General features: G+C 61.0%; 114 protein-coding genes, 1 tRNA gene and 1 pseudogene (1 of these 116 running past the window's edge). 70 read left to right on the top strand and 46 right to left on the bottom strand.

What is annotated here, in order from left to right; all coding sequences use genetic code 11:
- The 3 genes in view from ASF70_RS11815 to rsmA are tightly spaced (at most 28 nt apart) and all read left to right on the top strand, a layout consistent with a single transcriptional unit that may run on beyond the window.
- On the top strand, positions 1–556 hold the 3' portion of the coding sequence (locus ASF70_RS11815; RefSeq protein ID WP_062580243.1) for a peptidylprolyl isomerase. Its footprint begins 398 nt before the window's first position; only the last 556 of its 954 coding nucleotides appear in the window; the start codon falls outside the window, past its left edge; the stop codon is at positions 554–556.
- Between the two features lie 28 nt (positions 557–584).
- Positions 585–1,616 (top strand): 4-hydroxythreonine-4-phosphate dehydrogenase PdxA, encoded by a 1,032-nt coding sequence (gene pdxA / locus ASF70_RS11810; protein WP_062579871.1) that lies wholly within the window; start codon positions 585–587, stop codon positions 1,614–1,616.
- Entirely contained in the window at positions 1,616–2,461 is an 846-nt protein-coding gene (gene rsmA, locus ASF70_RS11805) for a 16S rRNA (adenine(1518)-N(6)/adenine(1519)-N(6))-dimethyltransferase RsmA (protein ID WP_062579869.1), read from the top strand. Before pdxA ends, rsmA begins: the two co-directional genes overlap by 1 nt.
- Before the next feature lie 79 nt (positions 2,462–2,540).
- Here the strand turns inward: rsmA and gmk are convergent, their stop codons facing one another.
- From gmk to ASF70_RS11765, 8 genes are all read right to left on the bottom strand, one after another.
- Entirely contained in the window at positions 2,541–3,230 is a 690-nt protein-coding gene (gmk, locus tag ASF70_RS11800) for a guanylate kinase (protein ID WP_062579867.1), read from the bottom strand.
- Positions 3,231–3,237: 7 nt separating this feature from the next.
- Entirely contained in the window at positions 3,238–4,146 is a 909-nt protein-coding gene (locus ASF70_RS11795; protein WP_062579865.1) for a YicC/YloC family endoribonuclease, read from the bottom strand.
- A gap of 36 nt (positions 4,147–4,182) precedes the next feature.
- Complete coding sequence (gene mltG / locus ASF70_RS11790) at positions 4,183–5,421, bottom strand: endolytic transglycosylase MltG (RefSeq protein WP_082471870.1); 1,239 nt, start codon at positions 5,419–5,421, stop codon at positions 4,183–4,185.
- Positions 5,422–5,556: 135 nt separating this feature from the next.
- Positions 5,557–6,819, bottom strand: coding sequence for a beta-ketoacyl-ACP synthase II (gene fabF, locus ASF70_RS11785; RefSeq protein WP_062453337.1), 1,263 nt, complete (start codon positions 6,817–6,819; stop codon positions 5,557–5,559).
- Between the two features lie 118 nt (positions 6,820–6,937).
- Positions 6,938–7,174, bottom strand: a complete 237-nt coding sequence (locus tag ASF70_RS11780; RefSeq protein ID WP_006727438.1) for an acyl carrier protein — start codon at positions 7,172–7,174, stop codon at positions 6,938–6,940.
- A gap of 283 nt (positions 7,175–7,457) precedes the next feature.
- On the bottom strand, positions 7,458–8,195 hold the full coding sequence (gene fabG / locus ASF70_RS11775; RefSeq protein WP_062453338.1) for a 3-oxoacyl-[acyl-carrier-protein] reductase: 738 nt from the start codon (positions 8,193–8,195) through the stop codon (positions 7,458–7,460).
- 16 nt (positions 8,196–8,211) lie between these two features.
- Positions 8,212–9,171, bottom strand: a complete 960-nt coding sequence (fabD, locus tag ASF70_RS11770) for an ACP S-malonyltransferase (protein ID WP_062579862.1) — start codon at positions 9,169–9,171, stop codon at positions 8,212–8,214.
- 108 nt (positions 9,172–9,279) lie between these two features.
- Positions 9,280–10,581 (bottom strand): Nramp family divalent metal transporter, encoded by a 1,302-nt coding sequence (locus ASF70_RS11765; protein ID WP_062579859.1) that lies wholly within the window; start codon positions 10,579–10,581, stop codon positions 9,280–9,282.
- A 212-nt stretch (positions 10,582–10,793) separates the two neighbouring features.
- Between ASF70_RS11765 and ASF70_RS11760 the strand changes: the two genes are divergently transcribed.
- Complete coding sequence (locus ASF70_RS11760) at positions 10,794–11,837, top strand: aldo/keto reductase (RefSeq protein WP_062579857.1); 1,044 nt, start codon at positions 10,794–10,796, stop codon at positions 11,835–11,837.
- Between the two features lie 85 nt (positions 11,838–11,922).
- On the top strand, positions 11,923–12,177 hold the full coding sequence (locus ASF70_RS11755) for a hypothetical protein (protein WP_062579855.1): 255 nt from the start codon (positions 11,923–11,925) through the stop codon (positions 12,175–12,177).
- Between the two features lie 77 nt (positions 12,178–12,254).
- Here the strand turns inward: ASF70_RS11755 and ASF70_RS11750 are convergent, their stop codons facing one another.
- Positions 12,255–13,757 (bottom strand): hypothetical protein, encoded by a 1,503-nt coding sequence (locus ASF70_RS11750; RefSeq protein ID WP_062579853.1) that lies wholly within the window; start codon positions 13,755–13,757, stop codon positions 12,255–12,257.
- A 361-nt stretch (positions 13,758–14,118) separates the two neighbouring features.
- Between ASF70_RS11750 and rpsF the strand changes: the two genes are divergently transcribed.
- The 5 genes from rpsF to ASF70_RS11725 all read left to right on the top strand — a co-directional run bounded on the left by rpsF (position 14,119) and on the right by ASF70_RS11725 (position 18,366).
- Positions 14,119–14,586, top strand: a complete 468-nt coding sequence (gene rpsF, locus ASF70_RS11745; protein ID WP_062453344.1) for a 30S ribosomal protein S6 — start codon at positions 14,119–14,121, stop codon at positions 14,584–14,586.
- 23 nt (positions 14,587–14,609) lie between these two features.
- Positions 14,610–14,858, top strand: coding sequence for a 30S ribosomal protein S18 (gene rpsR / locus ASF70_RS11740; RefSeq protein ID WP_062453345.1), 249 nt, complete (start codon positions 14,610–14,612; stop codon positions 14,856–14,858).
- Between the two features lie 163 nt (positions 14,859–15,021).
- On the top strand, positions 15,022–15,999 hold the full coding sequence (locus tag ASF70_RS11735; protein WP_062579851.1) for a DUF2232 domain-containing protein: 978 nt from the start codon (positions 15,022–15,024) through the stop codon (positions 15,997–15,999).
- 20 nt (positions 16,000–16,019) lie between these two features.
- Positions 16,020–16,598, top strand: a complete 579-nt coding sequence (gene rplI, locus ASF70_RS11730) for a 50S ribosomal protein L9 (RefSeq protein ID WP_062579849.1) — start codon at positions 16,020–16,022, stop codon at positions 16,596–16,598.
- A 265-nt stretch (positions 16,599–16,863) separates the two neighbouring features.
- Positions 16,864–18,366 carry a replicative DNA helicase gene (locus tag ASF70_RS11725; protein ID WP_062579847.1) on the top strand — a complete coding sequence of 501 codons (1,503 nt, stop codon included), beginning with the start codon at positions 16,864–16,866 and terminating at the stop codon, positions 18,364–18,366.
- A gap of 93 nt (positions 18,367–18,459) precedes the next feature.
- Here ASF70_RS11725 and ASF70_RS11720 read toward each other — a convergent pair whose 3' ends face one another.
- Positions 18,460–18,834 carry a tudor domain-containing protein gene (locus tag ASF70_RS11720; RefSeq protein ID WP_062579845.1) on the bottom strand — a complete coding sequence of 125 codons (375 nt, stop codon included), beginning with the start codon at positions 18,832–18,834 and terminating at the stop codon, positions 18,460–18,462.
- Between the two features lie 256 nt (positions 18,835–19,090).
- Here ASF70_RS11720 and alr point away from each other — a divergent pair, with 256 nt between their 5' ends.
- The 8 genes from alr (at position 19,091) to ASF70_RS11685 (ending at position 26,121) form a co-directional block, all read left to right on the top strand.
- Positions 19,091–20,257, top strand: coding sequence for an alanine racemase (gene alr, locus ASF70_RS11715; protein ID WP_062579843.1), 1,167 nt, complete (start codon positions 19,091–19,093; stop codon positions 20,255–20,257).
- Between the two features lie 77 nt (positions 20,258–20,334).
- Positions 20,335–20,592, top strand: coding sequence for a type II toxin-antitoxin system ParD family antitoxin (locus ASF70_RS11710; RefSeq protein WP_062579841.1), 258 nt, complete (start codon positions 20,335–20,337; stop codon positions 20,590–20,592).
- Entirely contained in the window at positions 20,574–20,885 is a 312-nt protein-coding gene (locus ASF70_RS23630; RefSeq protein ID WP_348270994.1) for a type II toxin-antitoxin system RelE/ParE family toxin, read from the top strand. Before ASF70_RS11710 ends, ASF70_RS23630 begins: the two co-directional genes overlap by 19 nt.
- 4 nt (positions 20,886–20,889) lie before the next feature.
- Positions 20,890–22,293 carry a DNA repair protein RadA gene (gene radA, locus ASF70_RS11705; RefSeq protein WP_062453352.1) on the top strand — a complete coding sequence of 468 codons (1,404 nt, stop codon included), beginning with the start codon at positions 20,890–20,892 and terminating at the stop codon, positions 22,291–22,293.
- Between the two features lie 154 nt (positions 22,294–22,447).
- Complete coding sequence (locus ASF70_RS11700) at positions 22,448–23,035, top strand: CvpA family protein (RefSeq protein WP_062579839.1); 588 nt, start codon at positions 22,448–22,450, stop codon at positions 23,033–23,035.
- A gap of 135 nt (positions 23,036–23,170) precedes the next feature.
- Complete coding sequence (gene purF / locus ASF70_RS11695; RefSeq protein ID WP_062579838.1) at positions 23,171–24,673, top strand: amidophosphoribosyltransferase; 1,503 nt, start codon at positions 23,171–23,173, stop codon at positions 24,671–24,673.
- An 84-nt stretch (positions 24,674–24,757) separates the two neighbouring features.
- Positions 24,758–25,498 carry an SDR family NAD(P)-dependent oxidoreductase gene (locus ASF70_RS11690; protein ID WP_062579836.1) on the top strand — a complete coding sequence of 247 codons (741 nt, stop codon included), beginning with the start codon at positions 24,758–24,760 and terminating at the stop codon, positions 25,496–25,498.
- 41 nt (positions 25,499–25,539) lie between these two features.
- On the top strand, positions 25,540–26,121 hold the full coding sequence (locus tag ASF70_RS11685; protein WP_062579834.1) for a DedA family protein: 582 nt from the start codon (positions 25,540–25,542) through the stop codon (positions 26,119–26,121).
- 21 nt (positions 26,122–26,142) lie between these two features.
- On the opposite strand, the gene ASF70_RS11680 is transcribed toward ASF70_RS11685, so the two are convergent.
- Positions 26,143–26,370 carry a hypothetical protein gene (locus ASF70_RS11680; protein ID WP_062453357.1) on the bottom strand — a complete coding sequence of 76 codons (228 nt, stop codon included), beginning with the start codon at positions 26,368–26,370 and terminating at the stop codon, positions 26,143–26,145.
- 357 nt (positions 26,371–26,727) lie between these two features.
- Between ASF70_RS11680 and cysS the strand changes: the two genes are divergently transcribed.
- From cysS to ASF70_RS11645, 7 genes are all read left to right on the top strand, one after another.
- Positions 26,728–28,125 (top strand): cysteine--tRNA ligase, encoded by a 1,398-nt coding sequence (cysS, locus tag ASF70_RS11675; RefSeq protein ID WP_062580242.1) that lies wholly within the window; start codon positions 26,728–26,730, stop codon positions 28,123–28,125.
- Positions 28,126–28,263: 138 nt separating this feature from the next.
- Positions 28,264–28,776, top strand: coding sequence for a GFA family protein (locus ASF70_RS11670; RefSeq protein WP_062579832.1), 513 nt, complete (start codon positions 28,264–28,266; stop codon positions 28,774–28,776).
- A complete protein-coding gene (locus ASF70_RS11665; RefSeq protein ID WP_062579830.1) occupies positions 28,773–29,276 on the top strand; it encodes a GFA family protein in 504 nt (167 codons plus the stop codon). Before ASF70_RS11670 ends, ASF70_RS11665 begins: the two co-directional genes overlap by 4 nt.
- On the top strand, positions 29,273–30,232 hold the full coding sequence (pip, locus tag ASF70_RS11660; protein WP_062579828.1) for a prolyl aminopeptidase: 960 nt from the start codon (positions 29,273–29,275) through the stop codon (positions 30,230–30,232). The genes ASF70_RS11665 and pip overlap by 4 nt, the downstream gene beginning before the upstream one ends.
- Before the next feature lie 188 nt (positions 30,233–30,420).
- On the top strand, positions 30,421–31,536 hold the full coding sequence (locus ASF70_RS11655) for a metallophosphoesterase (RefSeq protein WP_062579826.1): 1,116 nt from the start codon (positions 30,421–30,423) through the stop codon (positions 31,534–31,536).
- A 134-nt stretch (positions 31,537–31,670) separates the two neighbouring features.
- Positions 31,671–32,597 (top strand): EamA family transporter RarD, encoded by a 927-nt coding sequence (gene rarD, locus ASF70_RS11650; RefSeq protein ID WP_062453363.1) that lies wholly within the window; start codon positions 31,671–31,673, stop codon positions 32,595–32,597.
- 23 nt (positions 32,598–32,620) lie between these two features.
- Complete coding sequence (locus ASF70_RS11645) at positions 32,621–32,950, top strand: DHCW motif cupin fold protein (RefSeq protein ID WP_062579824.1); 330 nt, start codon at positions 32,621–32,623, stop codon at positions 32,948–32,950.
- Positions 32,951–32,959: 9 nt separating this feature from the next.
- On the opposite strand, the gene ASF70_RS11640 is transcribed toward ASF70_RS11645, so the two are convergent.
- Together ASF70_RS11640 and ASF70_RS11635 are read right to left on the bottom strand one after the other, a co-directional pair.
- Positions 32,960–33,592 carry a LysE family translocator gene (locus ASF70_RS11640; protein WP_062580240.1) on the bottom strand — a complete coding sequence of 211 codons (633 nt, stop codon included), beginning with the start codon at positions 33,590–33,592 and terminating at the stop codon, positions 32,960–32,962.
- A 41-nt stretch (positions 33,593–33,633) separates the two neighbouring features.
- Positions 33,634–34,254 carry a TIGR00730 family Rossman fold protein gene (locus tag ASF70_RS11635; RefSeq protein ID WP_062580238.1) on the bottom strand — a complete coding sequence of 207 codons (621 nt, stop codon included), beginning with the start codon at positions 34,252–34,254 and terminating at the stop codon, positions 33,634–33,636.
- Positions 34,255–34,410: 156 nt separating this feature from the next.
- Here ASF70_RS11635 and ASF70_RS11630 point away from each other — a divergent pair, with 156 nt between their 5' ends.
- The gene (locus tag ASF70_RS11630; RefSeq protein ID WP_062579822.1) at positions 34,411–36,312 is read left to right on the top strand and encodes a LysM peptidoglycan-binding domain-containing protein; all 1,902 of its coding nucleotides are present in this window, start codon (positions 34,411–34,413) and stop codon (positions 36,310–36,312) included.
- 160 nt (positions 36,313–36,472) lie between these two features.
- Here ASF70_RS11630 and ASF70_RS11625 read toward each other — a convergent pair whose 3' ends face one another.
- Positions 36,473–36,697: a hypothetical protein gene (locus ASF70_RS11625; RefSeq protein WP_062453367.1), complete on the bottom strand. Its 225-nt coding sequence runs from the start codon at positions 36,695–36,697 to the stop codon at positions 36,473–36,475.
- A 200-nt stretch (positions 36,698–36,897) separates the two neighbouring features.
- On the opposite strand from ASF70_RS11625, the gene ASF70_RS11620 reads away from it, so the two are divergent.
- From ASF70_RS11620 to ASF70_RS24335, 5 genes are all read left to right on the top strand, one after another.
- Entirely contained in the window at positions 36,898–38,799 is a 1,902-nt protein-coding gene (locus ASF70_RS11620; protein WP_062579820.1) for an ABC transporter ATP-binding protein/permease, read from the top strand.
- 26 nt (positions 38,800–38,825) lie between these two features.
- The gene (locus ASF70_RS23970; protein ID WP_156461813.1) at positions 38,826–38,966 is read left to right on the top strand and encodes a hypothetical protein; all 141 of its coding nucleotides are present in this window, start codon (positions 38,826–38,828) and stop codon (positions 38,964–38,966) included.
- 245 nt (positions 38,967–39,211) lie between these two features.
- Complete coding sequence (locus ASF70_RS11615) at positions 39,212–39,913, top strand: phosphatidylserine decarboxylase (RefSeq protein ID WP_199864750.1); 702 nt, start codon at positions 39,212–39,214, stop codon at positions 39,911–39,913.
- 22 nt (positions 39,914–39,935) lie between these two features.
- Positions 39,936–40,754, top strand: a complete 819-nt coding sequence (locus ASF70_RS11610; RefSeq protein ID WP_062453369.1) for a phosphatidylcholine/phosphatidylserine synthase — start codon at positions 39,936–39,938, stop codon at positions 40,752–40,754.
- A 189-nt stretch (positions 40,755–40,943) separates the two neighbouring features.
- Positions 40,944–41,081, top strand: a complete 138-nt coding sequence (locus tag ASF70_RS24335) for a hypothetical protein (protein ID WP_165699869.1) — start codon at positions 40,944–40,946, stop codon at positions 41,079–41,081.
- Positions 41,082–41,087: 6 nt separating this feature from the next.
- Here ASF70_RS24335 and ASF70_RS11605 read toward each other — a convergent pair whose 3' ends face one another.
- Genes ASF70_RS11605 through ASF70_RS11595 form a run of 3 tightly spaced genes read right to left on the bottom strand, consistent with a single transcriptional unit; the run spans position 41,088 to position 42,903 of the window.
- Positions 41,088–41,711 carry a LysE/ArgO family amino acid transporter gene (locus ASF70_RS11605; RefSeq protein ID WP_062579818.1) on the bottom strand — a complete coding sequence of 208 codons (624 nt, stop codon included), beginning with the start codon at positions 41,709–41,711 and terminating at the stop codon, positions 41,088–41,090.
- Between the two features lie 59 nt (positions 41,712–41,770).
- Complete coding sequence (locus ASF70_RS11600) at positions 41,771–42,535, bottom strand: SOS response-associated peptidase (protein WP_062579816.1); 765 nt, start codon at positions 42,533–42,535, stop codon at positions 41,771–41,773.
- A gap of 41 nt (positions 42,536–42,576) precedes the next feature.
- Positions 42,577–42,903, bottom strand: coding sequence for a YnfA family protein (locus tag ASF70_RS11595; protein WP_062579814.1), 327 nt, complete (start codon positions 42,901–42,903; stop codon positions 42,577–42,579).
- 150 nt (positions 42,904–43,053) lie between these two features.
- Here ASF70_RS11595 and ASF70_RS11590 point away from each other — a divergent pair, with 150 nt between their 5' ends.
- The 11 genes from ASF70_RS11590 to ASF70_RS11540 all read left to right on the top strand — a co-directional run bounded on the left by ASF70_RS11590 (position 43,054) and on the right by ASF70_RS11540 (position 52,517).
- The gene (locus ASF70_RS11590; RefSeq protein WP_062579812.1) at positions 43,054–43,479 is read left to right on the top strand and encodes an NUDIX hydrolase; all 426 of its coding nucleotides are present in this window, start codon (positions 43,054–43,056) and stop codon (positions 43,477–43,479) included.
- A gap of 8 nt (positions 43,480–43,487) precedes the next feature.
- Positions 43,488–43,958 (top strand): TIGR02301 family protein, encoded by a 471-nt coding sequence (locus ASF70_RS11585; protein WP_244474014.1) that lies wholly within the window; start codon positions 43,488–43,490, stop codon positions 43,956–43,958.
- A gap of 103 nt (positions 43,959–44,061) precedes the next feature.
- A complete protein-coding gene (locus ASF70_RS11580) occupies positions 44,062–44,319 on the top strand; it encodes a hypothetical protein (protein ID WP_062453374.1) in 258 nt (85 codons plus the stop codon).
- A gap of 62 nt (positions 44,320–44,381) precedes the next feature.
- Entirely contained in the window at positions 44,382–45,110 is a 729-nt protein-coding gene (locus ASF70_RS11575; protein ID WP_062579810.1) for a hypothetical protein, read from the top strand.
- Positions 45,111–45,202: 92 nt separating this feature from the next.
- The gene (locus ASF70_RS11570; protein WP_062579809.1) at positions 45,203–46,054 is read left to right on the top strand and encodes a folate-binding protein YgfZ; all 852 of its coding nucleotides are present in this window, start codon (positions 45,203–45,205) and stop codon (positions 46,052–46,054) included.
- A complete protein-coding gene (locus tag ASF70_RS11565; protein ID WP_200943538.1) occupies positions 46,051–46,662 on the top strand; it encodes an HD family hydrolase in 612 nt (203 codons plus the stop codon). The genes ASF70_RS11570 and ASF70_RS11565 overlap by 4 nt, the downstream gene beginning before the upstream one ends.
- Complete coding sequence (locus tag ASF70_RS11560) at positions 46,659–47,204, top strand: tyrosine phosphatase family protein (protein ID WP_062579805.1); 546 nt, start codon at positions 46,659–46,661, stop codon at positions 47,202–47,204. The genes ASF70_RS11565 and ASF70_RS11560 overlap by 4 nt, the downstream gene beginning before the upstream one ends.
- Positions 47,205–47,302: 98 nt before the next feature.
- Positions 47,303–48,151 (top strand): mechanosensitive ion channel domain-containing protein, encoded by an 849-nt coding sequence (locus ASF70_RS11555; protein WP_062579803.1) that lies wholly within the window; start codon positions 47,303–47,305, stop codon positions 48,149–48,151.
- 82 nt (positions 48,152–48,233) lie between these two features.
- Positions 48,234–51,002, top strand: a complete 2,769-nt coding sequence (locus ASF70_RS11550; RefSeq protein ID WP_062579801.1) for a DUF2339 domain-containing protein — start codon at positions 48,234–48,236, stop codon at positions 51,000–51,002.
- A 9-nt stretch (positions 51,003–51,011) separates the two neighbouring features.
- Entirely contained in the window at positions 51,012–51,662 is a 651-nt protein-coding gene (locus ASF70_RS11545) for an HD domain-containing protein (protein ID WP_062579798.1), read from the top strand.
- Positions 51,663–51,671: 9 nt separating this feature from the next.
- Positions 51,672–52,517, top strand: coding sequence for an MOSC domain-containing protein (locus tag ASF70_RS11540; RefSeq protein ID WP_062579797.1), 846 nt, complete (start codon positions 51,672–51,674; stop codon positions 52,515–52,517).
- 63 nt (positions 52,518–52,580) lie between these two features.
- On the opposite strand, the gene ASF70_RS11535 is transcribed toward ASF70_RS11540, so the two are convergent.
- Positions 52,581–52,832, bottom strand: coding sequence for a hypothetical protein (locus ASF70_RS11535; protein ID WP_139283842.1), 252 nt, complete (start codon positions 52,830–52,832; stop codon positions 52,581–52,583).
- A gap of 278 nt (positions 52,833–53,110) precedes the next feature.
- Between ASF70_RS11535 and ASF70_RS11530 the strand changes: the two genes are divergently transcribed.
- On the top strand, positions 53,111–54,010 hold the full coding sequence (locus tag ASF70_RS11530; protein ID WP_062579794.1) for a DMT family transporter: 900 nt from the start codon (positions 53,111–53,113) through the stop codon (positions 54,008–54,010).
- A 106-nt stretch (positions 54,011–54,116) separates the two neighbouring features.
- Positions 54,117–55,343 (top strand): MFS transporter, encoded by a 1,227-nt coding sequence (locus ASF70_RS11525; protein WP_062579793.1) that lies wholly within the window; start codon positions 54,117–54,119, stop codon positions 55,341–55,343.
- Here ASF70_RS11525 and recO read toward each other — a convergent pair.
- A complete protein-coding gene (gene recO, locus ASF70_RS11520) occupies positions 55,324–56,106 on the bottom strand; it encodes a DNA repair protein RecO (RefSeq protein ID WP_062579791.1) in 783 nt (260 codons plus the stop codon). The two genes, ASF70_RS11525 and recO, sit on opposite strands and share 20 nt — an antisense overlap.
- 221 nt (positions 56,107–56,327) lie before the next feature.
- On the opposite strand from recO, the gene ASF70_RS11515 reads away from it, so the two are divergent.
- Positions 56,328–56,720 carry a hypothetical protein gene (locus tag ASF70_RS11515; RefSeq protein ID WP_062453386.1) on the top strand — a complete coding sequence of 131 codons (393 nt, stop codon included), beginning with the start codon at positions 56,328–56,330 and terminating at the stop codon, positions 56,718–56,720.
- A 10-nt stretch (positions 56,721–56,730) separates the two neighbouring features.
- Here the strand turns inward: ASF70_RS11515 and ASF70_RS11510 are convergent, their stop codons facing one another.
- The 10 genes from ASF70_RS11510 to rpoZ all read right to left on the bottom strand — a co-directional run bounded on the left by ASF70_RS11510 (position 56,731) and on the right by rpoZ (position 65,199).
- A complete protein-coding gene (locus ASF70_RS11510; RefSeq protein ID WP_062579790.1) occupies positions 56,731–57,246 on the bottom strand; it encodes a PAS domain-containing protein in 516 nt (171 codons plus the stop codon).
- A 208-nt stretch (positions 57,247–57,454) separates the two neighbouring features.
- Positions 57,455–57,970, bottom strand: coding sequence for a hypothetical protein (locus ASF70_RS11505; protein WP_062453388.1), 516 nt, complete (start codon positions 57,968–57,970; stop codon positions 57,455–57,457).
- 196 nt (positions 57,971–58,166) lie between these two features.
- Positions 58,167–59,171: a GTPase Era gene (era, locus tag ASF70_RS11500; RefSeq protein WP_162237978.1), complete on the bottom strand. Its 1,005-nt coding sequence runs from the start codon at positions 59,169–59,171 to the stop codon at positions 58,167–58,169.
- A complete protein-coding gene (gene rnc / locus ASF70_RS11495; protein ID WP_062579786.1) occupies positions 59,172–59,891 on the bottom strand; it encodes a ribonuclease III in 720 nt (239 codons plus the stop codon).
- Positions 59,888–60,643 carry a signal peptidase I gene (gene lepB / locus ASF70_RS11490; RefSeq protein WP_062454754.1) on the bottom strand — a complete coding sequence of 252 codons (756 nt, stop codon included), beginning with the start codon at positions 60,641–60,643 and terminating at the stop codon, positions 59,888–59,890. Before lepB ends, rnc begins: the two co-directional genes overlap by 4 nt.
- Before the next feature lie 200 nt (positions 60,644–60,843).
- Positions 60,844–61,251, bottom strand: a complete 408-nt coding sequence (acpS, locus tag ASF70_RS11485) for a holo-ACP synthase (RefSeq protein ID WP_062453390.1) — start codon at positions 61,249–61,251, stop codon at positions 60,844–60,846.
- A gap of 15 nt (positions 61,252–61,266) precedes the next feature.
- Positions 61,267–61,896: a DUF2062 domain-containing protein gene (locus tag ASF70_RS11480; RefSeq protein ID WP_062579784.1), complete on the bottom strand. Its 630-nt coding sequence runs from the start codon at positions 61,894–61,896 to the stop codon at positions 61,267–61,269.
- A gap of 189 nt (positions 61,897–62,085) precedes the next feature.
- The gene (locus ASF70_RS23625) at positions 62,086–62,238 is read right to left on the bottom strand and encodes a DUF3563 family protein (RefSeq protein ID WP_082471869.1); all 153 of its coding nucleotides are present in this window, start codon (positions 62,236–62,238) and stop codon (positions 62,086–62,088) included.
- A gap of 158 nt (positions 62,239–62,396) precedes the next feature.
- A complete protein-coding gene (locus ASF70_RS11475; protein ID WP_062579781.1) occupies positions 62,397–64,655 on the bottom strand; it encodes a bifunctional (p)ppGpp synthetase/guanosine-3',5'-bis(diphosphate) 3'-pyrophosphohydrolase in 2,259 nt (752 codons plus the stop codon).
- Positions 64,656–64,791: 136 nt separating this feature from the next.
- A complete protein-coding gene (rpoZ, locus tag ASF70_RS11470) occupies positions 64,792–65,199 on the bottom strand; it encodes a DNA-directed RNA polymerase subunit omega (RefSeq protein WP_062454756.1) in 408 nt (135 codons plus the stop codon).
- A gap of 279 nt (positions 65,200–65,478) precedes the next feature.
- Here rpoZ and ASF70_RS11465 point away from each other — a divergent pair, with 279 nt between their 5' ends.
- Complete coding sequence (locus ASF70_RS11465) at positions 65,479–66,057, top strand: NYN domain-containing protein (RefSeq protein ID WP_062453393.1); 579 nt, start codon at positions 65,479–65,481, stop codon at positions 66,055–66,057.
- Between the two features lie 61 nt (positions 66,058–66,118).
- Here ASF70_RS11465 and ASF70_RS11460 read toward each other — a convergent pair whose 3' ends face one another.
- The 3 genes from ASF70_RS11460 to dapA all read right to left on the bottom strand — a co-directional run bounded on the left by ASF70_RS11460 (position 66,119) and on the right by dapA (position 68,673).
- Complete coding sequence (locus ASF70_RS11460; RefSeq protein ID WP_062579778.1) at positions 66,119–67,087, bottom strand: YbhN family protein; 969 nt, start codon at positions 67,085–67,087, stop codon at positions 66,119–66,121.
- A 115-nt stretch (positions 67,088–67,202) separates the two neighbouring features.
- Positions 67,203–67,679: an SsrA-binding protein SmpB gene (gene smpB, locus ASF70_RS11455; RefSeq protein WP_062453395.1), complete on the bottom strand. Its 477-nt coding sequence runs from the start codon at positions 67,677–67,679 to the stop codon at positions 67,203–67,205.
- Positions 67,680–67,788: 109 nt separating this feature from the next.
- On the bottom strand, positions 67,789–68,673 hold the full coding sequence (gene dapA / locus ASF70_RS11450; protein WP_062453396.1) for a 4-hydroxy-tetrahydrodipicolinate synthase: 885 nt from the start codon (positions 68,671–68,673) through the stop codon (positions 67,789–67,791).
- A 233-nt stretch (positions 68,674–68,906) separates the two neighbouring features.
- Here dapA and ASF70_RS11445 point away from each other — a divergent pair, with 233 nt between their 5' ends.
- Entirely contained in the window at positions 68,907–71,066 is a 2,160-nt protein-coding gene (locus ASF70_RS11445; protein ID WP_082471868.1) for a lytic transglycosylase domain-containing protein, read from the top strand.
- Positions 71,067–71,160: 94 nt separating this feature from the next.
- On the opposite strand, the gene ASF70_RS11440 is transcribed toward ASF70_RS11445, so the two are convergent.
- From ASF70_RS11440 to ASF70_RS11415, 6 genes and pseudogenes are all read right to left on the bottom strand, one after another.
- Positions 71,161–72,222 (bottom strand): porin, encoded by a 1,062-nt coding sequence (locus ASF70_RS11440; protein WP_062579776.1) that lies wholly within the window; start codon positions 72,220–72,222, stop codon positions 71,161–71,163.
- A 339-nt stretch (positions 72,223–72,561) separates the two neighbouring features.
- Entirely contained in the window at positions 72,562–73,551 is a 990-nt protein-coding gene (locus ASF70_RS11435) for a porin (RefSeq protein ID WP_348270993.1), read from the bottom strand.
- Positions 73,552–74,053: 502 nt separating this feature from the next.
- Positions 74,054–75,101, bottom strand: a pseudogene (locus ASF70_RS11430) (porin); the annotation flags it as partial.
- A gap of 401 nt (positions 75,102–75,502) precedes the next feature.
- Positions 75,503–75,593, bottom strand: a tRNA-Ser gene (locus ASF70_RS11425).
- Positions 75,594–75,678: 85 nt separating this feature from the next.
- Positions 75,679–76,476, bottom strand: a complete 798-nt coding sequence (locus ASF70_RS11420; protein WP_062579774.1) for an HpcH/HpaI aldolase/citrate lyase family protein — start codon at positions 76,474–76,476, stop codon at positions 75,679–75,681.
- 30 nt (positions 76,477–76,506) lie between these two features.
- Positions 76,507–77,727 (bottom strand): FAD-dependent oxidoreductase, encoded by a 1,221-nt coding sequence (locus ASF70_RS11415; protein ID WP_062579772.1) that lies wholly within the window; start codon positions 77,725–77,727, stop codon positions 76,507–76,509.
- 235 nt (positions 77,728–77,962) lie between these two features.
- Here ASF70_RS11415 and ASF70_RS11410 point away from each other — a divergent pair, with 235 nt between their 5' ends.
- Positions 77,963–78,307 carry a hypothetical protein gene (locus ASF70_RS11410; RefSeq protein ID WP_244474013.1) on the top strand — a complete coding sequence of 115 codons (345 nt, stop codon included), beginning with the start codon at positions 77,963–77,965 and terminating at the stop codon, positions 78,305–78,307.
- 122 nt (positions 78,308–78,429) lie between these two features.
- A complete protein-coding gene (locus ASF70_RS11405; protein WP_062580231.1) occupies positions 78,430–79,539 on the top strand; it encodes a pyridoxal phosphate-dependent aminotransferase in 1,110 nt (369 codons plus the stop codon).
- 191 nt (positions 79,540–79,730) lie between these two features.
- Here ASF70_RS11405 and ASF70_RS11400 read toward each other — a convergent pair whose 3' ends face one another.
- On the bottom strand, positions 79,731–79,997 hold the full coding sequence (locus ASF70_RS11400) for a sel1 repeat family protein (RefSeq protein WP_062579770.1): 267 nt from the start codon (positions 79,995–79,997) through the stop codon (positions 79,731–79,733).
- 520 nt (positions 79,998–80,517) lie between these two features.
- On the opposite strand from ASF70_RS11400, the gene ASF70_RS11390 reads away from it, so the two are divergent.
- From ASF70_RS11390 to ASF70_RS11375, 4 genes are all read left to right on the top strand, one after another.
- On the top strand, positions 80,518–80,868 hold the full coding sequence (locus ASF70_RS11390; protein ID WP_062579766.1) for a DUF2147 domain-containing protein: 351 nt from the start codon (positions 80,518–80,520) through the stop codon (positions 80,866–80,868).
- A 176-nt stretch (positions 80,869–81,044) separates the two neighbouring features.
- Positions 81,045–82,547, top strand: a complete 1,503-nt coding sequence (gene amn / locus ASF70_RS11385; protein ID WP_062579764.1) for an AMP nucleosidase — start codon at positions 81,045–81,047, stop codon at positions 82,545–82,547.
- Positions 82,548–82,593: 46 nt separating this feature from the next.
- Positions 82,594–82,872, top strand: a complete 279-nt coding sequence (locus ASF70_RS11380) for a hypothetical protein (RefSeq protein WP_062579763.1) — start codon at positions 82,594–82,596, stop codon at positions 82,870–82,872.
- A gap of 8 nt (positions 82,873–82,880) precedes the next feature.
- Complete coding sequence (locus tag ASF70_RS11375) at positions 82,881–83,297, top strand: type II toxin-antitoxin system VapC family toxin (protein ID WP_162237976.1); 417 nt, start codon at positions 82,881–82,883, stop codon at positions 83,295–83,297.
- Here ASF70_RS11375 and ASF70_RS11370 read toward each other — a convergent pair whose 3' ends face one another.
- The gene (locus tag ASF70_RS11370) at positions 83,298–84,272 is read right to left on the bottom strand and encodes a lysylphosphatidylglycerol synthase domain-containing protein (RefSeq protein ID WP_062579761.1); all 975 of its coding nucleotides are present in this window, start codon (positions 84,270–84,272) and stop codon (positions 83,298–83,300) included.
- 155 nt (positions 84,273–84,427) lie between these two features.
- Here ASF70_RS11370 and ASF70_RS11365 point away from each other — a divergent pair, with 155 nt between their 5' ends.
- Together ASF70_RS11365 and ASF70_RS11360 are read left to right on the top strand one after the other, a co-directional pair.
- Positions 84,428–85,453 (top strand): glycosyltransferase family 2 protein, encoded by a 1,026-nt coding sequence (locus ASF70_RS11365; protein ID WP_062580229.1) that lies wholly within the window; start codon positions 84,428–84,430, stop codon positions 85,451–85,453.
- 150 nt (positions 85,454–85,603) lie between these two features.
- Positions 85,604–87,157, top strand: a complete 1,554-nt coding sequence (locus ASF70_RS11360) for a glycosyltransferase family 39 protein (RefSeq protein WP_062579759.1) — start codon at positions 85,604–85,606, stop codon at positions 87,155–87,157.
- A gap of 2 nt (positions 87,158–87,159) precedes the next feature.
- On the opposite strand, the gene ASF70_RS11355 is transcribed toward ASF70_RS11360, so the two are convergent.
- The gene (locus ASF70_RS11355) at positions 87,160–88,527 is read right to left on the bottom strand and encodes an aspartate aminotransferase family protein (protein ID WP_062579758.1); all 1,368 of its coding nucleotides are present in this window, start codon (positions 88,525–88,527) and stop codon (positions 87,160–87,162) included.
- Positions 88,528–88,620: 93 nt separating this feature from the next.
- Between ASF70_RS11355 and ASF70_RS11350 the strand changes: the two genes are divergently transcribed.
- Together ASF70_RS11350 and ASF70_RS11345 are read left to right on the top strand one after the other, a co-directional pair.
- Entirely contained in the window at positions 88,621–89,955 is a 1,335-nt protein-coding gene (locus ASF70_RS11350; protein ID WP_062579756.1) for a glutamine synthetase family protein, read from the top strand.
- A gap of 150 nt (positions 89,956–90,105) precedes the next feature.
- A complete protein-coding gene (locus ASF70_RS11345) occupies positions 90,106–92,352 on the top strand; it encodes a mechanosensitive ion channel family protein (protein WP_162237975.1) in 2,247 nt (748 codons plus the stop codon).
- Positions 92,353–92,381: 29 nt separating this feature from the next.
- On the opposite strand, the gene ASF70_RS11340 is transcribed toward ASF70_RS11345, so the two are convergent.
- Entirely contained in the window at positions 92,382–93,341 is a 960-nt protein-coding gene (locus ASF70_RS11340; protein ID WP_062579750.1) for a diacylglycerol kinase family protein, read from the bottom strand.
- A gap of 250 nt (positions 93,342–93,591) precedes the next feature.
- On the opposite strand from ASF70_RS11340, the gene ASF70_RS11335 reads away from it, so the two are divergent.
- The 3 genes from ASF70_RS11335 (at position 93,592) to ASF70_RS11325 (ending at position 96,495) form a co-directional block, all read left to right on the top strand.
- Complete coding sequence (locus ASF70_RS11335) at positions 93,592–94,839, top strand: MFS transporter (protein ID WP_062579749.1); 1,248 nt, start codon at positions 93,592–93,594, stop codon at positions 94,837–94,839.
- A 115-nt stretch (positions 94,840–94,954) separates the two neighbouring features.
- The gene (locus ASF70_RS11330) at positions 94,955–95,971 is read left to right on the top strand and encodes a zinc-binding alcohol dehydrogenase family protein (protein ID WP_062579748.1); all 1,017 of its coding nucleotides are present in this window, start codon (positions 94,955–94,957) and stop codon (positions 95,969–95,971) included.
- A 107-nt stretch (positions 95,972–96,078) separates the two neighbouring features.
- Positions 96,079–96,495, top strand: coding sequence for a DoxX family protein (locus tag ASF70_RS11325; RefSeq protein ID WP_062453419.1), 417 nt, complete (start codon positions 96,079–96,081; stop codon positions 96,493–96,495).
- A gap of 93 nt (positions 96,496–96,588) precedes the next feature.
- Here the strand turns inward: ASF70_RS11325 and ASF70_RS11320 are convergent, their stop codons facing one another.
- On the bottom strand, positions 96,589–97,206 hold the full coding sequence (locus tag ASF70_RS11320; protein ID WP_062579746.1) for a L,D-transpeptidase: 618 nt from the start codon (positions 97,204–97,206) through the stop codon (positions 96,589–96,591).
- A gap of 386 nt (positions 97,207–97,592) precedes the next feature.
- Here ASF70_RS11320 and ASF70_RS11315 point away from each other — a divergent pair, with 386 nt between their 5' ends.
- Positions 97,593–97,961, top strand: a complete 369-nt coding sequence (locus ASF70_RS11315) for a PIN domain-containing protein (RefSeq protein WP_062579744.1) — start codon at positions 97,593–97,595, stop codon at positions 97,959–97,961.
- Positions 97,962–98,084: 123 nt separating this feature from the next.
- Here ASF70_RS11315 and ASF70_RS11310 read toward each other — a convergent pair whose 3' ends face one another.
- Positions 98,085–99,761, bottom strand: coding sequence for an electron transfer flavoprotein-ubiquinone oxidoreductase (locus ASF70_RS11310; protein ID WP_062580227.1), 1,677 nt, complete (start codon positions 99,759–99,761; stop codon positions 98,085–98,087).
- A gap of 306 nt (positions 99,762–100,067) precedes the next feature.
- On the opposite strand from ASF70_RS11310, the gene ASF70_RS11305 reads away from it, so the two are divergent.
- Positions 100,068–100,856 (top strand): SDR family oxidoreductase, encoded by a 789-nt coding sequence (locus ASF70_RS11305; RefSeq protein WP_062453424.1) that lies wholly within the window; start codon positions 100,068–100,070, stop codon positions 100,854–100,856.
- Between the two features lie 182 nt (positions 100,857–101,038).
- Positions 101,039–101,752, top strand: a complete 714-nt coding sequence (locus tag ASF70_RS11300; RefSeq protein ID WP_062579742.1) for a DNA helicase — start codon at positions 101,039–101,041, stop codon at positions 101,750–101,752.
- 6 nt (positions 101,753–101,758) lie between these two features.
- On the opposite strand, the gene blaOXA is transcribed toward ASF70_RS11300, so the two are convergent.
- Positions 101,759–102,562 (bottom strand): class D beta-lactamase, encoded by an 804-nt coding sequence (gene blaOXA / locus ASF70_RS11295; RefSeq protein WP_062579740.1) that lies wholly within the window; start codon positions 102,560–102,562, stop codon positions 101,759–101,761.
- A 153-nt stretch (positions 102,563–102,715) separates the two neighbouring features.
- Here blaOXA and ASF70_RS11290 point away from each other — a divergent pair, with 153 nt between their 5' ends.
- The 5 genes from ASF70_RS11290 to ASF70_RS24740 all read left to right on the top strand — a co-directional run bounded on the left by ASF70_RS11290 (position 102,716) and on the right by ASF70_RS24740 (position 106,646).
- Complete coding sequence (locus ASF70_RS11290; protein ID WP_062579739.1) at positions 102,716–103,702, top strand: hypothetical protein; 987 nt, start codon at positions 102,716–102,718, stop codon at positions 103,700–103,702.
- Positions 103,703–103,866: 164 nt separating this feature from the next.
- Entirely contained in the window at positions 103,867–105,159 is a 1,293-nt protein-coding gene (locus tag ASF70_RS11285) for an Hsp70 family protein (RefSeq protein WP_062579737.1), read from the top strand.
- A gap of 76 nt (positions 105,160–105,235) precedes the next feature.
- Positions 105,236–106,135, top strand: coding sequence for a uracil-DNA glycosylase (locus tag ASF70_RS11280; RefSeq protein WP_062579735.1), 900 nt, complete (start codon positions 105,236–105,238; stop codon positions 106,133–106,135).
- 171 nt (positions 106,136–106,306) lie between these two features.
- Positions 106,307–106,498 (top strand): hypothetical protein, encoded by a 192-nt coding sequence (locus ASF70_RS11275; protein WP_062579734.1) that lies wholly within the window; start codon positions 106,307–106,309, stop codon positions 106,496–106,498.
- Positions 106,499–106,511: 13 nt separating this feature from the next.
- Positions 106,512–106,646, top strand: coding sequence for a hypothetical protein (locus ASF70_RS24740; RefSeq protein ID WP_256413693.1), 135 nt, complete (start codon positions 106,512–106,514; stop codon positions 106,644–106,646).
- Positions 106,647–106,729: 83 nt separating this feature from the next.
- Here the strand turns inward: ASF70_RS24740 and ASF70_RS11270 are convergent, their stop codons facing one another.
- Positions 106,730–107,668, bottom strand: a complete 939-nt coding sequence (locus ASF70_RS11270; protein ID WP_062580226.1) for a DMT family transporter — start codon at positions 107,666–107,668, stop codon at positions 106,730–106,732.
- Positions 107,669–107,994: 326 nt separating this feature from the next.
- On the opposite strand from ASF70_RS11270, the gene pepN reads away from it, so the two are divergent.
- A complete protein-coding gene (gene pepN, locus ASF70_RS11265) occupies positions 107,995–110,643 on the top strand; it encodes an aminopeptidase N (RefSeq protein WP_062579732.1) in 2,649 nt (882 codons plus the stop codon).
- Positions 110,644–110,926: 283 nt separating this feature from the next.
- Positions 110,927–113,281, top strand: a complete 2,355-nt coding sequence (locus ASF70_RS11260; RefSeq protein WP_244474011.1) for a PAS domain-containing sensor histidine kinase — start codon at positions 110,927–110,929, stop codon at positions 113,279–113,281.
- Positions 113,282–113,300 lie beyond the last annotated feature (19 nt).

The raw sequence follows: 113,300 nt of genomic DNA, 5'->3' as shown, positions 1-113,300 counted from the left end.
CGTGCAGATGAGCTGGCCGCGCCTAGTCAACGCACGTTACGGCGGCGGTCGTCAGCGCATGTCGACCGACCAGCTTGTCACCCGCATGATGGAAAACAAGCAAAAGCCCGTCACCACCGAATATTTTCTGAAACAGGTGATCTTCGTTGTTCCCGCGGCAAAGCGGAACGCCATCCTCAACAAGCGCAAGGCGGAAGCCGACGCGTCGCGGTCGCGGTTCCCCGGCTGCGCCGAAGCTAAAACCTTTGCAGCCACGATGCTGGACGTTTCCATCCGTGATCTGGGCCGCGTGCTTGCGCCGGATTTGCCGGAAGACTGGAAGCCTCTGATCGAGAAGTCCTCCGGCAACACGACCGGCACGCGCGTTACCGAGCGTGGCGTCGAGTTCCTGGCGATCTGCGAGCAGCGTCAGGTTTCCGACGACGTGGCGGCCGAAGCCGTGTTCCGCGCCGAGGATCTCGGCAAGGCTGAAAAGTCCGGTGAAGACCCGAACAGCAAGAAGTACATGGACGATCTGCGCGCCAAGGCCCAGATCGATTACATCCAGAAGTCGTAAAGCCCAAAAGGGCCTGAACGGAGACCGCATGCCTTTTGATCGTCCGCTCGCGCTGACCCAGGGCGATCCTGCCGGCATTGGTCCAGACATCACGCTCGCCGCATGGACGGCGAGACGGACACACGGCATTGCGCCGTTTCTCTTCCTCGGCGACCCGGCGGTGCTTGCATCGCGCGCGGCCCTGCTTGGCCTCGACGTTGTGATCCGTGAAACCGACGCGGACGGCGCCGTTTCGATCTTCGAAAACGCGCTTCCCGTTCTGCCGATCCCGGCCGGAGCCGAAGTCGCTGCCGGCGAGCCGCATGTCGCCACCGCCCGCGGGACGATCGAGGCGATCGAGACCGCCGTGTCGCTGTCGTTTGCGGGCAAGACGCTCGGCGTCGTCACCAATCCGATTGCCAAGTCCGTTCTATACCAGGCAGGCTTCGGCTTTCCCGGCCATACGGAATTCCTGGCGGACCTTGCGCACAAGCATACGGGCACCCCCGTGCGCCCCGTCATGCTGCTGGCCGGACCGAAGCTGCGGGCCATCCCCGTCACGATCCACATTCCGCTCAAGGACATTCCAGCGGCGCTCACCGAAACGCTGATCCTTGAAACCTGCCGCGTGACCCATCACGACCTGAAAGTCCGGTTCGGCATCGACCAGCCGCGCATCGCGATTGCCGGTCTCAATCCGCATGCGGGCGAAGACGGCACGATGGGCACCGAAGAACGCGACATCATCCATCCGGCCATCGTCAAGCTGCGCGCAGAGGGCATCAACGCCTTCGGGCCACTCCCGGCCGATACGATGTTTCATGACGAAGCCCGCAGCCGTTACGACGTGGCAATCTGCATGTATCACGATCAGGCGCTGATCCCGGCCAAGGCGCTGGGTTTTGACACATCCGTCAACGTCACGCTCGGCTTGCCCTTCATCCGGACCTCTCCCGACCACGGCACCGCCTTCGGCATCGCCGGCAAGGGTGTCGCCCGCGAGACGAGCCTGGTCGAGGCAATCCGGCTTGCAGGCGCCATGGCCGGAACAATGACACCGAGCCTTGCGGGGCGCATCTGATGGCGACGCTCGATGGGCTGCCGCCGCTGCGTGACGTCGTCCAGCGTCATGGACTGGACGCCAAGAAATCGCTTGGCCAGAACTTTCTGTTCGATCTCAACCTCACCCAGAAGATCGCCCGCGCGGCCGGACCGCTGGAGGACGTGACCGTATTCGAGGTTGGGCCGGGTCCCGGCGGCCTTACCCGCGCCATCCTGTCGCTCGGCGCCAAGAAGGTGATCGCCATCGAGCGCGACGCCCGCGCGCTTCCTGTGCTTGCAGAAATCGCCGACCACTATCCGGGACGGCTTGAGGTCATCGAGGGCGACGCGCTGCAGATCGATTTTGCCGCGCTCGCGGCCGAGAAGGCTTCCGGTGGACCGGTCAAGATCATCGCCAACCTGCCCTACAATATCGGCACGCAACTGCTGCTGAACTGGCTTCTGCCTGAGGACAAGACCTGGCCGCCATTCTGGCAGAGCCTGACGCTGATGTTCCAGAGGGAAGTGGGTCTGCGCATCGTTGCCGACCAGGAAGACGACCACTACGGCCGCCTCGGTGTCCTCGCGGGCTGGCGCACCGATCCCCACATGATGTTCGACGTGCCGCCTCAGGCCTTTTCACCACCGCCCAAGGTGACATCGACTGTCGTGCATCTGATCCCGCGCGCCAATCCCCTGCCCTGCGATGTCTCCAAGCTGGAACGCATCACCCACGCCGCCTTCGGTCAACGTCGCAAGATGCTGCGCCAAAGCCTGAAACCGGTCGGTGGCGAAGCCCTGCTTGGCAAAGCCGGCATCGACCCGCAACGCCGCGCCGAAACGCTGTCGGTGGAAGAGTTCGTAAGACTGGCAAATCTGCTCTGAAGGGCGTCACCTATCGCTTGGCGCGATGGGGCCACCTCGACTTGTGGGCGCGACGAACGCGCGCCCTTCCAACCAAAACCTAAAGCGTTGGCTCTTCCGTCAGGAGGTTGCTCACGAACTCGAACAGGCCGTGCCTGCGGTCGCGGCGGACGCGTTCGGCGTTGACGATGCAGCTGACGTTGTGGAAGGCTTCGTCGAGATCGTCGTTGACGATGACGTAGTCGTATTCGCGCCAGCGCTCGATTTCCGAGCGGGAATTGGCAAGCCGGGTGCGGATCACCTCTTCGCTGTCTTCAGCGCGGCGGTGCAAGCGTGACTGCAGCTCGGTCATGGTTGGCGGCAGCACGAAGATCGAGACGACGTCCGCCTTCATCTTTTCCTGCAGCTGAAGTGCGCCTTGCCAGTCGATGTCGAACAGCATGTCGCGTCCCTCGGCCATCGCCTTTTCGACCGGCTCGCGCGGCGTGCCGTAGAAATTGCCATGCACCTCGGCCCATTCCAGGAGGTCGTCGGCATCGCGCATGCGCTCGAACTGCGGCACGGTGATAAAGTGGTAATGGGTGTCGGCGATCTCGCTCGGGCGCTTGGCGCGGGTGGTGACACTGACCGAGATCTCGAGGCTATGGTCGCCGCGCAAGAGATTGCCGGCGATGGTGGATTTGCCAGCGCCTGACGGCGACGACAGCACCAGCATCAATCCCCGGCGCGCGATCGTCGTCTTCATCTTCGAGGGCGACGAGGTTTTCGGTGTCGAGGGGGCCGGGCTCATGGTCGTGTCACTCCAGATTCTGAACCTGTTCGCGGAACTGGTCGATCACGACTTTCAGTTCCAGTCCTGCTGCCGTTACAGCAGCGGCGTTGGATTTGGAACAGATCGTATTCGATTCCCGGTTAAATTCCTGTGCAAGGAAGTCGAGACGGCGCCCGGCAGGCCCGCCCGTCTGCAGAAGCTCGCGGGCTGCGACGACATGGGCCTTCAGCCGGTCGATCTCTTCGCGCAGATCGGCGCGGGTCGCAAGCAGTGCTGCCTCGCCATAAAGCCTGTCGCGGTCGAGGGTCGGCGCCTCCGCCATCAAGGCGGCGAGCTGCGTGGAAAGCTTCTTGGCAATCTCTTCCGGCGAGCGGGACGGGTCCTTCTCCACCAGCGTCGTCAGTTCGGCGATGCGGTCCACATGGCGGGTGAGAATGTCCCGCAGTGCCGACCCTTCGTGCTCGCGCATCTCTTCAAGTTTGAAAAGCGCGTCGCCGAGACAGTTGAGAATGGCGGCGTCGCGCGCCGTCACCGCCTGTTCGTCATCCTCGGCCTCGCGGATCTCGACGAGACCACGGATGCCAAGCAACGTGTCGAGACGCAGCGGTGCCGGATCGACCAGATCGCCCAGTTCAGCACGGAGCGCCATCACGGCGGCCAGTGCATCGCGGTTCAGCACCGCTTCCACCTTTGCGTCATCGGTCGAGAGCGACAGCGCCACCTGCAGATTGCCGCGCGAAAATCGTTCGGAAATCCGCTTGCGGACATCCTGCTCAAGACGATCAACGCCGGAGGGCAGCCGCAATCGCATGTCGAGCCCCTTGCCGTTGACCGAGCGCAGTTCCCAGGCAAAGCGATTGCGGCCGCTTGTTCCTTCGCTGCGGGCAAAGCCGGTCATCGACTGCAGGGATTTCGGGTCAGACGGCAGGCTCATACGCTTCTCCGGACTGCCTTCCCCAGAGGCAAGGCGTCAGTTGCTTTTCGGTGGCTTTTCGGCGTCGTCGCCATCCGGCTGGCCATCGACCACTTCTTCACCGCGGGCTGCCGCATTGCCGGTTGACCGTTCGGCCTCGATCCGGCGCCAGCGACGTACGTTGGCATTGTGCTCTTCCAGTGTGGCTGCAAACACGTGCCCGCCTGTGCCGTCTGCCACGAAATAGAGATCGTTGGTGCGCCACGGATTGGCAACAGCCTCGAGTGCGGCGCGGCCGGGGTTGGAGATCGGCGTCGGCGGCAGGCCCTTGATCTGATAGGTATTGTAGGGCGTCTGCTTGGTCAGATCGGACTTGTAGATCGGCCGATCGGACGGTTTGCCCTCACCGCCGAAGATGCCGTAGACAATGGTCGGGTCAGACTGCAGTCGCATGCCCTTGTTCAGCCGGTTGATGAAGACCGAGGCGACATGGGCGCGCTCGTCGTCCTTGCCGGTTTCCTTCTCGACGATCGAGGCCAGCACCACGAACTCTGCCTTGGTCTTGACCGGCAGGTCGGGGTCGCGCTTTTCCCAGATCTGGTCGATCGTCTTCTGCTGAGCGGCATGCATCTGCGAGAGGATTTCCGACCTCTTGGTGCCGCGCGAGAACTTGTAGGTATCGGGCCGCAGGCTGCCTTCGGCGGGAAGCTCCGCCGGCAAGTCGCCTTCCAGCACCGCATCCTCGTTGAGACGCAGCATCATCTGGCGCACGGTCAGGCCTTCCGGGAAGACGACGGAATAGAGGATGGACTTGCCGGAGATCAGCGTCTCCATCACGTCCTTCATCGAAGCCTTCGCCTTGATGTCGTATTCGCCGGCCTTCAGCGTCTCGCCGCCGCGCAGATAGGTCGCGGTCACGTAGCGGAACACGCGCGCGTCGGACACGACGCCGTTGCGCTCGAGATTGTTGGCAATCTCCGCCAGGCCGTTGCCGGGACGGACCATGAAGTGGGCGTTCGTTTCCAGCGGGCCCGGATCCTGAAACGTCCGGATCATGTAATACAGGCCGCCGATCACCACGATGCAGACGAGCACGACCATGGTCATGACGAAGTTCAGGAAGATCACCAGCTGGCTGCGCGCCTTCTTGGAGCGACGCGGCGGTTCCGGCACCCGTTCGGGCTTCAGGGCCTCGTTCGGCGATTTCGGAATGATCGGACCACGGGTCGTACCGTTGCCATTGCCGCCATGGCCGTTTCCACTGCCATAACCCGGCTGATCATTCGATGAATTCATGTCGCTCAACCGTTTCCCCTCGACTCTGGACTTTCAACCGGCTGTTTGGCCAAGCAATACGGCAAAAAGCAGGTTCGGAAAATGATATCGGCCGGACTGTCGAAGTCCAGCCGAGAAGCGAAGGCCGAATGTGCGTCAGGCTTCGTAGCGCTTGAGCACCAGAGACGCGTTGGTACCGCCGAAACCAAAGGAGTTCGACAGCGCCACGTTGATTTCGCGCTTGCGCGCGGTATGCGGAACAAGATCGATCACAGTGTCGACATCAGGGTTGTCGAGGTTCAGCGTCGGCGGCGCGATATTGTCACGGATCGCCAGTGCGGAGAAGATGGCTTCGACAGCGCCGGCTGCACCGAGAAGGTGACCGATTGCCGACTTGGTCGACGACATGGAGACCTTGGAGGCCGCATCGCCAACCAGGCGTTCGACAGCACCGAGTTCGATCGTGTCGGCCATGGTCGATGTGCCATGCGCGTTGATGTAGTCGATGTCGGATGCGCCAAGACCAGCGCGCTTCAGGGCCGACGTCATGCAACGGAAAGCACCATCGCCGTCTTCGGAAGGAGCCGTGATGTGGAAGGCATCGCCGGACATGCCGTAACCGACGACTTCGGCGTAAATCTTGGCACCGCGCGCCTTGGCGTGTTCGAGCTCTTCCAGCACGACGATTCCGGCGCCCTCGCCCATCACGAAACCGTCACGGTCGCGGTCGTAGGGGCGCGAGGCGCTTTGCGGGTCGTCGTTGCGAAGGGTCGACAGCGCCTTGCAGGCAGCAAAGCCCGCCAGCGCGATCCGGCAGATGGGTGATTCGGCACCACCGGCCACCATGACCTCCGCGTCGCCCAGCATGATCAGCCGGGCGGCATCGCCAATCGCGTGTGCGCCGGTGGAACAGGCGGTGACGACCGAATGGTTCGGGCCGCGCAGCTTGTGCTTGATCGAGACCTGTCCGGAGACAAGGTTGATCAGGCGGCCGGGAATGAAGAACGGCGAGATGCGGCGCGGGCCTTTGTCTCGCAAAGTGTAGCCAGCCTCGACGATACCCTCGAGACCACCGATGCCGGAGCCGATCAGGACGCCGGTCTCGATCTGGTCCTGGTCGGTCTGCGGGTGCCAGCCGGCGTCGGCCAGCGCCATGTCGGCGGCGGCAACACCATAAAGAATAAATGGATCGATCTTGCGCTGTTCTTTCGGCTCCATCCAGTTGTCGGCATTGAATGTGCCGTTGGAACCGTCGCCGACCGGAATGCGGCAGGCGATTTTGGCCGGAAGATCTTCGACTTCAAATTCGGTCACGACCCGGGCGGCGTTGTCGCCGGCCAGCAGACGTTGCCAGCTGACTTCCGTTCCGCATCCCAGAGGAGATACCATGCCGGTACCGGTGATAACGACACGCCTCATCGCCAGTGCCCCACCCTGTAGTAGTATTGTCAGTTAGTTGCTGAAACGGCCCGAACAAGCGGGCCGTCATGAGAGATCGCGGCCTCGCAACGAGGCGCGCGTCCCGAATATGGTTCGATCAGGCCTGAGCCTTTTCGATGAACTTTACAGCGTCGCCGACCGTCAGGATCGAGTCAGCTGCATCGTCCGGAATTTCTACGCCGAATTCTTCTTCGAACGCCATGACCAGTTCGACCGTATCGAGCGAGTCCGCGCCGAGGTCGTCGATGAAGCTAGCGCCTTCGACAACCTTTTCGGCGTCGACGCCGAGATGATCAACAACAATTTTCTTAACGCGTTCTGCGATATCGCTCATGTCGGTTTCCTCGACCTTTTGTCTTCTCGAATGCCTGAATGGCATCCGTATCCTGTTAATACCTGCCGCCGGCACTTCATGGTGCCGATGCGGGCAAACCCCTTCGCCCCTCTTCAGGTTCCAGTCACATGCTCACGCATTATGACGCCCTGAATTTCGGGGTGACTTCGTGTAGTCAAGGCCCGCTTAACACGGTTTCCGTGCTACGCAAAGCCAGAATCTGTTCCGCCGCACAGCCGCCAACAGCCGATTTTACTCGGATTTGCTGCGCCCGTGCCCCCGATCAGATCATCGCCATACCGCCATTGATATGCAAGGTCTGTCCAGTCACATATCCCGCTTCATTCGAAGCGAGGTAAAGAACAGCGGCGGCAATGTCGGATCCGGCGCCCATCCGCTTCATCGGAATGGCACCCATGATGGCGTCTTTCTGCTTGTCGTTGAGCTTGCCGGTCATGGCGCTCTCGATAAAGCCTGGCGCGACGCAGTTGACCGTCACGTTGCGCGTGGCGATTTCCTGCGCCAGCGACTTCGAGAAGCCGATCATGCCGGCCTTGGAGGCGCAATAGTTGGCCTGGCCCGGATTGCCGGTGACGCCGACGATCGAGGTGATGTTGATGATGCGGCCGAAGCGACGGCGCATCATCGGATGGGTCAGCTCGCGGGTCAGGCGGAACACGGAGGTCAGGTTGACTTCAAGGACTGCGTCCCAGTCCTCGTCGCTCATGCGCACGAACAAGCCGTCCTTGGTGATGCCCGCATTGTTGACGAGAATGTCAACGCCGCCGAGTTCGGCTTCCGCCTTTTCACCGAGCGCCTTGACCGCGGCGCGGTCGGAGAGATTGGCCGGAAAGATGTGGACGCGATCGCCGAGTTCGGCAGCGAGTGCTTCGAGTTTCTCGACGCGGGTGCCGTGCAGGCCGACGGTTGCGCCCTGCGCATGCAGCATGCGGGCGATTTCTTCGCCGAGGCCGCCGGTGGCACCGGTGACGAGGGCCTTGCGGCCGGTCAGGTCAAACATGTTGAATTCCTTCTCTTCAGCCGAGGATGGCAGCCAGCGCCGCGTCGATATCGGCCGGGGTGTTGAGGGCTATGCCAGAGATATTCTTGTCGATGCGGCGGGCAAGACCCGTCAGCACCTTGCCGGAACCAATTTCGTAGAGCGTCGTCACGCCATTGGCGCCGAACCACTCGACGGTTTCGCGCCAGCGCACCTGTCCGGTCACCTGCGCCACCAGCAACGTCGCGATCTCGTTCGCGTCGCTGACCGGCGTTGCGCGCACATTGGCGATGACAGGCACGACCGGATCGTTTTTCTGGACGGTGTCCAGCGCATGGCGCATGGCGTCGGCCGCCGGCGCCATCAGGTCGCTGTGGAAGGGCGCAGAGACCGGTAGCATGATCGCGCGCTTGGCGCCTTTTTCGGTCGCCAGAGCCGCTGCTTTCTCGACAGCAGCCTTCGAGCCGGAAATCACCAGCTGGCCGCCGCCATTGTCGTTGGCGATCTGACACACGCCTTCCGACTTCGCCTCCACACAGATCGCTTCGACATCGGCATGATCGAGACCGATGATCGCAGCCATCGCGCCCTGGCCGACCGGAACGGCGGACTGCATCGCGTCACCGCGAATGCGCAACAGCCGTGCTGTGTCTGCGAGAGAGAACGTGCCGGCCGCACAAAGAGCCGAATATTCGCCGAGCGAATGGCCGGCGACGAAACCGACCTTGTCGGCGAGAACGAGTCCGCGAGCTTCGAGAACGCGCATAGTCGCGATGGAAACGGCCATGAGGGCCGGCTGCGCGTTGGCGGTCAGCGTCAACGTTTCTTCCGGCCCGTTCCACATTGTTTCGGACAGTTTCTGGCCGAGCGCCTCGTCGACTTCATCGAACACGGCACGGGCTTCGGGAAAGGCGTCGGCCAGTTCCTTGCCCATGCCGACGGCCTGGCTTCCCTGACCCGGGAATGTGAATGCGATACTGCTCGCCGGACTACTCATAAGGTCGTTTCCTTTCCCTATTTTTGCCCTTTCCATTCACATTCCCGCCTTGCAAGTCAAGGGTTTCGGGCATTTACCCCGCTTTTGGCCGGTGCTTACCCCCTGTTATCAGCCCGAAATCAGGCTGATCACTTCGTTGACGCAAAGAACGACGAACAGCAGCGCTGCAGCGCCGAGCAGGCCGTTCGACAGCCAGCCATTGCGCCATTCCTTCGGGACGCGGGCAGAGTTCAGCAGCCAGATCAACGTGACCGCCAGGAACGGCATGAAGAAGGCTCCGAGCGCGCCATAGATGATGACGAGCGTGAACGGGCGGCCGAACCACAACAGCGACATCGGCGGGATCGTCAGCCAGAACAGGTAGAACTTGAAGGCCGGCGTCTTTTCCAGTCCCTGCCGCGAGCCACTGGTTTCGCCACGCACGGTGCGGACGAAATCCGCAAACAGCAGCGACACGCCATGCCAGACGCCGAGGATGGAGGAGATCGTGGTGGCAAAGAAACCGACCAGGAAGGCCTTTGCGACAAACGGACCGAACCGCTCCTGGAGCACCGCGTCGAGATCGAGCAGCCCGCGGTCACCGGTCGAGAGCGCGATCTGCGCCGTGTAGAGAAGCTCGGCGCCGACGATCAGCATGGCGATGACGAAAATGCCGGTCATGATGTAGGCGACGCGATTGTCGAGGCGCATGACGCCCATCCAGGACGGTGTGCGCCATCCCTTGGCATTCACCCAGTAGCCGTAGGACGCCATTGTGATGGTACCGCCCACGCCGCCGATCAGGCCGAGCGTGTAGATGGCCGAACCCTCGGGAATGGTCGGGATCAGACCGGTCAGCGCATTGCCGACATCAGGCACGACGAGGATGGCGATGCCGACGACGATGGTGAACATGATGGCGATGAAGATCTTCATCACGGTCTCGAAGACTTCGTAGTTGTTGAAGGCAACGAAGGCCGCGCAGACGAGGCCTGAGATCATGGCCCAGGCCCAGAGCGGCAGGAACGGGAAGAGAGCCGCCAGCGGCAGTGCCGTCGCGCTCATGGCGGTAGCGCCGTACACGAAGCCCCAGATCATGATGTAGATGCCAAAGTACCAGCTCGTCCATTTGCCGAGCGACCGCCAGCCGTCGAGCATGGTCGAACCGGTCGCGAGGTGATAGCGGGCCGATCCCTCGGCAAGCGCGATCTTGACGATACAGCCAATGACCGCTGCCCAGAGTAGCGCATAGCCGAAACGCGAGCCGGCAATCAGCGTGGCGATCAGATCGCCTGCGCCAACGCCGGTAACGGCAACCACGATACCGGGACCGATCAGTTTCCATCGACCCGTCTTCGGCGGTTCGCCGGCGTCAGGAAACCCCTTGTCGTCGTATTGTGTCGTCTTATGCTGCGTCGCGTTATCGACCATTCAAAATGCCCTCCAAAAATTTGTTCTGCGCCAGATGCAAATCCGGCCGCAAAATTGCCGTATCGGGAACAAGTTGGAAAAAATTCTCTCCCGTCCAGCAAACTCTTGATAAATTTTACGCTACCGACGCGCGAAACCGGCACCGATCTGCTCTTGCACTGCGTCAAATCCGATCTAAAGTCCGGCCACTTTTTCAGACGGGATCGATCTTTATGAAATACAATAAACTGGGCCGCACCGACCTCTCCGTTTCGGAGATCTGCCTGGGCACGATGACCTGGGGAACGCAGAATTCCGAGGCCGAAGCCCATGAACAGATGGACTATGCCTTCGACAACGGCATCAACTTCTTTGATACGGCCGAACTCTACCCGACGACGCCTCCGGGTGCCGAAACCTACGGTGACACGGAAACGATCATCGGCACCTGGCTGCAAAAGAGCGGCAAGAGACAGGACCTGATCCTCGCCTCCAAGATCGCCGGCAGCGGTCGCTCCTACATTCGCGACGGCCGCCCGATTACCCGCGAGACGATTCGGGAAGCACTCGATGCCAGCCTCTTGCGCCTCAAGACGGATTACCTCGACCTCTACCAGATCCACTGGCCGAACCGCGGCACGTTCCACTTCCGCAATTCCTGGAAGTTCGATGCGTCGAAACAGGATCGCGAACAGGCACGCACGAGTTTTCTGGAAAAACTCGAAACGCTCGGCGAACTGGTGAAGGAGGGCAAGATCCGCGCGATCGGGCTTTCCAACGAAAACACCTGGGGCACGATGCGCTATCTCGATGTGGCAGAGGAGAAGGGTCTGCCCCGCGTCGCGACGCTGCAGAACGAATACAATCTTCTCTACCGCCAGTTCGATCTGGATCTTGCAGAAATGTCCCATCACGAGGATGTCGGCCTGCTCGCCTATTCGCCGCTCGCAGCCGGGCTGCTTTCCGGCAAGTATCAGGGCGGTGCACGACCTGAAGGCTCGCGCGGCTCGATCAACCAGGATCTCGGCGGTCGCCTTCAGCCGCGACAGGAGCCGGCGGTCAAGGCCTATCTCGACATCGCCAAGAAGCACGGCCTCGACCCGTCGCAGATGGCGCTCGCCTTCTGCCTGACGCGCCCCTTCATGGCCTCCGTCATCATCGGTGCAACGACGATGGACCAGTTGACAACCAACATCGCCGCTGCCGACGTGACGCTGTCGGATGAGGTTCTGAGACAGATTGCCGCGGTCTATCGCGACTATCCGATGCCGATCTGAGGTCGCGACAGATTGCGGATGACCGGCTGAAACACGCTGTCGTCATCCGCAAACTTGCGCTATTTCTTCCGGCGGAGGACAAGCCATGATCGACATTCCAAGGCCCGGAAGCCCGTTCCACGAGGCCTATCTGGTCGCAGCCGCGCAATGCGGTCAGCTGCCGATTACCGAGATATCCGACACGAACGAGAACTGCATCGTCAGCTCGATCGCCTGGATCGCCATGCGCGACCAGGTCAGGGCGGACCGGACCTTCGTGGCGGAGGCTGGATTTCCGCTCGCCGCCCTCCTCATCGTGATTGCCGTGGTCAGATACCGGAAAAGCCGGGCGGCGCGGTAGGTCAGCATAAAGGTGGCCGGAACGATAAGTCCCGGCCGCCGGATATATCTCTGTCGCCGCTCAATCGCTCGGCTATTTCACGACAACTCAGCCGGCGGGTTTGCGATCAAGGATGGTGCCGACTGAAGGAAGCTGATCGATGGAGCGAAGAAGTACTCGCCGCCCATCAAGGTCACCGTCTGCACGAAATCCATCACGCCGACCTTTTGTGGCTGACTATGGCCATCGATCCATTCCTTTTCGGACGGATCGCCACTGTTTGCGACCTGGCTGATGATGAAGTCGACACCTTTCTTCGCCGGAACCGCCGGCTGGAATGGAAACGACGTATTGTTCGCCCAGGCACTCTGGGTGAACTCGAACTGCTGATTGACGTCGGCCATATAGGCCATGAAGATCAGACCGACGCCTGTCTCCGGTTCATCCGAGAAGTCCGGCTTGCGCGGTCCGTAGGTAATCCCCCGGCGCGCCATGATATGCGAGCGCTCGGACTTGTCGCCCGGCGTGCGCGGATTGGTCTTCCTGACATGCGCTCGAACCGGACATTTCAGCCCGACCGGGTCGAGTGTGTAGTCGAAGTCATTGGTTGGCGCGCCCGCCACTGGACCGCTCTGCAGTGCCGGTGTTCCGTCCTCGAAGCGACCGACAACCATCGCACCCGCGCGGTCCTCATCGGGGTTCTGTGGATCCACCGACTGCGCAAGCAGACGTTCCCTCTGCTTGGACAGCTTCACGTTCTGCTCGAGCTTGCGGTAGACGAAATAGCTGCCGCATGAAAATGTCGTGGGATTGCCCGGATCCGATACGACAAACTGGGAGGCCTTGAACTCCTCGTCCCATTTGCCACGAGGTTTGGGCATTCCATTGTTGTCGAGGAAGTCTTCGGTCAGAAACAATGGCTGGCTGATGCCATCGACATAGCCGAAATGCTCGATGCCTTCGCCTCGAACATCGCCGCCCGCCTGCTTGCGCCTCTGCGCCAGGCCGATGTCCGAACCCAGAACCGTTGCGCCGTGCTTTGCGAAAACCTTCTGCAACGCGCTGTAGGAATTGCCCACAAGTGAGGCCTGTTCGTCTGCAATCAGAACCATGGCGTCGGGGTCGTCCTTGGCGCTGTCCCAAGCCTCACCCTTTTCCCAGTGCTCCTTTTCCGGATCATTGATTGGAGGACCGGCAAACGGAAGCGGCATCGGATTGAGCCGTCCGCGGTTCCGCATCCCGGCCCTGAATGAGGCATCGGCGGGAATGTTGGCATCCGGCAAACTAAGGGCTGCATACCCTTTTGCGCTGAGGAAGACGCTGACGACCGTTCCGCCGCCGAGTTTCGTTGCCTTGAATGCTTCTGCCTCGCGCAGTTGCGTCAGCGCGGATGTCGTCACGAACGAAAGATCCCGCAGCAGGCCGGCGACCGCATCAGACTTCATGCCAGCGAAACTAAGAAAGACATTCTTGGTATGGTCTCTGCCGTGCCCCTTCAGGATATTGGCCTGCAGGTCCGACAAAAGCGAAAGAAGATCCGCATCCGACGTCCAATTTTTCCAGGTGATGGTAGTATTCAAAATAGTATCGAGCTTAGCCATGCCTCCTGCTCCTCTTGGCAAAGGGTCGAATTGACCCGAACCCAAATTACAACCCAAGGTGCTATGAAGTCCATTCAACTATTTTTGCGAGCGCTGCGCCCCTCCCTCTTGCCTTATCCCCAAAAATCCGTATAAGCCGCCTTGTTCGAAACACCCGGTCTTCTGGCTGGTGGCTGAACGGAGGGTAGGTCGCGTGAGCGGCCGTAGGAACGAAAAGCGTTCCGGCCTCCCGTGTCTCCGCTCTCGACCGTCTCGATACAACAGCTTTTCTTGCCTGGGCTTGTCCCATTCCAAGAGCAGTCGTTGAGGCTTAGCCGCCGAACCCGGGTGACAAAACAACCGCAAGAAAGGCAAAGCTTACATGGCTCTTTATGAACACGTATTCCTTGCTCGACAGGATATGTCCGCACAGCAGGTTGATGCCCTCGTAGAACAGTACAAGGGTGTCCTCGAAGCAAATGGCGGCAAAGTCGGGCGCGTAGAAAACTGGGGCCTCAAGTCCCTCACATACCGCATCAAGAAGAACCGCAAGGCGCATTACGCCCTTATGGACATCGACGCACCGGCAGCTGCCGTGCACGAGATGGAACGCCAGATGCGCATCAACGAAGACGTTCTTCGCTACATGACGCTTGCCGTCGAGAAGCACGAAGAAGGTGCGTCTGCAATGATGCAGAAGCGCGATCGTGACGACCGTCCGCGCCGTGATGGCGACGACCGTGGTCCTCGCCGCGACTTCGGCGATCGTGGCCCGCGCCGCGATTTCGGCGATCGTCCCCCGCGTGAAGGTGGTTTCGAGCGCGCACCGCGCCCGCCACGTGACGCTTAATCGGTTCGAAGGAGAAAACACCAATGGCTGACTCATCCTCCTCCGCGGCACGCCGTCCGTTCCACCGCCGTCGCAAGACCTGCCCGTTCTCGGGCGCGAATGCACCGCGGATCGACTACAAGGACGTTCGTCTTCTGCAGCGCTACATTTCCGAGCGCGGCAAGATCGTACCTTCGCGTATCACGGCCGTTTCCCAGAAGAAGCAGCGCGAACTGGCCCAGGCCATCAAGCGCGCTCGCTTCCTCGGCCTGCTGCCTTACGTTCTTTCGTAATCTGATATCGGACCTGCCGGCTTTAGCGCCGGCGGGTCCATCTTCCCTTCCGCGTTGGGCGCGGATCGGCAAAACCAAAACCCCATGTTGGGGATCAAGGCCATTGCGACATCCGTCCCGGCCTATCCCCTAACTGCTTGATGTGGCAGGACAGCGAGACAAAGTGACGAACAAGTTCCAGACAGTGCTGCCGACCGGTATCCTTGCCGGTGTTATCGCCACCGTGCTTGTCATGGGTGCGAGCGCACAGTCGTCGTTTGCCTCCATTCTCTATGCCGCTTCCGCTCTTCCCATCCTGATTGCCGGCCTTGGCTGGGGCAATCGCGCCGCCATCGTCGGTGTCGTCACCGCAGGCGTACTTGGTGCACTTCTCGTGTCGCCGATGTTTGCGCTTGCCATGGCAGTGTTCACGCTGATCCCCGCCGGCTGGTTGTCGCATCTTGCCAATCTTGCCCGTCCCGCCTCCGAACTCGGCGGCCCGGACAATCTGATGGCCTGGTACCCGATTTCCGACATTCTGCTGCATCTCTGCGGCCTCGTCACGATTGCCGTGATCGCGCTCGGCTTTGCGATCGGCTATGGCCCGGAACTGATCGACCAGATGGTCGATGCGATGACGACAGCGCTTCAGGCGCAAGAGCCGACGCTCGCCCCCGATGTCGCGAGCCTTTCCCAGACCAAGTCGCTGCTGGTGCTGATGCTGCCGATGTTCCAGGGCGGCATCTGGGTAACGCTTTTGTTTGCGGCCTTCTACATCGCCGTGCGCGTCGTCTCGCGGTCGGGCCGTGCGGTTCGCCCGCGCGAGGACATGCCGTCGGCGCTGCGCATGAACCGCAATGCCATCTTCATCTTCCTCGCCGGCACCGTGATGACTTTCTTCGGCGGCGCTCCGGCGATGATCGGCGCGGTCGTCTGCGGCACGTTCGGCGCCGGCTTTCTCATGGCGGGCTATGCCTCGCTTCACTTTCGGACACGCGACAAGGACTGGCGCCTGCCGGTTCTCGTCCTCTGCTACCTGTCGTCGATGCTTATCCTGCCGGCGATCGCCATTGTCGTGCTGGGTCTTTCCGACACACGCCGCACCATTGCCCTGACGCCTGCAAAACCTGCAGACGGCAGTGACGAACCACCTACGAATTGAAACTTGAAAGGAACCACAACATGCAAGTCATTCTGCTTGAACGCGTGGCCAAGCTTGGCCAGATGGGCGAAACGGTAAAGGTCAAGGACGGCTTTGCCCGTAACTTCCTTTTGCCGCAGGGCAAGGCGCTGCGCGCCAACGAAGCCAACAAGAAGCGCTTCGAATCCGAGCGTGCAACGCTTGAAGCCCGTAACCTGGAGCGCAAGGGCGAAGCCCAGACCGTTGCCGACGCGCTTGACGGCAAGACCTTCGTGATCGTCCGCTCGGCTGGCGAAACCGGCCAGCTCTACGGTTCGGTCGCTGCCCGCGACATCCTCGAGGCACTGGCTGCCGAAGGCTTCAACGTCGGCCGCAACCAGGTCGATCTCAACACCCCGATCAAGGCAATCGGCCTGCACAAGGTCGTTCTGCACCTGCATTCGGAAGTCGAAACCGAAATCGCCGTCAACGTTGCCCGTTCCGCTGAAGAAGCCGAGCGCCAGGCCAAGGGCGAAAGCCTCACCTCGGCTGACGCCATCTACGGCGTCGACGAAGACGCGCTTCGTCCGGAAGACTTCTTCGATCCGGACGCAGACGGCAACGCTGAAGACGACGAATAAGCCGTCATCGTCTAACCAGTTCGAGAAACGCCCGGGTCATCAGCCCGGGCGTTTTTTGTCTTCTTGGGCTATACTGATGCGACCAATGACTGAGTCGCAGCGAAACACAGTCAACCGGATTCATCGTTTCACTGCGTTCTTTCTGGCACCGGCAAAATGGCGCTGTGGATAGCTGTGGAAAAGCCGCTGGGGCAAAAGGCCGGTTTCAGCACGGCGCATTTACCAGTAGAACCGGCAACTTCGACGGACAGGACGGACAGAGATCATGAACGAAGTCGCGCGCAACATCGCATCGCTGAGCAACAAGGATGCAGCGCCGCACTACCGTGAGGCTCCCAACAACATCGAAGCCGAGCAGGCGCTGCTGGGTGCGATCCTCGTCAACAACGACGCCTATTACCGCGTTTCGGACTTTCTGAAGCCCACCCATCTCTACGAGCCGCTGCACCGCAAGATCTTCGAAGTGGCGGGCGACATCATCCGCATGGGCAAGACCGCCAACCCGGTCACCATCAAGAATTTCGTGCCCGCGGACGAGAAGGTCGGCGACATGACGGTGGCGCAGTATCTCGCCCGTCTCGCTGCCGAAGCCGTGTCAATCATCAATGCCGAGGACTACGGCCGGGCGATCTACGATCTGGCGCTGCGCCGGGCGCTAATCACCATCGGCGAGGACGTCGTCAACATCGCCTATGACGCGCCGCTCGACATGCCGCCGCAGAGCCAGATCGAAGATACCGAGCGTCGCCTGTTCGAGCTTGCCGAAAACGGCCGCTACGACGGTGGCTTCCAGTCGTTCAACGACGCGGTGGCGCTGGCGATCGACATGGCCGGCCAGGCCTTCGAGCGCGACGGCCATCTGTCCGGCATTTCCACCGGCATCATGTCGCTGGACGGCAAGATGGGCGGGTTGCAGCGGTCCGACTTGATCGTGCTTGCCGGTCGTCCCGGCATGGGCAAGACCTCTCTTGCCACCAACATCGCCTACAATATCGCCGCATCGTACGAGCCGGAGGTCCAGCCGGACGGATCGATGAAAGCCAAGAATGGCGGCGTCGTCGGTTTCTATTCGCTCGAAATGTCGTCCGAGCAGCTGGCGACCCGTATCATCTCCGAACAGACCGAAGTGTCCTCGTCAAAAATTCGCCGCGGCGATATCACCGAGGCCGATTTCGAAAAGCTCGTCGCCTGCTCACAGATGATGCAGAAAGTGCCGCTGTTCATCGACCAGACCGGTGGTATCTCGATCGCCCAGCTCTCTGCCCGCGCCCGCCGCCTCAAGCGCCAACGTGGCCTCGACTGCCTCGTGGTCGACTATATCCAGCTGATGACGGGGTCAGGCAAATCCGGCGAGAACCGCGTGCAGGAAATCACCCAGATCACCACGGGCCTCAAGGCGCTCGGCAAGGAACTCAACGTTCCGATCATCGCGCTCTCTCAGCTTTCGCGTCAGGTGGAAAGCCGCGAGGACAAGCGTCCGCAGCTTTCCGACCTTCGCGAATCGGGTTCGATCGAGCAGGACGCCGACGTGGTTCTGTTCGTGTTCCGCGAGGAATATTACGTGAAGAACTCAGAGCCGCGCGATATGGCCGATCCGAAGTATCCGGAATGGGAACAGCTGATGGACAAGGTAAAGGGGACGGCCGACGTCATCATCGCCAAGCAGCGCCACGGACCAACCGGCACCGTCAAGCTCGCCTTCCAAGCAGAATTCACGCGGTTTGCGGATCTCGCCGAACCAAGCTTCACGCAATACGAAGAGCATTGATGAGCTCAGTGCGGCACAAGCCTCTGTGATAAGATGGTCGATGCCCGCCGCCGCAGAGCGGCCGGCATCGACCAGTCGAGGGTCGCTGATCGACTACTGGGTCCGGCAGCGTCCGGTCCGGGTGCTTTCCTTGTCGCCGTCATCATAGGCGATTCCGATTTTCTCGCCTGCCAGCGCGGTGATCTTGCCCGGGTACCAGTCGCCGGCGCCCTTGTAGTTGCATTCGACCTTCATGCCGATCATCCAGTCGTACGGACGCACCGCGCTCGAAGCCACCGTTTCCCGGTCACCGTCATCGTAGCGGATGGTAACGCTGCCACCGCCGATCTTTTCGATGACACCCGGAAACCAGTAACCAGCGCCCTTATAGTTGCCGAGAACCCAGTCGCCCTTCGTCTGCGCCAAGGCTGCAGACGCGCCGGAAGCAAGAAAGCTTGCTGCCAATATGATTGAAAGTACATTTTTCACATTAGTCTCCCCAAATATATTTCTGCCCTCCCCCTGCCCAATGACGCGGGGAAATTCAATTAATTGAACAGTAAATCTGATACACAATACAATCTGAACACTGAATTAATACGTTGTGGATGTGTCTGTTTTTATCGGATTGCTTGGAATGTTTGAAAAAAAGCGTGCAGCGCGCAAAATCTCGCCCGTACGTCTTTTTCCGGCCGTGGAAACGGGTAAGGATTGGCGTCGATCCGATCCATTCTGCTGAGCGCTCATGACAGATTTCGACGACGACGCCCTGCCTTTCGACGAATTCGATATCGCCCCTGCCCGGCTGACCATCGATCTCGTAGCGCTTGCCGACAACTGGCGGGAGATGGCTGATCTCTCCGGCAATGCCTCGACTGCGGCCGTGGTCAAGGCGGATGCCTATGGGCTGGGTCTCGAGGATTGCGGTACGGCGCTTTACGAGGCCGGCGCGCGCGATTTTTTCGTGGCCGTGGTTCAGGAAGGCGTGACGCTTCGAACCTATGCGCCCGATGCCCGGATCTATGTGCTGTCAGGCGTCTGGCCCGGTCAGGAACGCACGTTCTACGAACATGGACTGGTTCCAGTCCTCGTTTCGGAAGAGCAGCTGAGCTTCTGGATGGCGGTGACCGCAGAACACGGCGATCATCCTTGCGCGCTGCATATCGATACCGGCTTCAACCGGCTCGGCATTCCGCTCGAGGACGCGCTCGCTTTTGCCGACGACGTGTCGCGGCCTGCGAGTTTCTCGCCCGTCCTCGTGCTGTCGCATCTGCACAGCGCCGATACGCCCTCCTCGTCCTTCAACCGCCAGCAGCTTGAATCATTCCAGAAGGTTGCGGCGGCTTATGAAGGCATTCCTGCAAGTCTTGCGGCGTCTTCCGGTATCATGCTCGGCTCCGAATACCATTTCGACCTCACGCGCCCAGGAATTGCCGTCTATGGCGGCGAGGCTGTCGGTGGCGTCAGCAATCCGATGCGGCCGGTCGCCAAGGCCGAGGCGCGCATCATCCAGATCCGCAGCGCCAAGACCGGCGAAACCGTCAGCTATGGCGGCACACACCGCCTGACCCGCAACAGCCGGCTGGCGATCGTCGCGGCGGGCTATGCGGACGGCTACAAGCGGTCGCTGTCTGGCTCCGGCGTTCCGATCCGCGACAGCATTCACGAGGGCGGTTTCGGTTTCATCGCCGGCCACCGGGTGCCGGTCGTCGGACGCGTCACCATGGACCTGACGATCTTCGACATCACCGACGTGCCGGAACGCGATGTTCGCACCGGCGATTATATCGAGCTGTTCGGTCCCAACATGCCGCTCGACGACGTCGCGCGCGCGGCCGGCACGATCGGCTACGAACTCCTCACCAGCCTTGGCCTGCGATACGAGCGACGGTATCTTTACGCCGACGAGTGAGAGCGGAAGCGCATGCGGAGATCCCCCTCTTTCGCGGGCGATATCTTCGTGCTAAATGAGAACAAAAGGAGATCGAAATGACCGAGATCCATCTCAATGACGAGGCTCTGGCGTTTATCGAAGAGCAGGTGAAGACGGGCGCTTATGAAAGCGCTGAGGATGTCGTCGCGGCGGGACTAAGCCGTCTTGGAAGCGAAGACGAGCTCTTGAGGACGATGATCGCCGAGGCGGATGCCCAGCTGGAGAGAGGCGAGTTCGTGCGTTTCGACGATGCCGACACACACGCGGATTCGATCATCGAACGGGGGATGCGCATATTGAACCGAAAGAGCTGATTTATTCCCCGCTGGCCGATCAGGATCTCCTCGACATATTCCTGTACATCGCCGTCGACGATCCGGTCGCGGCCGGCCACTTCGTCCGAGATCTCACACAAAAGGCTGCGTGGATTGCCTTCACCGGTTTTCCAGGTTCGCCGCGCGATAATCTCTCACCCGGTCTCAAAGCACTCCCATACCGCAAACGCTGGATCTACTTCCGCCGAACGGAAACGGCTGTCCGCATCGTCCGGGTCCTGCACGGCCACCAAAACCTTCATCCCGACCTCTTCAAGACTGACGAAACCTGATCTCATGGCAAAACCTAAAACTCAATTCGTGTGCCAGAACTGCGGCACGGTGCACAGCCGCTGGGCTGGCAAGTGCGAAGGCTGCGGCGAATGGAATACGATCGTCGAGGAAGATCCGATGGGCGGCATCGGTTCCGGGCCTGGCAAGGTGCCGAAAAAGGGCCGCGCCGTGACGCTGACGGCTCTTTCCGGTGAAACCGAGGAAGCACCGCGCATCCATACCGGCATTTCCGAACTCGACCGTGCCACCGGCGGCGGGTTCGTGCGCGGGTCGGCGGTGCTGATCGGTGGCGATCCGGGCATCGGCAAGTCGACGCTTCTGATGCAGGCGGCGGCCGCCCTTTCGCGTCGTGGTCATCGCATCATCTATGTGTCGGGCGAAGAAGCCGTCGCCCAGGTTCGCCTTCGGGCCCAGCGGCTGGGTGCTGCCGATACGGAAGTGCTTCTGGCGGCCGAAACCAATGTCGAGGACATTCTCGCCACGGTGTCGGAAGGCAAGCGGCCGGATCTCGTGATCATCGATTCGATCCAGACGCTGTGGAGCGATACCGCCGATTCGGCGCCGGGCACCGTCACCCAGGTGCGCACCGGCGTGCAGGCGATGATCCGCTTTGCCAAGCAGACGGGTGCCGCCATGGTTCTGGTCGGCCATGTCACCAAGGAAGGCCAGATCGCCGGTCCGCGCGTGGTCGAGCACATGGTCGATGCGGTGCTTTATTTCGAGGGCGACCGGGGCCATCATTACCGCATCCTGCGCACGGTAAAAAACCGCTTCGGCCCGACCGACGAGATCGGCGTGTTCGAAATGTCCGACAAGGGTCTGCGCGAGGTCACCAACCCGTCGGAACTGTTTCTCGGCGAACGCAATGCCAAATCTCCGGGGGCTGCGGTGTTTGCCGGTATGGAAGGCACACGGCCGGTCCTGGTCGAGGTTCAGGCGCTGGTGGCGGCAACCTCGCTCGGCACGCCGCGCCGCGCGGTGGTCGGCTGGGACTCCTCGCGTCTCGCCATGATCCTTGCGGTTCTCGAAGCCCATTGCGGCGTGCGGCTCGGTCAGCACGACGTCTATTTGAACGTCGCCGGCGGCTATCGCATCTCCGAGCCGGCCGCCGATATGGCGATCGCCTCCGCGCTTGTTTCTTCGCTTGCCGGCATCGCTCTTCCGGCCGATCATGTTTTCTTCGGCGAAATCAGTCTCTCCGGTGCGGTGCGCCCCGTGTCGCAGACGGCGCAGCGACTGAAGGAAGCTGAAAAGCTGGGCTTTTCCGGTGCCATGCTGCCGGCCACATCCGCCGAGCTGCCGAAGGGTTCCAGCGCCCGCTGGACGATGATCGAGGACCTGCCGGATCTGGTGTCGCGCATCGCCGGTTCGGTCAAAAAACTGGGGAAGCAGGAGGAAGATGATTGATCTTCCGTTAACGCCACGGCTGATGTAAGACACGCGCTCGACGCTCTGGATCAGGTTGGCAACTCCGCCCTGATCCAAGCACGAAAACGGCTGGCCCACATTGGCTTCACCAAGACGGCAGGCATGCAACGGCAGGTTCTGGAGTAGAGTTTACATGCCCATCACCATCTTCGACGGTATTGTCATCGGCGTCACCCTGTTTTCGGCCGTGCTTGCCATGGTTCGCGGTTTCTCCCGCGAGGTTCTGTCGATCGCAAGTTGGGCCGGCGCCATTGCCGCCGCCTACTATCTCTACCCGCTGCTTGTCCCTTACGCGGAAAAGTACACATCCGATCACCGCATCGCCATTGCCGGTTCGGCTGGTGTCATCTTCCTCGTGGCGCTGATCATCATCTCCTTCATCACATCCAGAATTGCCGACTTCATCATCGACAGCCGCATCGGTGCGCTCGACCGCACGCTCGGCTTCCTGTTCGGAGCTGCCCGCGGCATCCTGCTTCTCGTCGTGGCCGTTGCCTTCTGGAACTGGCTGGTCGCTGAAAGTGCCCAGCCGACCTGGGTCACCAACGCCAAGTCGAAGCCGTTCCTCGATACGCTGGTCGGACGCCTCGAAGCCGTGCTGCCAGCCGATATCGAGCCGCAGATCCGGGCCCGTATCCTCGGCAAGGAAGAAGCACCTGTGGATGGCGCTGTTGGTACCGACCAGACGCCGGCCGAAGATGCACCGGTTACAAATAATTGACGCTGTGTTGCGCTTGATGCAGCGCACACCATCACCATTTGTGGTAACATTCGAAATCTGATGATAGACGGGCTGGTCTCCGGGGGAAATCTCCCCCGGCCAGCCTTTCCATTTTTCCTGAAAGGGTACGGCCAGATGCAGCAGCCGGGATCGCAAACATTCGATGTCAACCGCTCCAACGTATGGGACGAAGACACCCTTCATGAAGAATGCGGCGTCTTTGGCGTCCTCGGCCACCCGGATGCGGCAACGCTGACGGCGCTCGGCCTGCATGCCCTGCAGCATCGCGGTCAGGAAGCCGCCGGTATCGTCTCGTTCGACGGTTTGCGCTTCCATTCGGAGCGCCGGATGGGCCTGGTCGGCGATCACTATACCGACCCGGTCACGCTCGCGAAGCTTCCCGGCAATATCTCGATCGGCCACAACCGCTATTCGACGACCGGCGAAGTCGCTCTTCGCAACGTCCAGCCGCTGTTTGCGGAACTGGAAGTCGGCGGTATCGCGATTGCCCACAACGGCAATTTCACCAACGGTCTCACGCTGCGCCGGCAATTGATCGCCGGCGGCGCCATCTGTCAGTCGACATCCGATACGGAAGTCGTCCTTCACCTCATCGCGCGCTCGCGCTACTCCTCCACCGCAGACCGCTTCATCGATGCCATTAGGCAGATGGAAGGCGGTTATTCGATGCTTGCCATCACCCGCACCAAGCTGATCGCGGCGCGTGATCCGACCGGTATCCGTCCCCTCGTGATGGGCGAACTCGACGGCAAGCCTGTGTTTGCCTCTGAAACCTGCGCGCTCGATATCATCGGTGCAAAATTCATCCGCGACGTCGAAAACGGCGAAGTGATCATCTGCGAGATCCAGTCAGACGGCTCGATCTCGATCGATGCCCGCAAGGCCGGCAATGGCCAGCCGGAACGGCTCTGCCTGTTCGAATACGTCTATTTCGCTCGTCCCGATTCCGTTGTCGGCGGTCGCTCGGTCTATGTGGCGCGCAAGAACATGGGCATCAACCTCGCCAAGGAAGCGCCTGTCGAAGCTGATGTCGTCGTGCCGGTTCCCGATGGCGGCACGCCGGCAGCTCTTGGGTACGCCCAGGAGAGCGGCATTCCGTTCGAATACGGCATCATCCGCAACCATTATGTCGGTCGCACCTTCATCGAGCCGACCCAGCAGATCCGCGCTTTCGGTGTGAAGCTGAAGCACTCCGCCAACCGAGCGATGATCGAGGGCAAGCGCGTCGTGCTGGTCGACGATTCGGTCGTGCGCGGCACCACGTCGCTGAAGATCGTCCAGATGATCCGCGATGCCGGCGCCAAGGAAGTTCACCTGCGCGTCGCAAGCCCGATGATCTACTATCCCGATTTCTACGGCATCGACACGCCGGACCGTGAAAAGCTGCTGGCCAACCAGTACGACAGCCTCGAAGCGATGTGCAAATATATCGGCGCGGACTCGCTCGAATTCCTGTCGATCAACGGGCTTTACCGCGCTGTCGGCGGCGAAGACCGCAACGATGCACGGCCGCAGTTTACCGACCATTATTTCACCGGCGACTACCCGACGCGTCTACTCGACAAGGACGGCGAAGCGGTCGGCCGCAAGGTGTCGCTTCTGGCCAGCAACGGCTGAATGGTTTTCAATCGATCATGAACGTTTTAGAAGGCTGCGGGAACGCGGCCTTCTTTTTTGGTCGCGACTGGCAGGGATAGAAAAATGACGATCGACTTGAAGGGTAGGATTGCGCTGGTGACCGGCGCCTCGCGCGGCATCGGTTACTTCACGGCACTGGAGCTGGCAAAGGCCGGCGCGCATGTGATTGCCACCGCTCGCACCGTCGGCGGGCTGGAAGAGCTGGACGACGTGATAAAGGCTGCAGGCGGCTCGGCAACGCTCGTGCCGTTCGATCTCACCGACATGGAGGCGATCGACCGGCTGGGTGCCTCGATCTTCGAACGCTGGGGCAAGCTCGACATCCTGGTCGCCAATGCCGGCATCCTTGGTACAATTTCGCCGCTCGGGCATATCGAGGCGAAAGTGTTCGAGAAGGTGATGCTGACCAACGTCACCTCGATGTGGCGGCTGATCCGCTCGGTGGAGCCGCTGCTGGTGCGATCCGATGCGGGTCGCGCCCTGCTCTTCTCGTCAGGCGCTGCCGCAAAGGCACCGGCTTTCTGGGGTGCCTACGCGATCTCGAAATCCGCTGTCGAAACCATGGGCCGCATCTGGGCTGCGGAAAACACCCACACGACGCTCAAGGTCAACATGGTCAACCCGGGCGCCACGAGGACCGCGATGCGCGCGCAGGCCGTGCCTGGCGAAGATCCGCAAACGCTGCCGCACCCTTCAGAGGTGGCGCAGAAGATCCTCTTCCTCGCCTCGCCAGAGCTTACCGACAGCGGCCGCATGTTCGTGGTGCGCGAAAACCGGTTCGTCGATTTCAGAATGCCGGAATAACCGGATACACCGACAGCCCGGACGTTTGGGGGAATCTAGTCATGAGCCTGGAACAGTTGATCGGTGAGTATGGACCGGTGGCCGTGTTTCTGGGAGCGGCTGTCGAGGGCGAGACGGCAGCGTTTCTCGGCGGCGTGATTTCCCACCGCGGCCTCATGCCCTACTGGCAGGCCGCGGCGGGTGCCTTCTTGGGATCGCTGATCGCTGACCAGGCGCTGTTTTTTGCGGGCCGCCATGCAAACCGCTTGGCAATCGTCCAGCGGATGATGCGGGTAAAGGCTGCAGAACGCGTCCGCACCCTGCTTGCGGCGCATCCGACGGGCTTCATCCTCTCGTTCCGTTTCGTCTACGGCATCCGCACCGTCAGTCCCTTGATGATCGGACTTTCCGGCATCTCGCCTCTTCGCTTCTTCTTTCTCAATCTCATCGCCGCATTCGTCTGGGGCGTCGGTATAACGGCGATCGGGTACCTGTTCGGCAACGCGGTCGAGGCGCTGTTTGGACATTTGAGACTGCATGTTCACATGCTCGCAGCCCTCGGCGTAATCCTTGTTGCGGTTGCCGTCACCGCATTTTTGGCGCGCAAGACGTTGGCACGCGTGTGGGCGGGAACCCGGAATTAGGTCGCACGCCGTTCGGACATCTCAGTTGCTCGTGAGAGCCGAATGGGTGCTCAGCACCTTTTCGAGAAGAACATCGTCGTCGCGCACGCCGAGCTGGTAGAAGCGGATTGCCATGGCCGCCAGCCTGGCTGCGGACGGATCGTGCCTGGAGCGACCGGTCATCCAGCGCGCGACGTTGTATATTCGCGCCAGCCGTTCCAGCTCACCCGGATCTAGCGGCTTTCCCACGAAGGTCGTTCTTACGTCCATGACCCTGCCTCCCACTCTTCATCAGTGATTTCTAATATTAGGCAGAATGGACAAAACGCAAAACACAGGTTTTGGTTAAGATTAACCGGTAACTAAACGCGTGTGAAGAAAACCTCTTTTCAACAGCTTTTTCGATAGGACTTCGGACCGGGAACGCATCAGCAAATCTCTTGACCAAACAGTGGCCTCGCGCCATAAACGACGGATGAACACGGCGATTTCCATCTGCGGGATCATTATTCGCTCAGCGTAAAGCGCTGGCCTGGCCGTTTTCGTCTCTCGAAAAGCTTTGAAGACAAACGCTCTGGTCCGCTCGCCATGGATGCATGCGACGTCAGGATGTTGGGAGATTTTTCGATGAGCGTCACGCTCAAGCTATACAATACCTTGATCCGCGCGAAGACGGCGTTCGAGCCCATCGATGCCGACAACGTCCGCATGTATGTCTGCGGCCCGACGGTCTACGATTTCGCCCATATCGGTAACGCCCGGCCGGTGATCGTGTTCGATGTGCTGTTCCGGCTGCTGCGGCACGTGTATGGCGACGCCCACGTGACCTATGCGCGCAACATTACCGACGTGGATGACAAGATCAACGCCCGGGCGCTGCGCGATTTTCCGCATCTTGCGCTCAACGATGCGATCCATGCGGTGACCGAAAAGACGGCAAAGCAGTTCCACGACGACGTCGCGGCCCTTGGCTGCCTTGAGCCCAGCATCGAGCCGCGCGCCACGGACAATATCGCGCAGATGATCGCTATCATCGAAAAGCTGATCGGCAACGGCAACGCCTATGTCGCCGAGGGCGAAGTGCTGTTCGACACCAAGTCGATGGCCGATTACGGCCAGCTTTCCAAGCGTCCGCTGGATGAGCAGCAGGCGGGTGCGCGCGTCGCTGTTGATGCGCACAAGAAGAACCCGGGTGATTTCGTGCTGTGGAAGCTTTCCTCCCACAACGAACCCGGCTGGGACAGCCCCTGGGGACGCGGTCGCCCCGGCTGGCATATCGAATGCTCGGCGATGAGCGGCCGCTATCTCGGCGAAGTCTTCGACATCCATGGCGGCGGGCTGGACCTGATCTTCCCGCACCATGAAAACGAGATTGCCCAGTCGCGCTGCGCCCATGGCACCGACGTGATGGCGAATGTCTGGATGCATAACGGCTTCGTGCAGGTCGAAGGCCGCAAGATGTCGAAGTCCGACGGCAATTTCATCACCATCAACCAGTTGCTGGATACCGATACTTTCGGCGGCCGCAAGTGGCCGGGCCAGGTGCTGCGTCTCGCCATGCTCATGACGCATTACCGCGAACCGATCGATTTTTCGATCAAGCGCATCGAGGAGGCCGAGCGGCTTCTTGCCAAATGGCCGGCCGTCGACCTCGCCGACATTCCTTCGAGCACGCAGCCCTGCCCGATCGTCCTCGACGCGCTCGCCGACGACCTCAACACGGTTGCCGCGATCCAGCGCATCCACGCACTGGCGCAGGAAGCCAATGCCGACAGCACGCTGCTGCCGATGTTTGCCGCCAGTGCCGCCCTTCTCGGCGTCGCGCCGGAAAAGACGGAAGTCGACGGGGCGCTTGCAGAAGCGGTGGATGTGCTCGTCGCGCTGCGTCTCGAAATGCTCAAAGCGAAGAACTTCGCCGAAGCCGACCGCATCCGTGACGAACTGTCAACCAAGGGCATCCAGCTGAAGGATGGCAAGAACGCCGAAACCGGCGAACGGGTGACCACCTGGGAGGTAAAGCGCTAACGCTTGCCGCATGGGCGGGGTGGTCCTATGCTTTTCGCACGGGACCACCCAAAGGATGAGGGAGGATGACATGAGTGCAGAGCGCCAAGCAAACCCTGTGGGCAGTCGCGACCGTCAGACCTCGCTACGGGGCAATGCATGACGAGCCATGACATTTACACCGGCGGCTGTCAGTGCGGCGCCCTGCGTTTTCGCCTCGACGGCAAGCCCGACCATGTCTCGATCTGCCATTGCCGCATGTGTCAGAAGGCGTTCGGTGCCTATTATGCGCCCCTCGTCTCCACCCGCGGCACCGGCTTTTCCTGGACGCGCGGACAGCCGAAATACTTCCACTCTTCGAACCATGTTCGGCGCGGCTTCTGCGACAATTGCGGCACGCCGCTGACCTATGAGGCGGCGGACGGTATCGCGGTTTCGGCCGGTGCTTTCGACGATCCGTCGGCGCTACCGCCGTCGGTCCAGTACGGCGCCGAAGGCAAGATACCCTTCGTGGATCATCTGCACACCCTGCCCGGGCACGATACAATGGATGATATCGACGAGGCGCCGTTCCTTTCCGATATCGTTTCCAACCAGCACCCGGATCACGATACACAGACATGGCAACCAGTTCCCGCCGATCGCGGAATGACGAAGGAGGACGACGCATGAGTGAAACGGAAAAAGCCGGTCAGCCGAGAACCGGCGGGTGCCAGTGCGGCGCCGTGCGTTTCAGGATCAACGGACAGCTCGGTCGTGCCTCCATCTGCCATTGCCGGATGTGCCAGAAGGCGTTCGGCGGTTTCTTCGGACCTCTCGTCACGGCACCGCAGGACGGTGCTGAGAGTGGGGTTGAATGGACCCGCGGGGAGCCGAAATACTTCCAGTCCTCGATCAATATCGACCGCGGCTTTTGCGCGGAATGCGGCACGCCGCTCACCTATCGTACGCCGACCAGCCTCGATATCGCCATCGGTGCCTTCGACGAGCGCGACGACCTGATGCCGCAGGTGCAGGTCAACCACGCTTTCCGGCTGCCCTGGGTGGAAACGATCTTCGACGCTCCCGTTCATGGCGATACAGACTACTATTCGAAGCAGGAGCAGATCATCTCCTTCCAGCACCCCGATCACGATACGGAAAACTGGCCCGCGAAAGGTCTGCATCTATGACGGAAGTGCTGCGCACGCTCTACCCGGCAACGACTGCCTTTGAGACCGGTACGCTCGATGTTGGCGACGGTCACTCGATCTATTTCGAACGGCATGGCACGAAGGGGGCAAAACCCGTCGTCTTCCTGCATGGCGGCCCCGGAGGCGGCATCACGCCGATCCAGTCACGGCTGTTTGATCCTGAACTCTACGACATCCTTCTGTTCGACCAGCGCGGCTGCGGCAAGTCGACGCCGCATGCAAGCCTTGAGGCCAACACGACGTGGCATCTGGTCGCCGATATCGAGCGGCTGCGCGAGATGGTCGGCGTCGACAAGTGGCAGGTGTTTGGTGGATCCTGGGGTTCGACGCTCGGCCTCGCCTATGCCGAGACACACCCCGATCGGGTGACCGAGCTGCTGGTACGCGGCATCTATACGCTCACCAGAGCCGAGCTCGACTGGTACTACCAGTTCGGCGTCTCGGAAATGTTTCCCGAAAAATACGAGGCGTTTCTCGCGCCGATCCCCGAGGACGAGCGCCACGAGATGATGGCCGCCTATCATCGTCGTCTGACAGGATCAGACACGGCAGCGCAGCTTGAGGCGGCCAAGGCCTGGAGTATCTGGGAGGGATCGACGATCACCCTGCTTCCCGATGCGGCGCTGACCGAAGGCTTCGGCGAAGACCATTACGCCATCGCCTTTGCCCGCATCGAAAACCACTTCTTCATGAATGCCGGCTGGCTTGAGGAAGGCCAGCTCTTGCGCGATGCGACGAAGCTCAAGGGCATTCCGGGCATCATCGTGCACGGCCGTTACGACATGCCCTGCCCGCTCAAATACGCCTACCAGTTGTCGAAGGTCTGGACTGACGCAGATTTCCACATCATCGAAGGCGCTGGACATGCCGTATCGGAACCGGGGATTACGGATCAACTGATCCGGGCGACGGATCGGTTTGCGGGGAAGGCATAAATGCGAAAGCTTGCGGGGCGTCTCGCCCCGCATTCGGCTCCCGCCAACTTCTCCCTGCGGGCGGGGAGAAGCGATATGCCTCACCCCTCCCGATCAACATCCCGTTATGCCGGTTGAGATTAACCGCCGGCCGGCACAGTTAGGGCTCCCTGCCTTATCGCATCCTCCTGAAGCCGAGCCTCATCGACGTGTTTCATCTCGCCAAAGCCCTTCTGTGCCTCTACGTCGTCCTCCGCTTCCTTCTGCCGCTGCCGTGGCCCCGCTGGGCGAAGGGGTTGATCGCGGTCGTGCTGATGGTGGTGTTCCAGCACAGTCTGATCAGCCGGATCGTGTTCGGCACGATGTTTTCGCCTGAAGTGCCGCGGATGACGATGATCGTCGTCAACTGGATGGCGGGCACGATCCTGCTGCTTAGCATATTTCAGCTTGTGCTCGATCTGGTCTCCCTCGCCACGGCAGCACTTCGCCGTCGCCGGATCCGGATACCGGTCGGGCTGCGCTACGGGATCGGTGCACTCGCCATGTCGCTTGCGGCTTTTGCCGTCAATCAGGCAATCCGGGTGCCGCCGGTCAAGGAAGTCGAGATCCGGATCCCCGACCTGCCGGCGCAGTTTGATGGCTACCGGTTGATCCAGCTGACGGATCTTCACATCAGCCGGCTGTTTCAGGCGCCCTGGGTCGAAGAGACGGTAGCCAAGGCCAATGCCCAGAATGCCGACCTCATCGTCATCACCGGCGACCTGATCGATGGCGATCTGCAGGCCCGCAATCTGGATGTTGCCCCGCTTGCCAAACTGCGCGCTCCAGACGGCGTCTTCACCATTCCGGGCAATCACGAATATTACTTCGGCCATGACGACTGGATGCGGCAATACGAGACGCTTGGCCTTCGCACCATTTCCAACGGCCACGTGGTGCTGTCGCGCGGCGGTGCGCAGATGGTGCTGGCCGGCGTCAACGATCTCAACGCCACCCGGTTCGGCCTGGAAGGCCCTGACGTCGGCAAGGCGCTATCAGGTGCGCCAGCTGATGTTCCGGTCATCCTCCTCAACCACCAGCCACGCGATGCGAAGCTTTCGGCGGATGCCGGGGCCGATCTGCAGCTGTCCGGCCATACCCATGGCGGCATGATCTGGGGGTTCGATCGCCTTATCGCCCGCTTCAACAACGGCTTCGTGTCCGGTCTCTACGACGTCGATCAGATGTCGCTCTATGTCAATAACGGTACGGCCCTGTGGATCGGTTTTGCGCTGAGGCTCGGCGTACCCTCGGAACTGACCGTGATCACGCTGAGGCCGAAGTGAGTTGCGGCATCCGGTGAGCGGGTCGGTCGGAGCGGTCGCGCGACTGATCCATGCTTCACAGAAATGAATTGGCCGGGGGCTCTGCCTTGGTGTATCCCGCCAGCCAACGATAACAAATTGCCGGAAACGCCCTGATGGCCACCGATACCGTTCCCGTCGCCGCACAACCCGCGGGAGCGAAGAACGAGGACACGCCGCGCGGCTTTGCCTTCGGCATCACCGCCTATCTCCTGTGGGGCGTCCTTCCCTTTTACCTGAAAGCGGTCGCGCATCTTCCGGCGCTGGAAGTGCTGGCGCACCGCGCCATCTGGTCGGTGCCGATCGCCGGTCTCGTGCTGATCATTCTTGGCCGTACCGGGGATGTGAAGACCGCGATCCGGACGCCGCGCATGCTCGGCATGGCCTGCGTCACCGCCGCCTTCATCACCGCCAACTGGGGTATCTATGTCTGGGCGGTCTCGAACGGTCATGCGATCGATGCCGCGCTCGGCTATTTCATCAATCCGCTGTTCAGTATCCTGATGGCAGCGCTGGTGCTGAAGGAAAAGCTTTTGCCGATGCAGAAAGCAGCGATCGGGCTTGCCGTGGTCGGCGTCGCAATCCTCACCTGGGGTTCGGGCGGACTGCCGTGGGTGTCGCTGGCGCTGACATTTACCTGGGGTTTTTATGCCCTCTTCCGCAAGACGCTGCCGATCGGTCCGAACCAGGGGTTTTTCCTCGAAGTGCTGCTGATCAGCATTCCGATGCTGCCCTACCTCATCTGGCTGGAAGCGACGGGCCAGGGCCATTTCCTGAACGGTGTCGGCTACGATGCGGCCCTGCTTGCCTTTGCCGGTATAGCGACAGCCGTGCCGCTGATGATCTATGCCAATGCCACCAAGCTGCTGAAGCTGTCGACCATCGGCATCATGCAGTATATCGCACCGACAATGATCTTTCTGACCGCTGTGTTTATCTTCAAGGAGCCGTTGAGCGGCATCAAGCTCACCGCCTTCGTGTTCATCTGGTCGGCACTTGCCGTCTATACGCTGGCGATGCTGCGGGACCTTCGCAGCCGCTGACCGCCCATCAGGAGATTTCGTTCATGCAGATGTCAGATATCCCCTTCGGCACGACGGACTGGTCGCAGATTGAGCCGACCGTCCACAAGGGTGACACCGGACACTCGACCTGGCGCACCCGCCATTTCGGACCAATCCGGGTGCGGATGGTGGAGCATTCGCCGGGCTATCTCGCCGACCACTGGTGCGAGAAAGGCCATATCCTGCTGTGCCTCGAAGGCGAGATGACGACCGAACTTGCCGACGGACGCGTCTTCGTGCTGAAGCCCGGGATGAGCTATCAAGTGGCCGACAGTGCCGAACCGCACCGGTCCTCGACGACACTGGGCGCCAAGCTCTTCATCGTTGACTGAGGCTCGTCTCTAGCTTCTCTGCAGCGCGAGATGCGCGCCGAGACCGACCAGGATGGTCCCGCCTGCCCGCTGGGCAAGCTTCTGCGCCGTGCTCGATCGGTTGAGCCGTGCCATCACCAGGCCGGCAAGGGCAACGGCGAAAACATCGGCGATCGTGAAGATGATGCTGACAGCCAATCCCAGAATCACGAATTGAACCCAGACCGGAAACATTGCTGCGCTGTCGATGAACTGCGGCAGGAAGGCGAGGAAGAAGATCGCCGTCTTCGGGTTGAGAACCTCGACGACGATGCTTTCGGCAAATGCCTTTCGGGCAGATCTCGGTGTCTCCGCCTGCAGATCGCCGGCACCCGCAGCCTTCGCGCGAAACAGGGAAATGCCAAGCCAGATCAGGTAGATCGCGCCTGCAAGCTTCACCAGCGCATAAACTACTGGGACGGCGTGAAAGAGAACCGAGAGCCCGGCAGCTGCCGCAACGATATGGGCGTAGGATCCGAGATGGACGCCGAGCACCGCCATCATGCCGGCGGTGCGGCCGGCCGCGATCGTGCGGGCTGCCACGTAAAGCATCGCGGGTCCCGGAATGAAGGCGAAGACCGACGTCGTCACGAGGAAGGCGAACAGGATATTCCAGTCTGGCATGCGGTGCTCCTGTTCCATACCCTCGGCGGAAGCCTTAAACCCTAGAGTTTCGAGATGACGGCGGCTTCGCCCTTTGACGCGGCCTGCTGTTCGTCGCGGTCGAGAATGGCCGGCACGATGTCATCCACGTCAGGGATCACCATCGGCTGTACCAGATGCCCCCGGTGGATGAAGCCTTCCTCGCGCATATGGGTGACGAGCGACAGCATCGGATCCCAGAAACCGCCGATATTGGCAAACACCATCGGCTTCTCATGACGGCCGAGCTGGCCCCAGGTCATGATCTCGACGATCTCTTCCAGAGTGCCGATGCCGCCCGGAAGTGTGACGAAGGCATCGGAGCGTTCGAACATCTTGTGCTTGCGCTCATGCATGTCCTTGGTCACGATCAGTTCGTCGAGCTGGCCGAGCGAATGGCGGGTTGCCTCCATATCGACAAGAAAGTCCGGAATGATGCCCGTGACCTTGCCGCCATGCGCCAGAACGCCTGCGGCAACCGCACCCATGATGCCCTTGGTGCCGCCGCCATAGACCAGCCGCAAACCGTGGGCTGCAATGGATTTTCCGAGCGCGCGGCCGGCCTGGATATAGGCGGGATCGCGCCCCGGCTGCGAGCCGCAGTAAACGCATATGGATCGTATTGGCACAGTTTTCTCCATCAGGCACTTCAAAGGGTTGGCACGCGACGCACCAACCACGAGATTTGGCTGGAAATACTGCGCAGAGCAAGGCTGAAACACTGGTAAAGCTTGTTATGACTAGAGGAAACGGATAATCCGGAAAGACGATGGAGGGTCCATCGGGAAAAGGCTTTGCTCATGAAAAACCGCGCCGGTTGGCTCGCTCTGGTCGTACTCGCCATCGCATCGCTGCTGATGGTCTTTTTCGTGCTGCCGCGGATCAATCATGATGCCAAACCGCTCGGCGATGCGATCAACGCTGCCGGCGATGCGGTCAAGGACGCGGTCGAGAGCACGAAGCAGGCGGTGAAGCCGACAGACGCACCGAATTCTCCGGACGCGCCGAAGCCGCAGGAGCAGGCATCCGTGCCCGCGACGACGCCGGCCGCTCCCGTATCTCCCCCGGCAACCCCTTCCGCTCCGGCAGCGCCCTCCGCTCCGGCCGCACCCGCAGTAACAGCTGCACCGAGCGCGACAAGCCCGGTCACCGCCCAGCCGAACGCTGCCCAGACGCCAGCCAAGCCCGCCTTTGACGTGCTGCGCGTCGAGCCCGACGGTTCGGCCGTGATTGCCGGCCGCGCGCTGCCCAATTCGACACTCGAAATCTCCAGTGGCAACTCGGTCGTCGCCAAGATCGACGTCGGCCCGAGCGGCGATTTTGCAGCCGTTCTCGACAAACCTTTGCCGCCGGGCGATCACCAGCTGGTTCTCAAGGCCACCGGCAAGGACGGCAAGACGGTCGTCTCGGACGAGACCGCGACGGTCTCCGTACCCAGCGATCCGAAGACCGGCAAGCTGCTTGCCATGGTGACGACGCCGGGCAAAGCGAGCCGGGTCATCGCGACGCCGAACGCGTCTGCGCCTGCCGCACCGAATGCCGCGACATCACCGACACCCCCTGGCCCTGACGCTGCGCCGTCCACTGCAGGCCAGACGGCTGCGGGTCAGTCTCAGACGCCAGCCGTCAATCCGGCCTTGCCGCAGTCATCGTCGCAGATCGCATCCAGCGCGCCAAACGTCTCTGCTCCGTCCTCGACCGCGGCGCCCGACGCGACGCCTGCGCCGGCTGGAACACCGGATTTGCAGATCACCGCCGTCGAGCTTGAAGGCTCAAAAATCTTTATCGCCGGCATCGCCCGCTCGGGTGTCACGGTGCGCGGTCTTGTCGACGGCGAGCCCGTCGGCCAGTCGCGCGCAGGCGGAAACGGCCATTTCGTCATCGAGGGCAACACGCAGCTTTCGGTCGGCGATCACCGGATCAGCGTCGAGGCACTGAACGGTGCCGGCCAGCGCACCGTCATGGTCGAGGTTCCGTTCAACCGTCCGGCCGGCGAACAGGTGGCGGCAGTCGCAGCCCCCGCAGTTTCAAGCCCGATGTCGACGATCGATGGCGGCGCCTTCGAGAAGCTTCGCAACGAAGTGGTACGCGCCTTCAACCTGCTGCAGAACCTCTACGCCGACGGCAAGGTGCCGAGCGGCGAACAGATGGCGGCGGCACGTTCGTCCACATCGATCACGCTCAAGTCTTTGACCGAATACCGCCTGCCGGCCGACGCTTCCGTTTCCGCCCGCTCCGTTGCCGACAATGCCGCCAAGGATGCAGCGTCAGCACTTGCCGCACTCGACAAGGTTCCAAACGACGTTGCCGCCGTTGGCGCAGCCCTCAAGGACCTCGGCGCCAGGATCGCCCGCGCCGTCGGGCCCGCCATGGCACGGCAGATGGATGGTGGCAACGAACAGGAGATGGCCGGCACGCCGGCTGCTCCCGCCACCGGCGTCGACGGCACAAAGACGTTCCAGCAGGCGCCACTGACGCAAAGCGAACGCAACTCGGTGATCATCCGACGTGGCGATACGCTGTGGCAGATTTCGCGCCGGATGTATGGCCAGGGCGTGCGCTACACGACGATCTACCTCGCCAACGAGGATCAGATCCGCAACCCCGACATCATCCAGCCCGGCCAGATCTTCGGCGTACCGGAGGAGTTCCGGCCGGATTCGGAAGAGCTGCACCGCGAACGGATCCAGCATCGGAAATGATGACGCGGCCCCAATTCTCCTGAAAACGACTTAAAACCGCAGGGCCAATGCTTCGGGTTCCCCAATCTCCACATTGCTGTGCTCATCACGGGAATGCGGGGAGGTTGAGCTTCACGTCGCGGCGGCGGCTATCGGTGCAACACTCTGCAGAAAAACAGACTTACGACCGATCGCCGATCATCAGTTGCGACGGCGTGACTGCCAGTGAATGGGCGGCAACGTGCAGTGAAAGACTGTTGCGCTCGACAAGTGCTGTGACCGTTTCCAGTATATTCAGATGCGGTACATGCTTGACCACCGTATAGGCAGTGAAAGCCGCGCCGGCCGAGGCTCCCCACAGAAGAGTGCTCAGGGCAGTCGCAACGGCAATCGTCTTGAAGCGCATGATATTCCTCCCAATGCGAGCTTCCCTCGAATAGCCAGACCTCCTCCGCCTCGCAATTCGGACTTATACACTCCGTAGTCATACCTACTTTCGACCGATGAGGCCAGATGAGGTTTCATGCGAGTTTCATTTGCAACATGGCCCTGCGCAGCCTATTTGCCGGGAAGGCGTTTCTTCGCCCTCAGATTCAGGTAAAATCCATGGCAGCAAAAAAGAAGACCGTATCTGCGGATAGCGGCAATCCCTTCAGCACACTCGTCAACCTGTGGCCCTATATGTGGCCGGTCGGACGCGCGGATCTGAAAGCGCGCGTCATCTGGGCGACGGTGTTTCTGCTGCTGGCAAAGCTGGTGCTCATCTCCGTCCCCTATTTCTTCAAGTGGGCGACGGATGCGCTAAACGGCAAGCTCGACATGGCGGGCATCCTGCCGGTCTTTCTGCTGGGCGCCGTCGTGCTGGTCGTCGCCTACAACTTTACCCGCATCCTGCAGGTGGGTCTGAACCAGCTGCGTGACGCGCTGTTTGCCTCGGTCGGCCAGCACGCGGTGCGCCAGCTTGCCTACAAGACCTTCGTGCACATGCATCAGCTTTCGCTGCGCTTTCACCTGGAACGCAAGACCGGCGGCCTGTCGCGCATCATCGAACGCGGCACGAAGGGCATCGAAACGATCGTTCGTTTCACCATCCTCAATTCGGTGCCGACGGTGATCGAATTCCTGCTGACGGCGATCATCTTCTGGGCCGCCTACGGGTTCGCCTACCTCGCCGTCACGGCTGTTACGGTTGCCGCCTATATCTGGTTCACGATCAAGGCCAGCGACTGGCGCATCTCCATCCGCCGGACGATGAACGACAACGATACCGAGGCGAACACAAAAGCCATCGATTCGCTTCTGAACTTCGAGACCGTGAAATATTTCGGCAACGAGGACATGGAAGCAAAGCGCTTCGATTCCTCCATGGAGCGCTATGAAAAGGCGGCGACCGACGTCTGGACCTCGCTCGGATGGCTGAACTTCGGCCAGGGCGTGATCTTCGGGCTGGGACAGGCCGTGATCATGATCATGTCGGCGCTTGCAGTGCAGCGCGGCGACCAGACGATTGGCGATTTCGTGTTCGTCAACGCGCTGCTGATGCAGCTCGCGGTTCCGCTTAACTTCATCGGCTTCGTCTACCGCGAAATCCGCCAGGGGCTGACCGATATCGAGCAGATGTTCGACCTTCTTGAAGTCGAAGCAGAAGTCGTGGACCGGCCGGACGCGAAGGATCTTGTCATAGGACAGGGACCTGAAAAAGGCGCCATCGCCTTTCGCGACGTGCAGTTCTCCTATGATCCGGCACGACCGATCCTCAAAGGCATCTCCTTCGACGTGCCGGCCGGGAAGACGGTGGCGATCGTCGGCCCTTCGGGTGCTGGTAAATCCACCATTTCGCGCCTGCTCTACCGCTTCTACGATATCCAGGGCGGATCGATCACCATCGACGGCCAGGATGTGCGCAACGTGACGCAGAAGTCGCTGCGCTCGGCCATCGGCATGGTGCCGCAGGATACGGTCCTGTTCAACGACACGGTCGTCTACAACATCCGCTACGGCCGGCCGGGTGCCTCGGATACCGAAGTCCAGGCGGCGGCCGAGATCGCTCAGATCGACCGGTTCATCAAGGCTCTGCCGGATGGTTATGAGACAAAGGTCGGCGAACGCGGGCTGAAACTCTCGGGCGGCGAAAAGCAGCGCGTGGCGATTGCCCGCACGGTTTTGAAGAGCCCGCCGATCCTCATTCTCGACGAGGCGACCTCGGCGCTCGATACGACGACCGAGCACGAGATCCAGTCCGCACTCGATCTCGTTTCGAAGAACCGGACGACGCTTGTCATCGCCCACCGCCTCTCGACGGTTATCAATGCCGACGAGATCATCGTTCTGCGCGACGGCCAGATTGCCGAGCGCGGCACCCATTCGGGGCTGCTGCAGCAGGAAGGCCTCTACGCCTCGATGTGGAACCGTCAGCGCGAGGCGACGGAAGCGGAAGAGCAGTTGAAGAAGGTGCGCGAGAACGACGATCTCGGCATCGTCCGTCGCGGCGCACCTGCTGCTGAGTAACGGCAGCAGAATAACAGGAGAACAGCATGAGACGATATACGAACAGGCGGATGCTGGTACTCGGCGGTATCGCCATCATCTATATGCTGGTGCTGGTCTTCTACGGCTCGCCTCTGCTCGCCTTCTCGACCTGGATGGGCTGGGTAGACCCTGAGGCGGTTCGCTGAGGCGAAGATTTCTGTGGCAATGCACCGCGTCTGCGAGTGTCAGAAGACGAGGATGGGCCTTCGGGAAACTGACGCGTCAGGGATAAACCGCGTTCAAGCAGAGGTCGCTGGGCGCTTCAAACGGTGTATTCCGTCAATTATACCGGGAAGTTGTATGACGTCATGGGCGCATCGACGGAACCGGATTGCCGCAAATAGGGTTTTTCTATAGGCAGGCAGCACAGACCATTGAGGAGAACCAAGGGTTGATCAATCTTTTCGACACCATCCGCAACACGCTCGTGCCGATCCACAAGGAAGGCTACGTTTTCGTCGTCATCTTTTTCGTCGTCTCGCTGATCCTCGGCTACTTCGCCGAGCCGCTGTTCTGGATCGGACTGGTACTGACGCTCTGGTGCGCCTACTTCTTCCGCGATCCGGAACGGGTCGTACCGCAGGATGACGATCTCGTCATCAGCCCTGCCGACGGCCGCGTCAGCCATGTTGCTCTGGTCGTGCCGCCAGCCGAACTGGATCTCGGCATCGAGCCGATGCTGCGCATCTCGGTCTTCATGAACGTGTTCGACTGCCACATCAACCGCGCCCCTGTTCGGGGCCAGGTGACACGCATCGAGTACCGCGAAGGGCAGTTCGTCAACGCGGAACTCGACAAGGCGTCCAGCGACAACGAGCGCAACGGGCTTGTCATCGACACCCCACACGGCCGCGTCGGCGTTGTACAGATCGCCGGTCTTGTGGCACGCCGCATCGTCTGCTGGGTCAAGCCAAACGAGCCGGTTAGCGCCGGTGAGCGCTTCGGCCTGATCCGCTTCGGTTCGCGCCTTGACGTCTTCGTTCCGGCCGGTGGCCAGGCGCGCGTCGTGGTTGGCCAGAGAGCGGTCGGCGGCGAAACCGTATTGGCCGAATTCGGCTCCACCAAGGGACCGACCATCGGCCGTCGTGCCTAACTAAACGCAAGGAGATCATCTGATGGAGACGCCCGTCTCGCCGCCGGAACAGAACCATACGACCGACGAGGCCCGTGGTCCGCGCCTGCGCGAGATCCCGGTCCGCCTGATGATCCCCAACCTGATCACGGTGCTGGCGATCTGCGCCGGCCTCACCGGGATCAGACTTGCCTTCGAGGGACGGTTCGAGCTCGCTGTCGCGATGGTGCTGCTGGCAGCCTTCCTCGACGGGATCGATGGTCGGATCGCACGGCTTCTGAAGGCAACGTCGAAATTCGGCGTACAGATGGATTCGCTCGCCGACATCATCAATTTCGGCGTCGCGCCCGTTCTCGTTTCCTATGCCTTCCTGCTCGACGGAGCGAAATCGTTCGGCTGGATAGCGGCACTTCTCTATGCAATCGCGGCTGGCCTGCGGCTTGCCCGGTTCAACGTGATGGAAGACCGCGGCATCAAGGCTCCCTGGCAGTCGGAGTTTTTTGTGGGCGTTCCGGCGCCCATGGGTGCGCTTCTGGTGCTTCTGCCGGTCTATCTCGGCTTTCTCGGCGTCGAACAGACGAAGTTCTTCGTGTATGCCAGCGTTCTCTACACGCTGTTGATCGGCTTCTTGTTGGTCTCGCGTCTGCCGGTCTGGTCGGGCAAGTCGGGCCGCATCCGCCGTGACTTGATGCTGCCGATCATGCTTGTGGCCGTTCTCTATGTCGGCCTCTTGATGAGCTACACCTGGGAAATCCTAGCAATCACCGCGATTGCCTATCTCTGTGTTCTGCCGTTTTCTGCCCGTGCGTGGAAAAAGCGTTATGGCACGATCACCATCGAGGACGAGCGCACGCACGTCTAATCGTCCTGCCCTTGCGACTGATGCTGCGGCGCACAGGAATTGTTGCGTCGCAGCCCCAGCTTGCGGCAAGTTGGCGCGTCCATTCTTTCTCTATCGCATCGTAAAGCCGCAGCCATGATTCCGCCCGGATTGGCGGCGAAATGCGCCGGCCCGCCCTTGAGCGGAACAGAGATTCGTGAGGAGACAGACGTGAGCAGCGAAACCAACAAAACCAACATCGAGACCAAGCCGGACCTCTCCAGCCATTACCGTCCGCTCGGCCTCAAAGCCGTTGCTGCTGCGGCGATGATGCTGAAGCGCAAGCCAACGCTCAGCCCGGCTCGCTGATCCGTCTCAGGCGCCGCGTAGGAAGCTTATGAGAAGCCCGAGCGCAAGCAACCCCATGACAACGCCGATCAGGCCATCCAGCACCCGCCACGCGGCGGGTCTGGCAAATAGCGGCGCCAAATAGCGGGCGCCGTAGCCGAGGCCGAAGAACCAGGCGAAGGATGCGATCACCGCGCCCGCGCCATAGGCTACCCTTTCCGGACCTTGATAGGCCGCAGACAGGCTGCCGAGCAGCACGACCGTATCGAGATAGACATGCGGGTTTAGAAATGTGAAGGCGAGACAGGTCATCACCGCCGCCTTCAGTGCCATGCTCTCAGGCGCGCCAGCGACCATGGCACCGGGCTTTACCGCCCGCCGGAATGCCATGGCCGAATAGGTGGCGAGGAACAGCGCGCCGCCCAGCGTCACCACCGAGATCAGCAGCGGCGATTGCGACACGATCGTTCCCAGCCCGCCGACGCCGGCTGCAATCAGCAAGGCGTCGGATATTGCACAGATCAGGCAGAGCACGAAGACATGGCTGCGGATCAGCCCCTGGCGCAGGATAAACGCATTCTGAGCGCCGATCGCCACGATCAGCGAGCCGCCCAGCGCAAAGCCGGAAAAACCGGCGGATATCAGGTTCATAGGGAGATCCGTTCAGGACGTGATTCGATGGCTGGATGGTGTGACGCGGTCGGAACGGATCAAAACAGCGACATCTGGCCGCTGCTGCCGGATGCCTTTGGCGGCTTCTCCTGCGGCTGTGCCACCGCGACCGGTTTCTGCAGATCCTTGCCCATGTTGGACACCTTGTTGACCAGATCTGATACCGGAAACGCCTCGAAGAAATCGTCCTGTACCGGCCGCATCAGATCCGCCACGTGGCGTGGCTCACCGTTCTTGCAATCCAGCCAGCGCTCGAAATCCTCCGGCGCGATGACGACGGGCATGCGGTCGTGGATCGGCCGCAGGGCGTGATTGGCAGCAGTCGTGAGGATCGCCGCGGTATCGACTTCCGAGCCATCGGCAGATGCGTAGGTTTCCATCAGTCCCGCAAAGGCGATGACGCCACCATTCTTCGGGCGGATCCAGAAGGGCTGTGAGGGCAGTCCCGTCTCCTTCGGGGGCCGGCGCCATTCGTAGAAACCGGAGGCCGGAATGAGAACGCGGCGGTGACGCATGGCGGCCCGGAACGACGCCTTTTCGGCCGCCGTCTCGGAGCGCGCGTTGATCATCAGGGGAAAGTCCTTGATATCTTTGACCCAGCCCGGAATCAGGCCCCACCGGGCAAGTACGGCGCGACGCGGCGGAAGATTGCTGCCGGGCTTCACATGCTCGTTCTGCATGACGATCAGGATCGGCTGCGTCGGGGCAATATTGTAGCGGGCCGGGAAACCTTCCTCCCCCAGCGCCTGCATGACCTCCAGAATTTCCTCAGAAGTCGCCGTCAGGGCGTAGCGTCCGCACATGCGAGATTAGATGGCACTGGGGTAGGCAGACGTCAAGCGGATCAGGCGCTGCGGGGACCGAAGAGGATGATCGCGCCGCCGAGGAGGCACACGGTGGTGCCGATCAAGTCCCAGCGGTCGGGCATCCGGTTCTCGACGCCAGCGAGCCAGAGGATGGAGGCCAGAATGTAGATCGATCCATAGGCGGCGTAGGTCCGCCCGGCCGCGTCGCTTGGCACGAAGGTCAGCACCCAGGCAAACAGCGCGAGCGACACCATACCCGGCACCAGCCACAGAGCCGGCTTTTCCAGCCGCCACCAGGCCCAGAAGGCAAAGCAGCCGGCGATCTCGAACAGGGCGGCGAGCGAGTAGAGGAGATAAGTTTTCATGCTGTCCAGCCGTTGAGGTTCACCGGCATGGTTCGGGCCGTGTCATGCCGTGAGAGAGGGTTTTTGCGCGCGACATGATATGTCCTTGATGGGCGGCTATTCCCGCCTACACTATCCTGACCTTATCGCTCTTCAAAGCTTCAGCAGTCCATGACAACAGCCACGCCCTCCCCGCAAGCCGCGTCGTCGGCCATTCTCGAACGTGACGGCAAATTTCTGCTGATCCGGCGATTGAACCCGCCCTCGGCCAATCTGTTTGCCTTTCCAGGGGGTCGGGCCGAGCCCGGCGAGACGCCATCGGAGACGGCGGTGCGGGAATTCTTCGAAGAGACCGGCATCGCTGTGCGCAATCCGACCCTGTTTGCCACCTACGACCTTAAGAAGGACAAGGACGACAACCGCCATTTCTCGCTCTCGGTGTTCCGTGTCGAAGCGGACCCCGAAGGAGAGGCGATTGCCGCCGACGATGCGGCCGATCCGGGATGGTATTCGGTCGAGGAGATCCGCAATCTTCCCGTGCCTGCGAGCGTGCTGGAATGCGCCGAAAGGCTGGCGGCGGAACTGAAACGCGGTTAGGAGTTCGTATGCACCGCCTGATGTCTTTCCTCACGTCTTCCCACCGATTCGCGATCGTTGCTGCGATCGCGCTGAGTTGTGCCGCCGCGCCGGCTGGCGCCCAGTCGCAGAAAGCACCGTCGAAGCAGGCGCCGTCTGCGACAACGGCCGCGCCACAGACGGAAACCGAATCAAAACCGGCTCCGTATGATTCGCAGATGATGCGGCTTGCGGAAGTGCTGGGATCGGTCACTTATTTGCGGTCGCTTTGCGGTGCAACCAGTGACGATTGGCGCGGATCCATGCAGAAATTGCTGGATTCTGACACCGCCAGCGAGCCTAAACGGCGGGAACGCTTGACCGCCGCCTACAACCGCGGCTACCGCTCGTTTGCCGCGGTTCACACGTCCTGCAATGAACCCGCACGCATGGCTGAGGAACTCTACCGTGCCGAAGGCGCAACACTTGCCGCCGAAATAGCCAGTCGCTACGGAAATTAGCGGTTTATTTACCTCTTTTGACCTCAAGCCGTGTCGTTTTGATAAAAGGCTGATAAAGTTCTTAATGGGTCAGTAATTGATACGGGTACCGAGGATCAAGAGTATGCAGACAGGCCGCAACGAAATCGATGACATGATCGTCCACGAGAAGATGCAGGCTGCGTTGGAATATCAGAATGAAGCCTGGGCCGATGGCCGTGCCGATGGCATCGAGGCTGAAATCATTGCTGATGTCGCGATGGCCTGTGCCATTCGCGAGACGATCCGCCTGCTGGGCGAAACCGGCGCCGAAGCACTGCTGGATTCGCTGAAGAACCGCATGCTGGCCGGAGAGTTTTCGCCGGAACGGATCGTTCAGTAATCTCGCACATCCTTATCAGGCATCAAGAAAAGCCGAGAATTCCCCTTCGGAAGGCGGCCGGAATGCATATCATGACAAACTTCAACGGTCTGCGTCTGGCGCTTGCCGCAACATGTTTTTGCGGCTTGCAGGTTATGGCACCGGCTTCCGCGCTGGCGCTGAGCACCACAGCGCAGAGTGAAACAGGCGGCAGCAAGCCATCGTCCGGCGTCATGCAGGCTTTCGAGGGCCCGCAAGTGCCGGCGACCGGGTCAGCCCAGGCGCCCGTAGCAGCGCCCGCTGCACCCGCCGCCGGCCAGCCAACGGCTGCGGCGACCGACACGATCCAGGCCGACGTCATCCGCGACATGACCACGCTGCCGGAGCCTGTCAAGAAAATGCGCGCCGCCTTGATCGAGGCCGCAGCCTCCGGCGATATCGAACGGCTGAAGCCGCTGACCAATCCCGGCCCGAACCAGACCCAGGTTATGGACTATCAGGGCGACGATCCGGTCGGCGCGCTGAAGAACTTTTCCGGCGATCCAGACGGCCAGGAAATCCTGGCGATCGTCATGGACCTTCTCTCCGCCAGCGCCGTGAGGCTCGAGGCGGGGCAGCCGGAAGAGGTTTACGTCTGGCCGTATTTCGCCGGCAAGTCGATCTCTGCCCTCACCCCACCCGAGCGCGTCGACCTGCTGCGGATCGTCACGGCCGGCGATATGATCGGCATGGAAGAAAACGACGCCTATAATTTCTACCGCATAGGCCTGTCGCCCGACGGCCAGTGGAAGTTCTTTACCGGCGGCGACTGAAGCTTGCGGCACCGCGACTGCACTTGTTCGCGCGGTCGGGAGGGCTTACCTGTCGGGTTCGACTTTCCGGCTCAACAATCGGACCTTCCGCCATGCCCGCCGTCCATCTTTCCTCGCGCCAGCTGATCCGGGTTTCCGGTGTCGATGCACGCGAGTTTCTCCACAGCCTGATCACGACAGATATCGAATCCCTTCCTGAACGGACGGCCCGTCCCGGCGCGCTTTTGACGCCGCAGGGCAAGATCCTGTTCGACTTCATGATCTCCCGTGACGGCGACGATTTCCTGATCGAGACCGATGCCGCCCAGCGCGACGCGCTGATGCGCCGTCTCACCATGTACAAGCTGCGGGCGGCCGTGACGATTGCAGCCGACGATGCCGATGGCGTGACGGTAACCTGGGGCGACGGTTCGGTTACTGGCGCGGCGGATGCGGCGTTTGCCAAAGCCGGCGTGACTTTGTCGCGATATCCGGGAAAGCCCGAGGGCATCGCGATCGACGCGTCGGAAGCCGAGTACGAGACGCTGCGGGTCGCGTCCGGCATTCCGGCTTCCGGCTTCGACTATGCCCTGCAGGATGCCTTTCCGCACGACGTTCTCCTCGACAAGACCGACGGGCTGTCGTTCCGCAAGGGTTGCTATGTCGGGCAGGAAGTCGTCTCTCGCATGCAGCACCGTGGCACGGCACGGCGGCGTGTCGCGCTCGTCACAAGCGAGACTGCCCTGCCCGTCTCAGGCACGGACATCATGGCCGGTGGCAAGCCGGTCGGCACGCTCGGATCCGTCTTGGGTAACAAGGGGCTTGCAATCGTGCGGATCGACCGGGTCGGCGATGCGATCGCCAATGGTATTCCCCTGACGGCGGGCGATGTGACCGTCCTTCTCTCGCTGCCGGAATGGACCGACCTGTCGTTCCCGACAGCGACGCAAGAGGCCGAGCCGTGAGCGGATCGAAATCCATGCGGGCCTGGCAGCGGATGCTTTCCGGCCGTCGGCTCGACCTGCTGGACCCCTCTCCGCTCGATGTCGAGATTGCCGATATCGCCCACGGGCTTGCCCGCGTTGCGCGCTGGAACGGCCAGACCAAAGGCGACCACGCGTTTTCGGTGGCGCAGCACAGCCTCATCGTTGAGCAGATCTTCTCTCGCACCAATCCCGATGCCTCCAGCGAGGCGATGGCGATGGCGCTGTTGCATGACGCACCCGAATACGTCATCGGCGACATGATCTCGCCCTTCAAGTCGGTGGTCGGCGGCGGTTACAAGGCGGTCGAATTGCGGCTCGAGGCAGCGATCCACATCCGCTACGGTCTCCCGCCGCATCCGACCAAGGAGCTGAAGGTGATGATCAAGAAAGCCGACACCGTTGCCGCGTTTTTCGAAGCGACCGAGCTTGCCGGGTTTTCCGTCACCGAAGCCCAGAAATTCTTCGGCGTGCCGCGTGGCATAACCCGAGACATGCTGGAACTGAAGCCGATGCCGGCGCTGGATGCTCAGGCGCGCTTTCTCGAGCGCTTTCATGCGCTTGAAGCCGATCGCGGTGTGACGGCATGAGCCGGATCATCGTCTGTCCGCTCGACAAGATCGCTGAACTCTCGGTCCGCCACGGCGCCCGTGAAATGGTGAGCCTGATTGCCGAAAAGCAGGATTTCCACCGGCCTGCCGTGATTGCCGCCGCGCGCCACCTGAAACTCAAGATGAACGATATCGGCTTTGCCGGCACCGGCACTCTGATTGCGCCGAGCGAGGCGCATGTGGAGCAGCTGATCGCTTTCGTCAAAGACTGGGACCAGTCCGCACCGCTCGTCGTGCATTGCTGGATGGGCGTGTCCCGCTCTCCGGCAGCGGCCGTCATCGCGTCGCTGGCACTTTATCCTGAACAGGACGAGGTCGAGCTGGCGACAAGGCTGCGCAAGGTCGCGCCGCATGCGACGCCGAATACAAGGCTGATTGAGATCGGCGACCGTCTTTTGCAGCGTGACGGACGGCTTGTGCAGGCGATCAAGCGGATCGGGCGCGGCGCTGAAACGGATGGTCGGGCCTCGTTCGTGCTGCCTGTTACGGCACAGGCCGAAATCGAAAACCGCGCGTCCTGATCCCCTGCGGCGGGTGAGAAACGTCGCTCCGTTTGCCTTGACCTGACAGTCACCCGCGCCAATTAGCCTCCTCTTTACAGCAAAGGATCAGGCCCCGAATGGAACAGGCATCGGCTTTCGTCGTCGCAACTCGTACGGCACTCTCACAGCTCACAGCCCTCGGCATCCAGTATTCATTCTCGGTCATCGGCGCCATTCTTCTTCTGATCGTCGGATGGGCCGCCGCCCGCCTGCTCAGTCGCTGGGCGCACAACGGTCTGTCGCGGGTGAACGGCATCGACGCAACGCTGGCGCAGTTCTTCTCCAACATCATCCGTTACGCGGTGCTGATCATCGTCGTGGTGATGGTGCTCGGCCAGTTCGGCGTCCAGACGGCATCGGTCCTTGCGGCACTGGGCGCGATCGGCCTCGCGGTCGGTCTTGCCCTGCAGGGCACGCTGCAGAATATCGCAGCCGGCATCATGCTTCTGGTTCTGCGCCCGTTCCGCGTCGGCGAATCGATCGAGACTGGCAATGTCAGCGGCACGATCGTCGATGTCGGCCTGTTTGCAACCGAGCTTCGCACCGCCGAAGGCGTTTATCGCCTGGCGCCGAATTCGACGCTTTGGAACGTGCCGATCACAAACTATTCGCGCCTGCACACGCGCCGGCACGAGATCTCGGTGACGCTGTCGGCCGACCAGAGCCTCGACGAGGCCGAAGCCAAGCTCAAGTCGATCGCCAAGGCGGAAACGCGGGTGGAGAGCAACCCGGCACCGACCACCTATCTTGCGGATTTCGATGCCGGCAGCGCCAAGCTGACACTGCGCTACTGGATCAAGAGCGCCCAGTGGTGGGCGGTCAGCCGAGACATGACCAAGGCCGTCAAGCTTGCCTTCGACAAGGTGGTCGAGGAAGAGGTGCCGGCCGATGCGCAGGACGAGGGTCCGGCGTCATACATCCCATAACGGTATCGACGGGGAGATCGGCTTTTCTTTGCGGACCAATGGTATAACGTCCGCTGACCTTCTCAACCGAGCCCGCTAGCATATGATCCTCCAGCTTCTGCTGATCGTTCTCATTCTCTCCCTCGTCGTCTCGCAGCGAAAGCTGTCGGGCCGGGTCGCTTCGCTGGAGAAAGAACTTTCGGATGTCCGGGCGCGCCTGCTGACCGGCGTTCCCGTCACTTCCGAGGTGGTCGTGTCGCCCGAGACGGCACTTGCCGATATCCGCACCGAAGCCGCGGCTGACATGGTCGAAGACACGGACCTTGCAAAGGCTGCAGCAGAACCATCGAAGACCGAAGTTCTGGCAGAGATCACGGCGCCCGAGGTGAGGACGTCCGATCAGGCAGCCGAAACACCACCGCTCCCCGCGCCCGCTCCGCGCTTCCGCCGTGAAAATCTGGAAAGCTATCTCGGTGCTCGCTGGCCGGTCTGGGTGGGTGGCGTGGCACTCGCCTTTGGCGGCATCTTCCTTGTCCGCTATTCGATCGAAGCCGGTCTGCTCGGCCCCGGTGCCCGTCTGTCGCTGGCAGCGATGTTCGGCTTGGTGCTAATCGCCGCCGGCGAGCTGGTGCGCCGTCGGGCAATGCCCAAGATGTCGGAGCTCTACGCCAATGCGATGATCCCCGGTGCGCTGACGGCCGCCGGCAGCATCACGCTGCTGGGCGCGTCCTTCGCGGCCTACGCCTTTTACGATTTCATCGGCTCCGGCACCGCCTTCATGCTGATGGCCCTGATTTCGTTAGCAACAATCGCGCTGTCGCTGCTGCACGGGCAGACGCTGGCCGGGCTTGGCCTGCTTGGCTCGCTGATCACGCCGCTTCTGGTGACGACCGACGACCCAGACGTCAACGCGTTGTTCCTGTTTCTCGGCGTGAGCTGGCTGGCATTGAACGCCGCCTCGCGCATCCGCCGCTGGACCGTGGTGCCAATGATCGCCAATTTCGGGATCGGCCTCTGGGTTCTCGCCTACACGTCACAATCGCTGCCGATCGACATGATGCCGCCTTCGCTGGTGCTGCTCATGATGATTGCCGGAACGATCCTCATCTGGCCCGGCCGCGTTTATACGCGCGGCTCGACAGGAAGCGGCGGCTGGCGGGCGCTGCTGAAGAGGCCACCGCTGCGGATCACCCTGTCGTTATCAGTCACGGTCGCGATTTCGGCGCTTGTCATGCTGGTCGCCACGCCTGGGGGCTCTCTTCATCCGCTGTTCGTCTTCGTCGCCCTGATCGGCGCGCTGGCCGCCGTCGGCAGCAGTCGCAGCTACGGGGTGTGGACGGTCGTGGTTGCAGCGCTCGCCGCGCTTGCCGGTATCGCGACCGTTGCGTCGACATTGCTCGCCTATGTGATGCCCGAACCGGTGACCGGCACAACCGCGCCTGTCGTTGCCGCTTTCGGCCACGAGATTGCAGGCTTCCTGCTCCTCGGCGGCATCTTCACGCTGCTCGGGGCCGGGTTCCTCAGGCGCTTCCGTCATGAGGAACCGACGTTTTCGGTACTCTGGTCCTTTATGATGGGGGCAATGCCGGTCACGATCGGGTTCATCTCGTTTCTGAACTTCGGCAATTTTTTCCGCGACTGGACGCACGGCCTCTACGGCATCGGCATCGGACTTGCGATGCTCGCGGTGGCGGAGTGGCTGTTTCGCGGACGTGATGAAAGCGATGGCGACGGCATCGATTGGCCGGCAAATATCGCTGTGCTCGGCTCCTTCGCGGGCTTCACGCTGGCACTGCACGCGCTCACCAACGGCATCGTCACGACGATCCTTCTCTCCGGTCTCGGCTTTGCCTATCTGATGGCGATGCGAGTGCGGACATGGGCTGCCCTGCCCTGGATGATGGCGGCGGCAATCGCGATCGTGTTCGGTCGCATCGCCTGGCAGCCGACGCTGGTCGGGCCGGACAGTCTCGGCACGACGCCGTTCTTCAATGCGCTCCTGCCGGGCTACGGCGTTCCGACCCTGCTCGCGATCATTGCGGCCTGGATGCTGCGCAAATCACCCGATGTCCGTGTCCGCAACGTTTTGCAGGGACTGGCATCGCTTGCAGCCCTGCTGACACTTGCCGTGCTGATACGCCACGCGATGAATGGCGGCGTGCTCGATGCCCGTACGCCGACGCTTGGCGAGCAGTCGATCTACACGCTCTTGACGATCGGCTTCTCCGGCATTCTGATGACGCTCGACCTGAAGAGCCCGAGCCCCGTCTTCCGCTACGGCTCGATGATCGCGGGCGCGATCGCGACGGTGAACGTGCTCTCGGCGCATGTGTTTGCGCTCAATCCGTTCTTTTCAGGGGAAAGCACCGGCTCCTGGCCCGTCCTCAACCTTCTGCTGCTCGGTTATCTTCTCCCGGCGCTCGCCTATGGACTGACCTCGTACTTGGCGCGCGGCCGGCGGCCAGCGCCCTATGTGGCGATGCTCGCCGTCTCGGGCGCCCTGCTCGGCTTTCTCTGGGCGACGCTTTCGGTTCGACGCTTTTTCCAGGGCCAGAATATTGCCCAGTGGAAGGGCTTTCTCGCTTCCGAAACCTATGCCTATTCTGTGGTCTGGCTCCTGATCGGCATCGGCCTTCTGGTAGCGGGCTCGAAATGGAACGCCAAGAGCCTGCGGCTTGCTTCTGCAGTGCTGGTGCTGGTGTCCGTGGCGAAGGTCTTCCTGATCGACATGGCCAATCTCGAAGGCATTATGCGGGCCCTGTCCTTCATCGGGCTGGGGGCAGTTCTGATCGGAATCGGGCTTTTCTATCAACGGATTCTGGTCAACAAGAACGACACATCTAATACAGACGATTCTCACGAACACTCGTAGAAACCAAGCATGACCGCGTCACTCGCAGAAGCCTTTTCGCCCCACCAGGATCTGGCCAGAAGCCTCATTCCGCATGCCAGTGCTGGCGACGATGGAAGCCACGATCTGGCTCACATCGCCCGCGTCTTCAAAAACGCGATGCGCATTCATCAACACGAAGGCGGCGACGGGCGGGTGCTGGCAGCCGCGGTGCTGCTGCATGACTGCGTTGCGGTGGAAAAGAACTCGCCGCTGCGGAACCAGGCGTCTCGTCTTGCCGCGGAAAAGGCGGCGGGCATTTTGGGCGAGATGGGTTGGAGCGATACAGAGATCGATGCGGTCTCCCATGCGATACTCACCCACAGTTTTTCGGCAAATCTCGAGCCGCAGACGATCGAGGCGAAGATCCTGCAGGATGCCGACCGGCTCGATGCAATCGGCATAATCGGTGCGGCACGCTGTTTCTACATTGCCGGGCGGATGGGTTCCGCGCTTTACGATCCGGCCGATCCTCTCGCCAAGCATCGACCGCTGGACGACAGGACGTTTGCAATTGATCATTTCGAGACGAAGCTGTTCACGCTCGCCGACGGCTTCAAGACGCAGGCCGGCCGGCAGGCGGCAAACGAACGACACCAGCGTCTGAAAAGTGTTCTCGACCTCTTTCTCGATGAAATTTGAGGAAAAGCCATGCATGTCAGCGAGATCAACTACTACCCCTTGAAGAGCGGCCGCGGCATTTCGCTGACTGAGACGCAGATGACGTCCACGGGCATACCCGGCGATCGCAGCTTGATGCTGGTCGATACCAGGGGGCATTTCGTCAACCAGCGCGATCTTCCACAAATGGCGCAGTTGCAGGTCCTGCCCGACACGGACGGGTTCCGGTTTTCGATGGAGAGCAAGGGCGAGATCACCGTCACCCGGCCGCCGGGTTACCGGCGTACCGATGTGGTCGTTTGGAATTCGATCGTCAGCGCCGCGCTGGCCGACAAGGATGTCAACTCGACCCTTTGCGACTGGCTGGGCTGCGACGTGCGGCTTGTTTTCTTCGATGAACGTTCGAAGCGGACCGCAAGCGACGACTGGGCAGGACCCGATACGCCGGTCACATTTGCCGACGGATACCAGGTCCTGGTCACGACCACCGGCTCGCTCGAGGCGATCAATGCCGACATGGAGAAGCATGGAGAAGGCGCCGTCGGGATGGACCGGTTCCGCGCCAACATCGTCATCGACGATGGGGACGCCTTTGGCGACGACCATTGGGAGGCGATCGAGATCGGCGGCGTTCGTCTCGATCTCGTCAAACCCTGCGCCCGCTGCATCATGATCACCCAGGATCAGGTGACCGGTTCACGGGATGTCGCCAACCCGATGCCGGCACTCGGTCGCCTGCGCATGTCGGCCGACCGGCGTGTTCCCGGCCCGCTGTTCGGATGGAACGCCGTCCCGCGCGGTGGCGGCATGATCGCAATTGGTGACGACGTGAAAGTGGTCTCGACACGCGGCGCGTGGGCCATCAAGCAGCGGTAAAGAACAGTGGCCATGTTGTTGTCTGGCCGCGTCCCCTTACCGGACTTGAGAACTGTCGTGAGCTTACCGCGCCAGGCGCATTGCCTGGCCCTGGCAATCCAGCACCTCGTCGATGGCGTGACCAATTTTTTCGATCAGTTCCTGCAGGTTCGGGTTTTCCGGATCGAGAAAATCGCCAACGAAGGCGACAACATTATCCGCCGTCAAAGGAAAACCGCTGATGCTACACTTCAGGATTGCCTGGTTTGCAATCGTGGTCGCGGTGATGCGCTCCAGAAATTCGTTTCGCTGGTCTTCCGTCATCCCAGTGAGCATCGTTTCTCCTGATTTGCTTGCCCAAGTCTAACTCAACCTTGAGAACATATGTTCCAGTCGCCAGTACGGGGAAGACCTCAAGTGCAGGTCTCCAGAACTATTTGCAGTTTCTCATATACCTTTTTCGGATCTGAAGGTTCCCTCTGACGGCACCGCATGGCAGACATGTCCAATCGGCGTTTGTTGACAAAGGTCAAAACCGGTCAAGAACACCGATCTCACAAACGTAGGGCGTCACGGCGGCGCTTGCGCGCTCCGCACTGGAATCGATCACCATCATGACATCTCGGTCTACGGGACTTCTCTTCGCGTTGACTGCTGTCATTATCTTCGCGGTTCAGGACGGCATCTCGAAACACCTGGGCGGCGCCTATCCTCCCATTTTCGTGGCGATGATCCGCTACTGGGCCTTCGCAGGTTTCGTGCTCATCGTGGCCGGTCGCTCGTCCGGCGGTGTCAAAGGTGCAGCGTCCGCGAACAGGTTGTGGCTGCAGATTGCCCGCGGGGTCATTCTGGTTTTCCAGATCGCGCTGTCGATCTTCTCATTTGCCGAGGTCGGTCTTGCGGCCACCCATACGATCTTTGCTGCGACGCCACTGCTCGTTGCCTGCCTTTCGGTGCCCTTGCTTGGCGAGAAGGTCGGGTGGCGGCGCTGGACCGCGATCGGCGTCGGCTTTGCCGGCATCCTGATGATCATCAATCCGCTGCATGCAACATTCGATTTCCGGATCGTCATCCCGCTGATCGGCACCACGATGTTTGCGCTCTACTCGGTGCTGACCCGGCTCGCGAGCCGCACCGACACGGCCGATACCGCGTTTTTCTACACGGGTATTGCCGGTGCTGCGGCGATCACGCTGGTCGGTCCGTTCTACTGGTCGCACATCACGCTCTCCGACTGGTTCTGGATGCTGACGCTTTGCATTACCGGCATGACCGGGCACTATCTGCTGATCCGCGCCTACTCGCTCGTCGACGCCGTCGCGGTACAGCCGATGTTCTACGTACAGTCGGTGCTCGTCTGCCTGATCGGTGTGATGCTGTTTGGCGAGATGATGACCATCAACATGGTGGCCGGGTGTGCGATCGTCATCAGCGCCGGCGCCTTCACGCTCTGGCGCGAATCGCGGCTTGGCAAAGTCCCACCGCCCCCGATCGAGCCGCCCGGCGCGCTGTAGAAAAGGCTTTGTCGCATCAGCTGTTGTGATGCATCGCGTCAGGAAAAGTCGTTTCCCATTTCACACCTGCGCGGCTATGGATAATGCCTGATTTCAGGAGGCAAGCATGTCCAACCCCGCGCGCGCATCGATGCCCTGGCTGATCATCACGGCCGGTGCCTTGGTTGCGATGCTGACCTTCGGCCCGCGTTCGGCAATGGGCTTCTTCCAACTGCCGATGTTGTCCGATCGTGGCTGGGATCGCACCACTTTCGGGCTCGCGATGGCGATCCAGAACCTCGCCTGGGGCCTTGGCCAGCCGATCTTCGGAGCGATAGCGGACAAATACGGTACCGGCCGCGTGCTCGCCCTGTCCGGTCTCCTCTATGCGGGCGGACTGTTCCTGATGTCGTCCGCGCAATCAATTCCCATGCTGCACCTGTCCGGCGGCCTGATGGTGGGGCTTGCCGTCGGCGCCGGTTCGTTCGGCACGATCCTGTCAGCCTTTGCCCGCAACGTGACGCCCGAACAGCGCTCCTTCGCGTTCGGGATCGGCACTGCCGCCGGCTCTGCCGGGATGTTTCTGTTTGCGCCGCTCAGCCAGGCGCTGATCACGGCCTACGGCTGGTCGGACAGTCTGATGATCATGTCGGCGATGATGCTTGCTGTTCCGCTGCTTGCCATCCCGCTCCGGGGCAATGCCAGCTCCGGCACGCAGAACCAGACGGAGTTCAAGCAGACCGCGGCGCAGGCACTGCGGGAAGCCTTCGGGCACAAATCGTACCTGTTGCTGACCTCGGGCTTTTTCGTCTGCGGTTTTCAGGTAGCTTTCATCACCGCGCATTTTCCGGCCTATCTTCGCGATATCGGCATCGAGGCTCGCTATGCGGTGATCGCCATGGCACTGATCGGTTTCTTCAACATCATCGGCTCGCTTGGCGCCGGCGTGATCGGGCAGCGCTACTCGAAACCCTATCTGCTCGCCTATATCTATATCGGTCGCTCGATCGCCGTCACGGCGTTTTTGCTGCTCCCGCAGTCTCCGACCTCGGTCATCATCTTTGCCGCCGTGATGGGTCTCTTGTGGCTGTCCACGGTGCCGCCGACCAACGGACTGGTGGCGATCATGTTCGGCACGCGGCATCTGGGCCTGCTTGGCGGTTTCGTGTTCCTGTCGCACCAAGTGGGGTCGTTCCTCGGCGTCTGGATGGGCGGCGCGCTTTACGACAGGCTCGGTTCCTATGACATGGTCTGGTGGTTCGGCGTTGTGTTCGGCCTGTTTGCCGCGGCCGTACACTGGCCCATTCGCGAAAAGACGGTGAACCGCCAACCGGTCATGCAGCCGGCGGAATGATACCTGATCCTTGCGGCGTCTTATCGTCAGGGGCTCTCGACAGCGCCTTCAGCGCCGCCTGAACAAACCCGTCGCGGGCGGTACTCTGGGTCATTCCTCGCGGTTCATAGACATGCCGGGATAGGAAATGGCCGGTCAGACGGAAGGCCGCGGCCATGCCGTCGCGGTCAGCAGTCCTGGATGCCCCCTCTCCCAGAAAATCCGGCAGGGCCAGCATGCGGTCCGCATAGGGAGCGCCGGCATCGCGGCTCACGGCGCGACCGGACTTCGGCGACACATAGACAAGATCGCTGCGTGTGCCGGTCGCCGCACATTCCGAAAGATCCAGTCCGAAACCAAGATCGTTCAGCACCGCGAGTTCGAACCGGACGAAGAGTTCGCCCGCATCGGACGGATCATCCATCGCATCGAGAATGATATCGAGAGCTTCGAACAGGTGCGGATGCGGATCACGCTCGGGAAGCAGCCGAAGCAGAGCCCCCATCGCTTGGACACCGTAGACCGCCGTTGCGGTTTCCATCAGCTTTGCTGCACGCAGTTGCAGCGGTTCGAGCTTGAATTCGCCGAGATGCTCGTCGAGACGCGCGCGCCAGACCACCTCCACGCGGTTTCCCGGCTGCAGCACCGGTTGCATCGCGCGCGAGCGGCCGGAACGGACGATGCCGAGATGGCGGCCACGTTCGCGCGTCATCAGTTCGGCGATGACACTCGTCTCGCCGTGGCGTTTCACGCCGATGATGATTGCCTCGTCCTGCCACTGCATCGATAGGTGAACTTCCTGTCTGCGTTGATCAGTTCTACCGTATAACCTCTTGGGACTGAATCGGTTTCTGCGTCTTTCCGGCACGGTTTGCGGGCTCTGTCGGTGTCTAGGTGTGGCTGTCGCGCCTCCCTCGATTTATCTCTCGATCGGGCTGGAACAAATTGCCTTCGCCGCGGATTTCTCCGCCGAACAGCCAAGAGCAATACGCTGCCGGAGATCACATGAAAAACGCCCTGCTCGCTACCGCTATCATTGCCGCGATGCCCTTTGGCCTCGCCTTGCCAACGCCTGCGGCCGCGCAGTCGCCGCAGCTTGAACAGGCCTGCGTCGCGGTTGCCAAGAACTTCCTGCTCATTCCAGACGTCAAGACCGGCATTGTGCAGTCCTTCCCGGAACTCGATCCGCCGGGCGCACGTCTGACCTATTCGACCCGCCAGGACGCCAAGCCGACCGATTTCACCAACGAGATCGATTGCGAGTTCGGCAAGGGTGGACCTCCATTCACGCTGCTGCGCTTCTGCATCTCGAAGACATGCTACGGCCCGGGTGAGCAGGAACCCGAAAATCGTCGTCGCTTCGAAGAGGTCAAGGCGCTGATGGAGCGCAAGAAGTAAGATCTCCGTCTCAGCCGAGATCCGGCGTCAGCATGTTGAGTGCTGAAGACAGATATCGCGCGGCCAGAGCATGGCCGCGCGCTGAAGCGAGATCCAGCGCTGCCCGGCAGTGGCTCTCGAGCGGATCACTGATCTGGATCGGTTCGGCGAGCGCTGGCTGCACGATGACAGTGCCGCTGTAGATCGAAGGCAGCCCATCGACATCGCGCAGACAGCGCCCGTTCGCGCGAACGCTAACCTTATGGCCATCCGGATGGGTCAGGCTGTATTCGGCATTGTAGGCTGCACCATCGACGATCGCCATGTGGATAGCCTTGGCCACACGCTGCTTGTCGCCTTCGTCGATGTAGCGCACCAGGACGTCGATCGGCATTCCGATCGACAGGTCCTCGATCGAGAGACCAAACACATGGGCGATGACGTCGTCACCATAGACGCGGTTTTCTGCAACATTCCAGCTGTAGAACCCCACCGCGTTGATGAAATCCTGATCCGCTTCGTCAGAAGCGATCGTTCCGCGTGCCATGTCCGCTCCCTATGCCAATACGACGCGTAGTTGTACCATCGCCATCGCGTTAGCAATCGCGTACATTGATAGATGACAAGTTGCTACGGGGTTCTACGTAACGAATCACGACCGCCCTTTGGCTGACAGGAATGTCCAATGGAGCGATTCTGCAGCCATCGTGCACGACCGGAGGATGCAGCCGCAATTTGCACGAACCATGGATGCTTTACGCTTTTTTGCCGCCATCCAGCACGTTGAGTGCGGAGGACAGGTAGCGGGCCGCAAGCGCGTGGCGGCGGCTGTTGGCGATTTTCAAAGCCTCGAGACAATGGGTCTTGAGTGGATCGCCAGAATGAGCACCACTGCCCACTTCGACAGCGGTAACGGAGCCTGTGTAGATCGACGGCAGGCCGAGCTTGTCGCGAAGGCATCGTCCCTGCCCTGTCACCGTGACGCGGCGACCGTCCACATGGGTGATCCCATAACTCTGGTGGCACTTTTTGCCAGAAATGATGGACTCGTGCAGGGCTTTTGCGACGCGCTGCTTGTCGCCATCGTCGACGTTGACGATGACCTGTTCGATCGGCGCGCCGCTCTCGAGGTCCCTGTAGGGGACCCCGTAGATGAATGCGAAGACCTGATCGCCGTAGACCTTGTTCTCCTGAACGTTCCAGCTGAAGAACCCAACCGCATCGCTGAGATCCATACCACTGAAGGCATCAAAACGTCTTATATCGCTCATGCCTGGCACCACCTCCACGATTTGCCGAGATCGCCTCAGTCCTTCAATACAACCAGCGTAACCCGTCGGCGTATTTTAGGAAATAACAATTAAGCATTTCCGAATTTACTAACATTCGAAATTACACAGCAGTTCCTTCTCCCGATATCAAGCTAACGCATCGGAAGGAGTCGGCAAGCCAAAAACGGTCAAACATTCAGTTTTTCGGGAATTCCAGGCCCATTTCGCGGAAACGTTGTGGATCGTCTCCCCAATTTTCCCTGACCTTCACAAAAAGGAACAGGTGAACGGGCTGTTCAAGGATCTCGGTCAGTTCCTTGCGCGACGCTGTCGAAATTGCCTTGATGGCGTCGCCGTTCTTGCCGAGAGCGATCTTCTTCTGGCTTTCACGCTCGACATAGATGACCTGTTCGATCCTGACGGAGCCATCCTTTCGCTCTTCCCACTTCTCCGTCTCGACATGCGAGGCGTAGGGAAGCTCTTGGTGGAGCCTTAGAAAGAGCTTCTCGCGGGTGATTTCGGCAGCAAGCTGGCGCATCGGCAGATCGGAAATCTGATCCTCCGGATAGTACCAGGGGCCTTCCGGCAGGGTCGTGGAGAAATAGTCCATCAGATCGTCGCAACCCGAACCGGTCGTCGCCGAGATCATGAAGGTGCGCACGAAGTCGATCTTTTCGTTGGCCGCAGCAGCAAGCGCCAGAAGATCCTCGCGCTTGACCTGATCGATCTTGTTCAGAAGCAGCAGTTTCGGCTGATGCACATCCTTCAGACCCTCGAGGATCGCGTCGGCATCGCCGCGCAGGCCGCGTTCGCTGTCGATCAGGAGCGCGATCATGTCGGCATCCTTGGCGCCGCCCCAGGCGGTGGTCACCATGGCGCGGTCCAGCCTGCGGCGCGGCTTGAAGATGCCGGGCGTATCCATGAAGACGATCTGGGCGTTGTTGTGGATTGCGATGCCCCGAACGATGGCGCGGGTTGTCTGCACCTTGTGGCTGACGATCGACACCTTGGCGCCGACGAGACGGTTGACCAGCGTCGACTTGCCGGCATTGGTCGCGCCGATCAGCGCCACGAAACCGGAATGGGTCGGACCGGCTTCAGCCTGTTCCGCCGCCGCCTCGTCGACCGCGGTTTCCGGCTGAACGGCGTTTACGTCTTCGTCTTTGCCTTCGATGGTGTTGTCTTCGATCATGATGTCCAATCAGTCTTCAGCAGAGGTCTTCTGCCAGACGCCTTCGCGTTCGAGTATCCTGGTGGCAGCCACCTGTTCGGCTGCACGTTTCGACCGGTCGGCGCCCGTTTCGGGCGAAACACCGGGAATCTCGACCGTCACGGTAAAGCGCGGGTCGTGATCCGGGCCGGAGCGGTCGTCAATGCGATAGGAAGGCGTCACGCCGAATTTGGCATGTGCCCATTCCTGCAATTCCGTCTTGGCGTCGCGGCGGGCGCCATCGGCGCGGGTCGCACGCCCCTTCCAATGACGCAGAATGAAACCGCGGGCAGCTTCCAGTCCGCCATCCAGATAAAGGGCGGCAATCAAGCTCTCCACCACATCGGCGCGGACGTTCATCATCCGCTTGCCGGTGATCTTCTTGACGTCGGCGCCGGTTCGGATGAAACGGTGCAGTTCCATCTCGTCTGCAACAATGGCACAGCTTTCGGCGCTGACCAACTGATTAAGGCGCACAGACAGCTCTCCTTCCGGTGCGGACCGGAAGGTGGTGAACAGAAGTTCGGCAACGCAGAGCCCGAGCACACGGTCGCCCAGAAACTCCAGACGCTCGTAATTGGCATCCTTGGCAAGACCGACGCTGGCGTGGGTCAGGGCCCGGTCAAGCCACTGCTTCTCGGAAAAGACGTGGCCGATTATCGTCTCGAGACGGCCGCGTTCTTCATCCGAGAGTGAGAGCGGTTTCATCAATGAACGCCCTTGAAGAGACGGTCCCAACGCATGTTGGACGGCCATTTCCAGATCTCGCGGAAGGACGTGTCGTTGCCGAGCGAGAAGAAGATGACGCTGGCGCGACCGACGAGGTTTTCGGCCGGAACCATGCCCGGACCTTCGTCAAAGCGGCTGTCGAGCGAGTTGTCGCGGTTGTCGCCCATGAAGAAATAGTGTTCCGCCGGCACGACGAACTCGCGGGTGTTGTCGCCACGCGAGCTTGGGGACTGGTCGAGCGTGTCAAAGGTCACGCCGTTGTCGAGCGTCTCGCGGAAGACCGGAACGTTGGTGCCGGGATCGGAGCGGTAGTCGGATGTGAAAGCGCCGTCGCCCTGCTTGGGCACGGCTGTTCCGTTGACGAACAGGACGCCGTCGCGAACCTGGATGCGGTCACCGGGAAGGCCGATCAGGCGCTTGATGTAATCGATCTCCGGCTGCTGCGGCAGGCGGAACACGATCACGTCGCCGCGCTTCGGCTCGCTGAACTGAAGGACACGGCCTTCAAACAGGTCCGGCGAAAACGGCATCGAATATTTTGAGAACCCGTAGGCGAACTTGTTGACGAAGATATAGTCGCCGACCAGGAGCGTCGGCATCATCGAGCCGGACGGAATCGTGAAGGGCTGGAACAGGACGGTGCGGATCACCATAGCCAGCAGCAAGGCCTGGATGATGACCTTGATGTTTTCCCAAAGGGCATTCTGCGGCTTCGTCTCGGCGTTATCGGACACGTATTTCAATCTCTCTCTTCACGGCGGATGGCTACCTGTGTGAAACGTGCCGCAATCTTCGAGAGATCACGCCCGCCGTTCAGGTCATTCCTGCGTGGCACCTTGTAGCTACAAAACCGCTGCGCGCTTTTGCGGGACATGCTTTAGCGTCTTCACAGAGCGGCGGCAATGGGCCACCGCTTCGCCAAATTCGGGTACGCTCACGGAGCGGCCACCGGTCGCGCCTCAATGATCACGAAGGCCTGCGCATAGGGATACTCGTCGGTGATCGTGACGTGGATGAAAGGCTCCTGACCGGCGGGCATCAGTTCCGCCAGCCGCTCGCCCGCGCCACCCGTCAACACCATGGTCGGCTTGCCGCCCGGCAGGTTGACAACGCCCATGTCTTTCCAGAACACGCCGTTTGCAAGGCCGGTGCCGAGAGCCTTGGAGCAGGCTTCCTTGGCGGCGAACCGCTTAGCATAGGATTCGGCGCGGTTCTTCCGACGATCGGACTTTGCGCGCTCGATATCGGTGAAACAACGATGGGTGAACCGTTCCCCGAAACGTTCGATGGATTTTTCAACTCGACGGATGTCGATGAGGTCACTGCCCATGCCGATAATCATCAAAGTCCCTCTTTCTCAAGCATCGACTGACTTGCGGTCTGCCGGCTGCGCCGTCAAGTTCCCCGGCTGATATTCCCGCTCATAGGCCTGCTGATATTCGCTGCGGCGGGCAAGGCGACGCTCCGTCTGGCTGTTGCGAAAACTGCGGATTCCGAAATAGGTCGCGACATAGACAAGCAGTCCGCAGAACAGTCCGGGAGGCAGCGAGCCGATCAGCATCGGCTCCAGGATCGGGTCCCAGAGTTCCGATAGCTTGAGCTGGGAAAACAGCGCCGCTAGATCGACCGGCCGCGCTTCGCCGCCGCCAGCGCGGCCAAGGATGAACTGGCCGATTTCCCACGTAAGGGGCCAGATGATGGGACAAGTAACGGGATTGGCGAAGGCCGTACCAAGCGCCGCAGCGACCATGCTGCCGCCCAGCACCCAGGCAAAAGGTATCGCAAAAAGGATGTGGAAGCCGAGAAAGGGTGTCCAGGCGCTGACCATGCCGATCGCAAGACCGGCAGCAACCGCATGCGGCGAACCGCCGATGCGCAAGATCTTGAGCCGGTAATATCCGAGCACACGGCGGAACCCCTTCGGAGGGAATATTGCGCCATGCAGCTTTTCTCGGAAGGTCGGGGCTTTGCGGCGCCGAAAGGGCATGAAGCAGCTTCTTTCTGGTCCGGTCCGGTCAAGGATCCGAGAACCATCATCTCAGTTCGGAAACGGTCTTCGTAGCGGAAGCCCAAGATGATGGCGAAAATTGGCCGCTGGCATCGGGCCGCTTCGCGCACGGCCCCCGGATAGATCTACTGCACGACAGACGACCGGGCCGCTGTCATGTCATTGAATTCAGATGGACTTGCGGAACATGCCACGGTCGATCTGGCGAACGCGGTGCTCGAGATCGAAGCGATCGCAGGCTTCATTGAGGTATGCCATTTCGCGTTCCTGGACGGAAGGACCGCGCAGGACGCGGGCGAACTTGCGGACGGAGGTAAACATCTGACGTCTCTTTCGGTAAATGTTGCGGTGCAGCAGATATAGGCTGAACCAGCGGGCTTTACCAACGCAAGGGTTACCTCCCAGCCCTGCATTGAATGCATACCCGTTCCAGGGGAGCGCACTCAAAACAGGCAGTCCGCGTCGACGGTCGGCTGGGGTTAGTCGTAGACACGCTTCAGGTTGGAAACGCAGTCCAGTTCCTTCAGCTGCGTCAGGAGCTGATTGAGCTGGCGCACGTCCCAGACTTCGACTTCCATGGCGATCTCGGAGAAATCGGCGGCGCGATTGCTGGCCATCGACAAGGATCGGATGTTGATGTCGAGACCGCCGATTGTCTTCGCGACCGTCGCAAGGGTGCCTGGCTCGTTGATCGTGTTGACGTCGATACGGGCCAGAAAACGCGACTTGTTGGCCTCGTCGAGATCCCAGCGCACATCGATCCAGCGCTCCGGTTCCTCATCGAAGTGCTGCAGGATCGGGGCCTGGATCGGATAGATGGTGATCGCCTCGCCCTTGTCCATGATCCCGACGATACGGTCTCCGGGCACGGCGCCGCTCGGTGCGAAACGCACCTGCATATTGCCGGCAAGACCGCGGATCGGAACCGGTTCCGGGCTCAACGCAACGACATCGCCGGCATTGACGGCCTGGGCATCCTCCAGCGGTGCCTTTGGCTGGTTCGGCAGCTTGAACATCATGCCGGACGCACTGCGCATGTTGAACCAGCCGTCATCGGCCGATGGCTTCACGGTAACGCGTTCATCCTTGAAATCAGGGAAGACGGCGCGCAGCACGTCGAGCGACGACAGCTCCCCTCGCCCGACGGCAGCGATCGCATCCTCGACATCCTTGTGGGCAAGCCGATGCAGAGCAGGCTTCAGCGCCTCCCGGGTAAAGGTCTTTGCGGCGCGATCGAAGGTGCGCTCCAGAATGCGATAGCCGAGGCCGGCATACTGTTTGCGGATCGCCATGCGGGTAGCGCGGCGGATGGCCGAGCGGGCCTTGCCGGTGACGACGATTTCTTCCCAGGCGGCCGGCGGAACCTGCACGCCCGAGCGGATGATTTCCACCTCGTCGCCGTTGTTCAGACGGGTGACAAGCGGCATGATACGGCCGTTGATCTTGGCGCCAACCGTGGTGTCGCCGATATTGGTATGAACCGCATAGGCAAAGTCGATCGGCGTGGCACCGCGCGGCAGCGCGATCAGCTTGCCCTTGGGCGTGAAGCAGAAGACCTGATCCTGGAACAGTTCGAGCTTGGTATGCTCCAGGAATTCTTCCGGATTGTCGCCTTCGGCAAGCGACTCGATCGTATGGCGCAGCCAGGAATAGGCGCTCGATTCCTTGGGCAGAAGATCGTCGCCCTTGGCGCCACCCGACTGGCCGTCCTTATAGAGCGCATGCGCGGCGATCCCGTATTCGGCAATCTCCTGCATCATCTCGGTACGGATCTGCAATTCGATGCGCTGCCTCGAGGGGCCGACGATCGTCGAGTGGATCGAGCGATAGTCGTTCTGCTTCGGGTTGGAGATGTAGTCCTTGAAGCGGCCCGGCACGACGCGCCAGCGGGTATGAACGATGCCGAGCGCCTTGTAGCAGCAGGCGACGTCGTCGACGACGATGCGGAAACCGTAGAGGTCGGAAAGCTGCTCGAAGGACAGCGACTTCGACTGCATCTTGCGGAAGATGGAATAGGGCTTCTTCTGGCGCCCCTTGACGGCGGCGTCCGGCAGGCCGTTGGCGACGAGAAGATCGCGCAACTCGTCCTCGATCTTCTTGATCAGCCCTTCGTTGCGGGCCGAAAGATCGGCCAGCCGCTGGGTGACCGTCGCATAGGCTTCCGGGTTGATGTAGCGGAAGGACAGGTCCTCGAGCTCGTCGCGCATGTCCTGCATGCCCATGCGGCCGGCAAGCGGCGCATAGATATCCATCGTCTCTTCGGAAATGCGGGCCTTCTGCTCGGCCTTCATATGGTCGAGCGTGCGCATGTTGTGCAGCCGGTCGGCAAGCTTGACCAGCAGGACGCGCACGTCGTCGGAGATCGCCAGCAGCAGCTTGCGCAGGTTCTCGGCCTGCTTGGCCTTTTTCGAGACGAGATCGAGACGCTTGAGCTTGGTCAGGCCTTCGACGAGACGACCGATATCCTCGCCGAACAGCTCGTCGATCTCGGCGCGGGTCGCGGTCGTGTCCTCAATCGTATCGTGCAGCAACGCGACGGCGATCGTCGACTCGTCGAGATGCATGTCGGTGAGGATGGCAGCCACTTCGAGCGGATGCGAGATATAGGGATCGCCAGAGGCGCGTTTTTGCTGGCCATGCTTTTGCATGGCGTAGACATAGGCCTTGTTGAGAAGAGCTTCGTTGGCCTCGGGCTTGTACTTCTGCACCCGCTCAACAAGCTCGTACTGCCTCATCATCCCGTGAAATGCCCTCGATACCGGGTCCAACAAAATAAAAATGGCGCGCCAACCATCAGATCAGCGCGGCCATCATAGATATCAAGTCAGATTAGGGCGAGAGAATGAACGGTCCCTTGCCCAAACAATGCATCAATCAGTAATCGTCGCTCTTTTCCGGCGGCACAAGGCCTTCGATACCGGCGAGAAGGTCTTCTTCCGACATCTGGTCGAAATTGACGGTTTCCGCGGCGCCGTCTTCCTCGTCGTTGCCAGAGGCTGTCGACGTGCTGCCGGCAGCAATCAGGGTTGCCGGATCGGGCTCGGGCTCGTCGATTTCGACATGCTTCTGCAGCGAATGGATCAGGTCTTCCTTCAGGTCGTCGGGAGAGAGCGTTTCGTCGGCGATTTCGCGCAGTGCGACGACCGGGTTCTTGTCATTGTCGCGATCGATGGTGATCGCTGCGCCCTGCGAGATCTGGCGGGCACGGTGGCTGGCGAGAAGCACCAGCTCAAAACGATTATCGACTTTGTCAATGCAATCTTCTACTGTGACACGGGCCATTGCCTGTCCTTTGCGGTCGTTATTTTCGGAATTGCTACGCCCGATACAGCCATTGCCGGCGAAATTCAAGTTTATTCATGCCGACTGCCGCATGCCGCCGACCGTGGTGGCGATGACTCTGGCCAGATTCAACGAAAGGTTGCTTGGATAAAAGCGAATCCTACCATAAATGACATTTATATGATTAGCTGGTAATTTAACCGATAAATACCTAAGCGATCGGCTCAACTTTTCATTTGACGGGTCCTTGGTCAAGCAGCTTGAAGGGGATGGAGACATATGTTTGACCCAAGAGAGAAGATAGCTCTCTTTATCGACGGTGCTAATCTTTACGCGGCCTCGAAAAGCCTTGGTTTCGATATTGATTACCGTAAGCTTCTGAAGGCTTTTCAGAAGCGCGGCTATCTGTTGCGTGCCTATTACTATACGGCGCTGATCGAGGATCAGGAATATTCGTCGATCAGGCCGCTGATCGACTGGCTGGATTACAACGGCTACAAGGTTGTGACAAAGCCCGCCAAGGAATTCACGGATTCGCTTGGCCGCCGCAAAATCAAGGGCAACATGGATATCGAGCTCGCGATCGATGCGATGGAACAGGCCGAGACCGTTGATCATCTCGTGCTATTTTCGGGCGATGGCGACTTCACCAATCTTGTCGAAGCGCTGCAGCGCCGCGGTCGCAAGGTCTCGGTCGTTTCGACGATGCAGACGCAGCCGCCGATGATCGCCGACGACCTGCGCCGGCAGGCCGATCATTTCATCGATCTGATGACACTGAAAGCCGAAGTGGGCCGCGATCCATCAGAACGCGCACCGCGGCCGACGGAACCTGCTCCCGAACCGGCCGAAGGCTGAGATCATCCCTGAAATGAAAAAAGGCGCCGTTCGACGGCGCCTTTTTTGTTGGGGAAAACGACTACGCCGAATGCGGCTCCGGCGTCACCGAAGATGACGCCCCCTGCCCGGCGCTGCGCTTTCGTGCACGAAACACGCCCTCGACGATCAGGGCCAGGGGAAGCCCGATAAAGAACGGAATGAAGAAGTAGATCACTCGGAACGCGACAAGCGAACCAATCGACGCCTGGTCGCCCATCACGTGGCGAACGGTTGCCTCGAGGACTCCAAGGCCACCCGGCGCATGGGTAATGAGGATTGCCAGATTGGCGAGCACGAACGCGGTCGCGGCCTTCAGGTAGCTGACATCGGCGCTCGCTGCCATGACTTCGCGCAGACAGGCGGATACGAGCGCGAAATTGATCGTGCCGATCACCACCTGTGCGATGGCGATCCTGAGCGTCGGCATCTCAAAGCTCCAGGAGCGAATCTTCAAAGGCGCGCGCACCGTTGCCGCGAGGATGAGATATACACCCGTCACGGCGAGGCAGGCAAAACCAATCCCCATGACCATCGCCTCCGACAGCCCCAGGACTGTTGCGGCATCCTTCGGATTGATGATCATCACGATACCCGACAGAACGGCCATGCCGATGCCGACAGTGACACCAGAAAACAGAACGATCTTGGCAACGTCCTCGGTGCTCATGCCCCAGTGATGATAGTAGCGATAGCGCAGCGCGCCGCTGCTGAGACCCGACAGGCCGACACTCTGGCCGATCGACAGCGCAATGAAGGAGGCAAGGCCGATCTTGGGATAGGAGAGGTCGTTCTTCACGTAGCGCACGCCAGCCCAATCAAAGCCGGACAGGCAAACATAAGATCCGGCGGCAAACAGGCCCGCCATGACGAGATTATAGGTCGGGATATCCCGGACGGACTGGACTATGTCGCTGAGCGAGTATTCGCGGAACGTGTGGTACAGAAGGTAGCCGGCGGCGCCGAAGCCGATGACAATCGTGATGTAGGTAAAGATCTGCTTCTTCGTCATCGCCCACTTGCCCCAAAATAACGAGCTGAAACGGGCGATGTGTGGTTTTGTTCCGCAGTGAGGGTTCTCCAGCTCGCTCGAGCACGCGCTTAACGCGACGCCCGACCGGTCAGCCTCAACCGGCCTTGAAAAGGCGCGACTTCTCGCGGTTCCAGTCGCGTTCCTTCTCGGTCTCGCGCTTGTCGTGCAGCTTCTTGCCCTTGGCGAGCGCCAGTTCGAGTTTCGCGCGACCCTTTTCATTGAAGTAGATCTTCAACGGCACCAGTGTCATGCCTTCACGGTTGATACCGACACGCAGGCGGGAGATCTCGCGCTTCGACAAAAGCAGCTTCCGGCGACGGCGGGGCTCGTGGTTGAAGCGGTTGGCCTGCAGATATTCCGGAAGATGGCTGTTGATCAGCCAGATTTCATTGCCTTCGTCTGAGGCGTAGGACTCGGCGATATTTGCCTTGCCGTCACGCAGCGACTTCACCTCGGTGCCGGTCAGCATGATGCCGGCTTCGTAGGTATCGAGGATCTCGTAATTGAAGCGGGCCTTGCGGTTTTCCGCGACAATCTTGTTCACCGTGCGCTGGCTGCCTTTGGGGGCCATTGAAATCTTCCGTCGCCCTTCATCTGAAACACAATCCCCGCCCATGGGCGATGAGCGGGGTTCGATTTCTATGTAATGCGCCAGGCAGCAAAAGTGAAGCGCTGCGGCTTCAGTTCAGGATACCCGCATGACGCAGTGCTGCATCAATGGCAGCTTCCGTCGCCGGTTCCAGCGTCGACATCAGCGGAGAGCGGACAGCGCGGTTCAGGCCGCGGACCTTGTAAAGTCCGTATTTCGAACCGCAGACGCCGGGCTCCATGAAGATCGCCTTGTGGAGCGGCATCAGGCGATCCTGATACTCGAGTGCCTTGGCATAATCGCCGGCAAGCGTGGCGGCCTGGAACTCGGCACAAAGCCGCGGCGCGACATTGGCCGTCACCGAGATGCAGCCGACGCCACCATGGGCGTTGAAGCCAAGTGCCGTCGCATCCTCGCCGGACAGCTGCACAAATTCCGACCCGCAGGTGATGCGCTGTTCGGATACGCGCTCGATCTTGCCGGTCGCATCCTTGACGCCGACGATGTTCTTGTAGGCCTTGGTAAGGAAACCCATCGTTTCCGGGGTCATGTCGATGACCGACCGGCCGGGAATGTTGTAGATGATGATCGGCAGATCCGTGGCTTCGGCGACCGCGGAAAAATGCGCGATCAGGCCCTTCTGGGTCGGCTTGTTGTAATAGGGTGTGACCACCAGAAGCGCATCGGCGCCCGCGGTCTGCGCATGCTGGGCAAGCTCGATCGCTTCGCGGGTGTTGTTGGACCCGGCGCCGGCGATGACAGGGACGCGGCCGCGGGCGGCCTCGACGCACAGTTCAACGACCCGCTTGTGTTCGTCGTGCGAGAGCGTCGGAGATTCGCCGGTCGTGCCGACCGGGACCAGACCGGAACTGCCTTCCGAGATCGTCCACTCCACATGCGCGGCGAAAGCATCCTCGTCCACCGCGCCGTCGGTGGTGAAGGGGGTGACGAGAGCGGGGATCGATCCCTTGAACATGCAAAACTCCCAAAGGCCGAAGGGCATGGTACAATCCATGCTTCGGCCGTAATCCGCGACTATAAGGCTGGGCACCATAAATCGGCGACCGGGCGGCGACAAGCGGAAGTACATGGGTTTTCAGCGTAAATTCCACTTAAGAATTCGCGCGATCGTGACCGCTGTGGTAAGGTTTTGTTAAGCTTGTCAGCAGCTAATAAGGGGTCTGAAACATCGTTGTCGCGAGTTGCCGGATGAGCAAACCCGTTGTAATCCTCAAGACGCTCGGGGCAGCGCTGTCAATCAGCGTCGCGGTCCTGCCGGCTTACGCTGCACCTCCAGGTTCCAATGCAGGCGTCGCACCGCTGCCATTCGTGAGGCCGGACGCTCCCGCTGCAATTCCGGGCTTCACCACCGTTCCGACGCCCGTCCCTGCGCCACCGACAACACCGCCGGCCATTCCGGCGCTGGTTCCCGTGCCTGACATTACCGGCGCAATCCCCAGGATGAACCGGCCGCTTGCGACGCCCGCTCCCGCCCCTGCTCTCAAGGCCGGTCTCGATGCACTCTCCGACAACGATGCCGCACAGGCGATCGCCATGCGCGACAGCCTGCAGGAAGGCTCGCTCGACGAAAAGATCCTGACCTGGGCGATTGCCACCTCGGGCGCCCGCGGTATTCCTTCGAGCGAAATTGCCGCTGCGCAGCGCAGGCTCGTCGGATGGCCGGGGCTTTCCACCCTGCGGGCGCAGTCCGAACGCGCGCTCTACCGCGAAAACCCGACGCCGGCCAAGGTGCTTGCCGCTTTCGGCACGACGAAACCGGAAACGCCGGAAGGTGCCGTCATTCTATCGAGGGCGTTGGTGGCAAGCGGCAAACATGCCGATGCCGGGCGCATCCTGAAAAACATCTGGGCATCCGAGCCGCTGGACAAGCCGATGGAAGACCGGATCCTTGCCGAGTTTTCTGCGCTTCTTTTGCCTGCGGATCACCGGGCGCGGATGGATTACCTGATGTACCGCAGCCGCGGCGCGCAGGCGAAGCGCTTTGCCGAGCTCGGCGGTTCGCAATCGCTCTACAAGGCGTGGAACGCCGTCATCGTCAACGCAAAGACGGCAGGACCGGCGATCGAGGCAATTGACCGTTCGCTGGCAAGCGATCCGGCTACCCTGTTCGTGCGGATCGAATATCTGCGCCGCCAGGACAAGTACCAGGAGGCCGCAGCGCTTCTTGCAAAGGCTCCGCGCGAAGCGGGCCGTCTGATCAACACCAGCGAATGGTGGAACGAGCAGCGAATCGTTGCCCGCGGGCTCGCCGATCTCGGCGATGTCAGGCTGGCCTACCGGACGGTGTCCGACCCAATGGCGGCTCTCTCCACCGACAAGGTGGATGCGGAATTCCATGCGGGCTGGTACGCGCTGCGGGCGCTCAACGATCCGGCCACAGCCGAAAAGCATTTCTCGAGGATTCTTGCCGCCTCGAGCCGTCCGCTCTCGGCATCGCGCGCGCTCTACTGGCTCGGACGCGCCGCGGAAGCTGGCGGACCGGGTTCCTCATCGGAATTCTACAGCCGCGCTGCCCGGTTCCCCGGCACATTCTATGGCCAGCTCGCCGCCGCAAGGCTGGGCACGCGGACGCTCGATGTCAGTTATCCGACGCCATCGGCAGCCGACCGGCAGATGTTCGAAAACCGCGAGGCCGTTCGGGCTATCGCAAGACTGGACGCCGCCGGCCACGATCGCCGGTCGGCAGCGCTTTACAAGGCACTTGGCGAAGAGCTGACAAGCCCCGGTGAACTCGCGCTGCTTTCGTCACGCGCGGAAGCGCAGGGCGACCATGCGCTGTCGCTCTCGATCGGCAAGAGTGCCTTTTCACGCGGCATCGACGTTGCAGCGCTTGCCTATCCACTGGGCGTCATTCCAACGGCTGCCAATATCGAGGGGTCCGGCAAGGCGCTTGCCTACGCGATCGCCCGGCAGGAAAGCGCGTTCAATCCGACAGCCGTGTCACCGGCCAACGCCCGCGGGCTGCTGCAAATCCTGCCGACGACCGCCCAGGGCGTGGCGAGGCGCCACGGGCTGGCCTTCAAGGCCGACCGATTGACAAGCGATGCCGGCTATAACGCGACGCTCGGCGCCCATTATCTGGGAGAGCAGATCGAGACGTTCGGCGGCTCCTACATCATGACATTCATCGCCTACAATGCGGGGCCGAAACGGGTGAACGAGTGGATTGCCCGCTATGGCGATCCTCGCGGCAAGCCTATCGACGAAGTCGTCGACTGGATCGAGCGCATCCCCTTCCCCGAAACGCGCAACTATGTGCAGCGGGTAATGGAGAACTATCAGGTCTACAAGATCAGGCTCGGCCAGACATCGGATATCGTCACTGACCTGCGGATGGGGCGAGGATAGTCTTCCCCGCGAGAACTTTCGTTTCTTGGCTTTCCTGTTCACGAATACAAAAAAGGCCCGGCGATGCCGGGCCTTTCGCGTTTGATCGTCGTGATCAGAACGTGCGCTGGAAGCGCAAGAGACCCGACCATGCATCGTCGTCGAGCGTGGCGTTGTTCCACTTGGTGTAGGCAACTTCCGGCTGGATGAGGAAGCCCTGGATCGGCGTCCACTGCAGGTTGGCGACAGCCGAAAGAACGTCGCTATCGGAGTAGGAAACCTGCATGTTGGCAGCGAGGTCTTCGTTGAACTCGTAGCCGGCACCACCCCAGACAGCCCAGTCACCCCAGCCGAAGCCGTCAATGATTTCAGGTGCATAGGAGTTGAAGCTGTCGCCGTCGCTGTTCCAGCCCCCCATCAGGAAGGCGGTGAAAGCGCCGAACTTGCCGCCGACACGTGCCTTGACGGCACCTTCTTCAGCCGATTCGTCGTAACCACCGGTTACGCCGACCATGAGATTGCCTGTGTCGTATTTCAGACCAGCGGCAACATTCGGCCAGTCGCTGGCGCCACCGGCGGTGTCGTTGTCGTTCTGGCCGTCGTCTTCGAGAGCGGCGAATGCCGAGAAGCCGTTGCCACCCTTGTAGGTGTAGGCAACCATGTTGACTTCGCTCGGGCCGTAATTGATGACGTCGTCGCTGTCGACGTTACCGGCGTAATCGATGAAGGATTCATAGAGCGAATCCTGCAGGCCGACCGCAAAGCCGCCGAGTTCGATCGTCGCAACCATCAGGCGTGTACGGGTATTGTTACCGTCGATTTCGGAAACGTCGTACCGCGGATCGTAGTCGAAGCGCGCCGTAAGATTGGTCTTCAACGTGCCCATTTCGGTGTCCGAAGCGGTGCTGAGATAGAGTTCGGCGCGGCTGTTGGTGTAGAGACCATCGGCATCCGGGCTGTATGCGCTGCCATAGGCTGCGTCGAAACGGACGCGGCCGCCGACCTTCAGGCAGGTTTCGGTGCCCGGGATGTAGAAGTAGCCGGTGCCGAACGCGTCGCAGACGCGGACGTATTCCATGGGTTCCGGTTCGGCGGCGACGATGGCGTCGGCGGCCTGAGCGCCGGAAACTGCTGCGAGGGCGGCAGCGGAGCCAAGAAGAAGGCTCTTGATGTTCATTTCGTAATCTCCAAACAAACGCAGATGAAACAATGTATGTCGTAAAACAAGGTCGTCCATGGAAGCAGGAATCACCCCGAGTCGCGTGGTCGGCTGCCGAGACGCTAGTCGTCGATCAACTTTGCGGCAACGAAATCGGCACTGTTGTGTCCATTAGCACCTCAATCGAACCGGTCGGTGTTGCAAGCTTTCATCAGTTTGTTCGTGTGTTCTAAATCGCTGAAGAGCGAACGATGCTGCCTTGCAGCGAATCATCAAGCGGCGGGCCGAATCGAACGCCGAAACGCAAAAGGCCCGGCAGAAGCCGGGCCTTTCGTAAAACCAAATCCCTTTAAAGGATCAGAACGTGCGCTGAAGGCGAACCATACCAGCGAACTGGTCTTCGTCGATTGCATCCCAGCTGGTGTAGGAGATTTCTGGCTGGATCAGGAGGCCGGAAACCGGGGTCCACTGAACGTTACCAGTTGCTGCGAAGGTTTCGTTGTCCGTGTAGGAAAGCTGTACGTTTGCAGCAACCTTGTCGGTGAACTTGTAGCCTGCGCCACCCCAAACAGCCCAGTCACCCCAGCTGATGCCCTCGCTATCGCCAGGTGCGTACTTGTTTACGCGATCGCCATCAGAGTTCCAGCCACCGAGGAGGAAAGCAGAAAACGCACCGAAAGTGCCTGAAATGCGAGCCTTGACTGCGCCTTCCTCTTCGGACTCATCGTAGCCGCCGACAAGCGATGCAGCGAACGTACCGCTGTCATACTTGATACCAGCAACGACATCCACCCAATCGCTCGCCGAACCGCGAACGAGAACGCCGCCGTTGCCGCTGTTTGAAAGATTGTCGTCCTCGATGTTGCCATCGTCTTCAAGCGAAACCATGGCCTTGAAGCCATTGCCGCCGTCAAACGTGTAGGTGGCCTGGTTGAGTTCGAAAGGACCGTAGGAGATCACGTCATCGTTGATGACGTCGCCGGCGTAGCCCGAGAACTGCGAATACTGCGAGTCAGCGAGACCGACCAGGAAGCCACCCCAAGTGATGTAGGCTTCGATCAGACGTGTGCGGGTGTTGTTGCTGTCGATCGTAGACACATCATAACGCGGGTTGTAATCGAAGCGCGCTGTGATTCGGGTCTTGAGTGCACCCCATTCAGTGTCGGACGCGGTATCGAGCGAGATGTGGGCGCGCGAGTTTGTGTACGTGCCGTCGCTGTCTGAACGGTAAGCATCAGCATAGCCTGCGTCGAAACGAACGTAACCACCGATCTTGAGGCAGGTTTCCGTGCCCGGGATGTAGAAGTAACCCGTGCCGAAAGCGTCGCAAACGCGAACGTATTCCATTGGCTCCGGCTCAGCAGCGACGATAGCGTCAGCGGCCTGGGCANAGCTGCAGCGGAGCCGAGAAGAAGGCTCTTGATGTTCATATTTGACCTCCAGTCAAAGTTTCAAAAGGGGTGAGTAGCTTGCTGGAGCCAGCACATCTGCCCCTCCCCGCGACTCAAGAAACGGCGACGAACCGACGCGCTTCATGTCCCGAAGCTACGAGACCTTCCCAATTGTGACAAGTAAATCACAAGCTTCGATGCGCGTTTTTGGTGTTTATTTGCAAAAGTGTTGCAACGTTTCATCGCATTGGTTTCGAGCGTAAACGAACACTTAATAAACGGGCCGGGAACCAGCGACCCCGGACGCTTCGAGGAACTGGTGACCACCTCAGTCGCGAGAGAGAATCACCAGACGGCCGCGACCGATCGCAACAGAAACAGCCTGCAGTTTCATTGGACAAAACGACAAAAGGCCCGACGTGAGCCGGGCCTTCCGTGAAACAATCCTGAGGTAAGGATTAGAACGTGCGCTGAAGGCGAACCATACCGGTCCACTGATCGTCGTCCATCTGCGCGTTGTCGACGCTCGTGTACGAAACTTCTGGCTGGATCAGGAGGCCCGAAACTGGGGTCCACTTGACGTTTGCCGTAGCAGCAAGAACTTCGGAGTCGGTGTAGCCAACCTGTACGTTAGCAGCAACCTTGTCGGTGAACTTGTAGCCTGCACCACCCCAAACTGCCCAGTCACCCCAACCAACAGTGGCAGCACCGTAGTTCGTGCCTGGAGCAAACTTGTTGAAGCGGTCGCCGTCAGAGTTCCAACCGCCCATGAGGAAGGCCGAGAGTGCGCCGAACTTGCCGGAGATGCGGCCCTTTACAGCGCCTTCTTCTTCCGATTCGTCGTAACCACCGACCAACGACGCAGCGAATGTTCCGTTGTCGTACTTGACACCAACTACAGCATCAACCCAATCGCTAGCCGAACCGCGGACGAGAACGCCGCCGTTGCCGCTGGTGGAGAGGTTGTCGTCTTCGATGTTGCCGTCGTCCTCGAGCGAAACCATAGCCTTGAAGCCATTGCCGGCGTCGAACGTGTAGGTTGCCTGGTTCAGTTCAAACTGACCATAGGAGATCACGTCGTCGTTGATGACGTCGCCGGCATAGCCGGAGAACGAGGAGTACTGCGAGTCAGCGAGACCCACCAGGAAACCGCCCCAAGTGATGTAAGCCTGGTTCAGACGGGTGCGGGTGTTGTTGCCGTCGATTTCCGAAACATCGTAGCGCGGGTTGTAGTCGAAGCGAGCCACAATCTTGGTCTTCAGGGCGCCCCACTCAGTGTCGGAAGCCGTGTCGAGCGAGATGTGCGCGCGAGTGTTGGTGAAGGTGCCTTCGCGATCGAGGCGGTATGCGTCGTTGTACTTAGCGTCGAAACGAACGTAACCACCAACCTTGAGGCAGGTTTCCGTGCCCGGGATGTAGAAGTAACCTGTGCCGAAAGCGTCGCAAACGCGAACGTATTCCATTGGCTCCGGCTCAGCAGCGACGATCGCGTCAGCAGCCTGGGCGNNNAGCTGCAGCGGAGCCGAGAAGAAGGCTCTTGATGTTCATATTTGACCTCCAGTCAAAGTTTCATATGGGGATGGGTCTTTTGCTAAAGGCCAGCGTTCCCTGCCCGTCCCCGGGACTTTGAAAACGGACGAACCACCGCCGCGCTTCCGTGGTTCAAATTACAAATGCAGGCCGCGCATGCAATCGCGAACTGGCCATCAGCACCTTCTACCCACCTGCTTCACAAACCCGTGTTGCCGAAAGAGCACAAAAGCACCCCGGGCGACCGTTAAAAGTTTACACATCGTTAAGAAACACATTGGAAAGCAGCCACTTAGGCTTCGCGCAAGGTTCAGCGAACTACGCGCGCATCAGCGAGTCCAGGATCGCAAATCGATTGGGATTTTGAAGTTTGGGAATGGCGGAGAGGATGGGATTCGAACCCACGATACGGTTTTGCCGTATACTCCCTTAGCAGGGGAGCGCCTTCGACCACTCGGCCACCTCTCCGGTCCGGCCTGATTATTTCGGAACGTTGCCGATTGCAAGGTCTTTCGCAGGCCGATCCCGATTCGAGACCGGAATAGGCGTGGAATCAGTAGCTGGCAGGCCCTGCTCCGCCCGAACCGCGTCCATAGCGACCGGCGAGCGTCTTCAGCGCATTGGAATAGAGAGCGACATCGGCACCGACGGCCACGAACGTTGCCCCGAGATCGAGATAGCGGCGGTTGAGATCTTCGTCGAAGGTCAAGATGCCGGCCGGTTGGCCGGCGGCGACGATTTGGCGAATCGCGTTCTCGATCACGTCCTGCACTTGCGGTGCACCGATCTGGCCGCGAAACCCCATGTCGGCAGAGAGATCGGCCGGACCGATGAAGATGCCGTCAACGCCTTCGACCTCCGCGATTCGCTCGATGTCATCGATCGCCGCCATGGTTTCGACCTGCACCAGAAGGCAGATCTCGTCTGCAGCCGTGTCTGTATAGTCTGCGATCGCGTTGAAGGCGGACGCGCGGGCAACGGCTGCACCCACGCCGCGCTTTCCCTCCGGCGGATAGCGGACGGCATCAACCAGTGCTTTCGCCTGCTCGGCCGAATCGACCATCGGCACCAAAAGCGTGCGGGCGCCGATGTCGAGCAGTTGCTTGATCATCCAGGTTTCGCCCATCGGCGGGCGAACGACGGCTTCCGATGAGGAGGAGGACAGGGCCTGCAACTGCGCCATGATGCTGCGAAGATCGTTGGGCCCGTGTTCGCCGTCGATGACCAGCCAGTCGAAACCCGCATGGCCGGCAATCTCCGCCGGCAGCGGCTCGGCCATGTTGAGCCAGAGGCCGATCTGCGGCAGGCCGGCTTGCAAACGAGCCTTGAAGGCGTTTTTCGGTGCCGGCATGGTATCTCCTTTTAAAAAATGCTGTCTTTATTACGCGAGCAACTGCTTGAGGTCGGTCGCCGGATCGGCGATCAGCGCCTTGTCTGCCGTCAGGCCGTTGTCCAGCAGCTTCTTGCCGGTCACATAGGCCTTGGCGTCGTTGATCGCATCCACGGCGATCAGGCGACCCTCGCGGTAATACCAGATCGACACGCTGCCCTGTCGGGTACCGGGCCGCATCACCGTCTCGTCGTAGCCGAGGTTGAACCCGGCGATCTGCAGCTTCACGTCATACTGGTCGGACCAGAACCACGGCTTTGCCTCGTAGGGCTCGGCTGACCCGGTCAGGGTCGCGGCAACCGATTCGGCCTGGTCGACTGCGTTCTGCACCGACTCGAGACGGATATTGGTGCCCTTCCAGGGCAGCATGGCGCAATCGCCCATGGCAAAGATTGCCGGATCGGACGTGCGAGCATAGTCGTCGACGAGGATGCCATTGCCAACGTCGAGGCCGCATTGCTGCGCCAGCCGGTCGTTCGGCGTGACGCCGATACCGACGATGACGAAATCGATATCGATGACCGTGCCATCGGACAACTCGGCCCCGCGAACCCGGCCGTCCTCGCCGATCAGGCGGGTGAGGCCTGTCTTTTCCCGGATGACGACACCATGCTCGGCGTGAATGGCCCGCATCACGTCGGCGGTTTCCTTCGACGCGACTCGCTGGAGAATGCGGTCAGCCATCTCGATGAGCGTCACTTCAAGCCCGAGATGGCGAGCGACAGCTGCGGCTTCGAGGCCGATATAGCCACCGCCGATGATCAGAAGCCGGCGACCTGCCTTCATCTCGTCGGCGAGGAGATCGGCGTTGCGCTTGTCACGGACGGTAAAGACACCCGTGAGATCACCGCCGATGCTGGCTGGAAGGGTGCGCGGCGTCGAGCCGGTAGTCAGCGCCAGATGTTCATATTCAAGGACAGACCCGTCCTGCATCCTCACCGTCTTCGCGTCCCGGTCGATCTCTTCGACAAAGGTGGAGAGACGAATCTCGACATCGTGTTCCGCAAACCAGGTTTCCGGGCGAAACGTCAGGCGGTCGAAACTCATCTCGCCCATCAGGTACTTCTTGGACAGTGGCGGCCGCTGATAGGGAATGACATCTTCGGAGCCAATCATCGTGATCGGCCGCTCATCCTTCAGCGCTCTCAGTTTGGCGGCGAGCGCGAACCCGGCCTGCCCTGCCCCGACGATCACCAATCTACCTGCTGCCACGCCCTGCTCCCATCGCGAAAAACTCGCGGCTGAAGGGGTAGCGCCGCCCCGGCGACCCGTCAACAGCCCGATTTCGGCACACTAACGGTGCAACTTGCGCAACGCGTGATCATGACGCGACGAAAACGCGCAGATCAGCGGCATTTTACCCATCTGTTTCAGAATGATTCATAAAAAGAGGAATAAAGTCATAGTCGAGGACGAGAACGAGGGAGGCGATCTGCCGGGTACGATGATGAAGGATACCGCACACGACCATGCTCATACGGGCGATCGGGCATTTGAAAAGTTTACGATAGACCGGCCTGGCCGGATCATCTTTGTCGGACACCATCTCTCGACCAATACCGCCTTCCGCTGCCTGATCCGGACAATCTCTCTTTATGGCGCCGAACTGGACGTCAGTCCCAGCCTGCCGGTACCGGCCAACTTCTTCCTGGAAATCCTCGGCATTCACGACGAAATCGGCTGCACCGTGATGCGCCGCGAAGAGGAGAAGGTCACGGTCGCCTTCAACATGCTGATCGATGCGGAATTCCTGCATCACGTCATCCGGCTTTCGTTCGAAACGAGCCACTAAGCCGGGTCGTCGTCAGGGGCATAGTTTTGCTCCATGCGCGCCATCAGCGGCCTTGTCCGCCCTTGCACGCCGTTCAAAGCCCCCTATTGTGTGCGGACTTTCTTGAACCGGATCCTGATATCATGTCTTCATTCTCGCGCTTCACGCCGCTCATTGGCGCTCTTCCCGCGACCGTTCCCTTTGTCGGCCCCGAGGCCATTGAGCGCGCCAGAGGGCGTGCCGTGCAAGCCCGAATTGGCGCCAACGAGAACGGGTTCGGCCCTGCCCCGTCAGTCATCGAAGCCATGAAGTCCGCCGCCGCAGACAGCTGGAAATATTCGGACCCGGAGAATTACCAGCTGAAGCAGGCGCTTGCCGCGCATCTTGGCTGCAACGCCGAAAACATTGCGATCGGCGAAGGCGTGGACGGCCTGCTCGGGCAGATCGTGCGAATGGTGATCGAGCCGGGAATGTCTGTCGTCTCCTCCTACGGCGCCTACCCGACCTTCAACTTTCATGTGGCCGGCCATGGCGGCACGCTGGTAACGGCGCCCTATCGCCAAGATCGCGAAGATCTCGACGCCCTGATGGATACGGTCATCCGCGAAAACGCGCCGCTGGTCTATTTCGCCAATCCCGACAATCCGATGGGCAGCTGGAATGACGCGGAAAAGATCGTGTCCTTCGCGCGGGGCCTGCCGGAAAGCTGCCTGATGGTGCTGGACGAGGCTTATTGCGAAACGGCGCCCGATGGAGCGACACCGGAACTCGCAGCGCTGATCGACCTGCCGAACATCATCCGCACCCGGACCTTCTCCAAGGCCTATGGTCTGGCGGGTGCTCGCGTTGGCTACACCATCTCGACGCCCGACAACGCCACCGCGTTCGACAAGATCCGCAACCATTTCGGCATGAACCGGGTCGGCGTGACAGCAGCACTGGCGGCACTGAAAGACCAGGAGTATCTGGCTGAGGTGATCGACAAGATCAAAGCGTCTCGCGACCGGATCTCGGCGATCGCCCGGGCCAACGGGCTCGAGCCGCTGCCATCGGCAACCAATTTCGTGGCGATCGACTGCGGCCGCGATGGTACCCATGCGCGGGCGATCGTCGACGGTCTGATGGAGCACGGCGTCTTCATTCGTATGCCGGGCGTGGCACCTCTCAACCGCTGCATCCGCATCAGCGCAGGACCGGAGCAGGATATGGCATTGCTGGAAGAGGCGTTGCCGAAAGTTCTGAAGGGTCTCTAGAACAGAAAAAGACCGCGCCGGCCTTGTTTCTGCCGGTCGCGGTCTTTTGATCTCCAGCGGCTGCGGTTTGTTGCCGGGAACAGCTCCGGTTCGCGCCGCGTCTCCATCCCGTTTTCTCTCTGGTAGGCCCTTGTTCTTAATCGCCGGCCTTCTTCTGGGCCGGTCGCATGAATGAAATATGCGCTTGCGCGTTAGTGGATGGTCATCCATTCGCGGGCTGCGCGCAGCGCTTCTGCCAGCTGCATCTTGGTCATCGTCGCAGCCAGATCGGCGCGCAGTTCGGCGGCGCGGTCGCAGCCCTTGATCGCGGCAATGTTCAGCCACTTGTGGGCAGAGACCAGATCGACCGGGCAACCCCGACCGGTCGCATACATCAGACCCATGTCGCAGAGAACGTCTGCGCGAGCCTCGCCACCCATGGTGGCCATTTCGGAAGCATTCATTTCAAAGCGTGCCATCGGTTCGTATCCCTGTTTCGAGAACGTTGTTCTTGTCGTCTGCCCTGTTTTCCGTCGGGACCGTCGCTGTCTTGTGCAGCTTGTTATCGGCCCTTCCGGGTGGCGGTTTTTGCCGCTCTTTGATGATTTGAGTATCGGCCAAAGCTTGCAAAAAGCGCCTAAAAAGCATGATTAATTTGCTGAAAACAAAGTGCAAACGCTTGGTAAACTTGGTTTTCTGTTAAACATCGCGGCCCTTGGCTATTAAGGGTTTTACGGACATTTTTACGAAAAATTCAGATCTGGATTTCAACCCTTTCTTCACCACGAATTCGGGTCGCGTTTTCATCGCGTCGAAATAAACGCGCGTCGCTCGTCGAAAACGGCGGGAGATTCGGCTGATATTCCGCCCCATGCCCAGGCTCAGGATATTTACCTTTACGTGTGCGTAAGCTAGATTTTCCGCTGTTCGCGCGAGGAGGTGCGAACGCTCAGACATATGACCGGTGCGGAAGCGCCGGCTCCGGGAGGGAAAACCATCATGAAGCGCATTTCGATACTCGCAGCTGCTTTCTCATTCTTCGCCTTCGGCATAGCCGGCACCGGCCATGCGGCAGAAGCGATCGAGGGCAACTGGAAGACCGCGAGCGGCGAGACGGCAGAGATCGGCAAATGCGGCGGCGCCTTCTGCGTGACGCTGAAAACCGGCAAGCATGCGGGACGGCAGATCGGCAAGCTTTCGCCCAAGGGCGGCGACTATACCGGCGAGATCACCGATCCCGAGGCGGACAAGACCTATAGCGGCTCCGGCTCGGTCAGCGGCAATTCGCTCAAGATGAAGGGCTGCGTGATGAAGATCCTCTGCAAGTCGCAGACCTGGACGCGTCTCTGACGCTATCGTCGCGAAAGCCGCAGCAGCGTCTGCCCCGGCGATCCCGTCATTCACCTCGATATCGGTGGGCCGGGATCGCAGTCTTAACTTCGCAGTCGCATCGCGCCGGCGCGTTTCAGGCTGTTATCCTCGGCAGGTGTCGTTTGATTGTCGAAAACTTCCCATTATAATAGCGCATGAACACACGAATCTCTTCACTCCCCGCCCTTGCTTTCATCAGCCCGAGCCCTGTCGCGGCGCAGGCTTTCGACAATGCGGAAGCAGCCGTCGATGCGCTGACAGCGCTTTACGAGCGCAACACGTCCTTCCTGATCGATGCCTTCGGCGCACTTGCGAAGGGTGCGGCCGTGACCGGTCGATACCGCGCCTGCTATCCGCAGGTGATGATCGAGACCACGTCGTTCGGCCATGCGGATTCGCGTCTCTCCTATGGCCACGTGACGTCCCCCGGCGTCTACACGACAACGGTGACCCGGCCGAAACTGTTTCGCCATTACCTGATCGAGCAGCTCGATCTGCTCATTCGCAACCACGGCGTTCCCGTGATCGTGTCGGAATCGACGACACCGATCCCGCTGCATTTCGCATTCGGCGAAGGCGCGCATATCGAGTCGTCCGTCAGCAACGCGATGGCCGACATCCCGATGCGCGACCTGTTCGACACGCCGGATCTCAACAATACGGACGATCTTATCGCCAACGGCGAATACGAAGCCCCATTCGGCGAGCCTGCGCCGCTTGCGCCGTTTACTGCGCAGCGCATCGATTATTCGCTGGCAAGGCTCAGCCATTACACCGCGACAGGCGCCGAGCATTTCCAGAATTACGTGCTGTTCACGAACTACCAGTTCTATATCGACGAATTCGCCGCCTGGGCGCGTAAGCTGATGGCGGAAGGTGGCGACGGGTATACGGAGTTCGTCGAACCGGGCAACATCCTCACCACCGCCGGCAAGGACCGGCCGGAGAACCCGGGCACGATCCGGATGCCGCAGATGCCGGCCTATCACCTGAAGAAGGGCGATCATTCCGGCATTACCCTTGTCAATATCGGCGTCGGGCCTTCCAATGCGAAGACGATTACAGACCATGTCGCCGTGCTGCGTCCGCATGCGTGGCTGATGGTGGGCCACTGCGCGGGCCTGCGCAACAGCCAGCGGCTGGGTGATTACGTGCTTGCCCACGCCTATGTTCGCGAAGACCATGTGCTCGATGACGACCTGCCCGTCTGGATCCCGATCCCGGCGCTAGCCGAAGTGCAGCAGGCGCTGGAAAGCGCCGTCGAGGAAGTGACCGGCTACGAGGGTTTCGAGCTGAAGCGGATCATGCGCACCGGCACAGTGGCGACGATCGACAACCGCAACTGGGAACTGCGCGACCAGCGCGGGCCGGTAAAGCGGCTTTCGCAGTCGAGAGCGATCGCGCTCGACATGGAATCGGCAACGATTGCCGCAAACGGCTTCCGGTTCCGTGTGCCCTATGGAACGCTGCTCTGCGTCTCCGACCGGCCGCTGCATGGCGAACTGAAGCTGCCCGGCATGGCGACGGCGTTCTACCGGACCCAGGTCAGCCAGCATCTGCAGATCGGCATCCGCGCCGTGCAGAAACTGGCGGCGATGCCCACTGAGACGCTGCATTCGCGCAAGCTTCGAAGCTTCTACGAGACGGCTTTCCAGTGACAGCGGGTTAAATCGCGTATACACTCCTGCGTGCATGGAGGTTGCAATGCGCGCGACATCGACAGTCAATGACGACCTACTGATTGAGGCGAAGGAGATCAGCGGTCTGCCGGAAACGGCAACCGTCGAGGACGTTCTTCGCCACTTCGTGGAAGGCGAGCGCCGGCTGCGTTCCCTGAACGCGCTGGAGGGCACGGGATGGGACGGGCCCCGCCACAGCCGTCCAACATTCGAGACGCTGGCGGAAGAATTCCGCAGGCTGACGGCAGACCGTGACCACACACTATCGGAAGTGCTGCAGCGCGAGGGGCGCAACGAGCGATGACCCTTTACGTGGTCGATGCGAGCGTTGTCGTCAAATGGGTCGTCGAAGAACCCGGCACACCGCAGGCGATGACCCTTTTGAACCGACACGAGTTGGCGGCGCCCGATCTCATCCTGGCGGAGTGCGCCAACATTTTCTGGAAAAAGGTGCGGCGCCGGGAGTTGTCACTGCCGGAGGCAAGGTTTGCCGCTCTGATGATCGAGGGATCGGATCTCCAGCTTCGGGAGATGCTGCCGATCTGGCTGGCGGCCATAGAGCTCGCCGCGCGGATAGACCATCCGGCCTACGATTGCCTGTATCTGGCCCTTGCCCAACGTGAAGGGCTGCAATTCGTGACGGCCGATGAAAGCCTTGTGCGCAAGCTGGGTCAGAGTACCGATCGGGCGGTAAGGAAGCTGGCTGTTCCTCTTTCGTCTTTCGCCTGATCAATCCCCCCTCTTCGGCCGTGCCGCCAAAAGCGACAATGCGGTGCCGACGAGTGACGAGACGATGACGAGGATGTGGGTGTTGACCGCAGCCTTGCCGAGTTCCTCCAATGCCATCCCACCCGCATCCGCTCCGAAGGCAATGGCTCCCGCAGTGATGCCGGCCGGATAGGTGCCGACGCCGGCGGGTGCGTGGACGGGCAGTACCGAGGACAATTCACCACCGAGCGCGCCGCCGAAACCCGGGCCGACCGAGAGCCCGCCGAGCAGGCCGAGGACCCAGGCAAGAACCGCGATCTTGGTGAACCAGTTGACCAGTGTTGCGCCCCAGGCCCGAGCAAAGGCGTTTGCATCAAGCGGCAGTCCGGCCTTGATCTCGTCGAGCAGCGTCTTCCCCTTCGCCGGCAGCAGCTTTTCCGCGAGCTTGAAGGCATGGCCGCGTAAGGCAAAGGCTAGCGCCGGCAGGATGAGAAACGCGGCCCACAACGCCCACGCCCAGATTGCACCCATCGTACCACCCGTCTGCAGCACGAGCCCGACGCCGGCAGCGGCCAACAGGGCGTGCAGATCGAACAGCCGCATGACGAGAAGCGCTGCCGTTGCGCGGGTGAGAGAAACGCCGAACTCGCGCCGCATCAGAAGCGGGAAGCTTGCTTCGCCCGAGCGGAATGGCAGCATGATGTTGAGAAGGTTGTGGACCTGCACGAGCCGCAGCAACGTGCCGAAGCGGCCGCCGGTTTCGTGCGGGAAATAATCATAGATCCGCCAGGTGCGCAGCACATAGGTCGCAAGCAATAACACGAGCGCTAAAGCAGCCGTTCCCCACCCGGCGGCGCTCCATAATGAAACGACCCTGCCCCAGCCCCAGACATAGTGGATGAAGGCGGCGTAGAGGGCCACGATCGCAACTGTGCCAAGCGTCATGGCGTGGCGAATTATCCACGGTCTGCGGCTGGAAACCGGAGAATTCTTCATATATCAGGGGGCCCAATACGAGGTTTCGGGTCAAGCATTAAGACCAAGGCGCAGAGACTGCGGCCGCCATGCCGGCGGACCGTCACGCCCGAGGTTTCCCGAGTTTCTAGGAGAAACACAAGGTGCGTACAACAGCAAGTTCGGCGGCCGGCACGATCGATGGCACGCTTGATGGTACGATCGGCACCGTTTCACCGGTCGAACTCTCCCTCGTCGTGCCGCTCTTCAACGAAGAGGAAAGCGTAGGCCCGCTGATCGAGCGGATCTGCGCCGCCATGGCCACCTATCCCTCGGCATGGGAACTGATCCTGGTCGACGACGGAAGCACCGACGCGACGATCGCCAATGCGAAGCTTTCGCTGTCGCGTTCGGGTCTCATCCTGCGGATCATCGAGCTGCAGCGCAATTTCGGCCAGACGGCCGCCATGCAGGCCGGCATTACGGAAGCACGCGGCCGGCTGATCGCGACGCTCGACGGCGACCTGCAGAACGACCCCAAAGACATTCCTTCGATGGTCGCCGAACTCGAGCGACGCGAACTCGACCTGCTGGTCGGCTGGCGCAAGAACCGCCAGGATGGGCTGTTCCTGCGCAAGGTGCCTTCCTTTATCGCCAACCGGCTGATCGGCCGCATCACCGGCGTCCGCCTGCATGACTACGGCTGCTCGCTGAAGATCTATCGCTCGGCTGTCATCAAGCAGGTCCAGTTGATGGGCGAGATGCACCGCTTTATCCCGGCCTGGGTTGCGGGCGTCGTGCCGAGCTCGCGGATCGGCGAAATGCCTGTCACCCATCACGCCCGCCAGCACGGCGTTTCGAAATACGGGATCTCGCGCACCTTCCGCGTCATTCTCGATCTTCTGTCGGTGATGTTCTTCATGCGCTTCAAGGCGCGGCCGGGGCATTTCTTTGGATCGCTCGGCCTTGGCCTCGGTGCGCTTTCGGCTCTGATCCTGTTTTACCTGTTCATCGACAAGTTCATTCTGGGCAACGATATCGGGACACGTCCGCTCTTCATGATCGGGGTGATGCTGTTCCTGTCCTCGGTGCAGATGATCACCACCGGCATCCTCGCCGAAATGATCGCCCGCATCTATTACCGTGACGGCGCGTCGCTCTCCTATATCGTCAGGGCAGTCCACGAGGGTGTCGCCTCGAGTGACGCTACGCCGCAGCCGTGACACACCAAGCGATATTCTGAAAAAACACGTCAAAAGGGCCGCCGGCACGCTGGCTTGCCGCTTGATCTGCGGGCACGGCATGATACGCCAGACAGACATTCGCGCCTGAATTGTTCACTCTTCGTCACCGGCGGACCTGGAGAAAACCTTTTGCATAGCCTTGAGGGTTCACATTTCTCCACTGTCAGGGTCTCCGCGGACCGGCTTTCCCGCGGCCGCACGTTTTTCACGGTCCTGGCGGTCTATTTTCTGGTCAATATGGGGGTGCGTGTGGTTCTTCCGCATGCGCTGGAGCTTGACGAAGGCGAACAGGCCTATCTGTCGCAATGGCTGCTGGCCGGATACGGCACCCAGCCGCCGATCTACAACTGGCTGCAATACCTCGCGGTTCATCTCTTTGGCATGTCGATGCCGACTTTGTCGGGACTGAAGAACCTGCTTCTGTTCGGTGCCTACGGCTTCTATTTCCTCGCTGCCCGACAGGTCTTGAAGGACAAGCGCCTCGCGGTGGTGGCGGTGCTCGGTCTTTTGACCATCCCGCAGGTCTCGTTCGAGGCGCAACGGGACCTCAGCCACACCGTGGCGGCGATCTTCGGCAGTTCGCTCTTCCTGTTTGCGCTGTTCAGGCTCTTATCCGTTCCGACGCTTGCCTCGTTCCTTCTGTTCGGGCTCGCCACGGGAATCGGGGGAATGACCAAGTACAACTTTGTCCTTCTTCCGCTCTGCGCGATGCTTGCAGTGCTGATGGAAAGCCGGTTTCGAGACCGGGTGCTGGACTGGCGCATCCTTTTGAGCGGCCTGGTGGCGCTGCTTGTCGTTGCCCCGCACGCCGTCTGGCTGCTCGACAATTTCGAGGCGGCCAGCAGCCGGTCGGTGGACAAACTCATCAGCGCTGACGCCGGTACGCTCGCAGCGATCTCCCGCGGACTGCGATCTCTGCTCCTGTCATCGACCGGGTTCATGGCCCTCACCGCAGCGGTGTTCGCCATCTCGCTGCGTGAAAAGCTTTCGACGGTCATGAGGGCCGACGACGACTGGAGCCGGCTTGCCGGTCGCATCCTGGCATTCGTGATGGCCGTCCTTTTGGGCATGGTCCTGTTCGGCGGCGTGGATGACGTGCGCGACCGCTGGCTCACGCCGCTGCTGCTGATTCTGCCGCTTTACCTTACGCTGAAGATCGACGCAGCCGGGATCGACATATCGATGCCGCTCAAGCGCCTCTGGGTCACTGCTGCGGCGATCATGGTGATTGTTCCCCTGATCCTGTTTGGAAGAGTGGCGATCGACCCCTTCACGCGCAACTACGGTTACGTCAACATTCCCTTCGACAAGTTGGCGAAGCAGATCGAGCCGGAACTCGCAAGCGACGGTTCCGACCCGCGCCCGGTGCTGATCATTGCCGCCGATGGGCATCTGGCCGGAAATATGCGTTTCAACCTGCCCGATACGACCGTTGTCGTCTCGCACCAGCCGGCCGGCATGGTGACCACGGCAATCTCAGCCTATCGCAAGGCAGTGTTTGTCTGGCGCCGCTCGGATGGCACAATGCCGGACGGGTTTCAGGCCGTCTTTAGCCGCTATTTGAAGACGCAGGGGCTCGAAGGGCTTTCGGCTAACCAGGTCATCCTGCGCTTTCCCTACTCCTGGGGACACGAAGGCGACCAGTACCCATTCGCCATGGCAGTTGTCGATCTGCCGGACTGACCCTATTCCGTCACGGTTTCTGCGAGGTGATCCAGAGCCTTTGACAACGTCACTACCATTTCGTCGACATCCCCCCGGGTGATGGTGAAGGCCGGCGATGCCAGCATGCGGTCTGCCGTGGCGCGCATGATCAGCCCGTTTTCGAGGCAGTGGTTGCGCACGAGCGACCCGATATCGTCGGGTTTGGCATAGCGCCGCCGGGTCGCCTTGTCGGCTGCAAGCTGAAGGCCGCCGATCAAGCCTACGCAATCGGCCTGTCCGACGACCGGATGCGCCTCAAGGCTTTTCCAGCCTTTCGCAAAATAGGGTCCGATATCGTCGCGGATCCGTTCGACCAGACTTTCGTCTTCGATGATTCGCAGGTTTTCGAGCGCGGCTGCTGCGGCCACTGGGTGGCCCGAATAGGTATAGCCGTGGAAGAAGTCGCCGACCTCGTTGACCATCACATCCGCGACCCGGTCGGAAACCAGCACGCCGCCGATCGGAAGATAGCCGGAGGACAGGCCTTTCGCGATCGGCGCGAGATCGGGCTCAAAGCCGTAATGCTGGTAGCCGAACCAGGAGCCAAGGCGGCCGAAGCCGCAGATGACTTCATCGGACACGAGCAGAATGTTGCGCGCCTTGCAGATGCGCGAGATCTCCGGCCAGTAGGTATCCGGCGGAATGATCACGCCGCCGGCGCCCTGGATCGGCTCAGCGACGAAGGCGGCAACCTTGTCTTCGCCCAGTTCATCAATCTTGGCTTCAAGCTCGCGCGCTGCTTGCAGGCCGAATTCCTCCGGCGAAAGATCGCCACCCTCAGCATACCAGTAGGGCTGGCCGATATGGTGGATGCCGTCGATCGGCAGGTTGCCCTGTTCATGCATCAGCTTCATGCCACCCAGCGAGGCGCCGGCGACCGTCGAGCCGTGGTAGCCGTTTCGCCGCGCGATCACGAGCGTCTTTTCCGGCATGCCGAGCGCTTTCCAGTAGACGCGAGCCATGCGGAACCAGGTGTCGGTGGCCTCAGATCCGGAATTGGTGAAGAACACGCGGTTCATATGCGGCCCCGCATGCGACGCGATCTTCTGGGCAAGCAGAATGGCGGGCGGCGTCGTGGTGCCGAAGAAGCTGTTGTAATAGGGCAATTCCTGCATCTGACGGTAGGCAGCGTCCGCGATGGACTTTCGGCCATAGCCGACATTGACGCACCAGAGGCCCGCAAAGCCGTCCAGATACTTCTTGCCGGTCGAATCCCAGATATGGCGCCCCTCGGCCCGTTCGATGATGCGGGTGCCCTTGGCGTTCAGCTCTTTCATGTCCGAAAACGGATGAATGTGGTGGGCGGCATCGATCGCGGCGAGATTGGAGATCGTCGGCTTCTCGTTCATGCGGTTTCCCTCAGGGCTTAGACGCGGCTCAGATTGTGCGACCAATTCTTATCGGCTACCAACGAGGCAGCGCAACCATCGAGATGATGCTTCATGACCGAGACCGCAGCCGAGCCCCATATCGAAATCATGCTGGTCGGCATGAACGGCGACCTGCGCGGCAAACGCATTCCGATGACGGCCGAAAAGAAGATCTGGGACGGAACGGTACGGCTGCCCTCCTCCACCCAGTCGCTCGATATCTGGGGCTGCGACAATGACGAGCTGACCGGGCTTTCGATCTCGATCGGCGATCCCGATGGGCTCTGCATTCCCGACCGCCGCACCCTTGCGCCGATGCCCTGGGGGCCGCCGGGCTCGAAGCAGGTGCTTGCGACCATGCACGAGATGGACGGGCAGCCGAGTTTCATGGATCCGCGTGCGATTCTGGCCGGTGTGCTTGAGCGCTTTTCGAAGCTTGGGCTTACGCCGGTCGTGGCGACCGAGCTCGAATTCTACGTGCTAGAGGATGACTGGCGCGACACCGGACGTCCGCGGCCGCCGGCAAAACTTGCCTATCGCGGCGAGCCGAACGGTTTCCAGCTCTACGACATGGGCGCAGTCGATGCGCTCGACGGTTTCCTGCAGACGGTGCGCACATGGGCGCATGCTCAGGACCTGCCGGCGGATGCGACAACGGCCGAATTCGGGCCCGGCCAGTTCGAGATCAATCTTCTGCACCGGGCGGATGCATTGGCGGCGGCCGACGACTGCATCTGCCTCAAACGCATTGTCGAACAGGCGGCCAGAAAGCACGGGTTGAAATCCACCTGCATGGCGAAACCCTATTCGGATCATGCCGGGTCCGGCCTGCATGTGCATGCCAGCATCATCGATGCCGACGGCAACAACATTCTCGACGCCAAGGGCGGCGACCCTGCGAAACTGCGATCCGTCACCGCCGGCCTGCTCAACACAATGCGTGATGCGCAGCTCGTGTTTGCGCCCTTTGCAAACTCCTACAGGCGTTTTCAGCCCGATTCGTTTGCGCCCGTCGATATCGACTGGGGCTTCGGCCATCGCGGAACGGCCGTCCGCATTCCGGACGCGAACGGTCCTGCCGCCCGCATCGAGCACCGCGTCGCCGGTGCCGACGCCAATCCATACCTGCTGCTGACCGCCATTCTCGGCGGCATGCTCCTAGGGCTCGAAGCGGATCTCGATCCCGGTCCGGCAACGGAGCCCGGCCAGAAACCCCCAGCTGACGCCAAACGCCTCACCCATGATTTCCTGACCGCGGTCGAGGATTTTGCTGCCTCGCCTTTCATCCAGGACGTGTTCGGAAAGCGATACCAGACGCTCTTCGGCGACACGAAGCGCAAGGAGGCGATCACCTTCCTGCGGACCGTCAGCGACTTCGACTACCAGACCTATCTGCCTCGAATCTAGGATCCAGCATCCATCGGCGGGCGGCTGGCGGAACGACGATCTTCGCCATATGATGGGAACCTGCCTGCGAGCCTGCAGGGGTTGCAAAAGGACGTCAGGCGCCACGCGCGGCGCGGACGGGCAAGGGCCGCTTGGCCGATGGAGACGCTGATGCCGTTCTGCCGAGCTGCCGCAGCAGCCTTTCTCGGCCTTCTCCTGACCGCATCTCCGATGTGGTCGCAAGACGCGCCGCTGACCGTCGTCCTGAAGCCCGGTCAGACCGCTGCCGACGTGCAGCAGGTGCTGGATCTTGCGGCCCGCACGGGCCGACCGCTGACGGTGCAGGTGGAGACCGCGACCACAACCACCGGCGCCGCTGCACACCCCGCGACCTCCGCATCGGACACGACCTCTGGCACTGCCACCGCAACCAGCGCCGACACGATGCAGATGACGCCGGAAATGGAAGCGGCCAACATGGGCATGGCCAGCTGGGAGCGGTTATCGGATGCCTCGTCCCACGGTTTCACGACGGCGATTGCGGGGCTGCAGGCCCTGTCCACCATGGTGGGCATGACGACCACGCATCTGGATGCCGAGGGCATTGCGAACGGCCGGATCGCGATGATGGCGCTGCTTTCGCTTTTGGCGGGCGGCGCCGCGGCGCTCAGCGTGCGGCTTCTGTTTGCGCAGTTGCTGCGACACAGCCATTTGCGGGCCCGTCACATCGCCGGCAAGTTCCGCCGCTTCTTCAAGCGCCTGGTCGGCGATCTGCTGTCGATCGCGATTTTTCTCGGTGTCGCCCGGTGGGTCCTGCTGACGATGCTCGCGGATACGACGGCTGCCTTCCAGGTCTGCCAGGCCGCCATTGCCTTCGCCCTGATCCTGCTTGTCTACATGGCGGTGGGACGGTTCCTGTTTCGGCCCGATGAGAGCGGCGAAACACTGTTCGCGATCAGCAATCCGCAATGGCATTTCCATATGCTCACCGCCTATGGGGTGATCACCGCCCTGTTTGGTGAGACCATGCGGCTGTGGAACTGGCTGGGCCTGGACCGGGCCTCGCTCGACGGGTGGTTCCTGATCGGCGGCACCCTGCTGACGCTGCTCAAGCTAACCTGGTTCTGGGGCGGCCGCGCCGGCATCCGCGCTGCGTTCAAAGGCTCAAGCCCGGGCCCCGTCCGGCGCGTCATCGGCAACCTGCTTCCGGATTTCTATGTCGTTTCGGCCATCTTCATCTGGTTCTTCGGGTCGGTCATCATCGGCTCGCCGGACAGTGCCCGCTGGAGTTTCGCGGCCGGCTCGACTCAGGTCATCCTGCTGCTCCTGCCGGTGTTCGCACTCGGTGCCCACCACGTGGTGGACGAGTTCGCGCGGCACTGGGAAACCACCCATGGGGCGGGCCTTTGGTCATCCGTGCTCGCCAGCCTTCGCGTGGTGTGCTCGGGCGCTGTGTGGATCGGCGGCCTGCACCTGATCACCGCGCTCTGGTGGCCGCTGATGACCAGCGGCGGCGACATTGCGACCGGCTGGATCCTCTGGCTGGAGCGGCTGAGCTTTGCCGTGGTCGCAAGCTGGGCCGTCTACACGCTGGTGTGGAAATACGCCGAGACGATCGCCCCACCGCAGACCGTGATGCTGCCCGGCCAGGAAGACGAGCAAGCGGACAAGAAGCAGACAAGCCGTCTGACGACGGCGCTGCCGGTGATCCGCAACCTGGTTCTCGGTGCGGTTCTCGCGGTCGGCTCGCTGATCGTCCTCAGTTCGCTTGGCATCAACGTGGCGCCGCTGCTGGCCGGGTTCGGAGTGCTCGGGCTTGCGCTTTCGTTCGGGTCTCAGGCGTTGGTGAAGGACGTCGTTTCCGGCATCTTCTTTATTGTCGACGATGCCTTCCGGATTGGCGAGTACATCGATACGGGCAAGCTGCAGGGGACCGTGGAGCAGATCACCGTGCGCTCCGTGCGGCTGCGCCATCACAACGGACCCATCCACACCATTCCCTTCGGGCAGATCAGCTCCGTCACCAATTTCAGCCGCGACTGGGGAACGATCAAGTTCCAGCTCCGCTTCGAGCGCGACAGCGATGCCGAGACCATCCGCCGTGCCGCCAAGAAGGTGGGGCTGGGCATGCTGGAGGATCCGGAATTTGGGCCGCAGTTCCTCATTCCGCTGAAGATGCAGGGTATCCAGGACATCACCGAAACGGCGATGATCGTGCGCTTCAAGTTTACCTGCCTACCCGGCAATCCGGGCATCCTGAAGCGCGAAGCGATGACGCGGCTGCTGGCCGCCTGCAAGGCCGCCGGCGTGCAGCTCGCATCCAATGCGGTGACGGTGCGCTCGAACGGAGCCAATTCCGTCGATATCGAAGCCGCCGCCGCCGGCACGCCGCCACCGCTGACGTCGATCGCTGTCTGAGCGTTCGACATTGCCGCGTTCAGCGCCGATCAGACCGTAGACGGTTCCGGCGACATATTCGCAGCGGCATTTTCGCGTCCTGCAGCCGTATTCTGTCCGGGAACCAGAACCTTCAGTTCGCCGGCATGGATCTTCAGTGTCACGTCCCGCTTCATCGGCAGGAGTTCGCCATCGATGACACAGCTGACGTCGCGGCGGTGGCGAGGAAAGTGCAGTTCGAGTTCTGTTGCCGTCATCGCCGTGACCGCGGCGTTTTCCTTGAGCTTGCCGCGCAGGATGTCGAAGGTGAGTTTTGCGACCCCGGACGGTTTCATCGGTTCGGCGAGGTAGAACCCCAGATGGCCGCTGGTCAGGTCATCGGCAAACATCAGAGGATCGGTGCCAAACTCGTTGTTTGAGACCGAGATGGCCGACACCTTGCGCGAAGTGCGCTTGCCATCGACGACATATTCCATCTCGAATTCCGGCGGGTTGAACATGACGCCGATTGCAGCCCTTGCGCTTGCCCGCATCTTGCCGAGCCTCGAGGCAAAATTCATCGAGTTGCGGTAGCGCACCATCCGGGCATGCAGGCCTGCGGAAAACTGGTGCACGAAGCTTTTTCCGTTGGCGCTGGCGATATCGATCGCTTCGGGCGTGCCCTCTGCCAACGTGTCGAGGACTTCCCAGATGTCGAGCGGCAGTTTCAGCGAACGGGCAAACAGGTTCATCGTGCCGGCCGGCACCACGCCGAGAACGATACCGCTTTTCCAGGCAATGCCCGCCGCCGCGGAAATCGTGCCGTCGCCACCGCCGGCGATCAGTCCTTCGACGCCGGGCATCGAGGCTGCCTTTTCCATCGTCTCGACGACCTTGTCGCCGGCAACAACCTTGCACTCGATCTCGTGGCCGGCAGCCCGGAAGGTCTTCAGGGCGTGGTCGCAGTAAGCGTCCATATCCGTGGTTCGGAAAGTCCCGCCATCGCGGTTGAAAACGGCATGTAGTTTCATCACAAGGGACCAGGTGCTCGAGGGCGGCGGATAACGACAGGGTGGAAAATGGTGAGGCCGCGGCAGATATCAACGGCACCCCATGGCGATTGCACGATTGTGGTACAGTTGGTTTTTGTCAAAAGCCTACCGCGCTGCACAATCACGTGCTAATCTGCCGTCAATTCAACTGCCTCAAAGCCCCATCATTTGCTCCCGGACGCGCTCGCTTCGAGCCGTACCCGTCCGCTTTTTCAACAGATGCGATACCATGACAGACACCGCAGTCCGACACGTGCCCGATGCCAAGGCCAACACCAGACCTGACGACAGCATCCCGAAAACCAGCCTTTCCCCCCTCGCCGTCCTTCTGATCGAATTCGCGCTTGCCGTCGGCGGCTTCGGGATCGGTACCGGCGAGTTCGTCATCATGGGCCTGCTGCCGAATGTGGCGGAGACGTATCAGGTCAGCATCCCAACGGCGGGCTATGTGATCAGCGCCTATGCGCTGGGTGTGGTGATCGGCGCGCCGATCATCGCAATTCTATCGGCCCGGCTGCCGCGCCGCACGCTGCTTCTGGCTCTGATGGGTGTCTTTGCGGTCGGCAACATCCTGTCGGCGATGGCGCCAAGTTTCTGGAGCTTTACCGCGCTGCGCTTCGTCACCGGCCTGCCGCACGGGGCCTATTTCGGGGTAGCCTCGCTGGTGGCCGCCTCCATGGTGCCGCCCAACAAGCGCGCCCGCGCCGTCGGCCGCGTCATGCTGGGTCTGACGATCGCGACGCTGCTCGGCACGCCGCTTGCCACCTTCATGGGCCAGATGCTGTCCTGGCGCTCCGCCTTCTACCTTGTCGGCTTCATCGGTCTCCTGACCGTGGCACTCGTCTGGTTTTTCCAGCCGAGGGACAAGGTGCAGGAAGGCGCCAGCATTCGCCGCGAACTCAGCGCATTCGGCAAGACCCAGGTCTGGCTGACGCTCGGCATTGCCTCGGTCGGTTTCGGCGGCATGTTTTCGGTGTTCAGCTACATCGCCTCCACCACGACGCAAACGGCCGGGCTTCCGGTCACCATGGTGTCGATCGTCATCGCCCTGTTCGGCATCGGCATGAATGTCGGCAATATTGTCGGCTCGAGGCTTGCCGACATTTCGCTGAAGGGTACGATCGGCGGAACGATGGTGTTCTACGTGGCCGTGATGCTGGCCTTTGCGACCTTCGTCCATATCCCCGTCATGCTCTATATCACCGTCTTCCTGGTCGGCTGCGGATTTGCCTGTGGCCCGGCGCTGCAGACGCGGCTGATGGATGTGGCGGCCGACGCCCAGACGCTGGCGGCCGCTTCCAACCATTCGGCCTTCAACATCGCCAACGCACTCGGTGCCTGGCTCGGCGGGCTGGTCATCGCTTGGGGCTGGGGTTTTCAGGCAACCGGTTATGTCGGTGCGGTACTTTCGCTGATCGGGCTCTGCGTCTTCGGCGTGTCTGTCGCTCTGGAACGTAAGGCAAAGCCCTCAGCCTGAGCCAGAAAGTGCCGGCTCGGTAAAGCGTACCGGCGCTCGCCTGCGCCGCCTTGCCGTTGCCGTCGTTACGCGCGATGTATCGTCCTCGATGCCATGAGCATGACGAGGAGATTCCATGCGCGCTGTCGGTTTTAGCGAAAACCTGCCGATCACATCCGAAAACGCCCTTCTCGACATCGAGCTGCCGGAGCCCGAGGCCAAGGGGCGCGACCTGCTGGTCGAGATCAAGGCCGTGTCAGTCAATCCTGTCGATACCAAGCAGCGCCGGTCGCAGCCTGTCGAAGCTGGCCAGTACCGGATCCTCGGCTTCGATGCAGCCGGCGTGGTCCGGGCGGTCGGGCCGGATGTGAAACTCTTCAAGCCGGGTGACGAGGTGTTTTACGCGGGCGCGGTCAACCGTCCCGGCACCAATGCGGAACTGCATCTGGTCGACGAGCGGATCGTCGGCAAGAAGCCTTCCAGCCTCTCCTTTGAGGAGAGCGCCGCCCTTCCGTTGACCGCCATCACTGCCTACGAGACGCTGTTTCACCGGATGAAGGTGCAGGACAAGGTGGCGAGCGCCTGGAATGCGGTTCTGGTCATCGGCGGCGCCGGTGGCGTCGGCTCGATCGCCATCCAGTTGCTGCGAGAACTGACCGACGCGACGGTGATCGGCACCGGCTCGCGGCCGGAAACACAGGACTGGATCCGCACGCTCGGCGCTCACCATGTTCTGGACCATTCCAAGCCGCTGGCAAAACAGATCGCCGGGATGGCGATCGGCAACCCCGCATTCGTGTTCTCGACGACGGAAACCTCCGATCACATCAACGACATCCTCGAGATGATCGCGCCGCAGGGGCGACTGGGGCTGATCGACGACCCGAAGGAGCCGATCGATATCCGCCAGTTCAAGCGCAAGGCTTTGTCGATCCATTGGGAGACGATGTTCGTTCGGCCGGTGTTCCAGACCGCCGACATGATCGAACAGTACAAGCTGCTCAATCATGTGTCCGAACTGGTTGATGCCGGCAAGATCCGCACGACGCTGTCCGACGTGATCGGCCCGATCAATGCTGCAAACCTCAAGAAAGCCCACGCCAGAATCGAAAGCGGCACGACGCGAGGCAAGCTGGTTCTGTCCGGCTTCTGACCACGCAGCAACACACACCCCATAAGGTGTATCGATAAAAACTTACACCTTATCACGTTTGCCGTTTGGAGCTATGTTCCAGACGGGTACGCGCAAAGGGGGTTCTTATGGCGACATCGCAATCCAATACATTCGGAAATCCGCTGGATATCGTGACCGGGTCCACATGGTTCGGGTATCTGGCCCGAGCCGTCCTGACGTTCATGTTCTGGGGAAGCGGGCTTTCCAAGCTCATCGATTTTCCGGCCGGCGTCGCGGAGATGACGCAGTTCGGGCTGGAACCGGCATTCGCCTTCAACGTGGCCGTCATCATCACCCAGCTGGTGGGTTCGGCGCTTATCATCCTCAACCGCTGGACCTGGCTCGGTGCCGGCGCGCTCGGCGTGTTCACGGCGCTGACGATTCCGATCGTCCACCATTTCTGGACGATGGAAGAGCCGTTCAAGACGCTCGAGTTCTACGTGGTGATGGAGCATATCACCGTGATCGGCGGCCTGATGGTCGTCGCCTGGAAATCACGCTGACGGGTGTTCAAGTCCACCCATAACATCCACATGCGAAAAGGCCCGCCGCCACGACAGTGACGGCAGGCTTCTTACGGATGGCTGCGGCTTGGATCAGGCACTCGCCTGGATGACGACGACCTTTGCGCCGACCTGGACGCGCTGGAAAAGATCGATGACGTCGTGGTTCATCATGCGGATGCAACCGCTCGACATCGCGTGACCGATCGAATCCGGCTGGTTGGTGCCGTGGATGCGGAAATGCGTATCGTTGCCGCCGCGGTAAAGATACATCGCACGGGCGCCGAGCGGGTTGTTGGGTCCACCAGGCATGCCGCCTGCGAGCGCCCGGTAGCGCGGTTCGCGGCGCTGCATGTTGGCCGTCGGCGTCCAGGTCGGCCATTCGGCCTTGCGGCCCACATAGGCGTTTCCGGAGAGTGCAAGACCGGCGCGGCCGACACCGACGCCGTAACGGATCGCCCGGCCATTGCCGAGGATGTAATAGGCCCGGCGCGCAGGCGTATCAACGACGACGGTACCTGCCTCGTAGGAGCTGACATAGTCGACTTCGGTCCGGCGCAGTTCAGGCCTGATCCGATCGATTGGCACCGGTGACAAGGGGAAAGCCTCGCCTGGGAGCGCTGCATAATTGCGCTGTTCTGGATACGTGGATGCGCAGCCGGCCAGCAGAAGCGGCAAACCGACCAGCAGGCCGCGACGGGAAATCGACATGAATGTGTCCTTGGCGAGTCGAGAAGATGACCAAGAATTACGGATATTATGGTTAATGAAGTGATAAGGCGGGTGCGGATCGAGCGAGTTCCATGGCGTATTTGCACCGACAACACCGTGCACGTCCACAGGCGCACGCGACGTTGTTAAGCGCATCATCTGATGTTATTTTTCATGCGAAGGGAGACTGACCATGCGAACGACGATCACCATCGATGATGAACTGCTTATCGATGCAAAGAACTGACCGGTCTTCAGGAGACATCGGCGATCGTCAAGAAGGCGCTTACGCTTCTCGTTCAAAATGAAGCTGCACGGCGCCTTGCTCTTCTGGGCGGAACGGAACCAGACTTCAGATCAGCGCCCCGCTGGCGGCCGGACGAGCAGTGATTCTGGTCGATACAGTCATCTGGGCCGACCATCTCGGCAAACCAGACCCGAGGCTGATTGCTCTGCTGGAGAATGGACAAGTCTGCACTCATCCGCATGTGATCGGGGAACTGGCGCTGGGGAACATGCGCCAATACGATGTGATCATCGGCTATCTGCATCGGCTGCCGAAATCCGTAACAGCGTCAGATGCGGAGGTTCTGGCAATGATACGGACACAGAAACTGTCCGGCTCAGGCATCGGCTATTTTGACGCGCATCTCGTGGCGTCTCTGTTGTTGACGCCGGATCTGTTGCTTTGGACACTGGACAAGCGGCTGAACGCTGTCGCCCACCGGTTCGGCCGTGGCTGGACCTCAGTCTGAAGCGCTCCCAGCAAACCTGCGCAGCGATTTGCATCCGGGACTGTGCGGAGGCGCCTCTCTAGATCGCTGTGCGTCCAATTGAACGCACAGCGGTTGCTCTGGTCTCCCTCGGCACCTCAAGGATCACATATTCTGATAAACCGGCCCCTCGCCGCCCTGTGGCGGGACCCACACGATGTTCTGGTTGGGGTCCTTGATGTCGCAGGTCTTGCAGTGGACGCAGTTCTGCGCGTTGATGACGAAGACTTCCTCGCCGTCCTTTTCCACCCATTCATAGACCCCGGCGGGACAGTAGCGGGTCGAAGGGCCGGCGTAGACTTCGAGCTCGGAGCGCTTCTGCAGGTCCATATCCCTCACCTTGAGATGGACCGGCTGGTCTTCCTCGTGGTTGGTGTTCGACAGAAACACTGACGAAAGACGGTCGAAGGTCAGCACGCCATCAGGCTTCGGATAGTCGATCTTCTTGTGCTGTGCCGCCGGCTCCAGGCTTTGCGCATCGGTCTTGCCGTGCTTCAGCGTGCCGAAGAACGAGAAGCCGAACAGCTGGTTGGTCCACATGTCGAGACCGCCGAGCGCGACGCCGAGACCGGTTCCGAGCTTCGACCAGAGCGGCTTGACGTTGCGCACGCGCCTGAGGTCAGTGCCGATCGCCGTCTGGCGCCATTCGTTCTCGATCTCGACCGGCTCGTCATTGGCGCGGCCGGCAGCAATCGCTGCGGCCAGCTTGTCGGCGGCGAGCATGCCGGAGATGACCGCGTTGTGCGAACCCTTGATGCGGGGCACGTTGACGAAGCCGGCGGAACAGCCGATCAGCGCGCCGCCCGGGAAGGACAGTTTCGGCACCGACTGGTAGCCACCCTCGGTAATCGCACGCGCGCCGTACGAAAGGCGCTTGCCGCCCTCGAACGTGCCGCGGATGGCCGGATGGGTCTTGAAGCGCTGGAATTCCTCGAACGGATAGAGATAGGGGTTCTTGTAGTTGAGGTGGACGACGAAGCCGACTGCGACCGTGTTATCCTCCAGGTGGTAGAGGAAGGAACCGCCGCCGGTCTTCATGCCGAGCGGCCAGCCGAACGAGTGCTGCACGAGGCCCTGTCTGTGGTTCTCCGGCTTGACCTGCCACAGTTCCTTGATGCCGATGCCGTATTTCTGCGGCTCGCGATCCTTGGCGAGATCGAATTTCGCGATCAGCTGCTTGGCTAGCGAGCCACGCACGCCTTCGCCGATCAGCGTGTACTTGCCGAGCAGTTCCATGCCGCGGGTATAGGCAGGACCCGGCTCGCCGTTCTTCTCGATCCCCATGTCGCCGGTTGCGACACCGATTACGGCACCCTGGTCATTGTAGAGCACTTCGGCGGCAGCAAAGCCGGGATAGATCTCGACGCCCAGCGCTTCGGCCTTTTCGGCAAGCCAGCGACAGACGTTGCCGAGCGAGACGATGTAATTGCCGTGATTGTTCATGAGCGGCGGCATGGCGAAGTTCGGCAGGCGGATCGAGCCGGCGGGACCGAGCAGCAGGAACTGGTCGTCGGTTACTTCGGTCTTGAAGGGATGGCCCTCATCCTCCCGCCAGCCGGGCAGAAGCGCATCGATGCCCGACGGATCGACCACGGCGCCCGAGAGGATATGCGCACCGACTTCGGCGCCTTTTTCCAGAACGACCACCGTCAGATCCGGATTGACCTGCTTCAACCGGATCGCGGCCGACAGGCCGGCCGGGCCAGCGCCGACGATCACGACGTCGAACTCCATGCTTTCACGTTCGGGAAGCGGGTTGGCGGAAAGGTCTTGGGCGTCCATTGCAAACTCCGATGCCGGCCCCTCGCCGGCGCAGTAGGTCTGTTTCTGTCTTGTCAAAAGCGATCCCGCTTGTCGAGGCGCGAAAACGTCTTCCGGCTTGTCATTCGCGCAAAGCACGCTTCCGTTTTCTCAACTTACGTTGACGTACACGTAAATAACGGTTCTGGCGCCAAAGGCAAGTTCTGGCTTTCGCCATGGGTGGACCAAAGCTATAAAGCCCCGGCATTCAAATGACCGGTCCCGCGTCGCAACCTGTCGTCGCGCCCGAAGGCCCGTTATGAACCTCGTGCAGAGAAGGAAAGCTTCATGGATCTCGGTATTGCCGGCAAACGCGCGCTCGTACTCGCCTCCTCCCGCGGCCTCGGGCTGGGGATCGCCAAGGCTCTGGCGGCGGAAGGCGCAAACGTCCTTCTGGTCGGTCGCTCAGGCGATCAGCTCGCCGAAAACTGCAAGGCGATCAACGCACTCGGCAAAGGCAAGGCAGACTGGGTCCGGGGTGATCTTGGCGAAGAGAATTTCGTCGCTTCGATGGTGACGGCCGTTGAGGAAAAGCTCGGCGGCATCGACATTCTCGTCAACAATACCGGCGGCCCGACGCCCGGCACGACTGAGGACATGAGCGCCGACAAGCTCGACACGTTCTTCCAGTCGATGGTGCTGCGCGTCATCACGCTCACCAACACGTTGCTGCCGCAGATGAAGGCGCAAGGCTGGGGTCGCGTTCTGACGGTCGCCTCCTCCGGCGTGGTTGAGCCGATCGCGAACCTCGCGCTGTCGAATACGCTGCGTGGCGCGCTGGTCGGCTGGAACAAGACACTTGCGACCGAAGTGGCGGGTTCCGGTATCACCGCAAACATGCTGCTGCCTGGCCGCATCCTCACCGACCGGATCGAGGAACTCGACACGGCCAATGCGAAAAAGCAGGGCAAGACGATGGACGAAGTCCGCGCCGCATCGGTCAAGACGATCCCCGCCGGCCGGCTCGGCACGGTCGAGGAATTCGGCGCTGCCGGTGCCTTCCTCTGCTCGGAAGCCGCAAGCTACATCACCGGATCGATGCTGCGCGTCGATGGCGGAGCGGCCCGCTCGTTCTAACCTGACAAGACCACTTTGAAGACAACACGGATCGCGCTAGGATCTGATTCTGGCGCGGTCCACGCCTCCCCCCTCCGACCGGGAAAGTAAACCTCATACCGGACCTCTGATCATCGAACCGACTGTTCGAGCATCCGCACAAGGAGGGATTGCGAAACACGCTCGCAATAGGAGGTTTGACCATGAAAACGACAGTTCCGATCTATCAGCTGAAACGCAAGGCGAAGCTTCTCGCCCGGCAGACATCCACTCCCCTTCACGCCGCGCTCGACCGGCTCGCCATCGAGCAAGGGTACCGGAGCTGGAGCCTGCTATCGGCCAAGCATGCCGAAACATCGTCCGCCGAAATCTTGTACCGGAGCCTGAAACAGGGCGACATGCTGCTGGTCGGTGCAAGGCCGCGACAGGGCAAGACGCTGATGGCGCTCAGTCTTGCCATCGAGGCCATGAAAGCCGGCAATAGCGCCTTTTTCTTCAGCCTCGATTATACGCCTGCCGACATTCTCGGGCGCTTTCGCGCGCTTGAGGTCGAGCCTCAGCGCTTCGGGGACATGTTTGCCTTCGACTGCTCCGATGCGATCAATGCAGGTTACATGATCGAGGCGCTGGAAACCGCTGCAGCCGGTACGCTGGTCGTGGTGGACTATCTTCAACTGCTCGACCAGCGCCGCGAAAACCCGCCGCTGGCCGACCAAGTTTCCACACTCGAGTCTTTCGCCCGTAAGCGCGGTCTGATCATCGTCTTCGTGTCGCAGATCGACCGCGCTTACGACGCGGCCGCGAAGCCCCTCCCCGACATCGCGGATGTCAGGCTTCCCAACCCGCTCGACCTGTCCAAGTTCAGCCGGACCTGCTTCCTTCAGGGCGGCAGCGTGGCGTTCCGGCCGAACGGGTAAGCGGCATCAGAGATCGGCGGCAAGCTTCGGCAGGTCCGCGATCAGGCTGTCGCGCACAACATAGCTGATCGGCGTGTCGGGATAGCGCTTCACGTCGACCAGCAACCTTGCAAAGATCACGCGGCGGTCGTTCTGCTCGGCCCAGCCGACGAACCAGCCGATCGGGCGAGCGTAGTCCGGCTTGCCGTCCTTGCCGCGCATCCAGCCGGCGCCGGTCTTGCCCTGCACGTCCCAGCCGTCGCCGGCTGCAAAATGCGGCAGGATCGCCTGCGTCATGTCGGAAGCCTTTTCCGAGATCGGCAGCTTGCCGGTGAGGAAGCGGCGGATGAACGCCACCTGCTGGTCCGGCGAGATCTTCAGCGACGACATCAGCCAGGCTTCCGTCAGACCGTCCGTGCCCGCGGGTCCGCCTGAGACATCGCGGTTGCCATAACCGAAGTTTTTCACATAGGCCGCGAAACGCTCTTTGCCGAGCTTGCGCGTGATCTCCTGCGAATACCAGACGATCGAATCGCGTTCCCAGATAGTCGGGTCGACATCCTTTTGCTCACGCTCAGAGCGGTTGAATTTTGCCTGGTATTTCCACTGCGGCGTCGTCTCGTCGGTGAGGATGCCGGCGTCATAGCCCATCATTGCGAGTGGCAGCTTGAAGGTGGATTGCGGATAGAAAGCCTGATCGCAGGCGCCTTCCCGGTGCACTTGTTCACCTGTCTTTTCCTCGATCACGACCGTGCAGGCGATGGGCTCGGCAGCATGGGAGGCCACGCCGGAAAACAAGCACGCAACCGTGATCAACGACAGAAACTTCATTTTCTTCAACACTCTAGCAGTCCTCCTTGTGCGACGCCGGGAAGATCCTCCATGAATGTGTAAACATTGAGTTAACTTGTCATGCCGGTTTTGACCCCTCGTCAAGGCGACGCTGTTAAAGGCCGAGCTTGATTAGAATCCAAGGGGCATACCGTGTTAATTGACAGCATTTTCAAAGGCGGATCGAGTTCATCCTCGCCGAGCCAGACGTCTAGTTCTAGCCAGCCGTCCTCTACGAGCCAGACGTCCACCTCAGGCACACAGCCGACAAGCACAACATCCGGCACTTCATCCGCAACCACCCCAACCAGCACCGAGCAGGTCAAACCGGTCGCGAGCGCGGAACCCGAAACGCAGGTCGACAATAGCGATGACGGCATCTACTCCGCCACGCCTCCGGCGTCGGGTGACGAGACTGCAGAAGCCGAGCCGGTAGCGGCCTATAATGATGAAGCCAGCGAAAGCGTAGGCGACGCAGACGAGTCCGAGACGCCGGTTTCCACCGCGCCGGAAACCGCTGCGACCGGCGATGCAAAGCATGAAAGCACCGAGACGAGCGGCGCCGAAACAGACCGCGACGCTTCGATGGTTGAAGACGACGAAACCGCAGCGCCAACGTCCAGTGCGCCATCGGGCAGCACATCGACCGGAAGCGTGCCGGCAGAAAGCACGACGGAAGCTGAGCCATCTGCCGAACCAGAGGCGGGTGCCGTTGCGCCATCGAACAGCGCGCCATCCAACAGCGTGAGTTCCGGCAGCGCGTCTGGCCCCTCCTCGTCGGGCCCGGTCCAGGCTGGCACGGCATCCACGGCACCGGCGACGGGCTCGAGCACGGGAACGACTGCTTCGTCGTCCAACGCTCCGACCACCGCGTCGACCTCCGTCTCCAAGACGGCTTCTGCCGATCGCGTCGCCGACTTCCTCGACCAGGTCGCCAAAATCCAGACGCGTTTCGGAACGACCGGTACCAGCGAGGAACAACAGGCTCGCGAACGGGCTTCGGAAGTCCTGCAGAGCCTGATGGTCAGCCAGATGCTTGACAATATCGTTTCCAAGAAAACCCAGACGATCGGCACCCTGTTCGGCTCCGGCGATACGTCCAAGACGCTGGATATGGGAAAGATCTATAGCGAGGCCTGAGGACGATCGGCAAGGGATGCAGTCCCTTTCCGCTCTTGCCTTCGTCCGCACCTTGTGCCATCACGCGCCCTCTTGAAAAACAGGGCGCGTTTTCGCGTTCTGTTGCCCTCGGAAGCGGCGCTTCCGGTTCATCATTTTCGACCTAGGTTTTAAGGAGCACGGCCATGGCACGGGCGCTCGGGCTTGATTTCGGCACGACCAATACGGTTCTGGCACTGGCGGACAGCGGTGCCACCACGCATTCGCTGGAGTTTTCCAGCAGCGCCGGCACGACGGATTCGATGCGCACGGCGCTCTCCTTCATGAAGGATGCGAAGCTTGGCGCGCAGGCGCTGAAGATCGAGGCCGGTCAGGCTGCTATCCGGCAGTTCATCGACAATCCCGGTGATGTCCGCTTCCTGCAGTCGATCAAGACCTTTGCTGCAAGCCCGCTGTTTCAGGGTACGCTGGTGTTTGCCCGCCGGCACATGTTCGAAGACCTGATGGAAATCTTCCTGAAGCGGCTGCAGGTCTATGCCGAAGGCAACTGGCCGGGCGAAGTCTCGCGTCTCGTCGCAGGACGTCCGGTGCATTTTGCCGGCGCCAGCCCGGATGAGAAACTTGCCACCGATCGCTACAACGAAGCGCTGACGCGGCTGGGCTTTCCGGAAATCCACTATGTCTACGAGCCTGTCGCAGCCGCCTATTACTTCGCGCAGAGCCTGAAGAGCGATGCCACCGTTCTGGTGGCCGACTTTGGCGGCGGCACGACGGACTACTCGCTCATCCGCTTCGAGCGTGTCGCCGGCAAGCTCGTCGCAACTCCGATCGGCCATTCCGGCGTCGGCATCGCCGGCGATCACTTCGACGCGCGGATGGTGGAGCATCTGGTGGCGCCAGAGATTGGCAAGGGCACGCATTTCAAGAGCTTCGACAAGCTTCTCGAAGTGCCCTCCAGCTATTATGCGAATTTCTCGCGCTGGAACCAGTTGTCTATCTTCAAGACGACCCGCGAGTTCACGGATCTGAAATCGCTGGTGCGCTCGGCAACCGATCCCGACAAGCTGGAACTCTTCATCGATCTCGTCGATCACGACGAAGGCTATCCGCTCTATCAGTCGATCTCGGCCACCAAGATGGCGCTTTCTGCGTCCGACGAGGCGGAGTTCAATTTCTCGCCGCTCGGCCGGGGTGGCAAGAAGATGGTGAAGCGGACCGATTTCGAAACCTGGATCGCCGACGACCTCGCCCGGATCGAAGGTGCGCTGGACGACGTGCTGACCAAGACAAACACGGCACCTGATGAGGTCGACAAGGTGTTCTTGACCGGTGGGACATCCTTCGTGCCGGCGGTGCGGCAGATCTTCAACCGGCGCTTCGATGCCGGCAAGATCGAGAGCGGCGGCGAACTGTTGTCGATCGCCCACGGTCTAGCCCTGATCGGCGAAAGCGGCGATGTGGAGCAGTGGGCGGCGTAAGCACTCCACGAGGTTCTCCACAGCCGCGGACGGAATCCCATTCCAACCCGAGCCCGACATGCTATAGGGTGCGCATATGAGCCCCACCGCCTCCGAACTCGATCCTGCCGAACTTGCAGCGCTGCTGCATTTCTATGCGGATTCGGGTGTCGACTGGCTGGTCGAGGACGAACCGGTCGATCGCTTCGCGCAGTTTGCCGAGCAGAAGGCGGCAAAGGCGCAAGGGCGAGCGGCACCGAACACTTCGTCACCCTCGCCGCAAGATGAGCGTGAGGCCTATGCTGGCGGTGGCGATACACCACAGCCGCAGCGTCCCGCGCCACCAGCTCCGCGTCTTACCCCCTCCTCCATGCAGCAGGTCGCCATTCCCGATGGCGGCGCGGTCAATGCCGCGCGTCTTGCGGCAGACGGTGCCGGCACGCTTTCCGAACTGAAGACGGCGCTGGAAACCTTCGGCGGCTGCAACCTGAAACACGGCGCCCGCTCAACGGTGTTCATGGCCGGCGATCCGCAATCGCGCATCATGGTGATCGGCCCGATGCCGAATGCCGAAGATGATCGCGACGGCACACCGTTTTCCGGGCGGCAGGGCCAATTGCTCGATCGGATGCTGTCGGCGATCGGCCTGTCGCGCGAGACGGTGCTGCTCACCAACATCATCCCCTGGCGTCCGCCGGGAAGCCGGATGCCGTCCGACGCCGAACTTGAAATCTGCAGACCGTTCCTCGACCGGCAGATAGCGCTTGCCGAGCCACGCCATCTGCTGCTGCTCGGCAACTTTCCCGCGCGTCTGTTCCTCGGCGACACCGGCACGATCCATTCCATGCGCGGTGAATGGCGCGAGGTCACGGCAGCGGGACTTGCGGTTTCCGCGCTCGCGACGCTTCACCCGCAAGATCTGCTTGCGGCACCGGCCAACAAGGCTCTCGCCTGGCAGGATATGCTGCTGTTCAAAAGCCGCATTTCCGGCACTTGAATGCCCAGAATCTAGGCAGCGGACCGACGATTCGCGTTAATATTACCAATTTGTGAATATCGTTATGCGCGCGCTGCATGTCAGCGCCGCGTTTGCCGCCATTGATGAATCAATGCTGCGCTGCAATATATCATCCTGTCTTGGGAGGACACGGTTTAAGGAACCAAGGCAATGACCACACGCTTTCGTCCGATCCATTCGGGCTTTGAAACCCTCCGCGTTGCCGGCCTCGCGCCGCGCTCCTCGAACGGGTACCACCACTTCGGATCTGCCACGCACGAGCAGATCACGTCGCGCTCGATGAGCCGTCCGGTCGGGATCACCCGTCCGTCCGCCGTCTTCGCAGACTTTTGTGAACGCTGAGGGTATGACGACAATGAAAACCGTTCTGCACCCGATCCGTACGATCCGCGACAGCATTCTCCAGATCAGCTGCGCGGTATCTGCATCCGTCGAGTTTTCCCGTTCAGCGGTGAAGCGCTCCGACGCGGAAACTGCAATTCCGCTGTAAAGCGTCATCCATGTTGGATTGAACTGTCGAGGGCTGCGTCACGCGGCCCTTTTGCGTTTGGGGCATGTTCCTGCAGCACGGGTTCAGTTGGCGGTGCTTGACGCCCGGCGTGCCGCCTTGCGCTCGAGACCCAACCGATGCTCGCGGTAGATGATGAAGATACCGGCCGAAACCGTAATCGCGGTACCGATCAGCGTCGTTGCCGTCGGCACGTCCGCAAACATCAGATATGACACGGCAATGCCCAGAATGATCGACGTATAGTCGAAGGGTGCGACTGTCGAGACATCGGCAAATCGATAGCTTTCGGTCAGGAAGATCTGCGCTACGCCACCGCACAGCCCGGCCGCGATCAGAAGCAGAAAACTGCTCCAGGGCAGCGACACCCAGCCGAACGGCAGGCTGGCCAGCGACAGAAGCGCGCCGGTCAGCGAAAAATACAGCACGATCGTCGCCGTCTTTTCGGTCTGCACCAGCTGGCGCACCTGCACCATGGCAAGACCGGCCAGCACGGCGGCACAGAGAACCGCGATCGCCCCGAGCGCCTGTTCGGAGGCAAACCCGCCGTCGCGGAGCAGTGTCAGCTTTGGCCAGGAGACGACGAGAACGCCAACGATTCCGATCAACACCGCCGTCCAGCGATAGACGCGCACTGTTTCCTTGAGGATGAGCGCTGCAAACACGACGGCCATCAGCGGTCCCGCGTAGCCGATGGCGATCGCTTCTGGCAGCGGCAGGTGGATCAGGCCGTAAAAGCCGAAGGCCATCGACATGATGCCCAGCACACCGCGCTTGAAATGTCCAAAAATGCTCGACGTGTGGAATGCCGGCCATAACTGTCCAAGAACCGACAGGTAGAGCACGATCGGCACGATCCCGAAAGCGGAGCGGTAAAAGGTGATCTGCCCTGCAGGGATCCCCGTTCCGGCGGACTTGATGCAGACCTGCATGGCCACGAAGATGACGACGGAGATGACCTTGAAAAGAATGCCCCGCAAGGGGTTCTGCGCGTCGGCCACCATCATGCACTCTGCAAAAATCACGGTGACGGGACCGTAATCGCAGCACCACCAAAGAAAAGGATTCGAATACAAATCACAATAACCACATTTCCCGGGGCCGCGACAGGAAACTGACAAAGCACAATCACGAAGCATGATGGCAAGTCAGCTTCCGCGAGGCTGCTCAAGACTGGAACAAAATCGCGTTATCTTAAAGGTGGCTTCAACAATCGTTTAGTATTGCGTGCAATGATCCGCGGCGGCGATGGGGATTGTCGAAAGCTCAATGCGCGCAACCGCGCAGATCCTCGACGCGTTCAATTTGAAGAGCCGGTTCAGGAAAAGTCATGCGAACAGATACGGGCCAGATCGTACATCTGGCAGATTACCGCCCCACTGATTTCGTTCTGGAACGTGTCGACCTCACCTTCGAGCTCGACCCGACGAACACGAAAGTGGATGCCCGGCTGATCTTCCATCGCCGCGAAGGCGTGGATCCGTCCGCTCCTCTGGTGCTCGATGGCGACGAGCTTGCTCTCTCCGGCCTGCTGTTTGACCAAAAGGACGTGCCTGCTAGTCAGTACGATGCCACGCCGGAAAGCCTCATCATCCGTGATCTGCCGGCCGAGGCGCCGTTCGAGATCACCATCACGACCCATATCAATCCGGAAGCCAATACGCAGCTGATGGGGCTTTACCGCACCAACGGCATCTATTGCACGCAGTGCGAGGCCGAAGGCTTCCGCCGGATCACATACTTCCCTGACCGTCCCGACGTTCTGGCGCCCTACACGATCACCATCATCGGTGACAAGGCCGCCAACCCGGTCATGCTGTCGAACGGCAATTTCCTGGGCGGTGCCGGATATGACGAAGGCCGCGTCTTTGCCGCCTGGTTCGATCCGCATCCGAAGCCATCCTACCTGTTTGCTCTCGTCGCCGGCGATCTTGCGGTCGTCGAAGACACGTTCGTGACGATGTCCGAGCGTGAAGTGACGCTGAAGATCTATGTCGAGCACGGCAACGAGTCGCGCACCGCCTACGCCATGGACGCTCTGAAGCGGTCGATGAAGTGGGACGAGGAGCGGTTCGGCCGCGAATACGATCTCGACATCTTCATGATCGTCGCCGTCTCCGACTTCAACATGGGCGCCATGGAGAACAAGGGGCTCAACGTCTTCAACGACAAGTACGTGCTGGCCGATCCAGAGACTGCAACGGATCAGGACTACGCCAATATCGAGGCGATCATCGCCCACGAATACTTCCACAACTGGACCGGCAACCGCATCACCTGCCGCGACTGGTTCCAGCTGTGCCTGAAGGAAGGCCTCACGGTCTATCGCGACCACGAATTCTCGGCCGACCAGCGCTCGCGCCCGGTCAAGCGCATCGCCGAAGTGCGCCATCTTCGCTCGGACCAGTTCCCGGAGGATGGCGGCCCGCTCGCCCACCCGGTCCGCCCGACGACCTATCGCGAGATCAACAATTTCTACACGACGACGGTCTACCAGAAGGGGTCCGAAGTCACCGGCATGATCGCCACGCTGCTCGGCAAGGACGATTTCAAGGCCGGCATGGATCTCTATTTCGAACGGCATGACGGCCAGGCCGTCACCGTCGAGGACTATGTGAAATGCTTCGAGGACGTGAGCGGCCGGGATCTCACCCAGTTCTCGCTCTGGTATTCGCAGGCCGGCACGCCGCTCGTCAACGTCTCGACCGAATACGACCAGGCATCCGCCACGTTCAAGCTGTCGCTCGAACAGATGGTGCCGGCAACGCCGGGCCAGCCGGACAAGCAGCCGATGCACATTCCGTTGTCCTTCGCGCTGATCCTCGACAATGGCACCATTGCCGACGCGACATCCGTCAAGGGCGGTGAAGTGACCGGTGACGTGCTGCATCTGACCGATCGCCGCCAGACCTTCACCTTCACCGGAATCGCGTCGCGGCCGGTCCTGTCGCTCAACCGTTCGTTCTCGGCGCCGGTCAACATCGCCTTTACCCAGACGCCGGCCGATCTTGCGCATATCGCGCGTCACGACACGGATCTGTTTTCACGCTGGCAGGCCCTGACGGATCTCGCCATCCCGAACCTTACCAAGGCTGCCCGCGATGCGCGGGAAGGCCACGACGTCACCTGCGACCCGGCCCTGATCGAGGCACTTCTCGAAGCCGCCGGCGACGACACGCTGGAGCCCGCCTTCCGCGCGCAGGTTCTGGCACTTCCGAGCGAAGCCGACATCGGTCGCGAGCTTGGTGGCAACAACGATCCGGAAGCCATTCACACGGGCCGCAATGCGGTCTTGAAGCTCATCGCAGATGCTGGTGAAGACCTGTTCAAGCGTCTGTTCAGTGACATGAAGGCAGATAGTGCCTATTCCCCGGATGCCGAAAGCGCCGGCAAGCGGGCTCTCAAGGCTGCGGCACTGACCTACCTCGCCTATGCCGAGAACAGCCCGCAGCGCGCGGCCGAAGCCTTCGGTGCAGCCGACAACATGACGGAACTGTCGCAGGCGCTCACCCTGCTTGCCCATCGCTTCCCGGAAGCGTCGGAAACAACAGGTGCGCTCGCAAGCTTCCTGACACGGTTCGGCGAAAACCCGCTCGTCATCGACAAGTGGTTCTCGCTGCAGGCGACCATGCCCGGCGAAGATGCACTGGCGCGGGTCAAAGCGTTGATCGACCATCCGCGCTACAATGCCGGCAATCCGAACCGTGTTCGCGCACTGGTCGGCATGTATGCCTTCTCGAACCCGACCGGCTTCAACCGTCGCGACGGCGAAGGCTACCGGTTCCTGGCCGGACAGATCCTCGAGATCGATCCGAAGAACCCGCAACTTGCCGCCCGCATCCTCACCTCGATGCGCTCATGGCGCTCGCTGGAGCCGACCCGCGCCGACCAGGCCCGCGACGCTTTGATGACGATTGAACGTAGCCCGTCCCTTTCGACTGACGTGCGCGACATCGTTGAGCGTATGCTGAAGGGCTGAGACAATCTTCGTGCAAAATGACATCCGCGTCGGCTGCCTGCCGGCGCGGATATTTTTTGCGCCGATTTGGCACATTTTGGTACATCTTGCTTGACGGGGCTTGATAACTCGCATCCTGAAAAGCGTTACCCAGACACCTGATTTGCGGATCCTCTCAGGCGTAAATGCGTCGACTATCATATGGTTAACGAAATGTTACCAACCCTCTGGACACAGAGAATCACTCTGTGATTCATTAGGTCAGATTCGAGCGGCGGCGCAGCGAATCACGACGAGGGATCGGATGACGATGATATCGGGCGTGCAGCGGGAAACCGAGGCCGGGGGATGGTTGCGCTTCAAGTTTCCAGGCTTCAGCAGCCTTGGACGGACGGCTCCGGAGGAAGCTCAGCTTTCCGTCCGGCCGATCGCACAGCAGACGCCGCGCGTCGAGCTGGTGCTGAAGCGTTCCATTCCAATTCTGATCCTTATCTTTCTTGCCGTCGTTGCCGCATCGCGCATTATGGGGATCGTGGGCGAGCATGGCCGGATGGAAGATGCCGCGCGCCAGTCCGCGTCGCTGATGTCCGCGACCGCATCCGCCGCTTTCTCCGGTCAGGAATCGCTGTTTGCTGCAGCCGACCGCCAGACTGCCCAAGCGCGTCTCTCGACATTCCTCGGCCAGGACAAGCTGGAGCGCGGCGCTGTCGTGCTCTTTACCGATACCACCGGCCGGATCTTCGGCGGCATCGGCGATGCCGGCAGCTATCTCGGCAAGCGTCTTTCCTCGGTTCTTCCCGAAACCGCAGCCATGCGCCGCGTCGGCGGGTCGGGCACGGTCATCGAGACCTTTTTCGGTGATGTCCCCTACTATGCGTCGATCAAGCCAATCGGCAACGACGGTGCGCTGATCGTAGCGGCCCATTCGCTGGAGACGACGAACGAATTCGTACGTGGCGAAGTCTCGCTCAGCGTCACGATCTTTGCCGGCATTTCGGCCATCCTGCTCGTCATCCTCTATGCCTATTACGCTCAGGTGAAGCGCGCCCGCGACGCCGACGAGACGTTCGTGCAATCGAACCTGCGCATCGAGACGGCGCTGTCGCGCGGTCGCTGCGGCCTGTGGGATTTCGACGTTACTAACCGGCGCCTGTTCTGGTCGGGCTCGATGTACGAGATGCTCGGCTTCCCCCCGGTTGGCAACGTCGTGTCCTTTACCGATGCGGCGCGGATGATGCACCCGACCGATGGCAATCTTTACGCTCTCGCCCGCGCCATCAGCCGCGGCAATGCCAAGCAGGTGGACCAAGTCTTCCGCATGCGCCACGCCGCCGGCCACTATGTGTGGATGCGCGCCCGCGCCCAGGTCGTGCGGATGGCAAACGGTCGCACCCATGTGATCGGCATCGCCATGGATGTGACCGAGCAGCACCGGCTTGCCGAACGCTATGCAGAAGCCGACCAGCGCCTTGCAGACGCCATCGAGTGCACGTCGGAAGCCTTCGTTCTCTGGGACAAGAACGACCGCCTGGTGATGTGCAATACCCATTTCCAGCAGGCCCACGGTCTTCCGGACTCAGTCCTCGTTCCCGGCACCGAACGCAGCACCGTGCTTGGCGCCTCTGCCCGTCCGGTGATCGAACGCCGTGTCGCCGATCCCGATCGCAGCGGCCTGTCGCGCACCACCGAAGTGCAGCTTGCCGATGAACGCTGGCTGCAGATCAACGAACGCCGCACCCGCGATGGCGGCACGGTTTCCGTCGGCACCGACATCACCCTGCTCAAGCGTCACCAGGAACGCCTGCGCGATTCGGAACGCCGCCTGATGGCAACGATCGGCGATCTCTCCGCCTCGCAGAAGAAGCTCGAGCGCCAGAAGGAAGAGCTTTCGACCGCTAATGCCAATTACCAGGCGGAAAAGGAACGCGCCGAGGCTGCCAACAAGGCGAAGTCGGAATTCCTTGCCAACATGTCCCACGAACTCAGAACGCCGCTCAACGCCATCCTCGGCTTTTCCGAAATCCTCGTGAACGGCATGTTCGGCCCGCTCGGATCCGCCAAATACAGCGAATACTCCCGCGATATCCACGACAGCGGCAAGCATCTCCTCAACGTCATCAACGATATCCTCGACATGTCGAAGATCGAGGCCGGCCATATGCTGATCCAGTCGGAGCCCGTCAACCTGACGCCGCTGATCGAGGAAAGCCTGAGGCTGACGGCCGTGGTAGCACAGGAAAAGCAGATCGCCATCCGCCAGTGCCTGTCGCCTTCCCTCGACATGATCGGCGATCGCCGGGCGCTGAAACAGGTGATGCTGAACCTCCTCTCCAACGCCGTGAAATTCACCGACGAAGGCGGCCGCATCGAACTGCGCGCAAAGCCGATCAGCGGCGGCATCGTGCTCACCATCGCCGACACGGGCATCGGCATCCCCAAGGCATCGCTGTCGAAGATCGGCCAGCCCTTCGAACAGGTCCAGAGCCAGTATGCCAAGAGCAAAGGCGGCTCCGGCCTCGGCCTCGCCATCTCCCGCTCGCTGATCACCCTGCACGGCGGCACGATGCGGATCCGGTCCGTCATGGGCAAGGGAACCGTGGTTTCGATCCACATTCCCCAGAGCGACATGGTCCAGTTTGCGGCAAAGAAGGTAGCTTGAGGACCGCCACGCGATCAAT

Origin of the sequence: Rhizobium sp. Leaf321 (assembly GCF_001423215.1) — a bacterium.
Lineage (GTDB): Bacteria > Pseudomonadota > Alphaproteobacteria > Rhizobiales > Rhizobiaceae > Neorhizobium > Neorhizobium soli.
The sequence above is the reverse complement of the archived record's forward strand: the minus strand, read 5'-3'. Positions and strand labels throughout refer to the sequence as shown.

Coding starts and splice junctions, on each gene's coding strand:
- pdxA (WP_062579871.1), top strand. CDS start 585: ATGCCTTTTGATCGTCCGCTCGCGCTGACCCAGGGCGATCCTGCCGGC.
- rsmA (WP_062579869.1), top strand. CDS start 1,616: ATGGCGACGCTCGATGGGCTGCCGCCGCTGCGTGACGTCGTCCAGCGT.
- gmk (WP_062579867.1), bottom strand. CDS start 3,230: ATGAGCCCGGCCCCCTCGACACCGAAAACCTCGTCGCCCTCGAAGATG.
- ASF70_RS11795 (WP_062579865.1), bottom strand. CDS start 4,146: ATGAGCCTGCCGTCTGACCCGAAATCCCTGCAGTCGATGACCGGCTTT.
- mltG (WP_082471870.1), bottom strand. CDS start 5,421: ATGAATTCATCGAATGATCAGCCGGGTTATGGCAGTGGAAACGGCCAT.
- fabF (WP_062453337.1), bottom strand. CDS start 6,819: ATGAGGCGTGTCGTTATCACCGGTACCGGCATGGTATCTCCTCTGGGA.
- ASF70_RS11780 (WP_006727438.1), bottom strand. CDS start 7,174: ATGAGCGATATCGCAGAACGCGTTAAGAAAATTGTTGTTGATCATCTC.
- fabG (WP_062453338.1), bottom strand. CDS start 8,195: ATGTTTGACCTGACCGGCCGCAAGGCCCTCGTCACCGGTGCCACCGGC.
- fabD (WP_062579862.1), bottom strand. CDS start 9,171: ATGAGTAGTCCGGCGAGCAGTATCGCATTCACATTCCCGGGTCAGGGA.
- ASF70_RS11765 (WP_062579859.1), bottom strand. CDS start 10,581: ATGGTCGATAACGCGACGCAGCATAAGACGACACAATACGACGACAAG.
- ASF70_RS11760 (WP_062579857.1), top strand. CDS start 10,794: ATGAAATACAATAAACTGGGCCGCACCGACCTCTCCGTTTCGGAGATC.
- ASF70_RS11755 (WP_062579855.1), top strand. CDS start 11,923: ATGATCGACATTCCAAGGCCCGGAAGCCCGTTCCACGAGGCCTATCTG.
- ASF70_RS11750 (WP_062579853.1), bottom strand. CDS start 13,757: ATGGCTAAGCTCGATACTATTTTGAATACTACCATCACCTGGAAAAAT.
- rpsF (WP_062453344.1), top strand. CDS start 14,119: ATGGCTCTTTATGAACACGTATTCCTTGCTCGACAGGATATGTCCGCA.
- rpsR (WP_062453345.1), top strand. CDS start 14,610: ATGGCTGACTCATCCTCCTCCGCGGCACGCCGTCCGTTCCACCGCCGT.
- rplI (WP_062579849.1), top strand. CDS start 16,020: ATGCAAGTCATTCTGCTTGAACGCGTGGCCAAGCTTGGCCAGATGGGC.
- ASF70_RS11725 (WP_062579847.1), top strand. CDS start 16,864: ATGAACGAAGTCGCGCGCAACATCGCATCGCTGAGCAACAAGGATGCA.
- alr (WP_062579843.1), top strand. CDS start 19,091: ATGACAGATTTCGACGACGACGCCCTGCCTTTCGACGAATTCGATATC.
- ASF70_RS11710 (WP_062579841.1), top strand. CDS start 20,335: ATGACCGAGATCCATCTCAATGACGAGGCTCTGGCGTTTATCGAAGAG.
- radA (WP_062453352.1), top strand. CDS start 20,890: ATGGCAAAACCTAAAACTCAATTCGTGTGCCAGAACTGCGGCACGGTG.
- ASF70_RS11700 (WP_062579839.1), top strand. CDS start 22,448: ATGCCCATCACCATCTTCGACGGTATTGTCATCGGCGTCACCCTGTTT.
- purF (WP_062579838.1), top strand. CDS start 23,171: ATGCAGCAGCCGGGATCGCAAACATTCGATGTCAACCGCTCCAACGTA.
- ASF70_RS11690 (WP_062579836.1), top strand. CDS start 24,758: ATGACGATCGACTTGAAGGGTAGGATTGCGCTGGTGACCGGCGCCTCG.
- ASF70_RS11685 (WP_062579834.1), top strand. CDS start 25,540: ATGAGCCTGGAACAGTTGATCGGTGAGTATGGACCGGTGGCCGTGTTT.
- ASF70_RS11680 (WP_062453357.1), bottom strand. CDS start 26,370: ATGGACGTAAGAACGACCTTCGTGGGAAAGCCGCTAGATCCGGGTGAG.
- cysS (WP_062580242.1), top strand. CDS start 26,728: ATGAGCGTCACGCTCAAGCTATACAATACCTTGATCCGCGCGAAGACG.
- ASF70_RS11670 (WP_062579832.1), top strand. CDS start 28,264: ATGACGAGCCATGACATTTACACCGGCGGCTGTCAGTGCGGCGCCCTG.
- ASF70_RS11665 (WP_062579830.1), top strand. CDS start 28,773: ATGAGTGAAACGGAAAAAGCCGGTCAGCCGAGAACCGGCGGGTGCCAG.
- pip (WP_062579828.1), top strand. CDS start 29,273: ATGACGGAAGTGCTGCGCACGCTCTACCCGGCAACGACTGCCTTTGAG.
- rarD (WP_062453363.1), top strand. CDS start 31,671: ATGGCCACCGATACCGTTCCCGTCGCCGCACAACCCGCGGGAGCGAAG.
- ASF70_RS11645 (WP_062579824.1), top strand. CDS start 32,621: ATGCAGATGTCAGATATCCCCTTCGGCACGACGGACTGGTCGCAGATT.
- ASF70_RS11640 (WP_062580240.1), bottom strand. CDS start 33,592: ATGCCAGACTGGAATATCCTGTTCGCCTTCCTCGTGACGACGTCGGTC.
- ASF70_RS11630 (WP_062579822.1), top strand. CDS start 34,411: ATGAAAAACCGCGCCGGTTGGCTCGCTCTGGTCGTACTCGCCATCGCA.
- ASF70_RS11625 (WP_062453367.1), bottom strand. CDS start 36,697: ATGCGCTTCAAGACGATTGCCGTTGCGACTGCCCTGAGCACTCTTCTG.
- ASF70_RS11620 (WP_062579820.1), top strand. CDS start 36,898: ATGGCAGCAAAAAAGAAGACCGTATCTGCGGATAGCGGCAATCCCTTC.
- ASF70_RS23970 (WP_156461813.1), top strand. CDS start 38,826: ATGAGACGATATACGAACAGGCGGATGCTGGTACTCGGCGGTATCGCC.
- ASF70_RS11610 (WP_062453369.1), top strand. CDS start 39,936: ATGGAGACGCCCGTCTCGCCGCCGGAACAGAACCATACGACCGACGAG.
- ASF70_RS11605 (WP_062579818.1), bottom strand. CDS start 41,711: ATGAACCTGATATCCGCCGGTTTTTCCGGCTTTGCGCTGGGCGGCTCG.
- ASF70_RS11600 (WP_062579816.1), bottom strand. CDS start 42,535: ATGTGCGGACGCTACGCCCTGACGGCGACTTCTGAGGAAATTCTGGAG.
- ASF70_RS11595 (WP_062579814.1), bottom strand. CDS start 42,903: ATGAAAACTTATCTCCTCTACTCGCTCGCCGCCCTGTTCGAGATCGCC.
- ASF70_RS11590 (WP_062579812.1), top strand. CDS start 43,054: ATGACAACAGCCACGCCCTCCCCGCAAGCCGCGTCGTCGGCCATTCTC.
- ASF70_RS11585 (WP_244474014.1), top strand. CDS start 43,488: ATGCACCGCCTGATGTCTTTCCTCACGTCTTCCCACCGATTCGCGATC.
- ASF70_RS11580 (WP_062453374.1), top strand. CDS start 44,062: ATGCAGACAGGCCGCAACGAAATCGATGACATGATCGTCCACGAGAAG.
- ASF70_RS11575 (WP_062579810.1), top strand. CDS start 44,382: ATGCATATCATGACAAACTTCAACGGTCTGCGTCTGGCGCTTGCCGCA.
- ASF70_RS11570 (WP_062579809.1), top strand. CDS start 45,203: ATGCCCGCCGTCCATCTTTCCTCGCGCCAGCTGATCCGGGTTTCCGGT.
- ASF70_RS11560 (WP_062579805.1), top strand. CDS start 46,659: ATGAGCCGGATCATCGTCTGTCCGCTCGACAAGATCGCTGAACTCTCG.
- ASF70_RS11555 (WP_062579803.1), top strand. CDS start 47,303: ATGGAACAGGCATCGGCTTTCGTCGTCGCAACTCGTACGGCACTCTCA.
- ASF70_RS11550 (WP_062579801.1), top strand. CDS start 48,234: ATGATCCTCCAGCTTCTGCTGATCGTTCTCATTCTCTCCCTCGTCGTC.
- ASF70_RS11545 (WP_062579798.1), top strand. CDS start 51,012: ATGACCGCGTCACTCGCAGAAGCCTTTTCGCCCCACCAGGATCTGGCC.
- ASF70_RS11540 (WP_062579797.1), top strand. CDS start 51,672: ATGCATGTCAGCGAGATCAACTACTACCCCTTGAAGAGCGGCCGCGGC.
- ASF70_RS11535 (WP_139283842.1), bottom strand. CDS start 52,832: ATGCTCACTGGGATGACGGAAGACCAGCGAAACGAATTTCTGGAGCGC.
- ASF70_RS11530 (WP_062579794.1), top strand. CDS start 53,111: ATGACATCTCGGTCTACGGGACTTCTCTTCGCGTTGACTGCTGTCATT.
- ASF70_RS11525 (WP_062579793.1), top strand. CDS start 54,117: ATGTCCAACCCCGCGCGCGCATCGATGCCCTGGCTGATCATCACGGCC.
- recO (WP_062579791.1), bottom strand. CDS start 56,106: ATGCAGTGGCAGGACGAGGCAATCATCATCGGCGTGAAACGCCACGGC.
- ASF70_RS11515 (WP_062453386.1), top strand. CDS start 56,328: ATGAAAAACGCCCTGCTCGCTACCGCTATCATTGCCGCGATGCCCTTT.
- ASF70_RS11510 (WP_062579790.1), bottom strand. CDS start 57,246: ATGGCACGCGGAACGATCGCTTCTGACGAAGCGGATCAGGATTTCATC.
- ASF70_RS11505 (WP_062453388.1), bottom strand. CDS start 57,970: ATGAGCGATATAAGACGTTTTGATGCCTTCAGTGGTATGGATCTCAGC.
- acpS (WP_062453390.1), bottom strand. CDS start 61,251: ATGATTATCGGCATGGGCAGTGACCTCATCGACATCCGTCGAGTTGAA.
- ASF70_RS11480 (WP_062579784.1), bottom strand. CDS start 61,896: ATGCCCTTTCGGCGCCGCAAAGCCCCGACCTTCCGAGAAAAGCTGCAT.
- ASF70_RS23625 (WP_082471869.1), bottom strand. CDS start 62,238: ATGTTTACCTCCGTCCGCAAGTTCGCCCGCGTCCTGCGCGGTCCTTCC.
- ASF70_RS11475 (WP_062579781.1), bottom strand. CDS start 64,655: ATGATGAGGCAGTACGAGCTTGTTGAGCGGGTGCAGAAGTACAAGCCC.
- rpoZ (WP_062454756.1), bottom strand. CDS start 65,199: ATGGCCCGTGTCACAGTAGAAGATTGCATTGACAAAGTCGATAATCGT.
- ASF70_RS11465 (WP_062453393.1), top strand. CDS start 65,479: ATGTTTGACCCAAGAGAGAAGATAGCTCTCTTTATCGACGGTGCTAAT.
- ASF70_RS11460 (WP_062579778.1), bottom strand. CDS start 67,087: ATGACGAAGAAGCAGATCTTTACCTACATCACGATTGTCATCGGCTTC.
- smpB (WP_062453395.1), bottom strand. CDS start 67,679: ATGGCCCCCAAAGGCAGCCAGCGCACGGTGAACAAGATTGTCGCGGAA.
- dapA (WP_062453396.1), bottom strand. CDS start 68,673: ATGTTCAAGGGATCGATCCCCGCTCTCGTCACCCCCTTCACCACCGAC.
- ASF70_RS11445 (WP_082471868.1), top strand. CDS start 68,907: ATGAGCAAACCCGTTGTAATCCTCAAGACGCTCGGGGCAGCGCTGTCA.
- ASF70_RS11440 (WP_062579776.1), bottom strand. CDS start 72,222: ATGAACATCAAGAGCCTTCTTCTTGGCTCCGCTGCCGCCCTCGCAGCA.
- ASF70_RS11435 (WP_348270993.1), bottom strand. CDS start 73,551: ATGGAATACGTTCGCGTTTGCGACGCTTTCGGCACGGGTTACTTCTAC.
- ASF70_RS11420 (WP_062579774.1), bottom strand. CDS start 76,476: ATGCCGGCACCGAAAAACGCCTTCAAGGCTCGTTTGCAAGCCGGCCTG.
- ASF70_RS11410 (WP_244474013.1), top strand. CDS start 77,963: ATGAAGGATACCGCACACGACCATGCTCATACGGGCGATCGGGCATTT.
- ASF70_RS11405 (WP_062580231.1), top strand. CDS start 78,430: ATGTCTTCATTCTCGCGCTTCACGCCGCTCATTGGCGCTCTTCCCGCG.
- ASF70_RS11400 (WP_062579770.1), bottom strand. CDS start 79,997: ATGGCACGCTTTGAAATGAATGCTTCCGAAATGGCCACCATGGGTGGC.
- ASF70_RS11390 (WP_062579766.1), top strand. CDS start 80,518: ATGAAGCGCATTTCGATACTCGCAGCTGCTTTCTCATTCTTCGCCTTC.
- amn (WP_062579764.1), top strand. CDS start 81,045: ATGAACACACGAATCTCTTCACTCCCCGCCCTTGCTTTCATCAGCCCG.
- ASF70_RS11380 (WP_062579763.1), top strand. CDS start 82,594: ATGCGCGCGACATCGACAGTCAATGACGACCTACTGATTGAGGCGAAG.
- ASF70_RS11370 (WP_062579761.1), bottom strand. CDS start 84,272: ATGAAGAATTCTCCGGTTTCCAGCCGCAGACCGTGGATAATTCGCCAC.
- ASF70_RS11355 (WP_062579758.1), bottom strand. CDS start 88,527: ATGAACGAGAAGCCGACGATCTCCAATCTCGCCGCGATCGATGCCGCC.
- ASF70_RS11350 (WP_062579756.1), top strand. CDS start 88,621: ATGACCGAGACCGCAGCCGAGCCCCATATCGAAATCATGCTGGTCGGC.
- ASF70_RS11345 (WP_162237975.1), top strand. CDS start 90,106: ATGCCGTTCTGCCGAGCTGCCGCAGCAGCCTTTCTCGGCCTTCTCCTG.
- ASF70_RS11340 (WP_062579750.1), bottom strand. CDS start 93,341: ATGAAACTACATGCCGTTTTCAACCGCGATGGCGGGACTTTCCGAACC.
- ASF70_RS11335 (WP_062579749.1), top strand. CDS start 93,592: ATGACAGACACCGCAGTCCGACACGTGCCCGATGCCAAGGCCAACACC.
- ASF70_RS11330 (WP_062579748.1), top strand. CDS start 94,955: ATGCGCGCTGTCGGTTTTAGCGAAAACCTGCCGATCACATCCGAAAAC.
- ASF70_RS11325 (WP_062453419.1), top strand. CDS start 96,079: ATGGCGACATCGCAATCCAATACATTCGGAAATCCGCTGGATATCGTG.
- ASF70_RS11320 (WP_062579746.1), bottom strand. CDS start 97,206: ATGTCGATTTCCCGTCGCGGCCTGCTGGTCGGTTTGCCGCTTCTGCTG.
- ASF70_RS11310 (WP_062580227.1), bottom strand. CDS start 99,761: ATGGACGCCCAAGACCTTTCCGCCAACCCGCTTCCCGAACGTGAAAGC.
- ASF70_RS11305 (WP_062453424.1), top strand. CDS start 100,068: ATGGATCTCGGTATTGCCGGCAAACGCGCGCTCGTACTCGCCTCCTCC.
- ASF70_RS11300 (WP_062579742.1), top strand. CDS start 101,039: ATGAAAACGACAGTTCCGATCTATCAGCTGAAACGCAAGGCGAAGCTT.
- blaOXA (WP_062579740.1), bottom strand. CDS start 102,562: ATGAAGTTTCTGTCGTTGATCACGGTTGCGTGCTTGTTTTCCGGCGTG.
- ASF70_RS11285 (WP_062579737.1), top strand. CDS start 103,867: ATGGCACGGGCGCTCGGGCTTGATTTCGGCACGACCAATACGGTTCTG.
- ASF70_RS11280 (WP_062579735.1), top strand. CDS start 105,236: ATGAGCCCCACCGCCTCCGAACTCGATCCTGCCGAACTTGCAGCGCTG.
- ASF70_RS11275 (WP_062579734.1), top strand. CDS start 106,307: ATGACCACACGCTTTCGTCCGATCCATTCGGGCTTTGAAACCCTCCGC.
- ASF70_RS24740 (WP_256413693.1), top strand. CDS start 106,512: ATGAAAACCGTTCTGCACCCGATCCGTACGATCCGCGACAGCATTCTC.
- ASF70_RS11270 (WP_062580226.1), bottom strand. CDS start 107,668: ATGGTGGCCGACGCGCAGAACCCCTTGCGGGGCATTCTTTTCAAGGTC.
- pepN (WP_062579732.1), top strand. CDS start 107,995: ATGCGAACAGATACGGGCCAGATCGTACATCTGGCAGATTACCGCCCC.
- ASF70_RS11260 (WP_244474011.1), top strand. CDS start 110,927: ATGACGATGATATCGGGCGTGCAGCGGGAAACCGAGGCCGGGGGATGG.